Origin of the sequence: Pedobacter cryoconitis (assembly GCF_001590605.1) — a bacterium.
In the GTDB taxonomy this organism is placed as follows: Bacteria; Bacteroidota; Bacteroidia; order Sphingobacteriales; family Sphingobacteriaceae; genus Pedobacter; species Pedobacter cryoconitis_A.
Genome location: NZ_CP014504.1, coordinates 3,921,239 through 4,036,581 on the forward strand (window position 1 = coordinate 3,921,239; position 115,343 = coordinate 4,036,581).

Annotated in this window: 93 protein-coding genes, 2 tRNA genes and 3 rRNA genes (2 of these 98 running past the window's edge); 50 read left to right on the top strand and 48 right to left on the bottom strand. The window is 39.1% G+C overall.

The window, feature by feature from the left end; translation table 11 throughout:
- A protein-coding gene (gene lon, locus AY601_RS16220) for an endopeptidase La (protein WP_068402938.1) crosses the window boundary here: on the top strand, positions 1-870 show its end. Its footprint begins 1,605 nt before the window's first position; only the last 870 of its 2,475 coding nucleotides appear in the window; the start codon falls outside the window, past its left edge; its stop codon occupies positions 868-870.
- 72 nt (positions 871-942) lie between these two features.
- The gene (locus AY601_RS16225; RefSeq protein WP_068402940.1) at positions 943-1,896 is read left to right on the top strand and encodes a lipid A deacylase LpxR family protein; all 954 of its coding nucleotides are present in this window, start codon (positions 943-945) and stop codon (positions 1,894-1,896) included.
- Between the two features lie 38 nt (positions 1,897-1,934).
- Here AY601_RS16225 and AY601_RS16230 read toward each other — a convergent pair whose 3' ends face one another.
- The gene (locus tag AY601_RS16230) at positions 1,935-2,357 is read right to left on the bottom strand and encodes a peptide chain release factor-like protein (protein WP_068402942.1); all 423 of its coding nucleotides are present in this window, start codon (positions 2,355-2,357) and stop codon (positions 1,935-1,937) included.
- Between the two features lie 70 nt (positions 2,358-2,427).
- Between AY601_RS16230 and cmk the strand changes: the two genes are divergently transcribed.
- Positions 2,428-3,114, top strand: a complete 687-nt coding sequence (cmk, locus tag AY601_RS16235; RefSeq protein WP_068402945.1) for a (d)CMP kinase — start codon at positions 2,428-2,430, stop codon at positions 3,112-3,114.
- Positions 3,115-3,273: 159 nt separating this feature from the next.
- Positions 3,274-5,208 carry a 30S ribosomal protein S1 gene (gene rpsA / locus AY601_RS16240; RefSeq protein WP_068402947.1) on the top strand — a complete coding sequence of 645 codons (1,935 nt, stop codon included), beginning with the start codon at positions 3,274-3,276 and terminating at the stop codon, positions 5,206-5,208.
- A gap of 107 nt (positions 5,209-5,315) precedes the next feature.
- Here rpsA and AY601_RS16245 read toward each other — a convergent pair whose 3' ends face one another.
- Positions 5,316-5,711, bottom strand: coding sequence for a thiol-disulfide oxidoreductase DCC family protein (locus AY601_RS16245; RefSeq protein WP_068402949.1), 396 nt, complete (start codon positions 5,709-5,711; stop codon positions 5,316-5,318).
- Between the two features lie 324 nt (positions 5,712-6,035).
- On the opposite strand from AY601_RS16245, the gene pyrR reads away from it, so the two are divergent.
- The 11 genes from pyrR (at position 6,036) to AY601_RS16300 (ending at position 22,810) form a co-directional block, all read left to right on the top strand.
- Positions 6,036-6,584: a bifunctional pyr operon transcriptional regulator/uracil phosphoribosyltransferase PyrR gene (gene pyrR, locus AY601_RS16250; protein WP_068402950.1), complete on the top strand. Its 549-nt coding sequence runs from the start codon at positions 6,036-6,038 to the stop codon at positions 6,582-6,584.
- Between the two features lie 3 nt (positions 6,585-6,587).
- Positions 6,588-7,520 carry an aspartate carbamoyltransferase catalytic subunit gene (locus AY601_RS16255; protein WP_068402951.1) on the top strand — a complete coding sequence of 311 codons (933 nt, stop codon included), beginning with the start codon at positions 6,588-6,590 and terminating at the stop codon, positions 7,518-7,520.
- A gap of 212 nt (positions 7,521-7,732) precedes the next feature.
- On the top strand, positions 7,733-10,753 hold the full coding sequence (locus AY601_RS16260) for a tetratricopeptide repeat protein (protein ID WP_068402954.1): 3,021 nt from the start codon (positions 7,733-7,735) through the stop codon (positions 10,751-10,753).
- An 11-nt stretch (positions 10,754-10,764) separates the two neighbouring features.
- Positions 10,765-12,528, top strand: coding sequence for a TonB-dependent receptor (locus AY601_RS16265; protein WP_068402956.1), 1,764 nt, complete (start codon positions 10,765-10,767; stop codon positions 12,526-12,528).
- A 74-nt stretch (positions 12,529-12,602) separates the two neighbouring features.
- The gene (locus AY601_RS16270; RefSeq protein ID WP_157287970.1) at positions 12,603-14,222 is read left to right on the top strand and encodes a hypothetical protein; all 1,620 of its coding nucleotides are present in this window, start codon (positions 12,603-12,605) and stop codon (positions 14,220-14,222) included.
- A 2-nt stretch (positions 14,223-14,224) separates the two neighbouring features.
- Positions 14,225-14,935, top strand: coding sequence for a MotA/TolQ/ExbB proton channel family protein (locus AY601_RS16275; RefSeq protein WP_068402962.1), 711 nt, complete (start codon positions 14,225-14,227; stop codon positions 14,933-14,935).
- Positions 14,935-15,336 carry an ExbD/TolR family protein gene (locus tag AY601_RS16280; protein ID WP_068402964.1) on the top strand — a complete coding sequence of 134 codons (402 nt, stop codon included), beginning with the start codon at positions 14,935-14,937 and terminating at the stop codon, positions 15,334-15,336. Before AY601_RS16275 ends, AY601_RS16280 begins: the two co-directional genes overlap by 1 nt.
- Positions 15,336-16,157: an energy transducer TonB gene (locus AY601_RS16285; protein WP_068402966.1), complete on the top strand. Its 822-nt coding sequence runs from the start codon at positions 15,336-15,338 to the stop codon at positions 16,155-16,157. The genes AY601_RS16280 and AY601_RS16285 overlap by 1 nt, the downstream gene beginning before the upstream one ends.
- 43 nt (positions 16,158-16,200) lie before the next feature.
- Entirely contained in the window at positions 16,201-17,487 is a 1,287-nt protein-coding gene (locus AY601_RS16290) for a bifunctional folylpolyglutamate synthase/dihydrofolate synthase (protein WP_068402968.1), read from the top strand.
- A gap of 80 nt (positions 17,488-17,567) precedes the next feature.
- Positions 17,568-19,226, top strand: a complete 1,659-nt coding sequence (pafA, locus tag AY601_RS16295) for an alkaline phosphatase PafA (RefSeq protein WP_068402970.1) — start codon at positions 17,568-17,570, stop codon at positions 19,224-19,226.
- 191 nt (positions 19,227-19,417) lie between these two features.
- Positions 19,418-22,810 carry a methylmalonyl-CoA mutase family protein gene (locus AY601_RS16300; RefSeq protein ID WP_068402972.1) on the top strand — a complete coding sequence of 1,131 codons (3,393 nt, stop codon included), beginning with the start codon at positions 19,418-19,420 and terminating at the stop codon, positions 22,808-22,810.
- Positions 22,811-22,915: 105 nt separating this feature from the next.
- Here AY601_RS16300 and AY601_RS16305 read toward each other — a convergent pair whose 3' ends face one another.
- The 6 genes from AY601_RS16305 to AY601_RS16330 all read right to left on the bottom strand — a co-directional run bounded on the left by AY601_RS16305 (position 22,916) and on the right by AY601_RS16330 (position 29,465).
- The gene (locus AY601_RS16305; RefSeq protein WP_068402973.1) at positions 22,916-23,896 is read right to left on the bottom strand and encodes an acyl-ACP desaturase; all 981 of its coding nucleotides are present in this window, start codon (positions 23,894-23,896) and stop codon (positions 22,916-22,918) included.
- Positions 23,897-24,173: 277 nt separating this feature from the next.
- Positions 24,174-24,285, bottom strand: a 5S ribosomal RNA gene (gene rrf / locus AY601_RS16310).
- Positions 24,286-24,441: 156 nt separating this feature from the next.
- A 23S ribosomal RNA gene (locus AY601_RS16315) occupies positions 24,442-27,323 on the bottom strand.
- Positions 27,324-27,560: 237 nt separating this feature from the next.
- Positions 27,561-27,634: transfer RNA gene (locus tag AY601_RS16320), tRNA-Ala, on the bottom strand.
- Between the two features lie 15 nt (positions 27,635-27,649).
- Positions 27,650-27,723 (bottom strand) — tRNA-Ile (locus AY601_RS16325).
- A gap of 220 nt (positions 27,724-27,943) precedes the next feature.
- Positions 27,944-29,465 (bottom strand): 16S ribosomal RNA (locus AY601_RS16330).
- Together the 16S, 23S and 5S rRNA genes with 2 tRNA genes alongside form the textbook arrangement of a ribosomal RNA operon.
- Before the next feature lie 1,347 nt (positions 29,466-30,812).
- Here AY601_RS16330 and AY601_RS16340 point away from each other — a divergent pair.
- Entirely contained in the window at positions 30,813-31,331 is a 519-nt protein-coding gene (locus AY601_RS16340) for a helix-turn-helix domain-containing protein (RefSeq protein WP_068402976.1), read from the top strand.
- Positions 31,268-32,170, top strand: coding sequence for an IS3 family transposase (locus AY601_RS16345; protein ID WP_157287972.1), 903 nt, complete (start codon positions 31,268-31,270; stop codon positions 32,168-32,170). Before AY601_RS16340 ends, AY601_RS16345 begins: the two co-directional genes overlap by 64 nt.
- 27 nt (positions 32,171-32,197) lie before the next feature.
- Here the strand turns inward: AY601_RS16345 and AY601_RS16350 are convergent, their stop codons facing one another.
- Positions 32,198-32,668: a DUF4337 domain-containing protein gene (locus tag AY601_RS16350; RefSeq protein WP_068402980.1), complete on the bottom strand. Its 471-nt coding sequence runs from the start codon at positions 32,666-32,668 to the stop codon at positions 32,198-32,200.
- A gap of 497 nt (positions 32,669-33,165) precedes the next feature.
- Here AY601_RS16350 and AY601_RS16355 point away from each other — a divergent pair, with 497 nt between their 5' ends.
- The 10 genes from AY601_RS16355 to AY601_RS16400 all read left to right on the top strand — a co-directional run bounded on the left by AY601_RS16355 (position 33,166) and on the right by AY601_RS16400 (position 44,098).
- Positions 33,166-34,089 carry an outer membrane protein assembly factor BamD gene (locus AY601_RS16355; protein ID WP_068402982.1) on the top strand — a complete coding sequence of 308 codons (924 nt, stop codon included), beginning with the start codon at positions 33,166-33,168 and terminating at the stop codon, positions 34,087-34,089.
- Positions 34,089-34,415, top strand: a complete 327-nt coding sequence (locus AY601_RS16360; protein WP_068402985.1) for a DNA-directed RNA polymerase subunit omega — start codon at positions 34,089-34,091, stop codon at positions 34,413-34,415. Before AY601_RS16355 ends, AY601_RS16360 begins: the two co-directional genes overlap by 1 nt.
- A gap of 46 nt (positions 34,416-34,461) precedes the next feature.
- The gene (coaBC, locus tag AY601_RS16365; protein ID WP_068402987.1) at positions 34,462-35,661 is read left to right on the top strand and encodes a bifunctional phosphopantothenoylcysteine decarboxylase/phosphopantothenate--cysteine ligase CoaBC; all 1,200 of its coding nucleotides are present in this window, start codon (positions 34,462-34,464) and stop codon (positions 35,659-35,661) included.
- Positions 35,658-36,560 carry a DUF4835 family protein gene (locus AY601_RS16370; protein ID WP_068402989.1) on the top strand — a complete coding sequence of 301 codons (903 nt, stop codon included), beginning with the start codon at positions 35,658-35,660 and terminating at the stop codon, positions 36,558-36,560. The genes coaBC and AY601_RS16370 overlap by 4 nt, the downstream gene beginning before the upstream one ends.
- A 109-nt stretch (positions 36,561-36,669) precedes the next feature.
- On the top strand, positions 36,670-37,053 hold the full coding sequence (locus AY601_RS16375; RefSeq protein WP_068402991.1) for a BlaI/MecI/CopY family transcriptional regulator: 384 nt from the start codon (positions 36,670-36,672) through the stop codon (positions 37,051-37,053).
- A gap of 4 nt (positions 37,054-37,057) precedes the next feature.
- Entirely contained in the window at positions 37,058-38,929 is a 1,872-nt protein-coding gene (locus AY601_RS16380) for a M56 family metallopeptidase (RefSeq protein ID WP_068402993.1), read from the top strand.
- A gap of 137 nt (positions 38,930-39,066) precedes the next feature.
- Positions 39,067-40,728 (top strand): DNA repair protein RecN, encoded by a 1,662-nt coding sequence (recN, locus tag AY601_RS16385; RefSeq protein ID WP_068402995.1) that lies wholly within the window; start codon positions 39,067-39,069, stop codon positions 40,726-40,728.
- Positions 40,729-40,802: 74 nt separating this feature from the next.
- The gene (locus AY601_RS16390; protein ID WP_068402997.1) at positions 40,803-41,624 is read left to right on the top strand and encodes an enoyl-ACP reductase FabI; all 822 of its coding nucleotides are present in this window, start codon (positions 40,803-40,805) and stop codon (positions 41,622-41,624) included.
- A 129-nt stretch (positions 41,625-41,753) separates the two neighbouring features.
- The gene (locus AY601_RS16395; RefSeq protein ID WP_068402999.1) at positions 41,754-42,983 is read left to right on the top strand and encodes a carboxypeptidase-like regulatory domain-containing protein; all 1,230 of its coding nucleotides are present in this window, start codon (positions 41,754-41,756) and stop codon (positions 42,981-42,983) included.
- A gap of 41 nt (positions 42,984-43,024) precedes the next feature.
- On the top strand, positions 43,025-44,098 hold the full coding sequence (locus tag AY601_RS16400; protein WP_068403001.1) for a PA0069 family radical SAM protein: 1,074 nt from the start codon (positions 43,025-43,027) through the stop codon (positions 44,096-44,098).
- Between the two features lie 355 nt (positions 44,099-44,453).
- Here AY601_RS16400 and AY601_RS16405 read toward each other — a convergent pair whose 3' ends face one another.
- Both AY601_RS16405 and AY601_RS16410 read right to left on the bottom strand, forming a co-directional pair.
- Positions 44,454-46,994: an ATP-dependent Clp protease ATP-binding subunit gene (locus tag AY601_RS16405; protein ID WP_068403003.1), complete on the bottom strand. Its 2,541-nt coding sequence runs from the start codon at positions 46,992-46,994 to the stop codon at positions 44,454-44,456.
- A gap of 340 nt (positions 46,995-47,334) precedes the next feature.
- A complete protein-coding gene (locus AY601_RS16410; RefSeq protein WP_068403005.1) occupies positions 47,335-47,556 on the bottom strand; it encodes a hypothetical protein in 222 nt (73 codons plus the stop codon).
- Between the two features lie 108 nt (positions 47,557-47,664).
- On the opposite strand from AY601_RS16410, the gene AY601_RS16415 reads away from it, so the two are divergent.
- The 4 genes from AY601_RS16415 to AY601_RS16430 all read left to right on the top strand — a co-directional run bounded on the left by AY601_RS16415 (position 47,665) and on the right by AY601_RS16430 (position 50,268).
- The gene (locus tag AY601_RS16415) at positions 47,665-48,270 is read left to right on the top strand and encodes a Crp/Fnr family transcriptional regulator (RefSeq protein ID WP_068403008.1); all 606 of its coding nucleotides are present in this window, start codon (positions 47,665-47,667) and stop codon (positions 48,268-48,270) included.
- A 57-nt stretch (positions 48,271-48,327) separates the two neighbouring features.
- Positions 48,328-48,687: a DUF4406 domain-containing protein gene (locus AY601_RS16420; protein ID WP_068403010.1), complete on the top strand. Its 360-nt coding sequence runs from the start codon at positions 48,328-48,330 to the stop codon at positions 48,685-48,687.
- Between the two features lie 242 nt (positions 48,688-48,929).
- Positions 48,930-49,538 carry an SMI1/KNR4 family protein gene (locus tag AY601_RS16425; protein WP_068403013.1) on the top strand — a complete coding sequence of 203 codons (609 nt, stop codon included), beginning with the start codon at positions 48,930-48,932 and terminating at the stop codon, positions 49,536-49,538.
- Positions 49,539-49,638: 100 nt separating this feature from the next.
- Positions 49,639-50,268 (top strand): SMI1/KNR4 family protein, encoded by a 630-nt coding sequence (locus AY601_RS16430; protein ID WP_068403015.1) that lies wholly within the window; start codon positions 49,639-49,641, stop codon positions 50,266-50,268.
- 124 nt (positions 50,269-50,392) lie between these two features.
- On the opposite strand, the gene AY601_RS16435 is transcribed toward AY601_RS16430, so the two are convergent.
- Entirely contained in the window at positions 50,393-51,064 is a 672-nt protein-coding gene (locus AY601_RS16435) for a hypothetical protein (RefSeq protein ID WP_068403017.1), read from the bottom strand.
- A gap of 196 nt (positions 51,065-51,260) precedes the next feature.
- Between AY601_RS16435 and ettA the strand changes: the two genes are divergently transcribed.
- Positions 51,261-52,940 (top strand): energy-dependent translational throttle protein EttA, encoded by a 1,680-nt coding sequence (gene ettA, locus AY601_RS16440; protein ID WP_068403019.1) that lies wholly within the window; start codon positions 51,261-51,263, stop codon positions 52,938-52,940.
- A gap of 6 nt (positions 52,941-52,946) precedes the next feature.
- On the opposite strand, the gene AY601_RS16445 is transcribed toward ettA, so the two are convergent.
- From AY601_RS16445 to AY601_RS16460, 4 genes are all read right to left on the bottom strand, one after another.
- Positions 52,947-55,604, bottom strand: a complete 2,658-nt coding sequence (locus tag AY601_RS16445; protein WP_198163541.1) for a TonB-dependent receptor — start codon at positions 55,602-55,604, stop codon at positions 52,947-52,949.
- Between the two features lie 125 nt (positions 55,605-55,729).
- Positions 55,730-55,978, bottom strand: a complete 249-nt coding sequence (locus AY601_RS16450) for a DUF1456 family protein (protein WP_068403022.1) — start codon at positions 55,976-55,978, stop codon at positions 55,730-55,732.
- A gap of 2 nt (positions 55,979-55,980) precedes the next feature.
- A complete protein-coding gene (locus AY601_RS16455) occupies positions 55,981-57,288 on the bottom strand; it encodes a DEAD/DEAH box helicase (protein ID WP_068403024.1) in 1,308 nt (435 codons plus the stop codon).
- Positions 57,289-57,359: 71 nt separating this feature from the next.
- Positions 57,360-57,578 (bottom strand): hypothetical protein, encoded by a 219-nt coding sequence (locus tag AY601_RS16460; protein WP_068403026.1) that lies wholly within the window; start codon positions 57,576-57,578, stop codon positions 57,360-57,362.
- 233 nt (positions 57,579-57,811) lie between these two features.
- Between AY601_RS16460 and AY601_RS16465 the strand changes: the two genes are divergently transcribed.
- Complete coding sequence (locus tag AY601_RS16465) at positions 57,812-59,593, top strand: glycoside hydrolase family 15 protein (RefSeq protein WP_068403028.1); 1,782 nt, start codon at positions 57,812-57,814, stop codon at positions 59,591-59,593.
- Positions 59,594-59,630: 37 nt separating this feature from the next.
- On the opposite strand, the gene AY601_RS16470 is transcribed toward AY601_RS16465, so the two are convergent.
- Positions 59,631-61,808 (bottom strand): bifunctional alpha,alpha-trehalose-phosphate synthase (UDP-forming)/trehalose-phosphatase, encoded by a 2,178-nt coding sequence (locus AY601_RS16470; protein WP_068403030.1) that lies wholly within the window; start codon positions 61,806-61,808, stop codon positions 59,631-59,633.
- Between the two features lie 206 nt (positions 61,809-62,014).
- Between AY601_RS16470 and AY601_RS16475 the strand changes: the two genes are divergently transcribed.
- The gene (locus AY601_RS16475; RefSeq protein WP_068403032.1) at positions 62,015-62,488 is read left to right on the top strand and encodes a ribonuclease H-like YkuK family protein; all 474 of its coding nucleotides are present in this window, start codon (positions 62,015-62,017) and stop codon (positions 62,486-62,488) included.
- Positions 62,489-62,498: 10 nt separating this feature from the next.
- On the opposite strand, the gene AY601_RS16480 is transcribed toward AY601_RS16475, so the two are convergent.
- Genes AY601_RS16480 through AY601_RS16490 form a run of 3 tightly spaced genes read right to left on the bottom strand, consistent with a single transcriptional unit; the run spans position 62,499 to position 65,590 of the window.
- Entirely contained in the window at positions 62,499-63,131 is a 633-nt protein-coding gene (locus AY601_RS16480) for a hypothetical protein (protein ID WP_157287974.1), read from the bottom strand.
- On the bottom strand, positions 63,121-64,161 hold the full coding sequence (locus AY601_RS16485; RefSeq protein WP_068403034.1) for a porin: 1,041 nt from the start codon (positions 64,159-64,161) through the stop codon (positions 63,121-63,123). The genes AY601_RS16480 and AY601_RS16485 overlap by 11 nt, the downstream gene beginning before the upstream one ends.
- Positions 64,162-64,207: 46 nt before the next feature.
- Positions 64,208-65,590 (bottom strand): ammonium transporter, encoded by a 1,383-nt coding sequence (locus AY601_RS16490; RefSeq protein WP_068403036.1) that lies wholly within the window; start codon positions 65,588-65,590, stop codon positions 64,208-64,210.
- A 332-nt stretch (positions 65,591-65,922) separates the two neighbouring features.
- On the opposite strand from AY601_RS16490, the gene AY601_RS16495 reads away from it, so the two are divergent.
- Complete coding sequence (locus AY601_RS16495; RefSeq protein ID WP_068403038.1) at positions 65,923-66,420, top strand: SRPBCC family protein; 498 nt, start codon at positions 65,923-65,925, stop codon at positions 66,418-66,420.
- Here the strand turns inward: AY601_RS16495 and AY601_RS16500 are convergent.
- The 4 genes from AY601_RS16500 to AY601_RS16520 all read right to left on the bottom strand — a co-directional run bounded on the left by AY601_RS16500 (position 66,384) and on the right by AY601_RS16520 (position 71,696).
- Positions 66,384-67,355, bottom strand: coding sequence for a TIGR01212 family radical SAM protein (locus AY601_RS16500; RefSeq protein WP_068403040.1), 972 nt, complete (start codon positions 67,353-67,355; stop codon positions 66,384-66,386). The genes AY601_RS16495 and AY601_RS16500 overlap by 37 nt on opposite strands.
- 112 nt (positions 67,356-67,467) lie before the next feature.
- On the bottom strand, positions 67,468-68,256 hold the full coding sequence (locus AY601_RS16505; protein ID WP_068403042.1) for a hypothetical protein: 789 nt from the start codon (positions 68,254-68,256) through the stop codon (positions 67,468-67,470).
- A gap of 589 nt (positions 68,257-68,845) precedes the next feature.
- Positions 68,846-69,241: a hypothetical protein gene (locus AY601_RS16510; protein ID WP_157287976.1), complete on the bottom strand. Its 396-nt coding sequence runs from the start codon at positions 69,239-69,241 to the stop codon at positions 68,846-68,848.
- 1,042 nt (positions 69,242-70,283) lie between these two features.
- A complete protein-coding gene (locus AY601_RS16520) occupies positions 70,284-71,696 on the bottom strand; it encodes an APC family permease (protein ID WP_068403047.1) in 1,413 nt (470 codons plus the stop codon).
- A gap of 197 nt (positions 71,697-71,893) precedes the next feature.
- Here AY601_RS16520 and AY601_RS16525 point away from each other — a divergent pair, with 197 nt between their 5' ends.
- The 4 genes from AY601_RS16525 to AY601_RS16540 all read left to right on the top strand — a co-directional run bounded on the left by AY601_RS16525 (position 71,894) and on the right by AY601_RS16540 (position 78,051).
- Complete coding sequence (locus AY601_RS16525) at positions 71,894-74,146, top strand: sodium-translocating pyrophosphatase (protein ID WP_068403049.1); 2,253 nt, start codon at positions 71,894-71,896, stop codon at positions 74,144-74,146.
- 122 nt (positions 74,147-74,268) lie between these two features.
- Positions 74,269-75,741, top strand: a complete 1,473-nt coding sequence (locus AY601_RS16530; protein ID WP_068403051.1) for an amino acid permease — start codon at positions 74,269-74,271, stop codon at positions 75,739-75,741.
- A 172-nt stretch (positions 75,742-75,913) separates the two neighbouring features.
- Positions 75,914-77,398 carry an amino acid permease gene (locus AY601_RS16535; protein ID WP_068403053.1) on the top strand — a complete coding sequence of 495 codons (1,485 nt, stop codon included), beginning with the start codon at positions 75,914-75,916 and terminating at the stop codon, positions 77,396-77,398.
- Positions 77,399-77,484: 86 nt separating this feature from the next.
- A complete protein-coding gene (locus AY601_RS16540; protein WP_068403055.1) occupies positions 77,485-78,051 on the top strand; it encodes a MarC family protein in 567 nt (188 codons plus the stop codon).
- A gap of 68 nt (positions 78,052-78,119) precedes the next feature.
- Here the strand turns inward: AY601_RS16540 and AY601_RS16545 are convergent, their stop codons facing one another.
- Genes AY601_RS16545 through AY601_RS16565 form a run of 5 tightly spaced genes read right to left on the bottom strand, consistent with a single transcriptional unit; the run spans position 78,120 to position 84,115 of the window.
- Positions 78,120-79,286, bottom strand: coding sequence for an RNA methyltransferase (locus AY601_RS16545; RefSeq protein WP_068403057.1), 1,167 nt, complete (start codon positions 79,284-79,286; stop codon positions 78,120-78,122).
- A 34-nt stretch (positions 79,287-79,320) separates the two neighbouring features.
- On the bottom strand, positions 79,321-80,556 hold the full coding sequence (locus tag AY601_RS16550) for an ABC transporter substrate-binding protein (protein WP_068403059.1): 1,236 nt from the start codon (positions 80,554-80,556) through the stop codon (positions 79,321-79,323).
- Positions 80,513-82,042, bottom strand: coding sequence for a glutamine-hydrolyzing GMP synthase (gene guaA, locus AY601_RS16555; protein ID WP_068403061.1), 1,530 nt, complete (start codon positions 82,040-82,042; stop codon positions 80,513-80,515). The genes AY601_RS16550 and guaA overlap by 44 nt, the downstream gene beginning before the upstream one ends.
- A gap of 8 nt (positions 82,043-82,050) precedes the next feature.
- Positions 82,051-82,503, bottom strand: a complete 453-nt coding sequence (locus tag AY601_RS16560) for a deoxycytidylate deaminase (RefSeq protein ID WP_068407634.1) — start codon at positions 82,501-82,503, stop codon at positions 82,051-82,053.
- A 4-nt stretch (positions 82,504-82,507) separates the two neighbouring features.
- On the bottom strand, positions 82,508-84,115 hold the full coding sequence (locus tag AY601_RS16565; protein ID WP_068403063.1) for an MFS transporter: 1,608 nt from the start codon (positions 84,113-84,115) through the stop codon (positions 82,508-82,510).
- A 215-nt stretch (positions 84,116-84,330) separates the two neighbouring features.
- Between AY601_RS16565 and AY601_RS16570 the strand changes: the two genes are divergently transcribed.
- Complete coding sequence (locus AY601_RS16570; protein WP_068403065.1) at positions 84,331-84,957, top strand: LysE family translocator; 627 nt, start codon at positions 84,331-84,333, stop codon at positions 84,955-84,957.
- A gap of 96 nt (positions 84,958-85,053) precedes the next feature.
- Here AY601_RS16570 and AY601_RS16575 read toward each other — a convergent pair whose 3' ends face one another.
- Positions 85,054-86,955 carry a class II glutamine amidotransferase gene (locus AY601_RS16575; RefSeq protein WP_068403067.1) on the bottom strand — a complete coding sequence of 634 codons (1,902 nt, stop codon included), beginning with the start codon at positions 86,953-86,955 and terminating at the stop codon, positions 85,054-85,056.
- A 666-nt stretch (positions 86,956-87,621) separates the two neighbouring features.
- Between AY601_RS16575 and AY601_RS16580 the strand changes: the two genes are divergently transcribed.
- Positions 87,622-88,539 (top strand): hypothetical protein, encoded by a 918-nt coding sequence (locus tag AY601_RS16580; RefSeq protein WP_068403069.1) that lies wholly within the window; start codon positions 87,622-87,624, stop codon positions 88,537-88,539.
- Between the two features lie 165 nt (positions 88,540-88,704).
- Here the strand turns inward: AY601_RS16580 and AY601_RS16585 are convergent, their stop codons facing one another.
- On the bottom strand, positions 88,705-89,373 hold the full coding sequence (locus AY601_RS16585) for a glycosyltransferase domain-containing protein (protein ID WP_068403071.1): 669 nt from the start codon (positions 89,371-89,373) through the stop codon (positions 88,705-88,707).
- Between the two features lie 298 nt (positions 89,374-89,671).
- Between AY601_RS16585 and AY601_RS16590 the strand changes: the two genes are divergently transcribed.
- Both AY601_RS16590 and AY601_RS16595 read left to right on the top strand, forming a co-directional pair.
- Positions 89,672-90,496, top strand: coding sequence for a hypothetical protein (locus tag AY601_RS16590; RefSeq protein ID WP_068403073.1), 825 nt, complete (start codon positions 89,672-89,674; stop codon positions 90,494-90,496).
- 41 nt (positions 90,497-90,537) lie between these two features.
- The gene (locus AY601_RS16595; RefSeq protein WP_068403075.1) at positions 90,538-90,813 is read left to right on the top strand and encodes a hypothetical protein; all 276 of its coding nucleotides are present in this window, start codon (positions 90,538-90,540) and stop codon (positions 90,811-90,813) included.
- Between the two features lie 152 nt (positions 90,814-90,965).
- On the opposite strand, the gene murI is transcribed toward AY601_RS16595, so the two are convergent.
- The 13 genes from murI to ubiE form a co-directional block, all read right to left on the bottom strand.
- Positions 90,966-91,790: a glutamate racemase gene (murI, locus tag AY601_RS16600; RefSeq protein WP_068403077.1), complete on the bottom strand. Its 825-nt coding sequence runs from the start codon at positions 91,788-91,790 to the stop codon at positions 90,966-90,968.
- A gap of 59 nt (positions 91,791-91,849) precedes the next feature.
- Positions 91,850-92,422: an OmpH family outer membrane protein gene (locus AY601_RS16605; RefSeq protein ID WP_068403079.1), complete on the bottom strand. Its 573-nt coding sequence runs from the start codon at positions 92,420-92,422 to the stop codon at positions 91,850-91,852.
- Between the two features lie 47 nt (positions 92,423-92,469).
- Positions 92,470-92,997: an OmpH family outer membrane protein gene (locus AY601_RS16610; protein WP_068407637.1), complete on the bottom strand. Its 528-nt coding sequence runs from the start codon at positions 92,995-92,997 to the stop codon at positions 92,470-92,472.
- 7 nt (positions 92,998-93,004) lie between these two features.
- A complete protein-coding gene (bamA, locus tag AY601_RS16615; RefSeq protein ID WP_068403081.1) occupies positions 93,005-95,563 on the bottom strand; it encodes an outer membrane protein assembly factor BamA in 2,559 nt (852 codons plus the stop codon).
- Between the two features lie 63 nt (positions 95,564-95,626).
- Positions 95,627-96,367, bottom strand: a complete 741-nt coding sequence (locus AY601_RS16620; RefSeq protein ID WP_068403083.1) for an isoprenyl transferase — start codon at positions 96,365-96,367, stop codon at positions 95,627-95,629.
- Between the two features lie 146 nt (positions 96,368-96,513).
- The gene (locus AY601_RS16625; RefSeq protein ID WP_084359321.1) at positions 96,514-97,335 is read right to left on the bottom strand and encodes a DUF6089 family protein; all 822 of its coding nucleotides are present in this window, start codon (positions 97,333-97,335) and stop codon (positions 96,514-96,516) included.
- Position 97,336: 1 nt separating this feature from the next.
- Complete coding sequence (locus AY601_RS16630; RefSeq protein ID WP_068403085.1) at positions 97,337-98,218, bottom strand: NAD kinase; 882 nt, start codon at positions 98,216-98,218, stop codon at positions 97,337-97,339.
- A 38-nt stretch (positions 98,219-98,256) separates the two neighbouring features.
- Positions 98,257-98,919: a CBS domain-containing protein gene (locus AY601_RS16635; RefSeq protein ID WP_068403087.1), complete on the bottom strand. Its 663-nt coding sequence runs from the start codon at positions 98,917-98,919 to the stop codon at positions 98,257-98,259.
- Positions 98,920-98,921: 2 nt separating this feature from the next.
- A complete protein-coding gene (locus AY601_RS16640) occupies positions 98,922-99,686 on the bottom strand; it encodes an alpha/beta fold hydrolase (RefSeq protein WP_068403089.1) in 765 nt (254 codons plus the stop codon).
- Between the two features lie 170 nt (positions 99,687-99,856).
- Complete coding sequence (locus AY601_RS16645) at positions 99,857-100,303, bottom strand: GatB/YqeY domain-containing protein (RefSeq protein WP_068403091.1); 447 nt, start codon at positions 100,301-100,303, stop codon at positions 99,857-99,859.
- A 19-nt stretch (positions 100,304-100,322) separates the two neighbouring features.
- Positions 100,323-101,078 carry an SDR family oxidoreductase gene (locus tag AY601_RS16650; RefSeq protein ID WP_068403093.1) on the bottom strand — a complete coding sequence of 252 codons (756 nt, stop codon included), beginning with the start codon at positions 101,076-101,078 and terminating at the stop codon, positions 100,323-100,325.
- A 117-nt stretch (positions 101,079-101,195) separates the two neighbouring features.
- The gene (locus tag AY601_RS16655) at positions 101,196-101,972 is read right to left on the bottom strand and encodes an outer membrane beta-barrel protein (protein WP_068403095.1); all 777 of its coding nucleotides are present in this window, start codon (positions 101,970-101,972) and stop codon (positions 101,196-101,198) included.
- Positions 101,973-101,981: 9 nt separating this feature from the next.
- On the bottom strand, positions 101,982-102,716 hold the full coding sequence (gene ubiE, locus AY601_RS16660; protein WP_068403097.1) for a bifunctional demethylmenaquinone methyltransferase/2-methoxy-6-polyprenyl-1,4-benzoquinol methylase UbiE: 735 nt from the start codon (positions 102,714-102,716) through the stop codon (positions 101,982-101,984).
- Between the two features lie 52 nt (positions 102,717-102,768).
- Between ubiE and yihA the strand changes: the two genes are divergently transcribed.
- The 4 genes from yihA (at position 102,769) to AY601_RS16680 (ending at position 108,042) form a co-directional block, all read left to right on the top strand.
- Positions 102,769-103,395 carry a ribosome biogenesis GTP-binding protein YihA/YsxC gene (gene yihA, locus AY601_RS16665; protein ID WP_068403099.1) on the top strand — a complete coding sequence of 209 codons (627 nt, stop codon included), beginning with the start codon at positions 102,769-102,771 and terminating at the stop codon, positions 103,393-103,395.
- Positions 103,396-103,407: 12 nt separating this feature from the next.
- Positions 103,408-104,274 (top strand): UbiA-like polyprenyltransferase, encoded by an 867-nt coding sequence (locus AY601_RS16670; protein ID WP_068403101.1) that lies wholly within the window; start codon positions 103,408-103,410, stop codon positions 104,272-104,274.
- A gap of 4 nt (positions 104,275-104,278) precedes the next feature.
- Positions 104,279-105,994 (top strand): M3 family oligoendopeptidase, encoded by a 1,716-nt coding sequence (locus AY601_RS16675; RefSeq protein WP_068403103.1) that lies wholly within the window; start codon positions 104,279-104,281, stop codon positions 105,992-105,994.
- An 89-nt stretch (positions 105,995-106,083) separates the two neighbouring features.
- The gene (locus AY601_RS16680) at positions 106,084-108,042 is read left to right on the top strand and encodes an amino acid permease (protein WP_068403105.1); all 1,959 of its coding nucleotides are present in this window, start codon (positions 106,084-106,086) and stop codon (positions 108,040-108,042) included.
- Between the two features lie 84 nt (positions 108,043-108,126).
- Here AY601_RS16680 and AY601_RS16685 read toward each other — a convergent pair whose 3' ends face one another.
- Together AY601_RS16685 and AY601_RS16690 are read right to left on the bottom strand one after the other, a co-directional pair.
- A complete protein-coding gene (locus tag AY601_RS16685; RefSeq protein ID WP_068403107.1) occupies positions 108,127-109,488 on the bottom strand; it encodes an RNA-binding domain-containing protein in 1,362 nt (453 codons plus the stop codon).
- Between the two features lie 245 nt (positions 109,489-109,733).
- Positions 109,734-110,852 carry a Fic family protein gene (locus AY601_RS16690; protein WP_068403109.1) on the bottom strand — a complete coding sequence of 373 codons (1,119 nt, stop codon included), beginning with the start codon at positions 110,850-110,852 and terminating at the stop codon, positions 109,734-109,736.
- 567 nt (positions 110,853-111,419) lie between these two features.
- Here AY601_RS16690 and AY601_RS16695 point away from each other — a divergent pair.
- A complete protein-coding gene (locus tag AY601_RS16695; protein WP_068403111.1) occupies positions 111,420-112,049 on the top strand; it encodes a hypothetical protein in 630 nt (209 codons plus the stop codon).
- A gap of 70 nt (positions 112,050-112,119) precedes the next feature.
- On the opposite strand, the gene AY601_RS16700 is transcribed toward AY601_RS16695, so the two are convergent.
- Positions 112,120-113,334, bottom strand: coding sequence for a S41 family peptidase (locus tag AY601_RS16700; RefSeq protein WP_068403113.1), 1,215 nt, complete (start codon positions 113,332-113,334; stop codon positions 112,120-112,122).
- A 31-nt stretch (positions 113,335-113,365) separates the two neighbouring features.
- Positions 113,366-114,091: a porin family protein gene (locus AY601_RS16705; RefSeq protein ID WP_198163542.1), complete on the bottom strand. Its 726-nt coding sequence runs from the start codon at positions 114,089-114,091 to the stop codon at positions 113,366-113,368.
- Between the two features lie 497 nt (positions 114,092-114,588).
- Here AY601_RS16705 and AY601_RS16710 point away from each other — a divergent pair, with 497 nt between their 5' ends.
- On the top strand, positions 114,589-115,107 hold the full coding sequence (locus AY601_RS16710) for a T9SS type A sorting domain-containing protein (protein ID WP_232324618.1): 519 nt from the start codon (positions 114,589-114,591) through the stop codon (positions 115,105-115,107).
- A 128-nt stretch (positions 115,108-115,235) separates the two neighbouring features.
- Positions 115,236-115,343, top strand: partial view of a fumarylacetoacetate hydrolase family protein gene (locus tag AY601_RS16715; RefSeq protein WP_068403117.1) — the 5' end (the start) only. Its footprint extends 504 nt past the window's final position; 108 of the gene's 612 nt are visible here — the first part of the coding sequence; it begins with the start codon at positions 115,236-115,238; its stop codon lies off the right edge, out of view.

Sequence of the window (115,343 nt, forward strand, 5' to 3'; positions counted from 1 at the left end):
AAAAAGTATCTTTTACCAAAACAAAAAGAACAGCATGGTATTAAAACAAAAGATATTGTTCTAAAACCAAGTTTGATTGAAAAGGTAATCGAAGATTATACACGTGAATCGGGCGTTCGTGGTTTAGAGAAAAAGATTGGTTCACTGGTTCGTGGCGTGGCCACTAAAATTGCCATGGAAGAAACTTATGAAGTTACTTTAAGCCTGGAAGACGTGGAACGTATTTTAGGCGCTCCTATCTATGACAAAGATTTATACGAGGGTAATGAGGTTGCTGGTGTAGTTACCGGACTGGCCTGGACACAAGTAGGTGGTGACATTCTGTTTATAGAAGCAAGTCTCAGCCCTGGAAAAGGGAAATTAACTTTAACAGGTAACCTGGGTGATGTCATGAAAGAATCGGCTGTTATCGCGCTGGCCTACCTTAGAGCACATGCTTCATTATTTGGCATAGACAATCAGCTGTTTGATCTTTGGGATATCCATGTACATGTTCCTGCCGGAGCAACCCCTAAAGATGGCCCTTCAGCAGGTATTACAATGCTGACTGCATTGACTTCAGCATTTACACAACGTAAAGTGAAATCTAATTTAGCCATGACCGGTGAAATTACCCTTCGTGGTAAAGTCTTGCCAGTTGGCGGAATTAAAGAAAAGATCCTTGCAGCAAAAAGAGCAAATATCAAAGACATTATCTTATGTAAATCTAACCGTAAAGATATTCTGGAAATTAAAGAAAGCTATATCAAGGACCTTAATTTTCACTATGTGTCTGAAATGAAAGAAGTAATTGAACTGGCGCTGATGAAAGATCAGATAAAAGATCCCCAGGATCTGACCATCAAAGTCAAACCATTAGCTGCAAACTAATTGCGCAGATAAATTTTAACTCTTATATTTAAAGCTCCGGAATAACCGGGGCTTTATTTTTTTATAATTCACATGAAGTATACCGGATATTCAATCCTATTCATTCTCCTGTTCTGCTCTTCCTTTGCTTATTCACAATCCTTTAAAAATGAGGTTGGTTTCAAAAGTGACAACGATTCTTATCTGGGTCAGGGCTCCGACCGTTATTACACGAACGGACTGTTCCTGTACTTTCGTCATGCTGCAGACCAGTCGAAACTAAAGGCCGGACTGGAAAAGAAAACTTACGAAATCAGCGTTGGACAAATGATGTTTAACCCTTATTCAGGATATGCGCCGGATCCTGCGGCACAAGATCGTCCTTTTGCAGGATACCTATATATAGGTGGTACAATGAACTGGTTTTATAGTGATGAAAGTATCATCACTGCAAGCGCACAGATCGGAACTACCGGAAAGAATTCTCTGGGTGAAGCTGGTCAGAAATTATTGCATAAAACATTCGGCTTCTATGACGTAGGCGGATGGGATTACCAGATTAAAAATGAACTGGCCATTAACCTTTCTGCACAGTACACCAAATTACTGACACGTACAGCAGGTAACGCCGTTGAGTTATCCTTTGAAGGTTATGCAAATCTGGGAACAACTTTTAGTGGTGCAGGTGCAGGGTTGCTTTTCAGAACAGGTAACCTGAATCAGTTATTTAACTCCGCTTATACCCATGCAGCTATCGGCAATAATGCTAAAACTAAATCACTGGTCAAAAGAGAAATGTTTTTCTACGCTAAACCGCAGTTAAATGTGGTGGCTTATGATGCAACTATTGAAGGAAGTATATTTAACAACAACAGTCCGGTAACATTTAGCCAGAAACCTATTGTATTTGCGCAGCAATTGGGAATCGATTACAGTGTAGATCGTTTTACTGCAGATTTTGGAGTGATATTTAAAACGAAAGAAGTTAAAAGCATTGCGAGAGCACATCAGTGGGGATCAGCTACCGTAGCTTACAGATTTAAGTAGGTCATGCCTTATTCAATCGGCTAACTAACGTAAATTAATTAATTGAGCCAGGCATCCATACCTGGCTTTTTTCTGTTCTCTTTTTTTACTGCAATTGATTTTTTGTCACTTTTCCTTCTCAGGATCACGCTTTTCGGCGTGTGCGTCGGTTTCCTTTTCTTGTCTACATGAAGGCCGGTTTTCAGTAAAGCCATCAATTTAATAATACTTTGTTCCTTATTTACAAGCTGACTTCTGTCTTCCTGAGAAACTACATGAAGATTACCTTCCGTGTCCATCCGGTTTGCAAGGCGCTCTGCAAGCAATAGTTTCTCTGCAGTGGTGAAAAATTCTGCCGACTCCACATGAAGGATCACTTCTACTTTACTGGAAACCTTGTTGACGTTCTGCCCACCTTTGCCTCCACTCCTGGAAGTTTTAAAGGTCAGCGATTTAACGAGTTCTTTTCTATCTTTATACATAAGCGCAAAAATAATTCTTTTTCTGTAATAGTATTTTAAAAAACCCTCAAAACAGTATATTTGCAACTATATGAGAAAAAATGTAGTTGTGGCCATTGATGGCTATTCTTCATGCGGTAAAAGTACACTGGCGAAAGCACTGGCTAAAAAACTAGGCTTTATCTATATCGATAGTGGTGCAATGTACAGAGCAGTGACTTTATATTTCATACGCAATCATACCAATGTAAGTGATGAGGCAGCAGTTATCGATGCTCTTCAGCACATAGAACTGAATTTCCACTCCAGAGATTACGAATCACATATCACCTTAAACGGCGAAGAAGTTTCGGAAGAAATCAGACAAATGCCGGTTTCTGAGACTGTCAGTGAAATATCTGCACTCAAACAAGTCCGTAAAGAAATGGTGAAACAGCAACAGCGCATGGGTAAGTCCAAAAACATCGTTATGGATGGCCGTGATATCGGTACCACTGTATTTCCTGATGCCCAGGTTAAACTTTTCATGACAGCTGACCCTAAAGTCAGAGCAGAAAGAAGATTCAAAGAATTACAAAGCAAAGGCGATACAACAACCTCGCTGGAAGATGTTTTTGAGAATCTTGCGCACCGTGATTATGCAGATACCACAAGAAAAGAAAGCCCGCTTGTCCGTGCCGAAGATGCTATTATTCTGGACAATACAGAAATTACTCCGGTAGAACAGCTAGAATTCGCATTAAATAAAGTAACCCCTTTCATTCCACAGCTGGCCTGAAAGTAGAATATGGGGAATTAACACCCGATTGTCATTCAAAATACATATTAAACAAGGCAAACTGTTCAAAATCAACAACATTTATTAAAAAATTCTTTCATTAAAAATATTAATTTCTATCTTTGCAATCCCTAAAGGGAAAAGGAGATTAAATGATTAATGGCAAAAAAACAAGTAGCAGAAAAAGAATTAGAGGCTAAAAAAGCCGAATTACAAGGTGCAGACGCTCGTCTGACTGAAAAAGAAACCATTGAATCTGAAGCAGATTCATTGTCGATCGAACAGATCAAATCATCACTAGCAACACCAGATCAGGATTTTGACTGGGACGCAGACGATAAAGCTTTCGGAAAATACTCTGACGAAGACCGTAAAAAGTTTGAAGACATGTATACCGATACTTTCAATCAAATCAACCAGGGTGAAATTATCAGCGGTATTGTTGTATCTATCAACAATAAAGACGTTGTATTAAACGTAGGATTTAAATCTGACGGTTTAGTATCAACTTCTGAATTCCGTGATACACCTGATTTGAAAATCGGTGACACAGTTGATGTATTTGTTGAAGCTCCGGAAGACGCAAATGGTCAATTGATTTTATCTCGTAAAAGAGCTAAAACTCAGAGATCTTGGGAATCTATCAACGAAGCCCTTGACAATGACAGAATCATCAACGGATTTGTTAAAAGCCGTACTAAAGGTGGTCTTATCGTTGACATCATGGGTGTTGAAGCTTTCTTACCTGGTTCTCAGATCGACATCAAACCGATCCGTGATTACGATGTTTATGTAGGTAAAACAATGGAATTCAAAGTTGTGAAAATCAACCACGAATTTAAAAACGTTGTCGTATCACACAAAATCTTAATCGAAGACGATTTAGAAAGTCAAAAAGTTGAGATCGTATCTAAACTTGAAAAAGGTCAGGTATTAGAAGGTACTGTTAAGAACATTACTGACTTCGGTGTATTCATCGATTTAGGTGGTGTTGACGGTTTACTTCACATTACTGATATTTCTTGGGGCCGCATAGAGCATCCAAAAGAAGTATTGAGCTTAGATGAGAAAATCAACGTTGTTGTTCTTGACTTTGATGACGAGAAAAAACGTATCGCATTAGGCTTAAAACAATTAACTCCACACCCATGGGAAAGTTTAGATACTAACCTTGTTGTTGGATCTAAAGTTAAAGGTAAAATCGTTACTGTAGCTGATTACGGTGCATTCTTAGAAATCATTCCTGGCGTTGAAGGTTTAATTCACGTTTCAGAAATGTCCTGGTCTCAAAACTTACGCAGCCCACAGGAATTCTTGAAAGTTAGCGATGAAATCGAAGCTGAAGTGTTAACTTTAGACAGAGACGAACGCAAAATGAGCTTAGGTATTAAGCAATTAACGCAAGATCCATGGCAAAATGTTGCTGAAAGATATCCTATCGGAAGCAAACATACTGCTGTAGTTAAAAACATGACTAACTTCGGTGTATTCGTGGAAATTGAAGAAGGTATTGATGGATTAATCCATATCTCTGATCTTTCATGGTCTAAAAAAGTTAACCACCCTAACGAATTCACTAAAGTTGGTGATACATTAGACGTAGTTGTTTTAGAATTAGACGTTGATAGCCGTAAATTAAGCTTAGGTCATAAACAATTAGAAGAAAACCCTTGGGATACTTTTGAAACTATCTTCACGTTAGATTCAGTTCACCAGGGAACTGTTGTTAAAGTAACTGATAAAGGTGCTGTTATTGCTTTACCATATGGTGTAGAAGGATTCGTTCCAACTAAACACATGGCTAAAGAAGATGGTACTACTATCAAAGCTGAAGAAACTAATGATTTCAAAATCATTGAGTTTAACAAAGATGCTAAACGTATCGTTGTTTCTCACGCCCGTATCTGGGAAGAGGCTAAAGCTGAAGTTGCTGCTGAAGAAAGAGCTACTAAGAAAAAAGATGCTAAAGCTTCAAGCAATGCAGTTAAAAAAGTTAAAGATTCAGTTGAGAAATCAACTCTTGGTGATCTAGGTGTTCTTGCACAATTGAAAGAGCAAATGGAAGGCGAAGAAAGCAAAAACAAAGCTAAATAATCTTCAAGCTTATATATAAGAAATAGGGTGTCTTACAAAAGGCACCCTTTTCTATTTTTAATAGTTTTAGAAATTAGTCTTTAGGATAAGGGGCTCTCCGAGATAGATTACAAGAACTTAGCCTTCAACTCAGCGGTGGGCACCATACAGCTCTCCTCCCGGCCCCAGATTGTGTACCGGCGTTTTGCGATCTGATTGTAAACGAAATCACGGATAAACGCAGGGACGATTATAAAAACATATAACAATGGCCATCCTCCACTCAAATGCCTGGCAATACGTAAAGCAGCAGTAGAGCGTTGATAAACCCTCCCATTCTCTAACAGGATAATACTGCTGAGTTCACTGAGTGACAAACCAAATGGCCCAAGGTGCTGCTGCGTAATATCGCTCTGTAAGGCAGCAAACCTGAACCTATCTTTATGATCTCTCTTAATGACGAATTTAACTGAGCCTGCGCATAAATTACAAACACCGTCAAAGAATATTATAGCCTGCTGCATAGTGCAATTTAGTGAATTAGCAAAGGGTTTAAGCGCTTAATTGCTTCTAATTAATAGTAACGGAAATCCGCATTAATAATTGCGAAATTGTTATTCAGTTGAATTATATTCCTGATCCATTGATCAAATACTCCAAATTATCCGGCAAAAGAAGGTTCTGGAATAATCTCACAAAAATAACAGGCATCCACTAATAAATTTCAGTATAGAAATCAGGCAATTAGCATTATTTTACAATTAAAACGTCGAAGCTCATTGAAATTAATTAAAATTGCGGGTATATAATTCAATCCGATTTTTTATATTTGCCTAATCAATTTGTCAATGCAAAAGAGAACCCTGCTAGACGGTAAAAAATTCCAAATCACAATTAAGAGACTTTGTCATCAATTAATTGAGAATCACAACGATTTTTCTAATACCGTACTCATTGGTATACAGCCCCGGGGCAGTTACTTCGCAGACAGAATCAAACAAGAACTTTCAGAAACCCTTAAAAACAAGAATATCAGAAAAGGTAATCTTGACATTACTTTCTTCAGAGATGACTTCAGAAGAAAAGACGGGCTTGTTTCCGCAAACAGCAACACCATAGATTTTATCATTGAAGACTGCAATGTCATTCTGATCGATGATGTACTCTGGACAGGCCGTACTATCCGGGCTGCACTGGATGCATTGCTTGCTTTTGGCAGGCCGGCCAAAGTGGAACTATTGGTACTCATTGACAGGAGATTTTCAAGACATGTACCTATTGAACCTGATTACATCGGGCAGCAGGTAGACAGTCTGGATTCCCAAATGGTAAAAGTGAGCTGGAAAGAGACAGAAGGAGAAGACAAAGTAATATTATTATCAGACCGAAATAAATAAGAAATGGCAGCAGAAAAACTATCAACACGACATCTTTTAGGCATTAAAGATATTACCCTGAATGATATTGAATTGATTTTTGAGACTGCAGATAATTTCAAGGGCGTCATTAACAGGACGATAAAAAAAGTCCCTTCACTGCGTGATATTACAATTGCTAATATCTTCTTCGAAAACTCAACACGTACCAAACTATCCTTTGAACTGGCAGAAAAAAGACTTTCGGCCGATGTGATCAATTTCGCAGCCTCCTCCTCTTCTGTAAGTAAAGGAGAAACACTAATTGATACCGTAAATAATATCCTGGCCATGAAAGTGGATATGGTAGTCATGAGACATCCATACGCAGGTGCAGGTGTATTTCTGAGCAAACACATCAATGCACAGATCGTAAATGCCGGAGACGGCGCGCATGAGCACCCTACACAAGCATTACTGGACGCTTACTCAATCCGTGAGAAACTAGGTGAAGTAGCAGGAAAGAAAGTCGTGATTGTCGGAGATATCCTGCATTCAAGAGTAGCGATCTCCAATATACTCTGCTTGCAAAAACTAGGTGCAGAAGTGATGGTTTGCGGACCGACTACACTGATCCCAAAACATATAGCCAGCCTGGGCGTAAAAGTTGAACATGACCTGATCAAAGCGCTAAACTGGTGCGATGTTGCAAACATGCTGCGCATTCAGCTGGAAAGACAAGATATCAAATATTTCCCTTCCTTAAGAGAATATGCGATGATGTACGGCCTGAATAAACAGATCCTGGATAACCTGGACAAAGAAATCATTGTCATGCACCCAGGTCCCATTAACAGAGGTGTGGAGATAACAAGTGATGTCGCTGACAGTAAACAATCTATCATTTTAGACCAGGTAGAAAATGGAGTAGCCATCAGAATGGCTGTACTTTATCTGCTTGCTTCTCAGAGAGATTAGTCTTCAAACCTTTTCTTTTATAACATTCCGGCTGAATTAACGTTAAACAGTGTTATCAACACTTGTTAACTTCTTATGTTAACAAGACACTTTACAATAATTATATTAGCAGCAACCATATTTGAAATCATTGCAACCATCATGAGTTTATCACGTTTTAAACCGTGTTAACCCATGTTAGTTTCATAACCGCTTAAAGAAATTAAACACCAATGAAGAAAAAATACTTTTTTATTCCGCTTTTATTAGCTGGTAACCTTACCGCAGGTTATGCGCAGGTAAGTGCGTTAGTAAACCTCAATAAAAACTATCAGACGGGCCTTGAATTACTTCAAAACGAAAAGTATGTCGCTGCAGCTCAACAATTCAGATTGGTTGAACAGCTAAGACAAAAACCCGGAACAGCTCAGGAAAGTAATGCGGAACTTTCTTTACTCAAAGAAAACGCCAAGTTTTATGCCGCTGTCTGTGCATTGGAATTAGGTAACCGCGATGCAGAAAGCCTATTTCAAACCTTCATTAAAGACTATCCGTTAAATCCAAATACTAAATTAGCTTACTTCCATGTAGGTAAATCTTATTTCGCGCAAAAAAACTACCAGAAAGCATTGGACTGGTTTGAAAAAACTGACCCTTCTACCCTTTCTCAGAAACAAAGAACAGAATACCAGTTCAAACAGGCTTATTCTTATTTCGAACTGAAAAACATAGAAAAAGCAGAACCTTTATTTGAAGCAGTAAAACAAGTTGACGGCCCTTTCCAGGAAAGTGCAACTTATTACTTTGCTTATATCAATTACCTGAATAAAGAGTATAAAACAGCCCTGAGTAATTTTGAAAAACTGAAAGGTTCTAAAACTTATGAAGCAAGTTATCCTTATTATATCACCTCCATGTACTACCTGGATGAGCGCTATGATGATGTGATCAGTTATGCAGTTCCGGTATTAAAAAATACCAAACAACAATTTGAAGCAGAAATGCTGAGTTTAATTGCTGCTTCTTATTTTGCTAAATCAGACTACAAAAATGCAGCACTGTATTTCAGTGACTTTTATACCAAAAGCGGTAATACTAAAACTAAAAACAATCTCTTCATTTACCAATACGGTTACTCCCTGTTCGAATTGGGGATGTACAGAGAATCTGTAGGTATATTAGAGCAGTTAACTACCGATGATGTGTATTTGCAAAGCGGTATGCACACCTTAGGCCGTGCTTTCATTAAACTAGGTGACAAATCAAAAGCAAGAAGTGCTTTCTTCAGAGCATCCCGTCTTGAATTTGACAAAGTGACGCAGGAAGATGCCTGGATTAACTATGCAAGATTAAGTTATGAACTTGATTTCAATCAGCAGGCGTTAGAATCTACACAGAGCTTCTTAAAGCAATTCCCTTCTTCGCGTAAAATTAACGACGCCAAAACATTATTGGGCGAGATTCTTTTAACCAGCAAAAACTACCAGGCTGCAATTGATATTTTAGAGCCTATTCAGAATAAATCACCAGAAGCACTGGAAGCTTACCAGAAAGTATTATACTTCAGAGGTTTGGAATTCTACAACGAACGTGCTTTCCCGAACGGGCTTTCGATGTTCCAGCGTTCCAATGCAATTCCCAATGATGCTGAGATTCATGCATTGAGTACTTACTGGATGGCAGAAGCCATGTACGAGTTACGCAAGTACGGAGAAGCAGTCAGAACATTTGAGAAATTCCTGGCCATGCCTGATGCAGATAAAACCAAAGTATACAACTTTGCGAATTATGCATTGGCTTATGCAGCCTTTGAAGATGAGAAATATGCAAAAGCAGCAACTTACTTTGAACGCTTCCTGAATGGAAATGATAAAGACAAAAACACAGTAGTTGATGCAACCATGCGTTTAGCGGATTCTTACTTCGTAAGCAAAAGCTATGCAAATGCCTTAACCTACTATAACAGAATCATCACCAACAAATCAACAGGTGAAGATTATGCATTGTTCCAGAGAGGGATGATCCAGGGATTACAGGGACAGGACGATACCAAGATTACTACAATGGGCAGCCTGTTACAACAATTCCCATCTTCAAATTATGCAGATGATGCAGGTTTTGAAATTGCCTATACCTATTTCAATAAAGGTGACCTGGACAAATCAAAAACTGACCTGACTGCACTGATCACTAAATACCCGAACAGCAGTTATGTACCAAGAGCACTGGTTACAATCGGACTGGTACAATATAACCAGGATAAAGATGAAGAAGCACTGGCATCGTTCAAGAAAGTAATCAACGACTATGCAAGTACTGAAGAAGCTAAACAAGCTTTGGAATCTATCAAAAATATCTATGTGGACCGCGGTGATGCCAATGGCTTTATCGCTTATGCGAACACCACACCTATCGGTAATTATACGGTAGCAGAACAGGATAATATTGTTTTCTCGGCAGCCAAAAACACTTACCTGAAAGGTGATGCACAAGGAACAGTAGAAAGCGTAAATGCTTACTTTGACAAGTATCCAAAAGCGATACATGCTAAAGAAGCGAAGTTTATCAGAGCAGAATCACTAGTTAAACTGAACCGTCCTGATGATGCAATTGCTGATTACGAATTCATCCTGAATGACTGGACAAGTGATTACACAGAACGTTCACTGGTTAGCATTTCTAAATTATTCTTAGCACAGAAAAAATACAATGAAGCTATCGTATATCTGAAAAGACTGGAAACATCTGCAGATTACAAGTCACATTATTCATTTGCAATTAATAATCTGCTTCAGGCTTATACGGCGTTGAACATGCCAGATGATATGTTGAAGTATGTATTGCTGACTAAAGAATCTGACAAAGCTTCTGAAGAAGAAGTGAACAGTGCAGATCTTTATGCTGGTAAAGCTTACTTGTTAAAAGCAGATACTACAATGGCTGTGAAATCATTCAGTAATGTAGTTGCTAAAACAAAAACACTGGCTGCTGCTGAAGCAAAATACACATTGGCAGAAATCCAATATAATAAACATGACTATAAAGCATCTCAGAAAACTTGTTTTGATTTAGTCAATAACATGCCTTCTTACGATTACTGGGTGGCAAAAGCGTTTATCCTGCTGGCAGATAATTATGTCGCATTAAAAGACAAACTGCAAGCGAAAAGTACGCTCTTAAGTATTATTGATAACTATGACGGTAAAGATGAAATTGTCGCTACTGCCAAAGAGAAATTAGAAAAAATTAAATAAGACAAAGCACCATGAGATTCAACAAATTATTATATACTACTGTTTTTTTACTGACCGCAGGTACACTGACCATCAAGGCACAGGATAAAAAAACGACTGAAAAGAAAGCTACCGAGAAGAAGGCAGCAGAAAAGAAAGTTGCGGATAAAAAAGTAGCAGATAAAAACGATGACGACAAACAAGTAACTGAAGAGATCGAAGTCGTAAGACCTTATAAGCCAATTTTGGCCGAAGCAGTTAAATTAAGAAGAAGCCCGGACTTGAACGATGTTAAAACTTATAAAGCACGTTTCAATTACAGCTTAACTGATAGAAAACTGGAGCTTAATTCAGACATTGATAAATTATATGCACAAGAAGTTGCGGCAGAAAAACAAACAGAAATTATCAATAACTATGTAAAAGGTGCTTTTGGTTCTGCCAGCACAGTTTTAGGTGAAGCTTATATTAATATGGGCCGTTCTGAAAATTACCAGGCAGGTGGTTTTTTCAGACACTTCAGTCAGTCCGGAAAATTAAACGGACAGAAATTCAACCAACAGCAATTAAGCGTTTTCGGTCGCAGCATCGGTGAAAAAGCGATATTCAGCGGTCGTATTAATTACGAGAGAAAAGGTCTTTATTTCTATGGTTATGATGAAACCAATCCACTAAGAAATCCTAATCCCGGAAAGCAGTCTTTCAACTTTATTGAAGCAGAAGCTGAGGTTGTCAACAAACACAGTGAAGATGAAGATGCCTTAAGTTATGCAGCTAAAATTAACGGCTATATCTGGGGTGACCAGTTATCTGCCAGCGAAAATTCGGTTGTGATTAACGGTTATTTGAATAAAAGGATCAGCAGTTTCAACTTTGGTTTAGCTGCTTCAGGAGAGTTTGGGAATACGAAAGATGTATCAACAAGTGTAACCAATAATTTATTACGTTTAAACCCATACATCCGTTTACAGGCTAGTGGAATCAAAATCACAGCAGGAATTAACTTTGTTCAGGAGTTTGGTACGGTGTCTAAATCAAGGATCTTCCCTGCTGTAACTGCAGACTTCACAATTATTCCTGATTACCTGCAGATTTTTGGAGAGATTAAAGGAGACGTGAACAGAAATTCTATGAAAGAATTCTCGGATGAAAACCCATTCCTGAATAGCAATATTGCCATTAGAAACTCTATTGAAAAACTAAGTTTCAGTGCAGGTATTAAAGGTACTGGCGGCCCTGGTTTTGGTTACAAAGCAAGAGTATACCGCAAGGAAATTACTGACATGCCACTTTTCGTAAACAACTTTACAGACTTCAACAAATTTGATGTGATCTACGATTTCGGAACGATGAAATTATTAGGTTTAGAAGGTGAAGTTTCTGTTCAGGTGAGTGATCAGTTAAAATGGACTGGTAAAATCAACGTAGAAGATTACAAACCAGCTTCAGAACAATATAGCTGGTTCAAACCTCAATTGCGTATAAGTTCAGACCTGTTATACAATGTAACAGACAAATTAGGTTTTACTGCTGCTGTAGTTATCCAGGACGCATCAAATGCAAAAATCTACACTGCTGCTCCAGCTGCTCCTTACATCATCCCTAACCCTGCAATCGAACAAGTAGTGAATGTGAAAGGTTTTGTAGACTTAGGACTTGGCGCTAACTATAAAATCAACAACAAATTCTCAGCATTCGTTAAAGCGAATAACCTGTTAAATAAAGAGTACAGCAGATACTTATATTACCAGGCAATTGGTGTAAATGTATTTGGCGGAATCAGCTATTCGTTCTAAGAGATTGCCTGGATTTATCCAGGCAATTACAATTATAATTGGTTGATACGGAATTTAAATTTATTTTTACCAGAATGGATATCTTATCTTACCTCTCAGAACTTATTCAAACCCGTAAAGCCGTAGGAGTTTCCGGATTGGGAACTGTCTACAAAAAGAAATTACCGGGAAGGTACGATGCCGGAATGCATTCATTTGTACCACCCAGTTATACGATTGACTTTACGCCTGAAGTTAAAGAAGAGATTATATTAGCCGAATTTATCAGTAAAAAAAGGAATGTATCAATTGATACTGCCAACTACTTTATTGATGAATTCAGCACTGGTATCCTGCAGCAGCTAAATAATCAGCAGCATGCCGATTTTGGTGAACTTGGAAAGTTATATAAAGCTGATGATGAATTCCGCTTTGAACCAGCTGAAAAACTGAATTACGGTTTTGATTTTTATGGTTTACCGGTTGTAAAAGCCGATCAGGAACCTTCAGCCGAAGAGATCATGCCTGAGACACCATCAGTCGAAGAAAACCAATCCAATACAGAAGAAGAAGTAGTTCCTGCAGTTGTTCCTGTTGAAGAAGAGGAAGATCAGGCATCTGTTGAAGAGATTTCGGCTGCTTCAGAAGAGGAAGCATTACCCTTTGAAACCCCGGCTGTTCCGGATCAGATAGAAACTCCTGAACAAGAAGTAACTCTTGCTGAAGAGAAAGATGAGGCACCTGCCGAAGAGATCCCGGTAATCGTTCCTGTTGAAACAGTTGTTCCCCATATGGAAGAACCAGCGATCCCGGAAGAAAAAGAAAAAACAGAAGGAGTTCCCACAACCCATACAGAAGAGCCTGTTACTCCTGCGGCAACTACGGCAGCTCCTGCGGTTACCCCTGTCCAGGAACCAACTATAGAAACCGTTGTCCCTCACCAGGAAAATTTTATTCCCGATAGTCCCGGCCAACCGCGCAAAGATGAAAAACAACTTCGCGCAGAAATCGAAGCCCTTAATTTCTATCGTTCTAAATCTCCGGTAGCAAAAGCTACGATTACTGAGCAGGAAGAAGTGATCTGGAATATTAAAGACAATACTAAAGCGAACGAGCCAGCTCCGTTTTACAATAAGAACGAAGAAATTTACAATCCTGAAGAAGAGGAAGAGCAGCCAAAAGGTACTCCGTTATATTTAAAAATCATACTGGGTTTCCTGATTTTAGTGATCATGATGATTGTTGCCTATATGGTCAAACCAGAATGGTTTAGCGGAATATTAGCCAATAGTCCTTTTGCAACTCCGAAAACTGAAGAACCAATAAAGAGGCCCATACAGGAAAGATACAAATCTGAAGCTATTACAGCTCCTGCTGATACCCCTAAAACAACAGTTGCAGCACCTTCAACCGCTGCCCCTGCTGCCGCAAAAAAAGACTCAGTTTTGAAAAAAGCAGTAGCCCCAACACATGACGCCGCTGTTGTTTATGAGATCATAGGCGCTTCCATGCACGATCAGAAAGAAGCAGACAGGTTCATTGAGCTGATGAAAAGGAGCGGCATCACTGCGAAAGTTGTCACCAATATGTCGGGAAAAAGACTAAAGATGAGTATTGCAACGTTAAAAGATGAGGAATCAGCCAAGCTTGAATTGGAGAGACTATCAAAAAAACTTAAGATACCCGGAATATACATTTATAAAAACAAACAATAAATATGATCACTTTGCTACAGGTTGCTACAGATACAGTACACCATTTAACAGATACCGCCAACGCCGCAAACCAGGCTGTAGCTGCTGCACCTCAGGAACTTCACTTCTTTGATTTATTAATGAAGGGTGGCTGGGTTATGCTTCCACTTGCATTTCTTGCTTTTTCTGGTTTGGTAATCTTCGTTGAACGTTACCTGACAATCAGAAAATCTTCTAAAACAGAGTCTAATCTAATGCTTCAGATTAAACAATATATCCACGAAGGCAGATTGGAAAATGCGACTGCTTTATGCAGAAATACGAACTCCCCTTTGGGACGTATGCTGGAAAAAGGGCTTAGACGTATTGGCCGTCCGATCAAGGATATTGAAGCTGCAATTGAGAACGTAGGTAAACTGGAAGTCTCTAAACTAGAGAAAAACATCAGCATCTTAGGGATCATTGCAGGTATCGCGCCCATGTTAGGTTTCGTAGGAACAATTATCGGGGTAATTACAATTTTCCATGATGTATCCGTAAAAGGTGCGATTGAAATCGGAACTATATCTGGTGGTTTATATACTAAAATGATTACTTCAGCAACAGGGCTGATTGTAGGTATTATCGCTTATGTATTATACCACATCCTGAATGCAATGGTTGAAAGGATCATCCTGAGAATGGAAACCGATGCATTAGAATTTATTGATCTATTAGAGGAACCAGGTAAATAATGAATCTACGCAAAAGAAATAAAGGAACTGTTGAGGTACACACTTCTGCGCTGAATGACATCATGTTTTTCCTGATGCTGTTCTTCCTGCTTGCTTCGGCAGCAGTGAACCCGCAGGTCGTTAAATTACTTCTTCCACGTTCTGAATCCGGACAACAATCTGCTGCCCAGAAAACAGTGACGGTCTCTATCAATGATAATCTGACTTATTTTGTAGAGAAACAACCAGTCACACTGGATCAGATGAAAGCAAGTATTGAAACTTATCAAAAGGCATCTCCGGATCTGACAATCGTATTATATGTTGCCAGAGGAGTTTCCATCGAGAATACTATGGCAGTTTTTGATGTAGCCAATCAGTTGAAACTGAAAGTTGTATTAGCTGTAGAACCAAAAAAATAATGACTTACCATAAAGAAGAAAATAATTATCCTAAGGCCGTAGCAATATCCACCGCGATCATGGCTGGTTTATTGATATTAAGCTTTTTTATTGCTATCGGGACTTTCAAACCTGTTGAAGAAGCAGGTATGGGCGGAATGGTAGTTAATTATGGTACTTCTGTAGAGGGAATGGGTACGGATTATACCAGTATAGAGGAACCTTCTGCCGACCCGGATGCAAACAAGCAGCTTCCTGACAAAGTAGTTCCTGAAAAGGTAGTTACGCCTGTTAAATCAGTAGAAAGTTCCGACAAGGAAATCACGACACAAGACAACGAAGAAGCCGTAAGTATCAGTACTAAGAAAAACACGAAACCTTCTACCCCTACTGTCGCTACCAAAGTGGTTGACAAACCAGCTAAACCTGCTGTAAATCAAAATGCACTTTATAAAGGTAAAGCCAACAAAGGAAATGGACAGGGAGATGGGACCGGAACTACACCTGGTAATCAGGGATCAGTTAACGGAGATCCATTAGCTAACAATTATGGTGAAGGCGGTTCTGGTTTTGGTGGTACGCCAATTGCATTAAGACGCTTTACTAACCTGGTAACCCCTCAGGATAACGGACAAAAAACAGGTAAAATAGCAGTCAGGATCAGTATCAATAAACAAGGGATAGTTGTAGATGCCACTCCTGGTGTCAGAGGGACAACCTTGCAGGATCTGGATCTCTGGGCTAAATGTAAAGCAGCCGTAATGGGTGCACGTCTCAACCAATCTGAATCTGCACCTGACCTGCAGGTAGGCGTTGTAGTTTTTAATTTTAAAGTGAAATAATTCGGTTTCTTTGATACTTTTGTACCCTTAGCAAATCATTTCAATGACTTATTTAGAAACCCTGGATTACCTGTACAGCAGACTTCCAATGTTTACCCGTATCGGTGCAGCAGCAATGAAAAAGGACTTACACAACACGATCGTGATGTGTGAAAATCTGGGAAACCCTCAGGATAAATTTAAGACTATACACGTAGGCGGTACAAATGGGAAAGGCTCTACTTCACATATGCTTGCGGCTATTTTACAGAAAGCCGGTTACAAAACCGGCTTATATACCTCTCCCCATTTAAAAGACTTCAGAGAAAGGATCAGAGTAAATGGCGAAATGATCACTGAACGTTTCGTCACTGATTTTACCGCACAGCAAAAAGAGCTTATGGAATCCATTAGCCCTTCTTTTTTTGAAGTAACCGTGGCGATGGCATTTGCTTACTTCGAAGCAGAAAAGGTTGACGTAGCCATTGTTGAAGTTGGCCTTGGCGGCAGAAAAGATTCGACAAATATCATTCATCCGGCGTTGTCCGTAATTACAAATATCAGCTTTGACCATACCAATTTATTAGGCAATACCCTGTTTGAAATTGCTGGACAGAAAGCTGGGATTATCAAACCCGGAGTGCCCGCTGTGATCGGAGAAAGACAAGAAGAAATTGCGCAGGTATTCATAACTGAAGCCAAAGAAACAGCAAGTGAGCTGATCTTTGCAAATACGGAGCTGCGTGTTCAGGATACCGTACGCGAAGGCAGACTACTGAAAACATCAGTTTATCAACAAGATACCTGTCTGTTTAAAGATTTGACACTTGATCTGAGCGGATTTTATCAGCTAAAAAACTTGCTGACAGTCATACAATCTGTACTGACATTGAATCAACATGGCTTTAACATTACTGATGAAGCCTTGTATAGTGGTTTGGCCCATACCGTTCAAATTACTGGTTTACAAGGAAGATGGCAAACCCTCCAGGAGAATCCTTTAATTATCTGTGATACCGGACATAATATTGCAGGTATCCAGGAAGTACTGGAAAACATCAATGCCACCGAATATCACAATTTACATATCGTTATTGGCATGTTAGGCGATAAAGATGTGACCAGTGTATTGGAAATGCTCCCGTTAAATGCAAAATACTACTTTTGCCAGCCCGATCTGGAAAGAGCAATGCCAGCACATCAACTGGCAGAACAAGCGGCAAAATTTATGTTACAAGGCCCTGTTTTCGAAACGGTAACCTTAGCTTTGAACGCAGCTAAAGCGACTGCTGAAACCGATGATCTGATTTTTGTTGGTGGGAGTACATTCGTCGTAGCTGAAGTGCTTTAAAGCTTATTCAAGCTTCATAACCTGATTTACAGCAGGTTTAGCTGGTTTATTAACCTATATAATAATGTAATCAATACCTGATGAAGAAAACTTACCTGTTATTTACCGCACTTTGTTGTTTGTGCACAGTGACTCTGGCACAGAAAAAAACAAAAAGTACAGGAACTTATCCTGCAACCATTGACCGTCCGAAACTCGTTATCGGATTAGTTGTCGATCAAATGCGCTGGGACTATCTTTACCGTTATTATGACAGATATTCAAACGGAGGTTTCAAACGCCTGATCAATGATGGATTTTCAGCTGAGAATACATTCATCCCTTATACCCCTACTTATACTGCCGTTGGGCACTCCAGTATTTACACGGGTTCTGTACCTGCAATTACCGGAATTGTTGGTAATGATTGGTATGACCCCCAATTAAGAAGAAACGTTTACTGTACAGAAGATACAAGTGTAGTATCTGTAGGCTCAACTACCAGGGCAGGTATGATGTCTCCTAAAAATTTACTGAGCAGTACGATCACAGATGAACTGCGCCTGGCTACAAACTTCAAAGGTAAAGTAGTTGGTATTTCGTTAAAAGACCGTGGCTCAATCCTGCCAGCTGGTCATACACCAAATGGCGCTTACTGGTACGATGGCCAAACCGGCGACTGGATTACCAGTACTTATTACATGTCTCAGCTTCCAGCATGGGTGCAGGACTATAATAAGCTGAAAATGGCCAATAAATATTATGAGCAAAACTGGAATACGCTTTATCCTATTGAAAGCTATACACAAAGCACAGCCGATAATAAAGACTATGAAGGTAAAACCAGAGGAGAAGCAACACCAACCTTCCCACATCCTTTAAAACTTTATGCAGGGAAAAACTATGACATGATCAGAAGTACTCCTTACGGAAATACAATCACACTTGATCTTGCCAAAGTAGCCATTAAAGCAGAAGATCTTGGCCAGGACAACATTACAGATTTTTTAGCGGTAAGCTGCTCTTCGACTGATTATATTGGTCACCAATACGGACCAAATTCAATCGAAGCAGAAGACACTTACCTGCGTCTGGACAAAGACCTGGAAGACTTTTTCAATTACCTGGACAAAACAGTAGGTAAAGGAAATTACCTTTTATTCCTTTCCGCAGATCATGGTGCAGCACACGTTCCTGGATTTATGAAAGAAAATAAACTTCCTGGTGGCGTGGTAGATGATAAAGCCATTGTGACCGGTTTGAATACTTATCTGGAAAGCAAATTTAAGATCAAAAAGCCAGTATTGTTAGCCATGAACAATCAGCTCATCTTTAACCACGACAATCCTGATTTCAAGCAAATTGATTTCACAGCAATGAAGTCTGCATCTATTGAATACTTAAGAACGCTTGAAGGATTTGCCGATGCTGTAGATTTAGCCCGTATTTCAGAAAGCACATTGACCGCTGTACAAAAACAAATGATTACCAATGGATACAATGCTCGTCGCAGCGGAGATGTCTATTTCATTTTACAGCCAAACTGGTTTGACGGTGGAAAAACAGGGACTACACATGGTGCATGGAATCCATACGATGCGCATATTCCTCTTGTTTTTATGGGATGGAATGTCAAGCCCGGTAAAACGAATCAAACGCATCACATGACAGATATTGCAGCTACAATAGCAGCAATGCTTCATATTCAAATGCCAAGTGGCTGTGTAGGGGAACCTATTACAGAGCTGACGCATCAATAAAATAAAAAGACAAACGCTCACTCCGCACTCCTAATTTGAAAAAATTGTGTGTCCAGATAGGGTTTGTCTTTTTTTGTGCCTTTATATTTTAAAAGCAATAGAAAACAGCAGTTATATATTATTTTGACTTTCAATAATCAAACTTGCTATATAGTTTTTATTAACTTTACTGACCAAATATAATTTCTTTAATGGAACCAATTAAGAGCTACGTACCCAAAAATAAAATTCGTTTTGTAACAGCAGCAGCCCTTTTCGACGGACACGATGCTACCATAAATATCATGCGCCGTATTCTGCAATCTTCAGGCGCGGAAGTTATCCATCTCGGTCACAACAGATCTGTAGAAGAAGTTGTCAATTGTGCAATTCAGGAAGATGTACAAGGTATTGCAATGACCTCCTATCAAGGCGGGCACCTGGAATATTTCAAATATATGTATGATTTGCTTCAGGAAAAAGGAGCTGCAAAAATTAAAATATTTGCAGGTGGAGGTGGTGTAATCCTACCTGTTGAAATTGCAGAACTCCAAGCCTACGGGATCACCCGGATTTACTCTCCTGATGATGGCCGGACAATGGGCTTACAGGGGATGATCAATAACATGCTGGAGCAAACAGATTTTATCACCACCAAGTCAATTACCAACGAATTGGAGATGATCCCCCGCAAAGAGGTAAGAAGTATTGCTTCTGCAATCACAGTTGCCGAAAACGATCCTGCAGGTGCGCAAGCATTCGTCAACGAATTGAAAGTACTGACCAGCAAAAGCCAGGCTCCTGTATTAGGGATTACCGGCACCGGTGGTTCTGGAAAGTCTTCGCTGGTAGATGAACTGGTGAGGCGTTTCCTGATGGAAGTGAAAGACAAAACACTGGCAATTATCTCTGTTGACCCTTCTAAGAGAAAAACAGGCGGAGCATTACTGGGTGACCGGATCAGGATGAATGCCATTAACAATCCAAGAATTTATATGCGTTCACTGGCGACAAGACAAGCAAATTTAGCCTTGTCTGTCAATGTGCAGGAAAGCATTGATATCTGTAAAGCTGCAGGCTACGACATGATTATTGTGGAGACCTCAGGTATTGGTCAGTCTGATACAGAAATTACAGAGCATTGCGATGTTTCTCTATATGTAATGACACCGGAATTTGGTGCAGCAACACAATTAGAGAAAATAGACATGCTTGATTTTGCCGATTTAGTGGCGATTAACAAGTTTGATAAACGTGGAGCTTTAGATGCTTTGCGCGATGTCCGCAAACAATACAAAAGGAACCATAACCTGTTTGAAGCGAAAGACGACACCATTCCGGTATTCGGTACGATGGCTTCTCAGTTCAATGATCCTGGAATGAATAACCTGTTTACTGCCCTGATGGCGAAGATCAAAGAACGCACAGGAACAGACTTCAAGGCGAGAATGCTGATGACAGCAGGTCAATCAGAGAAAATATATATCATTCCACCAGACCGTTCAAGATACCTGGCAGAAATTGCAGAATCAAGCCAGGCTTATAATGAATGGGTTGACCTTCAAAGTGGTATCGCCAGAAAGCTTTATCAGCTAAGTGGCGTACTGGAGCTTTGTGAAGACGAAAAGTCTGCAAAGACAGGGAAAGATACAGAACCATTAAAGGCGTCCCTGAAGGATATCTATAATCACTTAGAGGAACAATTAGATGGACAATGTCGCAGATTATTGAGAGAATGGCCAGAAACTGTTCAAAAATATAAAGAAGAATATTTTGTCTATAAAGTAAGGGATAAGGAGATTAAACAACCTTTATTCTATGAATCTTTATCACAGCTCAAGATCCCTAAGGTTTCCCTGCCAAGATATAAAGACTGGGGAGATATCCTGCGCTGGTTATTAACGGAAAATGTCCCGGGTGAATTCCCTTACGCAGCCGGAGTATTTCCGCTGAAACGTGATGGAGAAGATCCAACCAGGATGTTTGCAGGAGAAGGCGGACCAGAAAGAACCAACAAGCGTTTCCATTATGTATCCCTTGGACAACCTGCACACCGTTTATCTACTGCATTTGATTCGGTAACCCTATATGGCGAAGATCCGCATATCAGACCAGATATTTATGGCAAAATAGGGAATTCAGGAGTGAGTATTGCGACACTGGATGATGCGAAAAAATTATACTCAGGTTTCGATCTGTGTGCTTCTTCTACTTCAGTATCTATGACCATTAATGGCCCTGCTCCTATGCTGTTAGGCTTCTTTATGAATGTGGCTATTGATCAGCAATGTGAGAAATACATTATTGAACATGAACTGTTAGACGAGGTTAATGAGAAGATTACTCAAATCTATAAGGAAAAGAAAATTGACAGGCCTGTTTACAGCGGCGCATTGCCAGAAGGTAATAATGGACTTGGTTTATTGCTGTTGGGTGTAACCGGCGATCAGGTTTTACCAGCTGATGTTTATGCTAAAATCCGCGCTTATGCGATTAGTACTGTCCGTGGTACAGTACAGGCAGATATCCTTAAAGAAGATCAGGCACAGAATACCTGTATTTTCTCTACAGAGTTTGCCTTGAGAATGATGGGTGACATTCAGAAGTATTTTATTGATGAGAAAGTACGCAATTTCTACTCTGTTTCTATTTCAGGGTATCACATTGCCGAAGCTGGTGCGAATCCAATCTCACAATTGGCTTTTACTTTAAGTAACGGATTTACTTTTGTAGAATACTATCTGAGCAGAGGCATGCATATTGATGATTTCGCGCCCAACTTATCTTTCTTCTTCTCTAATGGAATAGACCCTGAATATGCGGTAATAGGCCGCGTAGCCAGACGCATCTGGGCAAAGGCGATCAAGAACAAGTATAAAGGAAATGACCGTTCACAGAAGCTTAAATATCATATTCAGACTTCGGGCAGATCATTGCACGCACAGGAAATTGATTTTAACGATATAAGAACTACCCTTCAAGCATTATATGCAATTTATGATAACTGTAATTCGCTGCATACCAATGCTTATGATGAAGCTATCACTACACCTACAGAAGATTCAGTAAGAAGAGCAATGGCTATTCAGCTGATCATTAACAGAGAACTGGGATTAGCTAAAAATGAGAACCCCTTACAAGGTGCCTTTATTATTGAAGATTTAACAGACCTGGTAGAAGAAGCTGTACTGACTGAATTTAAAAGGATCAATGACCGAGGCGGCGTTTTAGGCGCAATGGAAACGATGTACCAACGGAGTAAAATCCAGGAAGAAAGCCTGTATTATGAAACCTTGAAGCATAATGGAGAATATCCGATTGTGGGTGTAAATACATTCTTAAATAAAAACGGATCACCAACAGTTGTTCCCGGCGAAATTATCCGTGCAACAGAAGAGGAAAAACAATTTCAGATTGCTGCTTTGGATGAATTCCAGAAAAGAAATGCTGACCATACAGTAGCGGCCTTGAAGGAGTTGCAAAGAATAGCTATTGCAGGCGGAAATACTTTTGAAGCTTTAATGGAAGCTTGTAAAATCTGTTCCCTTGGGCAGATTTCAAATGCTTTGTATGAGGTGGGTGGACAATACAGAAGGAATATGTAAACTTACTTTGTAATTCTCATAAACAGTAATAGCCCGGATGGTAGATCCGGGCTATTACTTATAAGTTATTCTTTTAGGGTTAGTATCGGAATTATTTTTATTGTATTAAGCGTGTATCCAGCTGAATTTGTATTCCATAGTTGGAGTTTTCATTCTTTCAGCAACACGTAATAAGCGGCTTGGCAGAGCCATGATATAATCACGTGCTTTTTCACCTGCTTCATTCAGATCCTGCATACTTTCAATTTTCCACTCTACAATAAGCTGCTGCATGATTTCCACATAGTCAACTGCAGTATAAACACCTAAGCGTTGTGCTGCATCTGTAAAGTGACCGAAAGTCTGCCCCATTTTCATTCCCATTTCTCTCAGGAAGTGAGCAGGCATAACAATCTTCATACGCATCATATCTTCAAAAGCAATCATAGCTTCACTCGGATCAACTTCAAAGATTTTAGACATGAAATCCTTGTAGGCTTTAGCATGTCTGGCTTCATCAGAGGCAATTACACCACAGATTTTTGAAAGTAAAGTATCTCCGTCCTTTTTAGCTAAAGAAGCTACCCTACGGTGAGATACGTTAGTTGCAAGCTCCTGGAAACTTGTATAAATGAAATTACGGTAAGGGTCGTGACCAGTACCAATGTCAAAACCATCAGCAATAAGATATTGCGTAGAGATTTCCATTTGGCGCATATCAACACGACCAGATAAATAAAGATATCTATTTAATAAATCACCGTGTCTGTTCTCTTCAGCAGTCCAGTGACGCACCCATTTCATCCAGCCACCCTGTTCATTTCTTGAAATACCATCAACCATGGATAACCATGATTCGTATGTTGGCAATGCTTCTTCTGTAATAGTATCGCCAATTAATACGGCAACAAGATCGTATGAAAGGTCATTTGCAGTTTCGCGAAGGGATTTTATATCTTGAATAAAAGTATCACTGGTAGAAACAGGCAAAAAATCAGTTGGCTGCCAATTTGTATCAATCGGTTTCAGGTAAGTATCCATCATATCAAGCATATATTGCTCAATGTGAAGCATTACTTCCCGTCTTTTTTCAGCAAAAAAACTCATTATATGTGTGTTTTAGTTTAACACCAAAGATAACCAAAATTATTTCATAATGCCTTTCTGACACCATTTAATAGCAGATTATGCTTAAAAAATGTTATTGTATGAAAGCAAATTATTAAAGAATTTATCAGATCTGTTTATACAACAGATGAAAGTGTCTGATTGTTGCATATTTTAATGAAATAAGTAGCTGCTGAAGGAGTTGGCTGTAGGGCTTGTTTACAAAAAAATTCTGTAAACAAGAAAAGCCTGCAGTTTCCTACAGGCTTTCTTTAAGATTTGGCACCGACCTACTCTCCCACGTGTTACCGCAGTACCATCGGCTCTGGTGGGCTTAACTTCTCTGTTCGGAATGGGAAGAGGTGGACACCACCGATATAGGCACCTAAATGTCTTTATCCAGCTTTTGTTTGATCGCTTTCTACAGCGATTGCTCGATTGATATTGTAATGGTCTGCTCCTGCTCTGCTGTTTGCAGGCGGGTATCAAACGATGACATATTATTGAAAGAAGTTAGTTATGAAGAACAAACAACAGTTTATTGCTCTTGAAAGCTTCGGATGATTAGTATTACTCGACTATGCTGTCACCAGCTTTACATCTGTAACCTATCAACGTAGTAGTCTGCTACGGTCCTATATGGAATTCTCATCTCGTGGCTAGTTTCGCACTTAGATGCTTTCAGCGCTTATCTATTCCCAACGTAGCTACTCTGCAATGCCCCTGGCGGAACAACAGATTCACTAGAGGTTAGTCCAACCCGGTCCTCTCGTACTAAGGTCAGCCCCACTCAAAATTCCTACGCCCACAACAGATAGGGACCGAACTGTCTCGCGACGTTCTGAACCCAGCTCGCGTGCCACTTTAATCGGCGAACAGCCGAACCCTTGGGACCTTCTCCAGCCCCAGGATGTGACGAGCCGACATCGAGGTGCCAAACCTCCCCGTCGATATGAGCTCTTGGGGGAGATCAGCCTGTTATCCCCAGCGTACCTTTTATCCTTTGAGCGATGGCCCTTCCATGCAGAACCACCGGATCACTATATCCGTCTTTCGACCCTGCTCGGCTTGTCTGCCTCACAGTCAAGCAAGCTTATGCTATTGCACTCCTCATACGGTTACCAAGCGTATTGAGCTTACCTTTGAAAGCCTCCGTTACCTTTTTGGAGGCGACCACCCCAGTCAAACTACCCATCAAACAATGTCCCCCCCGAAAGGGGTTAGACACCGAATACAAAAAGGGTGGTATTTCAACGTTGACTCCAGAACGCCTAGCGACGCCCCTTCATAGTCTCCCACCTATCCTACACATCCTGTATCCAATGTCAATGTTAAATTGTAGTGAAGGTGCATGGGGTCTTTCCGTCCCGTTGCGGGTACCCGGCGTCTTCACCGGGACCACAATTTCACCGAGCTCATGGCTGAGACAGCGCCCAGATCGTTACACCATTCGTGCAGGTCGGAACTTACCCGACAAGGAATTTCGCTACCTTAGGACCGTTATAGTTACGGCCGCCGTTTACTGGGGCTTCGATTCAATGCTTCTCCTTTAACAGATGACATCCCCTCTTAACCTTCCAGCACCGGGCAGGTGTCAGGCCTTATACTTCATCTTTCGATTTTGCAAAGCCATGTGTTTTTGTTAAACAGTCGCCTGGGCCTTTTCACTGCGGCTGACATTGCTGTCAGCGCCCCTTCTCCCGAAGTTACAGGGCCATTTTGCCGAGTTCCTTAGCCATGATTCACTCGAGCACCTTAGAATTCTCTTCCCGGATACCTGTGTCGGTTTGCGGTACGGGTTTTTATAACCTGAAGCTTAGCGGTTTTTCTTGGAAGTCTGATTACCTGCGCTATCCACTTACCCGAAGGCTTGCGGTACTATCGACCTTCAGCTAGAGTGGCGGATTTGCCTACCTCTCCAATACCTACAGTCTTTAACGATCTATTCCGTCAGATCGCGGCAGTGTCACTACTCCGTCCCCACATCGCAGTTATAAAAAGTACTGGAATATTAACCAGTTGTCCATCGAATTTCCCCTTCGGGTTCTCCTTAGGCCCCGACTAACCCTGATCCGATTAGCGTTGATCAGGAAACCTTATCCTTTCGGTGGGCAGGTTTCTCGCCTGCCTTATCGTTACTTATGCCTACATTTGCTTTTCCAGAAGCTCCACCACAACTTACGTCATAACTTCGCTGCCGCTGGAATGCTCCCCTACCGTAATATTTAATATTACCCATAGCTTCGGTGTACTACTTTATGCCCGTTTATTATCCATGCACGATCGCTCGACTAGTGAGCTGTTACGCACTCTTTAAATGAATGGCTGCTTCCAAGCCAACATCCTAGCTGTCTAGGCAATCGCACCTCGTTAGTTCAACTTAGTAGTAACTTGGGGACCTTAGCTGATGGTCTGGGTTCTTTCCCTCTCGGCCCGTGACCTTAGCACCCCGGGCCTCACTGCAGTGTATATTTATTAGCATTCGGAGTTTGTCTGGATTTGGTAGGATTTGACTCCCCCGCACCCAATCAGTAGCTCTACCTCTAATAAACTTTACCACCACGCTGTTCCTAAAAACATTTCGGGGAGTACGAGCTATTTCCCAGTTTGATTAGCCTTTCACCCCTACCCACAGATCATCCGGAAACTTTTCAACGTTTATCGGTTCGGTCCTCCAGTACGTGTTACCGCACCTTCAACCTGTCCATGGGTAGATCACAAGGTTTCGCGTCTACCTCCCCTGACTATACGCCCTATTCAGACTCGCTTTCGCTTCGGCTGCGTGTCTTAAACACTTAACCTTGCCAGAGAAGAGTAACTCGTAGGCTCATTATGCAAAAGGCACGCCGTCACGCCACCTGGACGCTCCGACCGCTTGTAAGTACACAGTTTCAGGTTCTATTTCACTCCCCTGTTCGGGGTTCTTTTCACCTTTCCCTCACGGTACTGGTTCACTATCGGTCTCTCAGGAGTATTTAGCCTTACCGGATGGTGCCGGCAGATTCCCACAAGGCGTCTCCGACCTCGCGGTACTCAGGATACTACTAGACTAATGTTACTTACGTGTACGCGGCTCTCACGCTATTTTGCCAGGCTTCCCATCCTGTTCCACTTCATTTCATTAATGCCATATCGTAGTCCTACAACCCCAGCTATGCCGTAACATAACTGGTTTGGGCTCTTTCCCGTTCGCTCGCCACTACTTAGGAAATCATTATTATTTTCTCTTCCTCTGCTTACTTAGATGTTTCAGTTCGGCAGGTTTGCGCATCGTAATGCGACTAGTCTTCAACTAGCCAGGTTTCCCCATTCGGAAATCTCCGGATTAATTCATATTTGCTAATCCCCGGAGCTTATCGCAGCTTATCACGTCCTTCATCGCCTCTGAGAGCCAAGGCATCCCCTGTGTACTCTTTCTTACTTTCTTCTCTCCATAGCCTTTTGCGCCTATGGAAATGCTTTTTTATTCTGTTATTAACCTTACAGTTCCATTTTGTGTACAAGTACACTAGTAGTTCCTTCAAGCTAACAACGTCTCTATTGTTGTTTGCTCTTCTTTATTAACTTCTTCCAATATGTCAAAGAACTTTATTGTCCCAGGTATTACAGTATTACTACCTCTACCCTATTTCCTGTAGCTTTTATCTTAACTACGGGCCAATCGTGGAGAATAACGGAGTCGAACCGTTGACCTCCTGCGTGCAAGGCAGGCGCTCTAGCCAGCTGAGCTAATCCCCCTTAGAATATATAATGTAGTCCCGAGCAGATTTGAACTGCTGACCCCTACATTATCAGTGTAGTGCTCTAACCAACTGAGCTACGGGACTATTTTCCTGGGTCAGGGTTGTTGTTGAGGTGTCTCAGCACAATTCCTTTTCCTCGGTCAATTCCTTCTTTCAGCAGGTGAACAACACTCATGTTGATGTTTCATCCTATGGGTTTTTCTTTTTGAGATTTTATTGTCATTTACTTATATACTTAGTTACTCTATGTGTTAGAGTTTCATTGGTATATCATTTACGCAGCGAGTAATCTGTCTTACTCCAGAAAGGAGGTATTCCAGCCGCACCTTCCGGTACGGCTACCTTGTTACGACTTAGCCCCAGTTATCGGTTTTACCCTAGGACGCTCCTTGCGGTTACATACTTTAGGTACCCCCAACTTCCATGGCTTGACGGGCGGTGTGTACAAGGCCCGGGAACGTATTCACCGTATCATTGCTGATATACGATTACTAGCGAATCCAACTTCAAGAGGTCGAGTTGCAGACCTCTATCCGAACTGTGAATGGCTTTTGGAGATTTGCTTGCTGTTACCAGCTTGCTGCCCTCTGTACCATCCATTGTAGCACGTGTGTAGCCCCGGACGTAAGGGCCATGATGACTTGACGTCGTCCCCTCCTTCCTCTCTGTTTGCACAGGCAGTCTGTTTAGAGTCCCCACCTTAACGTGCTGGCAACTAAACATAGGGGTTGCGCTCGTTGCGGGACTTAACCCAACACCTCACGGCACGAGCTGACGACAGCCATGCAGCACCTAGTTTCGTGTCCTTGCGGACTCATCTATCTCTAAATGATTCACTAACTTTCAAGCCCGGGTAAGGTTCCTCGCGTATCATCGAATTAAACCACATGCTCCTCCGCTTGTGCGGGCCCCCGTCAATTCCTTTGAGTTTCAATCTTGCGACCGTACTCCCCAGGTGGAATACTTAACGCTTTCGCTTAGCCGCTAACTGTGTATCGCTAACAGCGAGTATTCATCGTTTAGGGCGTGGACTACCAGGGTATCTAATCCTGTTTGATCCCCACGCTTTCGTGCCTCAGCGTCAATTTAACCATAGTAAGCTGCCTTCGCAATCGGTGTTCTGTGACATATCTATGCATTTCACCGCTACTTGTCACATTCCGCCTACCTCTAGTTCATTCAAGCTCTTCAGTATCAAGGGCACTGCGATGGTTGAGCCACCGTCTTTCACCCCTGACTTAAAAAGCCGCCTACGCACCCTTTAAACCCAATAAATCCGGATAACGCTTGGATCCTCCGTATTACCGCGGCTGCTGGCACGGAGTTAGCCGATCCTTATTCCTTCGGTACATTCAGCTACTTACACGTAAGCAGGTTTATTCCCGAATAAAAGCAGTTTACGACCCAGAGGGCTGTCTTCCTGCACGCGGCATGGCTGGTTCAGAGTTGCCTCCATTGACCAATATTCCTTACTGCTGCCTCCCGTAGGAGTCTGGTCCGTGTCTCAGTACCAGTGTGGGGGGTCATCCTCTCAGATCCCCTAGACATCGTGGTCTTGGTGGGCCGTTACCCCGCCAACTAACTAATGTCACGCATGCCCATCTTAATCCTATAAATATTTGATCATTGCACAATGCTGTGCTGTGATTTTATGCGGTGTTAATCCGAATTTCTTCGGGCTATCCCCCTGATTAAGGTAGGTTGCATACGCGTTACGCACCCGTGCGCCACTTTCCTCTCTAGCAAGCTAAAGAGTATCGTTCGACTTGCATGTATTAGGCCTGCCGCTAGCGTTCATCCTGAGCCAGGATCAAACTCTCCATTGTAAAATGTTATGTTTGAACGCTGACCATTCTTAACTTGTATTAATAATAGTCTTATTCTTATTTGTCTGTCAGAACAGACTTAAAAAACTCGCGCGGTTCATGTACTTTGAACTTGTACTAGCTTACCTCGCTACGTTTGTAAATGACATCTCTTTAATGAACTTCTCGGCAGCACCTCACGGTTGCCTTTATATGTTGCAATGATTTACTTTCCAATTCCTAAAGTCTTAATGTTCTTCAGGTCTTTTCCAGTATTTCATCGTTTCAGTCTTGTTAGTATTGCCTTGTCAACATCCGTTGTAAAGCTTCCCGTTTTTGTTGGGACTGCAAAGGTAGAAATCTTTTTCGTTTTGTCAAGCTTTTTCTTTTTTATTTTCAGAAAGTTTTAATTCCTTTCTGAAGCTTAACAACAACCTCTACTTTACATCCTTTCAATCTCCTTCACTGTACCCTTTTCACTGTTTCCCTTCCTCCGAAGCGGGATGCAAAAGTAGGAAAATTATCCCATCCGCCAAACAATATCACACGAATAATTGTATACATCCCCTAACTGCATGATTTCCAACACGAAATACTTCAAACTAAATCCAACCGCAGCACCAACCAACCAGGATTGCAGTTTCAAATCCCTTAAAAACCTTTACAGGCCATAGCTATTGCCACTTCAAACGGTTAAAAAAATAGCACAAGCCCGACCAGGCCTGGCTTTAAAACACCACTATAATACTATATAACAGAGGTAAAAACCCAAAACATGGCCTCGGGCACAAAAACAGGTGTTGAAAAGGGGTCAAATAGTGCCTTGGAATGACCTTGGGATGAGGTTGGAATGACGTTGGAATGACCTTGCAATGACCACAGTCATTCTAACCTCATCCCAAAGTCGTTTCAAGGTCCTTCTAATACACTACAGTAGCACTTCTCTTCTATAACTGTACTGGATTCGCTTGACCTGAACGGTTATTTTACTGCTTTTATTTGAATCCAGCTCAAAAACAGTCTGATTCCGAAGAATTTAGGCAAGAACAAATATATAAACGGCCAATTTGTGTCGTGAAGACGATAGATAAGGGGGTACTTTTCCTTCTCCCCTATATTATATACATCTGGCCTATCAGAAAAATTTCACATCAAAAGTATCAAGTCTATATATTTAAACTAAAAAAGGCAGAGAAATCTCCACCTTTGGCCATATAGTACGTGTATTAAGTCACGTATAAATTAAATAATAAATACGCCAGCCTGATTACATCATACCATATAAGAATGACAAAATCCCTGCTAATGAAAAAAGGAGTCCCAATTACACTGCCCCCAAAAAGTTAGACACTATTTGGGGGCATTTTTATGGCTAAATACAGAAAACACGAATCGGCTTTTAAACTGAAGCTTGTTAACGCTCATCAGCGTGGGGCTTCGATTCATACATTATCGACTAAATGGACAGTATCCACGTCCCAAATCAGAAAATGGATTGATCATTATAAAACAGCAGGCCTCTCAGGGTTATTGAGAAAATCCAATCAAGAATACAGTAAGGAATTTAAGTTAAAGGTTATTCAATCGTATCTGGAGAAAGGATTATCTTTGCGGGACTGCTGTCTACATTATCAGATTCCTTCTATTGGAATAGTAAGCTCCTGGGTAAAAATACATAAGCACTTGGGTGATGACGGCTTAACTGCTCAACAGAAAGGCCGTAAAATTATGAAAGGAAATAAGCCTCAGAAAAAAACCGAAAAGGCATTAACCAGGCTGGAAGAGCTTGAAAAGGAGAATCTATATTTAAAAGCGGAGAATGAATTGCTAAAAAAGCTCGAAGCCTTAACTCAGAAAAAAGAAGCCCCGCAAAAGAAGCAGCGTTAGCCATTGAAGAGTTAAGGCATAAATATCCACTAGCACTATTACTGGATATATTTAAAATGGCCAGGAGCAGTTTCTATTACCACTTAAAAACCAAATCAATATTGAGAAAGCATGATACTGCCCAAGATCAAATTAAAAAGATCTATCATCGTCACAAAGGAAGGTATGGTTATAGAAGGATCACTTTAGAAATGAAAAATAAGGGGTGCATTATCAATCATAAAACAGTCTCAAAATTGATGGGTAGGCTAGAGCTGAAATCACTGATTAGAAGAAAGAAATATAGATCTTATAAGGGTGAGGTAGGTAAAATCGCACCCAATTTATTGAATCGCAATTTCTCATCATCACAGCCTTGTCAAAAGTGGGCAACTGATATTACAGAGTTCAAGGTAGGTGATAAAAAACTATACTTATCTCCGATTATAGAGTTATTTAATGGGGAAATTATTAGCTATAACTTATCTGAATCTCCAAATTTTGAGCAGGTATCACTGATGATGAAAGATGCATTTAAAAAAATTGATAGCAACACAAATCTGATTTTACACTCAGATCAGGGATGGCAATACCAGATGAAAAAATATCAGCAAATGTTGAAGAAGAAAGGCATTAGACAGAGTATGTCCAGAAAAGGTAACTGCCTGGATAATGCTGTTATTGAAAACTTTTTTGGCATCATAAAATCTGAACTTTTCTATCTCAAAAAGTATAACAAGATAAATGATCTTAAACAAGATATTGAAGAATACATTGAATATTATAATAACGATCGAATAAAACTCAATCTAAAAGGAATGAGCCCGATAAAATATCGAGCTCATTATATTAATAACTAATTTTTAACTTTGTCCAACTTTTTGGGGTCAGTTCAAATACCACAAACTCTTTCTTTTGGTCAGAATTGAAATCGCAGAAACAGCAATGGCTATTTGAAATAAGGTAACCGCTTTAGCTAATGACACATGTTTATCCAAATGAGCCTCAGATAATTTTTCATGTGCTATAGCGACCTTCTTTATCTCCTGCTGTTCTTTTTTATATTGCTCTATTTTGGCAGCATCGCCCGATCCATTGACCTGTAGAGATCTGATTTCCGCTTTAATCCCCTTTGCCTGGTAATAAGCCCATTGATCAGAAGCCTTTATTTGTTCAATTAATGCTTCATTCGAATGATGCCCAGCCATTAATCCTGCAATAGCAGCAAAAACAGCAACCAAAGCAGTAGATATAGCTAAATACATTATCCACTTATTTTCAGCCCCCTTCAACGCCTCCTCTGATTTCTCCTGTATAGTTTCATGAAGATGTTCTGTAGGTATTTCAATTTCTTCCATAAGTTGCCTTTAAATATGTTAACCAGATAAATGATTTAAAATCTCAGTGTTATTCCCATCTCCAAATTGAAAAGACTTGTTATATCAGACAATCCCGAACTTCTATTATCTGGCAACCTATTTTGAGCAATAGAATAATTTGGGGTAAAAGTCAAAATGAAATGTTTGATCTAATGTTAAGACTTGATTTAAAAGATTACCGAACGAAAATAGGATTTAATAATATTACATTTCATTACCAATGATCTGTTGTTTCAACAAATTTAAATACCTATATTTAAAGTACAGCATAGATACGGGGGAATAATCAAAATTATTTAACCACATAGAAGCAACCTTTCCGTCCCTTTTTTGGCCAGTAATTAATCAGATAACCGCTTCCAGAGAATTTATTTGTTAAAATATGTTAACAGCTTGACTTATAAAAAGGCTTTATATAGCTTAGCGGTCGATTATTTTTAATTGACGTTATCGTATTATTAACTTATCTTTGCACAATGTTTAAAATTAAACACGTTTTTATACTAAGTTTTACTGTTATTGCCCTGAGTATTGCAGGTTGCAAAAGCCGTTTTGAAAAAATCAGGCTCAGCAATGATGTGGCCAAAAAATACCAGGAGGCAATAAAACTATATAACAAGAAGGATTATTCAAAAGCCCTTATCTTATTTGAAGATCTTTCTCAGAAATATAGAGGAAGAACTGAAGCTGAAGACTTGAATTATTACTACGCGTATACTTTATATAGACTAAAAGATTTCACTACCGCACGTTATCAGTTTAAATACTTCGCAGATACCTATCCAACAAGTAAAAACGCTGAAGAATGCAGGTACATGGGCGCTTATTGCTATTACCTGGATTCTCCTGAGTATACTTTAGAGCAGGAAAACACTTACAAAGCAATTGATGCATTACAGTTATTTATTAACTTATACCCTAAAAGTGAGCGCGTTGCACAGGCAAGTCAATACATTACTGACCTTCGTGCTAAACTTGAATTGAAAGCTTACACGAATGCAAGATTATACTATGATTTGGGTGGATATGATATCTCTTACTTCAAATCATCTGTAATTGCATTGAAAAATGCAGAAACTGATTTCCCTGATATCAAGTATGTAGAAGATATGGATTTACTGATCGTTAAATCACAGTATTCATATGCTAGAAATAGCTATGCATTCCGTCAGGAAGACAGGTATAACGAAGCAATTGGTTATGCAAACGAATTTATTGAAGGTCATCCTGAAAGCAAATATCTTGCTGAGGTGAAAACACTGAAGACAAATAGTGAAGCTGGAATAGCAAATGCGAAACAATTAATGGCGCAGGATGCTAAACTAACTGCGAAATATAGAGCATTAATGGAAAAAGATGCAAAAAAAGATACTACTACGATTAAAACCCCCAACCCATAATGAATACGAATAAACCCGCAATACCAAACACTACGGTAACAAGAAATGTAAACGATTTAGATCAAAAGACCCACAACATTTATGAGTCTTTAGTGATTATTTCTAAAAGGGCTAATCAGATTTCAAATAACATGAAAGAGGAGTTACATGGCAAATTAGCTGAGTTCGCTTCTTCTAATGATAACCTGGAAGAGATCTTCGAAAACAGAGAACAAATTGAAATCAGCAAGCACTATGAGCGCATGCCGAAGCCAAGCCTTATTGCAATTGATGAGTTTCTGAATGATAAAATTTACCACAGAAATCCAGCTAAAGATTCACAATAAAATCTGCATAGGTATTATATAGCATAACCATTTGCATTAATAAACCATGCTCAAAAATAAAAACATTATCCTTGGCGTTTGCGGCAGTATTGCAGCATATAAGTCCGCAGTATTAGTCAGGCTCCTGATTAAGGCTGGTGCAAACGTCAAGGTAATCCTTACAGCCGATGCGGCAAACTTCATCACACCGCTCACGCTTGCCACCCTATCTAAAAACCCTGTTTACACCAAATATTTCGAAGAAGAGACCGGAGTATGGAGTAACCATGTCGAATTGGGACTTTGGGCAGATTATATGATCATCGCTCCGGCCAGTGCCAATACGATTGGTAAAATGGCCAGCGGACTTTGCGATAACCTGCTGAGTGCCGTATATCTTTCCGCTAAATGTCCTGTCTTCTATGCTCCTGCAATGGATCTTGATATGTGGAGACACCGAAGTACTAAAGACAATATTCAGAAACTGCAAAGCTTTGGCAATACGATGATCTCCCCAACAAGCGGAGAACTTGCCAGTGGTTTATATGGAGAAGGACGAATGGCAGAGCCGGAAGAAATTGTCGCTTATCTTATAGCTACCATCAAAAAAGCTCTTCCCCTGACAGGTGTAAAAGTAATGGTCACTGCAGGCCCTACTTACGAACCCATAGATCCAGTACGCTTTATAGGCAACCACTCTTCAGGAAAGATGGGTTTTGCCCTTGCTGATGAAATGGCCCGTTTAGGAGCAGATGTGATTTTAATCAGCGGACCTACTGCAGAGAAAAGTACACAACAGGTATACAGAATAGATGTAACTACAGCCAGCGAAATGCTCGAAGCTTGCAAAAGTAATTTCGGGGATAGCGCCATCACAATTATGAGTGCGGCGGTGGCAGACTACACACCCGTTCATGTTGCTGCACAGAAAATAAAAAAAGCAACAGAGGAATTCAGCATTGCGCTAAAAAAGACAACTGATATTCTTTTCACACTAGGTCAGACCAAAACCAAAGCGCAAATTCTGGTTGGGTTTGCACTGGAGACTAACAATGAAGAAGAACATGCAAAGGCTAAGCTGATCAAAAAGAACCTCGATCTGATTATCCTGAATTCTTTAAATGATGCTGGTGCAGGCTTTCAAAAAGATACGAACAAAATTACTATCTTTAATCAGTGCTTAGAGAAAACGGTATACGAAGTAAAATCAAAAACTGAAGTAGCCAAAGATATCTGTACTGAAATATTAAAGTTGCGCCCTGCATGAAAAAATTCACTTCTCTCGTTTTCGCTTCACTCTTCATTTGCTTAACTGGTTTCACTCAGGAACTGAATACCAGGGTAACTGTAACAGCACCAACAGTGCCTAACATGAATAAGAAGAATATTGAGCTGATCCAGAATACGATACGTGAATTTCTGAACAACAATAAATGGACTAATGAAACCTATCAGCCTCAGGAAAGGATTGAAAGTAATCTCGTGATTACAATCAGTTCGTGGGATGGAGCTTCAGGTTATAAAGCTGACGCACAAATACAAACCAGCCGCCCTGTTTTTGGTACTTCGTACAACAGTACGCTACTTAATCTTAGTGATAAAGATTTCGATTTCAACTATAATGAAGGAGAACCGGTGAACTTCTCTGATCAGAACTTCCTGAGCAACCTGGGCTCATTGTTATCTTATTATGCCTATACTATCATCGGATTAGACAAAGACAGCTTCAGTAAACTGGGTGGTTCTCCATATTACCTGAAGGCCCAGAATATCCTGAATGTGGCTCAGGTGTCAGGTAATTCCGGCTGGAAAGCTTATGATGGGTTGCGTAACCGATACTGGTTAAATCAGAATCTACTGGATAAAAGCTTTGAAGATTTAAGAATTTTCATCTATAACTATCACGCGAACACACTCGATCGTATACAGGAAAACCCAACCAAAGGCTGTCAGATGTTATTAGGTTTCTTAACTGACTTAAAGCAGATGGACAAGCAAAAACTAGGCTCAATTTTCCCTAATGTTTACCTGGCTACTAAAGCTGAAGAAATGGTAAATATCCTGGCTACAGGAAATACACAGGACAAAATTCAGGCTTATAACTTGCTCAGTGAGATAGATCCTGCCAATATCAATAAATACGAAATTCTAAAAAAAGGCCTTTAATCCCCTTTAAAAGCCTGCTACCCTCTTTTTATCTTATTTTAATAAAATATATTTTGCATGTACGAATATATTCTTACATTAGTACTACGAAACAATTCGTAAATACAATATGTCTTCACAAAATACGATAAAACCAACTGAAAGCGAACTGGAGATACTTCAAATCTTATGGGAGAAGGGAAATTGTACGGTGAGAGAAGTGCACGAAATCCTGACACAACATAAAGAAGCCGGTTACACCACGACCTTAAAAATTATGCAGCTTATGCAGGAGAAGGGATTGGTAAAAAGAGATACCAGTTCAAAGACACATATTTATAGTGCACTGGCCAGCCAGCAGAAAACACAGGAGCACCTGGTTTCTAAATTAATTGACAATGCATTTAGCGGCTCTGCAGCACGATTAGTGATGCAAGCCCTGGGAAATCATACTTCAAGTAAGGATGAGATAGAAGCGATAAAGAAATATTTAAATGACTTAGATTATAAATAATATTATGGAAGCTTTATTAAACAATCTTATACAGGCAACAGGATGGAGTATCCTGCATTCCTTGTGGCAGGCTGCACTCGTATATGCGCTGCTGTTACCAAGCCAGCTGCCTATCTTCCGGCTAAAAGCCAAGCTTAAATACAATTTAGCTTTTGCTGCAAATACGCTTATATTTATTTGTTTTATAGCAACTTTCTTAGCTGTATTTAAATGGCCGGCAGTGCAGCAGAGTACTTCAACTGTACAAGTCATTACAGACACGAACTCCTTATCAAATTCCTTTTTATCTGCAATCCTGATCCCTAATGCAGAAAGAATATTTCCTTTCCTTGTATTGTTGTATAGTATTGGCTTGCTGATCCAGTCTGTTATCGTTTTCAAAGGATATAACAAAATACAAAGCCTTAAAAGCGCAGTAAGAATCAATATTCCTGAAGAATGGAATCTTCTTTTTGAAGCCTTAACTAAAAAATTAAATATCAGTAAACACGTTTCCTTTCATTTGTCCAACCATGTTAATGTTCCACTTGTTATCGGTTTTTTTAAACCTGTGGTCCTTTTTCCGGTAGCCTTAGTGGCACAAATGGAGATGAAACATATAGAAGCTATACTCATTCATGAACTCTCTCATATCAGAAGAAACGATTACCTGTTTAATCTGTTCCGGACATTGATTGAAACCATTTTATTCTTCAATCCTTTTGTCTGGCTGACTGGCAAATTTATAGATATCGAAAGAGAACATGCTTGTGATGATCTGGTGGTTGAGCTGACCAACACTCCATTGACCTATGCACATGCACTGCTGCAGTTAGAATTACTGGCTGATCAAAGTTCGCCTGTATTCGCCCTGGCAGCAACAGGAAAAAATCAACATCTCTATCAGCGAATTAAAAGAATCACAGCTATGAAAACGAACTATATGAATTCAAAACAAAAGCTTTTCGCAGTGGCATTGACACTGACCACTATCATTTCATTGGCGTGGATCAATCCTGCAAAGAGTGATCAGCAGTTAAAACGTTCAAAACTATCAAAAGATACTACGTTTTTATCTCCTTCGGTACAACTTCCTATAGACACCGGGAAAAAGAAAATCAAAAAAGTATATCTCTTTAAAAAATCTGAAACACCTGATTCTATGGTGATACAGGGCCAGGATAGTTTAGCCCTGCGCCATGTATATATTAATCACAATATGCCAGAGCCTCCTGCAGTTATTATGCCGCCCGCACCTCCTGCCCCACCTGTTCCAATTGGTATTGAAATAGATTCTGTATTAGGTCATGAGTTACCAGTTACAATGCTCAATTTCACTTCGGATGTTAAAGACCTCGTTGCAGCCAGCTTTTCAGCCAATGAAAGCAAAATAGCAAGCATAGAAGCCCGTATAGCGCAAAAAGGAAAGGAATTAGAGCGAAGATATAATTCTCCCGCAGAAAAAGCGAAATGGGAAAAGTACGGTGCTGAAATGAAAGCTAAATATGATAGTCCTGCGGAAAAAGCGAAATGGGAAAAATATGGTGCTGAAATGAAAGCGAAATACGATAATCCTAAAGAGCGCGCTAAATGGGAGAAAATAGCCAAAGAAACGCAGGCTAAATATAACACTCCTGAATTCAAAGCAAAAATGAAAAAACTTCAGCAACAAGCAAGTTTACAAGCATTGAATGCACAACAAATGATCAATTCTCCTGAATTCAAAGCGAGAATCAAGTTAATGTCTGCTGATAACCATTCAAGAGTTATTTTCCTGAATGAATCAGAAGCGCAGCAAAAACTTAAAAAAACAGCAGCATATCAGGAATTGAAAAAGAAATTTGATGAAGATGTGGAGAAGCTGAAAGCTAAAGAACAGAAAAAAGACGACAATTAAATCCCGTACCAAATTATAAAATATTTAAAACCTTAATACACAAATAACCGCAGCGGCCGAAGAAACATCTTCGGCCGTTTTTTGTTAAAAAAGAATAAACGTCAAATGACTTAGTTTTCATAATTTAGCAATCAAATATGCTACAGAAACTTTCTATACGTAACTACGCACTGATCGATAGTGTCGATTTGGAACTTGATAAAGGTTTAAATATCATTACAGGGGAAACTGGTGCTGGAAAATCTATTATGCTGGGTGCACTGTCTTTGATTTTAGGACAGCGTGCAGAGACAAAATATTTTTTCAATCAGGCGAAAAAATGTGTCATAGAGGGGCAGTTCAAACTTTCGGGTTCAGGGCTGCAGCCTTATTTTGAAGAATTCGACCTGGATTATCAACAGGAAAGCATTCTGAGAAGAGAAATTTCTATTGATGGTAAGTCCAGGGCTTTTATCAATGATACGCCTGTGACGCTATCGGTGATGAAGCAGATCGGAGAAAAACTGATTGATATCCATTCTCAGCATGCGACATCAGAAGTAAATGATCCAGGCTTTCAGTTAGCTGTTGTAGACACTTTATCTAACCATCTGCCGCTGCTTACTGAATACAGGTTAAAATTCAGAGCCTATAAGAAGAACCTTCAGCTGCTGATTAATATGCAAACTTCGGCTGACGAAGCCAGAAGTAAACAAGATTACGAACAATTTCTATTTAATGAACTGGAAAGTGCAAACTTACAGGCAGGGGAACAAGCAGCGCTGGAAATTGAAATGGAAGCCTTGAATCATGCGGAAAGTATCAAAAGAGGTTTATTGAATGGCCATGTTTTACTGGATGGTGAAGAGACTGCAGTACTCCCTATTTTAAAAGAGGTTATTAACCAGATCCAGGCCATAGAAAAGTTCAATCCTGCTTATAGTGCAATGAATGAACGTTTGCGCTCGGCGATGATTGAGATCAAAGACATTGCAGAGGAAACGATAGTAATGGAAGAAAACATTGTGTACAGCCCGGCGAGGATTGACGAAATTAATGTCAGGCTGGATACTATTTATACTTTACAGCAAAAGCACCGGGTTACTTCGGTTGAAGAATTGCTGGCGATACAAAACGAACTTTCGGATAATTTAAATACGCTTTTAAACAGTGATGAAGAGATAGAGCGCTTAATCATTGCGATTAACAAGCTGAAGGTGGAGTTGGAAAAGATAGCAGACACCTTATCAAAAAACCGCAGCAAGGCTATTAGTGTAGCTCAGAAACAAGTCGGTGAGATATTAGTCCGCGTGGGCATGCCTAATGCAAAGATTAAAATTGAGCAGACTGTAGTGGAGAATTTAAATAAGGATGGAAAAGATATGATTTCCTTATTATTTTCTGCGAATGCTGGCCAGGCCCCTGCTCCTGTAGGCAAAGTAGCTTCGGGTGGTGAGCTTTCCCGTTTAATGCTTGCTATTAAATCAATAATATCAAAACATACTTTACTTCCGACCCTGATCTTTGATGAGATTGATACAGGTATTTCTGGCGAAACAGCGCTTCGGGTTGGTGATGTAATAGGTGAACTGGAGCAGAATATGCAGGTTATCTGTATTACCCATCTTCCGCAGATTGCTGCCAAGGGCGAGGCACATTACTTCGTTTATAAGAAAGAAGAGTCGGAAAGAACGACCACTGGTATCCGCAGATTAAATCCTGAGGAACGCATTTTTGCTATTGCTGAAATGCTGAGTGGTAAAAACCCAGGAGAGTCGGCTTTAAAAAATGCACAGGATTTGTTAAGCTTCAAAAACTAAAAGGCAATAATATTTCTTTCAGAAGCGTTATTACACACAAACTGTGCTGATCATTAAATAATAAAAACAAAAAAATGTACAATTTATTAAAAGGTAAAAGAGGTATCATTACTGGTGCCTTAGATGAGAATTCTATTGCTTGGAAAGTTGCGGAGAAAGCACATGAAGAAGGCGCAACATTCGTGTTAACTAACGCGCCAATCGCTATGCGTATGGGTGAGATTAACAAACTTGCCGAAAAAACAGGCTCACAAATAGTACCTGCAGATGCAACCAGTGTCGAAGACCTGACTAATTTATATAACAAGTCTCAGGAAATCCTGGGTGGCAAAATAGACTTTGTACTGCATTCTATTGGAATGAGTGTTAACATCCGTAAAAAGATCCCTTATACTGAATTAAACTATGATTATTTTCAGAAAGGTATAGATGTATCAGCTTTATCATTTCATAAGATGCTTGCTGTTGCAAAGAAACTGGATGCGATTAGTGAAGGCGGTAGTGTTGTTGCTTTAACTTATATGGCTGCACAGCGAACTTATCCATTTTATACGGATATGGCTGACATTAAAGCGATGCTGGAATCAATTGCCAGAAGCTTCGGTTATCATTATGGTTTAGAAAAGAAAGTCCGTATCAATACAGTATCTCAGTCTCCTACAAAAACAACTGCGGGTACCGGGGTAAAAGGTTTTGGAGATTTCTTTGATTACGCTGATAAGATTGCACCTCTGGGAAATGCAGATGCAGCCTCTTGTGCGGACTACTGTATCACTTTGTTCTCTGATCTGACACGTATGGTCACCATGCAAAATCTTTTCCATGACGGGGGTTATTCTTCTACTGGTGTAAGTGACGAAGTAATGCACAGGTTAGGTGTAGATACGGAAGCTTAAAATGCAATTAAAGCTGGAAATATAAGCTTCCGGAAGCTATTCCTTTAATTAACGTTTTTTAACAAATTCAAAGCCCTTAAAGGGCTTTTTTTATTATCAAATAACCACTAGATCAGTTAAATTAGCTCCATGATTAAATATCTCTTTGGGACAGTCTTGCTTTTATTATTCTGCCTGAATACGCATGCACAAAAGTTGTATACAATAAGTGGACAAGTAAAGGATAAAAAGGGAGAAACATTGCCCGGAGCCGGTATTTATCTGAGTGGGTATACGACTGCCACGGTCACCAATAATGATGGTCAGTTTACCTTGTCCAAGATAAAACCCGGATCATATGAAGTGGTGGTCCAAATGATGGGTTACCTGCCTTATAGTAAAAGTGTGATCATTTCTGATCAGGCAGTGAACATCACAATTATCCTGGCAGAGAACACCGTACAATTGAATGAAGTAGTGATCCGGGCTGATCCTGACAGGGAAAAGAATCTTAAATTATTTGAAGATTTCTTTATCGGCCGCACGCCTAATTCTGCCAAATGTAAGATCCTGAACCCGCAGGTTCTGTATATTAAGTACGATGGGGATGCGCGCGTATTAAGTGTAACTACCAATGAATTTCTGGTCGTCGAGAATAAAGCATTAGGCTACCGGTTAAAATACATGCTTAATCTTTTTGAATATAATTTTAACACGAGGATTGTCTACTTCTCAGGCCTTCCGGTATTTGAAGATTTGAAAGGCTCTGGTCGGAAAAGAAAAACCTGGCTTAATAATAGAGAAATTGCTTATGCAGGTTCACCACAACATTTCTTTCAATCTCTTTACCAGAATAAAGTAGAAGAAAACGGTTTTATCATCTATAAAAGGATTAAAACAAAGAATCCTAACCGGCCATCAGACGCTTATATTGCTTCAACAAAAGCACGGCTGATGAAAAGAATGCACGGAGCAAGCACTATAGGTTCAGTATTCACCGATTCTCTGCTGATGATGCAGCGCCTCTATGATCTCCCTAAAGAATTTACGAGCCTTGATATGTCGGGTGTAGCAACTGATACTTTAGTCAAGCGCATTTACCCCAATATGAAAACCATCAATTATAAAGATGAACTCTATGTGATGTACACTAAGGAAGAAGAAAGCAATGCTTATTCCAACACTGGCCATTATGTAATGAGGCCCTTAACAGTTCCCAATTATCAGATCTCGGTAGTTAGTATGCTAAAAGGCCCCGTTAGTTTTTATCCAAATGGTGCAATACACGATTCAAAAGCCATACTCTTTGAAGGCTTCTGGGCCTATGAGAAAATTGGTGATATGGTGCCCATGGATTATGTCCCGATAAATAAAAGATAATTTCCTTTTCGCAATTACTAAAAATATTAGTAATTTTAAGGATGATTTCAGCGGACAAGACAGAAGAGCAATATTTGAAGGGGAGAGGTGCGCAATTTAACCCTCATAATCATTTCTTAGCCCATTCCTATGTCAAAGAACACAGCGAGGGAATAGACGATTGGGAAAATGAAAACCATAAGACCAGCTTCATCATAGGCAAGTCGAAGACTATCGTCAATAAAGTGACCAGTCCCGATGTGGGCATGGCTTATTCCCTCAACCCCTATCAAGGCTGTGAACACGGCTGCACCTACTGCTATGCCAGAAACGCACATGAGTATTGGGGTTTCAGTGCCGGCCTGGACTTCGAAAGGAAGATTATTGTCAAAAAGGATGCTCCACAATTATTTAAGAAATTCCTGGAGCGCAAAGGCTGGAATGCAGAAACTATTTCTCTATCTGGAAATACTGACTGTTATCAACCCGCAGAACGTGAGTATAAACTGACCCGTCAACTCCTTGAAATTGCCCTTGCTTATAAACAGCCTATAGGGATGATCACTAAAAATGCCTTGATACTCCGCGATCTTGATATCCTTCAGGAAATGGCTAAACTCAACCTCTGCCTGGTTTACGTTTCCATCAATAGCATGGATGAAAAACTAAGACTGAAGATGGAATCCAGAACTACAACTGTCAGACAAAGATTAAAAGTAGTAGAAGAACTTAGCAAAGCCGGAATTCCGACCGGAGTCATGGTTGCCCCACTTGTTCCCGGCCTGAGTGATCATGAAATCCCAAGTGTCTTGAAAACCATTGCATCCTGCGGTGCAGAAAGTGCCGGCTATACGATAGTCAGGCTAAATGGAGCAGTTGGCCCAATCTTCGAAGACTGGTTACGTCAGAATTTTCCCGACCGTTTTGACAAAGTATGGCATATGATCCAATCCTGCCACGGCGGAACAGTTAACGACAGCAGATTTGGAGAAAGAATGAAAGGTGAAGGTAATATTGCAAAAATGATTCACGACACCTTCAAATTACATTGCAGAATCAATCATTTGAATCTTAAAAAAATACACCTTGATTCTAGTTTATTCAGTATTCCAAAGCCACAGTTAAGCTTATTCTAGGAAAGACGCATTCTTAAAGCTTCTCCAAAAAGCAAGAGCAATAGTCTTTCAAGGAACCTGACCAAAAAGTGATAGCAAAGGTATTCCTAAAGCTTCTCCAAAAAGCAAGAGTAAAGGTCTTTCCTGTTTTTACTTTTCCCAACCCAAAAAGTAATCCCGACAAGCAACCTTAATATAAACCGCTCCGCTAAACCCCGGCCATGTTACATAAACCTTTAAAAAAACAGGGTATGGTATTTCAAGACCTTGGCCGCCCCTTCAGGCGGGTGCCGGCTTGAAATACCATACCCTGTTTTTTTAAAACTAAAAAGGCCACCTTTACAGGCAGCCTTTTATATTTCAGTATTGGAGGAACTTACTCAACACTTCCTTCCTCTTTTTTCTTCTTTTTACCCGGGCTTTTATTTTCAACTACAATAAGATCAGTTTCCTTATTGTAATCAATCTCAAGCGTATCTCCATCATTGATCTCCCCTTTCAGGATTTCTTCAGCAATCGGATCTTCCAGATATTTCTGTATCGCACGTTTAAGCGGACGGGCACCAAAGTTAATATCGAAACCTTTATCAGCAATAAACTCTTTTGCTACTTCAGTCAACTTAACCTCATAGCCTAAACTATGAACCCTGCCAAACAATGACTTCAACTCGATATCAATGATTTTGAAGATTTCATCTTTACCTAAAGTATTGAATACAACCACATCATCCACACGATTCAGGAACTCAGGAGCAAATGCACGTTTCAAAGCGTTCTCAATTACCCCTCTTGAATGTGCATCAACCTGATTAGTTTTTGCATTCGTAGAGAAACCAATACCCTGACCGAAATCTTTAAGCTGACGTGCACCAATGTTAGAAGTCATGATGATAATCGTGTTTCTAAAATCGACTTTACGACCTAAACTATCAGTCAGCTGACCTTCATCCAATACCTGTAACAGGATATTGAACACATCCGGATGAGCTTTTTCAATCTCATCCAATAAGATAACAGCATAAGGTTTACGGCGTACTTTCTCCGTTAACTGACCACCTTCTTCATAACCAACATATCCCGGAGGCGCTCCCACTAAACGTGAAACAGCAAATTTCTCCATATACTCACTCATGTCAATCTGAATCAGTGAATCATCACTATCGAACATGAACCTTGCCAATTCCTTAGCTAATTCAGTTTTACCAACACCTGTAGGGCCTAAGAAAATAAACGAACCAATAGGTTTCTTAGGATCTTTCAACCCAGCTCTTGTACGTTGAATAGCTTTACTTAATTTCTTGATCGCATCGTCCTGACCAATAATTTTAGTTGCTATAGTATCATACATATTCAGCAATTTCACGCTGTCAGTCTGACCCACACGTTGTAAAGGAATACCAGTCATCATGGAAACAACCTCTGCAACATTATCCTCAGTTACGGTGTAACGTTTAGTTTTAGTTTCAGCTTCCCATTCAGTTTTAGCACGATCAAGCTCTTCTAAAAGATTCTTCTCAGTATCTCTTAATTTTGCAGCTTCCTCATACTTCTGACTCTTTACAACTTTATTTTTCTCAACCTTGATATTTTCAATCTTAGTTTCAATATCAATGATGTTTTCAGGAACATGAATATTAGTTAAATGTACCCTTGAACCAGCCTCATCCAATGCATCAATAGCCTTGTCCGGAAGGAACCTGTCAGTAATATATCTTGTAGTCAAAGCAACGCAGGCATTTATTGCCTCGTTTGTGTAAGTAACACCGTGATGTTCCTCATACTTCTCTTTGATACGGTTTAAGATCTCAATAGTTTCATCAGGAGAAGCTGGCTCGATCATTACCTTTTGGAAACGACGGTCTAAAGCCCCATCTTTTTCAATATACTGACGGTACTCATCTAAAGTAGTAGCACCAATACATTGAATTTCACCTCTCGCTAAAGCAGGTTTGAACATATTGGAAGCATCCAGGGAACCAGAAGCTCCACCAGCACCAACAATAGTATGGATCTCATCAATGAATAAAATTACATCAGTTGATTTTTCCAGTTCATTCATAACTGCTTTCATGCGTTCCTCAAACTGTCCGCGGTATTTAGTTCCAGCAACCAAAGAAGCAAGATCTAACGTAACCACACGTTTATTGAACAACACTCTTGAAACCTTACGTTGAACAATGCGCAAAGCAAGCCCTTCAGCAATCGCCGACTTACCTACACCTGGCTCACCAATCAAAATAGGATTATTCTTTTTACGACGGGAAAGGATTTGAGAAACACGCTCAATCTCTTTTTCACGCCCTACAATAGGGTCCAGACGGCCTTCTTCTGCAGCTTTTGTTAAGTCTCTTCCAAAATTGTCCAGAACAGGGGTTTTGGATTTAATGTCAGATACTTTTTTGGGACTGCTAAAGCTTTCCTCTTCACGGTAATCATCATCACCACCAGTAGAAGCACTACCTTGGGTTTCATCTCTGAAACCATTTTTATTAACTTCTACTTCTTGTTTGAAGATTTCGTAATTGATGCTGTACTGCAATAATATCTGAGAAGCGATATTATCATCATCACGAAGGATGGACAACAGCAAATGCTCTGTTCCTATTAAATCACTTTTGAAGATTTTGGCTTCCAGATAAGTGATTTTTAATACTTTTTCGGCCTGTTTGGTTAAGGGGATATTTCCCAGATTAACCGTCACACTGGATGTACCTCTTACTGCTTCCTCAATTGAGCGGCGCAATTTAGACGTATCAACCCCCAGCGATTTCAATATTTTGATAGCCATTCCATCGCCTTCGCGAATCAGACCCAACAAAAGATGCTCAGCGCCTATATAATCATGACCTAATCTCAGGGCTTCTTCCCTGCTAAACGAAATCACGTCTTTTACTTGTGGTGAAAATTTAGCTTCCATATATACCTTTTCTTAAACGCAACGCCCCTAAACTATAAAAATGTTTTATAAATAAGCGTCACCTATATGATTTATTTTATCAACAATTACGCCATAGAGCGGAAGAAAGATTTCGTTACTGATCTAATTCCATTAAACTTACTAAGTTTTGACACTAATAACAATATTATTTTATTAACCAGAGGAAAATAAATACTTCTAAAGTAGCTTAAATAATCACAAAAGGAACCATTTTCAAACCTTTTGGGAGAATTGTCCCAAAAATGTAATGATTATTATGCCATAAACGACCTGTCATTTTGCTAGTTACCCCAAACTAAAAGCAACAAAATGGCAGTCTTTAATTAGAATTCTCAATCCATTCCCCTATTTTGGTAGCTATAGGCTTCAGTATGTTATATTCTGTTTTCCAGATTACTTTTTCATTATCGATTTCATGGCTGATGGAACCAATAAATCTGGCTTCTGAGAACACTCTGTAGATGGTATTTTCTTCTCCGGAGAGAATTAAGAATTTTCTTTTTTGACCACGATATTCATCTTCATAGTTATATTGCTCCATAATTAAGCTTAGTATATATTAAACGCAGTAAAGCTCTAAAAAATTTCACTGATATTTCCCTATTCTTGGGGACAAAAACATTTCCCGGCCGATCCTTTAAATCGTATCATGATATATAACCTTATTTTAGAAAATATAACCAAGCACATTTCGCTCGATCAGGAGGAAATTCATTATTTCACCTCTTGCCTGAAGCAAAAGAAAGTTTCAAAAAAGGAGTTCATCCTGAAAGGAGAACAAACCTGTAAGTATATCAATTTTGTTCATTCAGGTATATTAAGAGCATATTACCTGGATAAAGAAGGTAAACAATCCACTATTATGTTTGCTGTTACAGACTGGTGGATAACAGATATGTTTTGTTTCATCAATGATCAGCCAGCTATGCTGACTATTGAAGCTGTAGAAGAAAGTATTATTTTTCAGTTATCAAAAGATGATCTGGATAGTTTATATATCAAAACACCCAAATTTGAGCGGTTCTTCAGGATAATTTTCCAGAATGCCTATATCAGAGAACAACTCAGAACAATACAAAACTTATCACTTACGGCAGAAGAGCGGTACAATAGCTTTATCAATAAATATCCCCAAGTGGTTAAACAAGTTACTCAAAAACAGATCGCCTCTTACCTGGGTATTACGCCGGAGTTTTTAAGTACGATCCGCAGTAATAAGCATAAAATTAATGTTTCGTTTGATAAAATTTCTTAATCTACCTTATTTTTTTCAGCCGTTTTGTTCTCTTGTTTTGTATGAAAAATTAAAGATATGTTGATACTTATAGCAGGCCCTTACCGCAGCGGGACAAATGACGATCCCGAATTAATCACACAAAATTTAAGCAGATTAGAAGCTGTAGCACTTCCTTTGTTCCGTTTGGGGCATATTCCTATGATTGGCGAGTGGGTAGCATTACCCCTGCTTCATCTTGCAGGTTCAAAAAAACCAGGTGATGAAGCTTATGAAGAGATTTTATATCCTGTAGCACATCGGCTACTTTCAAAATGTGACGCAGTGTTACGACTTGAAGGTGCTTCTAAAGGAGCTGATGAAGATGTAAGGATTGCGAAAGAAAGAGGATTAAAGGTTTATTATAGTTTGGATGATGTACCTCATGCTGATGAATAATATGCTTTGATGAGCTTTTTCCTGTTGAATTAAATGATCAATGACCCTATTATAGAATAGGGAATTACCTCCCTATTCTTTTTTCAAGGCAAAAGCAAACATTCCGTCATTCAACACATTTTCAAACAATAACAACAATAGCAGGTATTATATAATATTTTTCAATTATTATTGTTTTATATAGCAAAAGTTAAAACCCTTTATATTGAATAATCAATCGACATTAATAATTTCCAAATACCATGCTCGAAATCAATAATAAAAAAGATATTATCATACCCTTCAACAAAATAGGAGACAATGACTGGAAAATCAAAACCAGCCAGATCATTGAAGCTTTTGCAGATACCTGGGATGAAGAACTAAAATCTCCGATCTCCTCAGCTGAAATTACAACACTTGAAACGAAGCTTGGTACAACCCTTCCTGATGGATTAAATCTTTTTTATCAAACATTCGGTCTTGCCAATATTGGCGAAGAACTCCAGGACTTAGATAAAATGGAATGGATGAAGGATATCTGGGCTAACAATCCTCAAAACGGGCCTGACTTTACAAGCAAAGACAATGAGGTATTGCCTTACCTGGTAACATTCAGTAACTATATTGGAAATGGAAATATGTTCTGTTTTCATAGTGAAACCAAAGAAATCTATCTTTTTGACCATGATAGTGGCTCCTATATCACAAAGATGTTCAATACAGCAGATGATTATATAAAAGGTTGTTTAATTTTTGTACAGGCAGAACTTTATGGCGAAGACATTGACCAGGAAGATGCTGATGAATGGACTGAAGAAGTTGCGGAGGAGCTGTTTGGTAACGATATTATTAAAAAATGGAAATATTAAAGCGAATGGGCCTAAAGATAAGACCAGCCAAACCTTTAATATAAGAACTCAATCTTCCTATTTCCAACAAACATATTTGCCTTAACTATTTTGCTTTACCATGCTTCAAATCAATAAAAAAGAAGATATTATAATACCCTTCGACAAAATCGGAGACGATGACTGGAAAATTAAAACCAGCCAGATCATTGAAGCATTAGCCACTAACTGGAATGACGAACTCAAAGACCCAATTTCTACAGCTGAAATTTCAGCGCTTGAAACAAGATTGGGAACAATGCTGCCAGAAGGTTTAAACCTTTTCTATCAGACATTCGGTTTGGCCAACATTGGTGAAGAGCTTCAGGATTTTGATACGATTGGCTGGTTAAAGGACACTGGCGCTGCTGACCCTGAATACGGATTAGATTTTACACCTGAAGAAAATGAATTACTTCCTTATTTAGTCACGTTTAGTGATTGTCTTGGAAACGGAAATATGTTTTGCTTCCACAGTCAAACAAAAGAGATCTATTTTTTCGATCATGACGAAGCTCCAAATATTATCAAAATGTTCAACACTGTCGATGCATATATCAAAGGATGTTTAATATTTGCACAGGCTGATCTTTTTGGAGAAAATATTGCTCAGGAAGATGTCGATAAATGGAATGAAGAAATCATTGAAGAACTGATTGGCAAGGATAAGCTTAGAAAATGGCGATATTTTAGTGGCTGGGAAAAAGAATAGTAGTCATTCTGAAATAATGGTAAATTACTTTATACAAAAACTGCAGGTTACGCTAATATCCAAACAAGCATCAAAGCCAATGAAGAAACAAAATACAGGATTGGAGCTATAAGCTTAAATAGCCCTATTTTTTCAGACTGAAAGGATAAACGTTTTTATCTATTTCAAGCAGTAAACTATCAGAATTTTTATAATCTACTATATAAACTTTGGACTCCCATTTCTGCATAAGTGAGGCCAGGCCAGTGGCTGCATCTCCTAAACGTTTGGAGACCAATTCAATCTTGCGTTTTTTATTGTCAAGGCCATCATCCATGACCTTGTCTACATAAATTGCCTGATTGTTATTGACCTCACCCAAAACTATTGATGATGTCGCTTTAGGATGCCCAACAAGCAACACAAAGTTTTTCTTAAAATCAATTGCAGCTATTTGTGCTGAAAAATCCTGCTGGTTTGTTCTGAAACGCTTTTCCGTATAATCGCCTATTACATTCTCTAATTCTTCTGCACTCACAATTGGTAGAAATGCAATATCTTCATAAAAAGGAACCTTTTCCTTTTCATCCGATTGTAATACTAGAGCACTATCTCTTCCCTCCTTTTGAGCCTCTTCAATAAGCGCACCATTTAACTTGTTTGCCAGGTCAGATACCCTTTCACTACCCGGACGTAAGGTTGTTTCAAAGGCAAAGCCTTCTTTCAACTCCACCGGAGAGCTACAGGAAACAAAGAGGCTAACGATTAACAAAAATGAAAAACCAGGCTTTAACAGGAAAAATAATATATGCTTCATGATTTAAAGATATTAATTCGGTCTAAATGTTTTTCAGATTTAGCTATAAATTCATCTTATATCAGACAAACAGTTTTTTAATGGGTTTACCTTGTTTATCTTTGTGACCGCTGACCAAAATCAGGACAGGGAAAAAGACCAGAGAGTTAACAATCAGTAAAAGCCTTTTAAAGGCATAAAATATTAAAACCCAATTATGTCAGACGAAAAAATAATCTTTTCAATGGCGGGAGTAAATAAGATTTACCCCCCTCAAAAACAAGTATTAAAAAACATATACCTTTCATTTTTCTACGGAGCCAAAATTGGTGTTATTGGTCTTAACGGATCGGGTAAGTCATCTGTATTGAAAATTATTGCGGGAATTGACAAAGCATTTCAGGGTGAGGTTGTATTCTCGCCAGGTTATACTGTTGGTTATCTTGCACAAGAGCCAGAACTTGACGAGAACAAAACTGTTCGTGAAGTTGTAGAAGAAGGCGTTGCAGAAATTACGGCTATCCTGAAAGAATACGAATCTATCAATCAACAGTTCGGCTTACCAGAAGTTTATGAAGATGCAGATGCAATGGATAAACTGATGACCAAGCAAGGGGAACTGCAAGATAAAATTGATGCAGTAAATGCCTGGGAGCTTGACAATAAGCTGGAACGTGCAATGGATGCTTTACGTTGCCCTGATCCTGACACTAAAATTGGTGTTTTATCAGGAGGTGAGCGCCGTCGTGTGGCGATGTGCCGTTTACTATTACAAGAGCCTGATGTTCTATTACTGGATGAGCCAACCAATCACCTTGATGCAGAAAGTATCGACTGGCTGGAGCAATTCCTGAAAGATTACAAAGGAACAGTTATCGCGGTAACCCACGATAGATATTTCCTTGACAATGTTGCAGGATGGATTCTTGAACTTGACCGTGGAGAAGGTATTCCATGGAAAGGTAATTATTCTTCATGGTTAGATCAGAAAGCAAAACGCTTATCACAAGAAGAAAAAACAGAAAGTAAACGTCAGAAAACACTGGAACGTGAGTTGGAATGGGTTCGTATGGCACCAAAAGCCAGACATGCAAAATCTAAAGCACGTTTATCCAACTATGATAAACTAGCCTCAGAAGACTCTAAAGAAAGAGAAGACAAACTGGAGCTATTTATTCCTGCAGGCCCCAGATTAGGTAATGTAGTTATTGAAGCCAATAATGTCACTAAATCATACGGAGACAAGATACTTTTCGAAAACCTGAGTTTTTCTTTGCCACCTGCAGGAATTGTAGGGATCGTTGGCCCTAACGGTGCAGGTAAAACTACCCTTTTCCGTTTAATCACGGAGCAGGAAACACCAGATGAAGGAACATTCAGAGTAGGTGAAACGGTAGCCTTAGGTTACGTGGATCAAATGCACAATGACCTGGATGGCAATAAGACTGTCTACGAAAACATCACTGACGGACTTGACAACATTATGTTAGGAAACAAGTCAGTTAGCGGACGTGCTTATGTCTCTAAATTCAACTTCAACGGTGGTGATCAGCAGAAAAAAGTAGGTATATTATCAGGTGGAGAACGCAACAGGGTACACTTGGCAATCACTTTGAAAAAAGGGGCCAATGTATTATTACTCGATGAGCCAACCAATGATATTGACGTAAATACGTTGCGTGCACTGGAAGAAGCATTAGAAAACTTTGGCGGTTGTGCAGTAGTCATCAGTCACGATAGATGGTTCTTAGACCGTATTTGTACACATATTCTTGCCTTTGAAGGTAATTCACAAGTTTACTTCTTTGAAGGGAACTACAGTGATTACGAAGAAAACCGTAAGAAACGCTTAGGCGATGTAACTCCGCACAGAATCAGGTACAAGAAATTAAGCTAACAACTGTTACTTAGTCTTTTTATGACCAAAGTTCTGTAAACGGTAATTAAAACTAACGAGGAAATATCTGGTAATTTGATTATACTGACTATCAGTAATCGAATTATCAGATATACTTCTAACCAGGTTATTTCCCTGGTTCAATAGATCATAAGCTTGTAAAGAGAGGGTTCCCTGCCTGTTCTTAAACAAGATCTTCTCCAAACTAAGATTAATTAGCATTGGGTTCGCTACAGCCAGTGAATAACCTGAGTTTATCTTTTTGGACACATCGGCATTTAGAGAAAAATTCTTATTCAGAAAAGCCCGGCCGCTCCAGTTAAATTGCCAGGTTTCGATATTTCTTAACTTCAGCAATTCAATGGAATAGCGGTTACTGCTGTAAGTATAAGTCGCAGAAGTGGTTAAAGTTAACCGTCGCTGGTTCATCCTGAATTTCAAAGATTGTGAAAAATTAATATTTCTATTAGTATTCAAGTCATTATTAGCATATGAAATCATATTAATATAATCAAATGTACCTCTCAACTCTGCATTAAACTTGTTTTTGGCAAAAGGTAAAGCATAAGAATACATACTTCCTATCAGGTATGCTCCATTTGCGTTCTCATAATGTGTTTCCTGTTTTAAGCTATTTAACGTATCTTTTAGCAAGATCACATTACTAACCACCTGATCTTCAACAACAGCCCCATTTAATGCAAGTTGCAAGGTTGATCCTGTTTGTTCATCGGTATGCTGATAAGTAAGATTCCCGGAATGTGTAAAACTGGATTTCAGGTTAGGATTTCCAATAATAACATTCTGAAGGTTACTAATATTGGGTACCGGCTGCAACTGATAAAAATCGGGAGCTGTACTGCTTCCGCTATAAACAAAAGCAAAATTATCCCAATTAGATAAGTTATAGCTTAAATTGACTATGGGTGATAAATTAAGTTCAAAATGACTGATTTTAGTCTCGTTCCCTTTATATTGTCCCGTGAGCTGACTTGGCTGCAAAGTTAAGCCCAGACTATAATTGAGTCGTTCAGCCTGGTAACGGTAGTTTACCGCAAAACGCTGAAACAGAAAAGCCGAAGAATAAATAGAGCTCAGAGAATCCACAACGCTACTATTACCAATGCTGTTATCCACCTTGGTATACAAGCTATTTCTTGTTTTACTCATGGAGAAGAAATAGGAGAAATCTATATTTCTTTTCACCAGAGAGTCATTGTCAGAACTTAAAGGCTCACTGTATCTAAAATCGGCTGTAACCAGATTCGTCCTGTTTTCCGCATCAATAAAACGGTTAACAATGGAATCTTTAACCAACTGATTCTGCCTGTTGTAATAGCTTAACTTATTCCGCAGATCATCCTGGACCTGATTGACCCCACTACTGATAACCACTCCAGCAGACATACTTCTGCCCGGTTTCTCCATACTTCTGGCCCAAACAAAATTACCGTTCAGCGCAGGTGTTTTAGTATTCGACCCGCTCTCACTCTGCAAATCCTGTCTGATCAGCCCTGTTTGCTTAGAAAGAATATCCCCATCTCTATTCTTTAAAGCCATCGAACCACCCAAAGAGGCTTGAAAATAACTCTTGTTCGCTATAGATTGTACATTAAAATTAATGTTATGTGTATTGTCAGCTGATTTACTTGCCGATTGTGATTTATTAAAAATTGTTCCGTCGGTCGTTACCGTTTCAGTCGAATTCAACTGTTCCGAGATATTTTTGTTATACCCATAATTATAAGCTGCACTGGCAGTAACTCCATTTGATAACTTATCTCTATAATTGATGCCCGCAGTGGCAGCGGTATTTACTCCTGCTTCGTTATTCGTATTATTAGAGCTGCTGCTAAATCCGATCTGTTTACTGCCTTCCCATAAATTTCCGTTCCCCTGAAGACCATAACGCTTATTTGTTCCCCCACTTACCAGTGCATTCCCGAAAGTCCCTCTATTCTGTCCCGACTTGGTTACCAGGTTCAGCATTTTCTGAGATTCTCCGGTTTTCATCCCCGTAAAATTCGCCTCATCTCCATAGTCATTGATAATTTCTACTTTATCCACTACACTGGCCGGAAGCTGACTAATAAAGTCCTTGACATTACTGGTAAAGAAGTCTTCACCGTTCACTCTTAATTTCTGCAATGGTTTCCCCATCGTAGTCGCATTTCCATGTGCATCGACTTCTATGCCGGGTAATTGCCGCAGCAAATCTTCTACCCTGTCATTTTCAGAAATCTGGTAAAAAGCAGCATTATACTCAATAGTATCGCGTTTGATCTTAATTGGCTTGTCTCTGCCATTAATTATAACTTCATTAAGCAGGTTAGATTCCAGATCAAGAATAACCATGTCGAGATCCATATTGAGTTGTCCTTCTTTAAATTGAAATGATCTGGTATAAGGCTTAAAGCCTATACTCATGACCAGCAGAGCAATCCGGTCGGCTTTGAACCCGGAGAAAACAAATCTTCCGTGCGTATTGGTAATTGAAGTTAAGGTGTCTTTATCTGCAATGAGGAAAACATCAGCTCCGGATACGACATCGTTTAAAGAGTCGATTACAGTTCCGGTAAGCCTGTGTTCTGTTTGTGCTTTAGTAGCAAAGCTGCAGAAGAATATAAGGGCATTGAATAAAATTATACATTTTAAATGACTCAAATTTTCAGGAAATTTTAAAAATCTAATCATTCGTCATGCAATCCAATTGGCCATGTTCAAAAATGCAATTCTTGTGAGAAGGCAACATTAAGCCTTCTTATCACAAGTATAGCTGTTTGTTTGAGTTAATCAATAGTTGGCGGAGTTAATTTCTCAACTCTCGGGCCTCTTTTAAAAATCACTAATCCATTGAGGAAATTACGCAAAATCTGATCACCACATGGCTTAAAGTTAGGATGGTCTTCACTTCTGAAAAATGAGCCCAATTCACTTTTTGTTACTTTAAAGTTTACCAGTTCAAGGATTTTAATAATATCTTCATTATTCAACTCCAGCGCTACGCGGAGTTTCTTCAAAATGTCATTGTTGCTCATAATTACATCGCTACTTCTATCTTCACTTTCTTGTTTTTTATTTTCTCATTAGCCAGAGCTGCCAGAATCTTAGGAACCATACTGCGTTTTACAGCTACATATGAACTCTGGTCTTTAACTTCGATCAAGCCAACATCGTCCTTTTCCAGTCCACCTTTTTTAAGCAGCAGACCTACAATGTCAATTTTGTTGACTTTATCTTTTTTACCCGCAGCAATGTATAAAGTCTGCCACTGACTATCTTTTGGTAATTGATAATTACCTTTTAATTTTTCAATCTCTATATCACTTTTCAGGAAAGGGTATTTGTCTTCCTCAGTCATCATCAGATAGGAAGTCCCTTTGGCATTCATCCGTGCTGTACGGCCATTTCTATGCAAAAAAGCATCTTCTGTATAAGGTAATTGATAGTGAATAATATATTCTACTTCCGGAATATCCAGTCCGCGTGAAGCCAGATCGGTTGTAATTAATATTTTAATACTACCATTCCTGAATTTAAGTAAAGCACGCTCTCTTTCATCCTGCTCCATCCCGCCATGAAAAATATCATGTGCAAGATCTTTATCAATCAGCAAATCACTGATCCGGTCTACAGTTTCTCTGTGGTTACAAAAGATCAATGTAGTTTTATTTCCTATTTTACAGATCAGTTCAAATAAAGTATCCAGTTTATCTTCTGCGGTAGTCATTACCTTTTTCAGTTTCAAATCCGGTGCAACTTTTACATCCTTCAGAAAATTGATTTCTACAGAAGACTTAAGTCCTGTAAAATCAGGAATAGCCTCCATTTGTGTTGCAGAAGTAAGCATACGTTGTTTTAAGGAACGCATGTTGCCAATAATATAGGCCATATCTTCCTGGAACCCAAATTCAAGGGCTTTATCAAATTCATCCAGTACCAGTGTAGTTATAGATGATTCGTCAAAGTTTTCTTTTCTAAGGTGATAAGCAATCCTTCCGGGTGTACCAATCAGTACCGCAGGAGGTTGCTCAAAGTTGTTTCTTTCTGTTTTCACAGGGTGACCACCATAACAGCAGTTCACTTTAAAACCAGTACCCATTTGTTTAAATACCTGCTCAATTTGTAAAGCAAGTTCCCTTGAAGGAACCAATATCAACGCTTGTACCCCTTTTGTAGCTGCATCTAAATTTTTTAAAACTGGCAATAAGAAGCCAAGAGTTTTACCAGAACCTGTTGGTGCAAGTAAAACTACATCCTTTCCTTTAGCTGTAGCGGCAATTGCTGCCAACTGCATTTCATTCAAAGAAGCGATTTTTAAATTACCCAATACCTTTTCTACCATCATGCCGCAAAGATAAGGGAATTAAGCTAAGATTAGCGCAAAAGGGAACTGACTAAGAAACTGTTTAAGTTTTTCTAATATTTAAGGAACTTTTTCCTGATTTTGCTCATCCGCAGTTGCGCATTCTTTTCGAGCTTCATCAACATTGTCCCCCTCTTGGTCATCCAGGAGGTCATTTTATGATTTGCCTTTTGAATTGGAGAATAGATTTTTTCCTCCAGGATATCAAGATATTTAGCATTAGACCTGCTTTGTTGAAGTAAGAAGAATTCATTCATCAGTTCTGTTTTCATCTTTAATAGCTTTAAATGAGGACTAGGTTAATTAATTGATTTAACGCCCGGCAATAGTACTATAGTATTGTCATCGTTATCATAAATGTAATAAAAAAAATAAATAGGATACCTATCATTTACACATAAAAAACAAGGTAAAATGTCCCTTAATATTCTTTACGCCAACAAATGGCCCGATAGTTTGTTTCTATTGAATAATAGAATAATAAACACACCAGAAATCACATTTAATGGACAGACATACCTATCAGACAGGAATAATTGGAAATTGCGCCTTCCTGGCGCATATCAACAAAAACACTAATATTGATTGGTTATGCTGGCCAAGATTTGACAGTTCCTTTGTTTTCGGCGGCCTGCTCGACAAAGAACAAGGGGGAGAATTCTCCATTTTACCTGAAGGAGAATATACCTCAGACCAACACTACGTAGAAAATACGAACATTCTCAGCACAACAATTACCAGTGAAGAAGGTACCTACCGGATTACAGATTTTGCACCCAGATTTTATCAGCATGAGCGTTTTTATAAACCGTTAATGTTAATCCGTAAAATTGAACCACTGGAAGGAAACCCAAGAATTAAAGTAGTCTGCGACCCGGTTTTCAATTATGGTGAAGGCAAACAGCAAGGTTCCAGAGGCAGCAATCATATCCAGTTTACTGGTGCTGAGAACGATATGCAGTTAAGCACTAACATTTCACTTTCCTATATAGAAGACGAAAAGTATTTTGCACTCAATGATACGAAATACCTCATTCTTACTTATGGGCACGATTTAGATGCACCGATTGAAAGTACAGCGGAAAGATTTTTGACTGAAACCAGGAAATACTGGCGTACCTGGATTAAACATTCTACTATAGCCGGCTTCCATCAATCCCTGGTTATCCGCTCTGCGTTGGTGCTTAAAATCCACCAATACGAAGACACAGGAGCGATTATCGCAGCCAGCACCACTAGTTTACCGGAATCTCCGGGAAGTACCCGTAATTGGGACTACAGGTACTGCTGGATGAGAGATACCTATTACGTGATTACCGCACTGAACCATATCGGCCATTTTGAAGAAATGGAACGCTATTTCAACTATATCACAGATATTTCCTTCAGAGATGACAAGCGTTATCAACCACTTTTTGGTATTGCAGGCGAGCGAGTGCTTACAGAGCGTATCCTGACTAACCTGAAGGGCTATATGGGCAATCAACCAGTGCGTGTAGGGAATCAGGCTTACGAACATATTCAGAATGATATCTACGGACAGGTATTAATTTCTATGCTGCCTTTGTATACAGACAACCGGTTTGTTTTTACGGAGCGTAAGGATTCTGCGATCTGGCTTGATTACTTGTTGACAAAGATTGAAAGCACTATAGACGAAAAGGATGCCGGGATCTGGGAATTCAGGAACCTGGCCAATATGCATTGTTACACGAACTTATTTCAGTGGGCAGGTGCGAATGCAGCTTTAAAAATGGCCAAAACTATTGGCAATAAAGAATTTGAAGAGCGGGCAGGATTATTAATTGATAGAGCTTCGGCACACATAGAAGCTTGTTATGATCCGGAAAGAAAAGTCTACAACCATGCTGTGGGCAGTGCACATCTGGATGCGAGTACTTTACAATTAATCCTGATGAATTATCTCGATCCTGATTCACAGCGTGCAAAAGACCATTTGATTGCTTTGGAACAGGAACTTAAAGGTGCCAATGGTTTGTTTTACCGTTACCGTCATACAGACGATTTTGGTAAGCCTAAAACTACTTTCCTGATCTGTGCCTTTTGGTATGTGGAGGCACTTGCCATAGTGGGCAGATTGGATGATGCAGTCAGAGAATTTGAATCATTGGTCGGCTATGGTAATCACCTTGATCTTTTTGCAGAAGATGTAGATGAAAAAGATGGCAGTCAATGGGGTAATTTCCCGCAAGCTTATAGTCATGTAGGTTTGATGAATGCTGCACATCGGATTGCTATTAAATTAGACAAGCCCGCTTTCTTATAGAAAACGGGCTTGCTCAAATATATTTTGTGGGAGTCTTTTAGCTTTTTGACAGTGTTTTCAGAAACTCGCGGACTTCCACAAAATCTCTTAAATAATATCTGGCAGCAGAAATGTTACTTCCTACCTTAATTGTATAATCCTCTGGCTTCAGTGCCTTAAAGATATCCTCATCTGTATGGTCATCACCCAAGGCAATCACAAAATCAGGATGGCTGCCATATAACCAGGCCAAAGCAGCTTTCCCCTTGTTAACTTCAATATTTTTAAACTCAATCACTTTATTGCCAGGCATCATTTGCAGGCCCTTATCGGCAACTGTTGCCCCCAGGTGATTGATGATCTCATTCGCTCTGAGCTCTCCCAGGCCCTCTTCAACTTTACGGTAATGCCAAACCAGTGAATAACTCTTTTCTTCAATGAAAGAACCGGGGGTACGGTCTGTATAAGTATCCAGTACTGCGCTTATTTCCTGTTTCCAGCGGTTAGTCAGCAAAGGTAAAGATTTCCATTCTTGCTGATAATGTTTCTGCCACGCGCCATGTTCAGCAATCAACCCGATTTTTAAATGCCCAAACCATGATTCCAATGTTTCATGCCTGCGTCCACTCACAATGACGACCTGATTTGCAGGGTCAGCAGCTAATTGTTCCAGTATATCATATAATTCTTTATCGGGCGAAGCTTTATCAATATCTCCGTTAAAACCAACCAGCGTACCATCATAATCCAGGAAAATATAACGGTCTGCAGCTTTTGCATAGGCCACTCCTATCTGTTCTCTTATCGCTTTTACCGCATGTTTAGTTAACAATGATTCTTGCATTTGTTTAACTTCATCTAACTTATCCATAAAATTCTTTACCCAAAGGTGTATATCAAATTTCTTTACAATGCCTCTCATCACTGACATTCTTCTTTTTTGCTCTTCAACAGGCATATTGATTGCCTCAACGATAGCACGCATCACATCCCCTATATTATTCGGGTTTACAATCAGCGCATCATTCAGTTCTTTTGAGGCACCAGCCATTTCACTCAAAATAAGCACACCGGTATTGCCTGCTCTGCTGGCCACATATTCTTTACTGACCAGGTTCATGCCGTCACGCATTGGCGTAACCAAACATATATCCGCAGTATAATAAAGCGCAGATAAAAATTCCACAGGGAAAGAACGGTAAAAATAATGTACCGGCAACCAGTTTAAAGTTCTGAAATGTGCATTGATATTACCTACGAGCTGATCAATCTGATCTTTTAATTCCCGGTATTGCGCAACAGTATCTCTGGATGGGACAACGATCATATACAATGATAACTGTTCTATATATTCAGGATGAGTTTCCAGCAGCAGTTCATAAGCCTGTAAACGTTGCAATATGCCTTTGCTATAATCAAGCCTGTCAATGGTTAAAATGATCTTACACTCCTGCATCGTCTCTTTAAGAGAAACAACATGTTCGGCCACAACCGGATCATGCGTCAGGCTTTCAAATTTATTTGCATCAATTCCCATAGGGAAGGCTTCTACTACGACCTGCCTGTCTTTATAGGTGATTACATTATTGGATACTTTTGCCGTGGATAAACGTGAAGCTGCACTCAGAAAATGTCTGACGTCATCAAAAGTGTGGAAACCAAGCAAGTCGGCTCCAAACATTCCGCCAATCAGCTCTTCCCGCCATGGAATAAGACGGAACATCTCATATGAAGGAAAAGGAATATGCTGGAAGAAACCAATGGTCACATGAGGTTGTGCGTCTCTTATCAATTGAGGAAGTAATAAAAGCTGGTAATCGTGTACCCAGACAGTATCGCCTTCGTTCAGTTGTGCAGTGACTACTGCTTTAAACTTATCATTTACACTTTGATAAAAATCCCAGTATGTTTGTTCAAAATGGGCATAGGTAACCATATAGTGAAATACCGGCCACAAAACTTCGTTGGAAAATCCTTCATAATAAAGATTGATTTCATCGGGAGTTAAAAATACAGGGATCAGATTGAGTTCAGCAAGCTTTTCAGTTACTTCTTGCTGCCGGTCTTCCGGGACCTCAATTCCAGGCCATCCTACCCAGATATTATCTCCTTTTTTATAAACCGATCCTAAACCGGTAGCTAAACCTCCTTCACTTGGACTCAGGAGATATTCCCCATTTTCTTCTACTATTTTTACGGGTAATCTATTCGAAACTATAATTGTTTTATTCACCATGTTATAGCCTGAATAACAGGTTTTCTTACATATTGTTTTATTTTTTATGTATTAAAGAAATTACATAAGTTAACTTTTCAACAGCTAATCTGTTGACAACTATCTGATTGTTAGCAAATAAACAACAAATAATTAATGTATCTTTAACATAATCACCTTAATTTTAGGAAACCTGAATACGGGTTGTTCTTTAACACCAATAACGTATGACCTGGAAAAAATTCAACGGCGAAGTGATCCACTTGCCAATTTTAGAAGAAGTAGAAAAAGCTATCATCAGAGAAACCGAAAAAGGCTATCATCTTAAAGTATGCGTGGGTACAGATTCGCAGGTTAAAGGTGCTTACACTGATTTTGCTACTGTGATTGTTCTGTTGAGAGAACAACATGGAGGTTTCATGTACATCCATCAGGAAAAAACCACGCAGCAAATGAGTATTAAAGAAAGAATGCTTATTGAAGTACAAAAATCCATAGAAACTGCTTATGCAGTCTGTGATCTTCTGGACTTGTATGACGTGGATCTTGAAGTACATGCAGATATTAATACCAATCCTATGTTCAAGTCTAACAAAGCATTAAACGAGGCCATGGGATATATCCTAAGCATGGGGTTTATTTTCAAAGCGAAACCAGAGGCTTTTGCCAGCTCAACCTGTGCAGATAAGATGGTTCATTAGCCAAACAGGCCTACCAGCTTTTAGTAGAAATCAGAGCCCCGGTTTTATGAAGCGGTTTGGCTTGTTGCGTTGCAGACAGGTACTCTTTGAACTCGGCAGCAAGGGCGGCCGATTGTCTGCCCGCGTCACTCACATAAGCAGACCACTCTCCCGCATTTAATTTGCCCGGGCTTTTTTCCAGTGGGACACCTTTAGTTGTCGAAGGAACAAAATTACCATAACGATCCCTTTGATAAGGAACAAACAAAAAGTCAGTCAGCCAGAACCTATACCGCTCCCCCTTAATTTCAAATCTGAAATTATATAATATTTCTCCGCTGGGATGCGACAATACAAACGCCGTTTTGTTGATCACGAATTTACCACGCTGTTCTAAAGCTGTACTATCAATCTTGGATGGATCCATCTTTTTCAGCTTAAAGAATGCTTTTGCCCTGAAGGCCAGAGAATCAGCAGATACCGGAAGCTGAGTCACCACTTCATAATGGATATACTTCCCGATTTCATCTTTTTGTAACTCTTTGATTTCCTTAATATCCTGAGCTACTGCGCCTGAAACGATCAGCAGCAAGAATAAAAATAGAAAGGCACCAGGCCATAAGGCCTGATACATTTCATGGTTATAGTTGAATTTAAAATGCATATACCGCTGCTAATGAAAATTGTGAAGCATTTTTTGTAGGATCAAGATTATTCTTGATAAACCTCGCTGTAGAACCATTATCAAACCTGACCTCAGGGATAAATGTTAACCCTCCGGCTTTTAAATTCGCAGTTAAAGTGATGGATTTAACATTTGACCCTTCAAGGTCAGGAACATCTTTCGTTTTGAAATACTCTCCTCTCAGTCCTAAAGAAAAATTAGCAGTAAAAGCATTTTGCAAATAAAGCGCAGCTCCACTATATCCTCCATTGTTATTCGTTACAGAATAATCAGCAGCATTTAAACCAATTTTCACTTTTTCTGTGACCTGATAAGATGTAGTCAGGTCATAAATAGACCCTGTTCCTGTAGCGCCCGATGCCCTTCCAGTTAGTAAATTCAGGTAAGCTGTCCATCCATCAACAGGGACAACAGTCAGCTGGGCTCCGAAATGCGTCACTCCATTCACGTCTTTATAAGCATTCCAGTCATTAAACAACCCGACCATTAAAGCAATTTTTGGAGTGAAGGTATAATTCGCTCTGATCCCCGCATTCTGAAAAGGGCCGTTTGTAAAAAGATATGAAGTAGAATAATTAAAATTACCAGTAGGAACGATAACTTCATATCCAATAAATGTGCTCATATAACCAGCAGTAAGCGCAAGTTTATTAGTCACTGCATAGGACATGTACAAATTCTGTATATGAAAAGAATTGTCAGCATTCCCGGTTTCTCCTTCCCCATTGGGAATTGATCCATATTGTCCGCGCGGGCCAAATGATAGTTCCCCTACAAATGATGCTTTTCCTGTGGTTTTCTTTAAAGCCAGGTCAAGCATTCCGATAGAGACTGAATTCTGATCATTCGCAAAGCTCGTCCCAATATTCGGTTTTTTAGAGAAATCATACTTGTAATAAACATCTGCCGATCCCGAGATCTGCAACGGCGATGAGGTGGGCGTTTCCTGAGCGTATGTGGCAGCGCTCATGGTAAGTGCAGAAAGCGTGAAAAAAGATTTAATCTTCATAATGGTTAGTTAGGTTGGTTGAGGTTGCAAAGGTTGGTTATAAAGGTCAGGCCAATGGAGAGTTCTCCATTTCAAGCCCGGTTGAAGAGACAATCAAAGTACCCTGAGAATATTTCTCATTATGCTGACTTGCATCCAATCCTTCTTCTTCTTCTTCGGAGGTCACACGGATCGGCTGAATTACATTAATTAATTTAAAGATCAGGAAGGATACCACAAAGCTGAAGGTTGCTACAATCAATACACCTTTCAACTGCGTTAAAAAGAAAGCTGCATTTCCATAAAACAAGCCATCAGCACCTGCAGCATTTACCGTTTTAGTTGCAAATACCCCCGTTAACAACATCCCCACAATACCACCTACACCATGACAAGGAAATACATCCAATGTATCATCAAGGCTGGTTTTAGATTTCCACATTACTGCCAGGTTAGAAATAATAGCTGCAGCAACACCTATAAAGATACTATGCGGAATAGCCACGAATCCTGCGCCAGGAGTAATCGCTACCAGACCTACTACTGCTCCAATACAAAAACCAAGTACTGATGGTTTTTTCCCCATTAATACATCGAAAAACATCCATGAAAGACCTGCTGCTCCTGCTGCTATGTTTGTAGTTGCAAAAGCAGATACAGCCAGACTATTTGCCCCTAACGCAGAACCCGCATTAAATCCAAACCAGCCGAACCATAGTAGCCCTGTGCCAATTAATACGTAAGGAATATTTGCAGGTGGAATTTCCTGATGATCCTGGTGAACTTTTCTTCTCTTTAATACAAGTGCACCCGCAAGTGCGGCCATTCCTGCAGAAATATGAACAACTGTACCACCAGCAAAATCCAGTACCCCCATTTTAAACAGGATACCATCAGGATGCCATGTCCAGTGTGCCAGCGGTGAATAAACAAAGATGGCGAACAAGACTATAAATAAGATATAGGAGGTGAAGCGTATACGTTCAGCAACAGCTCCTACTACCAACCCGGGAGTAATAATAGCAAACATCAGCTGAAACAAAGCAAATAAGGTAAGTGGAATCGTTGGTGCAAGGCTCCATGCCGGACCAGAGTTAACCCCCTGGAAAAACAGAAAAGTCAATGGATTTCCTATCAGGCCATGGATACTTTCTCCAAATGCAAGACTAAAACCTACTGTTACCCATAGCACACTAATGATACCGGCAGAGACTATACTTTTAATCATAGTGGAAAGCACATTCTTTCTGTGGACCATTCCTCCATAAAAAAAAGCCAGACCTGGAGTCATTAGAAAAACTAATGCTGTTGCCACTAAAATCCATGCAATATCAGCGGCATTATATTTACCAGCATCAAAATCGGCATGTAACGGAACAAAAAGCGCTGCAATTGCGACAATCGCAAGAACAATGAACGGAATTACCTGTTTAAATAGAACTTTATTCATATATATTATATTTTTATTGGTTTATTAGTTGATTTATTACATAATTAACATAAAAATACTAATAAACTTCAATAATTAATAACATTAACTACAATAAACCACAAAAAATAACTAACATTCAGCCGAAAAACCAATAAAATAATTAAAAACCAATCAATAAAAATCAATTATTAGAATTTTAAACTAAAAAAATCACTCATAATTCAAAAAAATTCAAAAAACACACTAAAAATATATGAAAATTGTTTTTATTTCATTTGTTGATAAAAAACAGAAACAAGACACCAGTTTAAACTGTTAATTCTAGTATTGCTACCTTTGCAATATAAATTATGAAAGCATTTCACCTTAAATTCTCTCAATTCCTGCCAATTAGTCTGCCTGAAGCATGGGATTTCTTCTCTTCCCCGATGAATCTGGCTAAAATAACTCCTAAAGAGATGGCTTTTACAGTTACTTCTCCTATTCAAGCAGATGAAAAGATGTATCCTGGGATGATTATTACCTATAAGGTATCTCCAGTTGCTGGAATCAAATTAAACTGGATGACAGAAATCACCCAGGTATCAGATCAGAAATATTTTATTGACGAACAGCGATTTGGTCCTTACAAATTCTGGCACCATCAGCATCATTTCAAAGCTGTACCTGGAGGCGTAGAAATGACAGACTTGCTCACTTATGGATTACCCATGGGAATTTTCGGAAATATAGCCAATAGTATATTCGTAGCCCGCAAATTACAGCAGATCTTTAATTTCAGAAGGCAAAAGACAATTGAATTGTTCGGTGATTATACCGCAGCAGCGACCTCAGGTACTGGCACATAGGCAGAACCTTGTACTATCCCTCTTTTTTCGATTTCCCTGTCAATATAAGTTTGAATTGATGATTTATTTAAACCCCAGTTTGGAGCAATCAATAAATCCCAGTCAGAAATACCAAACAACCGCTGAATAACGACGTCTGGTCTTAATAAAGGAATCAATTTACACAGCAAATCTGTATATTCTTCGAGCGTAAATAATTTGAAAGGCTCTTTCTTATACTTGGCGCCCATAATAGACCCTTCGACAATATGAAGGTGGTGAAACTTTACAAACTTAATTTTCGGGAACTTATTAATCTCATGAATATATTCCAGCATCATATCTTCAGTTTCCCAGGGAAAGCCAAAAATCGTATGCACACAAAGATCAAGCTTACTATTATCCAGTAATTTAACAGCCGCTACAAACTCCGCATGGCTGCATCCCCTGTTAATCTGGTTTAATGTATCATCATAAATGGACTCCATACCCATTTCCAGATCCACATCAAAACGATCAGCATAACTTTCAAGCAAAGCTACTTTTTCCGCATCAATACAATCCGGACGTGTTCCTACAGAAAATCCGACAACATCTTCACTATTAATAGACAAAGCCTCATCATACATCATTTTCAGATAATGCACTGGTGCATAAGTATTCGTATTCGGCTGAAAATAAACAATGAACTTATCTGCCTTATAAAACCCTTTACCACGCTCCATTCCCTGTTCCAGCTGTTCCCTGATAGTAGGTAACTTTCTGGAAAGCTCCGGCGTAAAAGAATCTACATTACAATAGGTACAACCTCCATATCCTTTACTACCATCACGGTTAGGGCAAGTGAACCCACCATCAACAATCACTTTGAACACACGCTGTCCTTTATACTTTTCCTTAAGGTGAGTACCGTAATTATTATAACCTTTTATGCCTGAATCTAATGGAGTTCCCAAATTGCTTTTGTATTATTATTTTTTGCAAAAATACACCTTTTAATTTAAAGTTCAAGCCATAGTAAAGCAACATCTGGTGCTACCCCTTTCACACTCCAAACACAAAGCGCAATTATTTAATAAGCGCAGGCAGATTTTCACCGCTGTTATTCTTAGTAAACTCAGAATAACTCTTCTTAATATAGATGATCATCTCATAATCCGACATCTCCATAGCCTCTGTACGCGATGGTCTGTATTTATCGATGAAGCGCTGAAGAGGCTCCCCCTTTAAAGAAGTAACACGGCTTATCTTTGACTTAGAAAAAACCTTATCCACATAATTATTGTCCTCCCCCACCAACAATCTCTTTTGCAACCTCGACATTGGGGCCTTATTCTTCCCAAACAAATTAATAACCTGCAATACATCAACACCAGCAATTGCAGCAGTGCTCATCGTGTTTCTATTATTCTCCGTAAACCTCGGCGACCTTACATATGCAGACTTTGAAATAAAAATATCCTTTACCCCCGGGCTCTTATAAGCAAACACCGATAAAAACTCCTGTCTGTACCTCAGCGAATCAAACTCATACTTATTCTTCGCCTCAATCTGCACCTCCTGTAAAATAAAAGGAACAGCCTCCAGCAAAACAACCACAGCCCCTTTATTAGCCTTCAACGTAAAGTAAGAAGTCACATAATTGGCCCGGCTCACCTTTACCACCTCACCCGCATTAATATCAGACAACCCAAACTCACCCTTCGGATTCGTAAAAACAATCCCATAGCTCGTCGTCACCGTTGCATTCTCAACCGGTGCCCGGGTATCCTTATCGATAACAGTACCCAGTATCCGCTGTGCAAAAAGCTGACAGGAAAAAGAAAAAACTAACGCTAGAGTAAATATAAATTTCATGCCCGCTGATTTAAGAAACCGTGAATAATTTGATCTTATAAATTTAAACAACTTCTAAATATTATCCCACACAAAACAGCACTTAACACCAAAAAACTTAGTACAAGATGACATTAAAACCTCATTTATACTAATCACAAGCATTAATCCAATAAACTACCTCATCAAGCAATCCAACTTATTTATTCAAGCTAGCAATCCAAGAATAATTTTAATAAGTAATCCAATTTGGCTATTCCAAAATAATCCTAATAGATAGTGAATTGGACATTAGAAAAACAACTATAATCAGCTAATAATAAGTATTTTGAAATAAAATTTATGAAGGAATTTGGTTTTGCCGATTACAAATAAGATGCCAGAGGACTTTAACCCATCTATTGAATATGAAATCCTATTGCATGTTGAACAATGGATTGAGTCAACTGGAGCCTTACTTGTCAAAATTGGAAACCCAATAAAATAGACATCAATTTAAAACAACATATCACAACGGGGCTTTGATACCTAGCGGTTCGGGGCTTTTTTGTGTTAGAATATACCTTAAATAAAATGGGATCTAAGGTTAACTTAGATCCCATTTAACGAATTAATTATTTGGGCTTTTTATTATTTGATAATCAACAGTTGGAGGCCTTCTTACAACTAAGTCCACTTTGTTCGTTTTGTATTTATTGCCAGGTAATACCTCAGTAATATAAATTAAGTATACTTTACTAAGATGATTACCTTCCTTACTTATTATATCCGAAAAATCTTTCCAAGTCATAAAATTATAATCAGGTATAACGTCTTTAATATTTAGAGAGCTATCTTTTTTATAATACGTAAATGACACGATAGAATCATATGGCGATATGCATTTGCAGTAAAATGCATAATATGGGATTTCTCCTTCTTTTCCAATTTCAACTATTCTATTTTTCTCGTCAACATTTACCGTATCAGCTAAAAAGTGTATCTCTTTTTTAGTTTGTTGAGCCATAACTACCATACTTATCATCATGATAAATATAGTAATCGACATTTTTTTAAAAAAATTTATCATAATACCTTATTTACAACCTTTAGGTAATTTATCCGAATCAGGTGAATTTACCTGTTTTAAATTAAAAGCATTTAAATTTTCTACAGAAAATCCATATTTTAAAAGTAGCCTATTATATGCAAGATGCTCTTATGCCTCTTGAAGTTGCGCTGAAAGCTTTCAATTTATAGGGGAATGACTCGGCCGAAACAAGGCCGGGCTGTTTGTAAATAAATTCAAAATAGCTAAATAATAAAGCTATACCGGCCGGGTACTGCCTGAGTACTGGTCGGGTACTCGTTAGGGTAAGAGCAGTGCTAAAGTAACGCGAGAGCATGGCAAGTCTAAGTCAAAACAACTAGTTGAAATGACTTAGACTTGCCATAGTTAAAGCCCGTTCTCAACCTGGTGTCATCCCGACGACCATTCAGGCACAACCAAACCATAACTAGTTGAAGATTAATGAAATTATAATTTTCCATTGGACTAACCCATGGACAACTGCGGACAATTACAGACAGCTGCGGACAATTGCGCACATTTTTTACGCATCAGGATAATCTTTAACGCGAATAGCTTATATTGGTAGAAAGGCATTTATTTATTATGGGAAGTTTAACGGGTAAATTTTCAAAGGGAATCCTGGACGATTTCATTTTTAAAGCAGCAGTTTGGCGTACAGCAATATTTTTTCCAACAAGCAATCCAACTTATTCTTCCAACCAGTAATCCTAATAAGCTATCCAACCTATCTATCCAACCAGCAATTCTAATAAGCAATCCAACCAGCAATCCAAATAAGCAATCCAACCAGCAATCCTAATAAAAATCTGTGAGCCCGTAACCATTTTATCTCTTTTCGCCTCCAAGCGTCTCCTATAACATGGTGAAAAATAAAAAAACCAGTTATACTATGTTCGGACATTGCATTCGGGCCCACTTCCGGGCCACAAAATGCTTGACGAACATAGTATAACTGGTTTTTATTATTTCCCTTTACTTATCCCTTCGGCTTAGAAAAGAAATAAACCGGTATACCTGCGAGCATGATCAACACCCCCCACCCACACGTACTAAACTTCGTAATCAACAGCGCCACACAAATTGCCGCAGCCACCACCATATACAAAGCCGGCAACACCGGATAACCGAACGCCCTATACGGACGTACCAAATCAGGCCGCTTCCTTCTTAAAATAAAAATCCCATAAATAGTCAGAATATAAAAAATCATGACAATGATCACCACATAATCCAGCAAATCACCATACTTACCCGTCAAACAAAGAAAAGAAGCCCAAATACACTGGAACCACAAGGCCCATCCCGGTACACTAGACTTGTTCAACAAAGCCGCCTTCTTAAAAAACAACCCATCCTTCGCCATCGTATAATAAACCCTTGCCCCAGCCATGATCAACCCATTATTACAAGCAAAAGTTGAAATCATGATCATTACAGCAATAGTAACCGTACCCACATCACCAAAAATATATTGTGCCGCCGCAACAGCCACACGATCAGACTTCGCAAAAGCAATCTCATTTAAAGGCATCACAGAGATATACATCAAATTCGCTGAAATATAAATCACACTCACAATGAAAGTCCCAAAAAACAAACTCAGCCCCACATTACGCTCAGGCTTTTTAATCTCACCAGCAATAAACGTTACCCCAACCCACGCATCACTCGAAAAAAGAGAACCCACCATCGCCGCAGCAATTCCAGAGAGCAAAGCAGTACCACCAATAGACACCCACGAACCATTTTGTGCATCAAAAGCTCTCGTATTCCATGCATCAGCCCAATTCGCATTCCACACCTGCGTATTTGCCGCAATTAAAAAACCACCAGCAATTAAACCAAGTAAAGAAAAAATCTTAATAATGGTCAGGAAAGTCTGGAGTATCTTACTATCCCTCACCCCCCTGCTATTGATATAAGTCAGCAACACAATGGTCACAATCGAAACCAGCTGAGCCGCATTCAGATGAAAAGACCCTAAACTATATAAAATATTAGTATCACTCAAAGGCTCATACAAATAAGCAGCGAACTTAGAAAAAGCCACCCCCACCGCAGCAATTGTTCCTGTCTGGATGACTGCAAAAAAGCTCCACCCATACAAAAACGCGATCAGCTTATTATACGCCTCTTTCAAATAAACATACTGACCACCCGCTTTTGGGAACATCGCACTCAGCTCCCCATAACTTACCGCAGCAACTACAGTTACCAATCCTGTTAACACCCAGATCAGGATGAGCCAGCCTGCGGAGCCCACTTGCCTGGCAATATCAGCACTTACAATAAATATCCCCGATCCGATCATGGAACCTACAACAAGCATAGTTCCGTCTAAAAGACCAAGCTCTCTCTTAAAAGAGCTATCCTCAATTTCTTTATTCATTAGTTGGTTTGGTTGGTTGATTTAATCCCTAAGGATGCGCTAATATATTTAAATTCTTAAAATAAAAACATCAGGTCACAACTATAGCTGTAATTCTTTCAACCACAGCCAATTAATTTGGGAATGTCAGAAACTCTCTTTAATTTGTATAACGACCAAACATCCCATCTACCCAGGAAACCAAATCTAAACAACATATGAATTTTTTACAACAGAACTTAATTTACTTCATCCCACTATTTGGCCTCGTTGGGATACTAGTTATGGCCTTCCAAAGTGCCTGGGTGACCCGGCAGGAAGCAGGAGACAAAAACATGTCTGAACTCGCAGGTTATATAGCAGATGGCGCTATGGCTTTTTTGAAAGCAGAATGGAAAGTACTCAGTTATTTTGTGATCATAGCAGGAATCTTACTTGCCTGGTCTGGCACACTAACCGGAAGTGCCGCAAACCCCATCCACTCCAGTCCCATTATCGCTGTCGCCTTTCTTATTGGTGCAGTATTTTCAGCCTTAGCAGGCTATTTAGGAATGCGTATTGCTACAAAGGCCAATGTCAGAACCACACAAGCAGCCAGAACAAGCTTAGCGCAGGCACTAAAAGTTTCCTTCAGAGGAGGAACAGTGATGGGATTTGGTGTTGCAGGCCTGGCCATTCTCGGTCTGGGTACCCTGTTCATTATCCTTTACCACACCTTCGTACACCCTGGCTCTCCGGAATCTTCAGCAGAATTGAAAAAGACTATTGAAGTACTTGCAGGTTTCTCACTAGGTGCAGAAAGTATTGCCCTTTTTGCCAGAGTTGGCGGAGGGATTTATACCAAAGCAGCAGATGTTGGCGCTGACCTTGTAGGAAAAGTAGAAGCAGGGATCCCAGAAGACGATGTACGTAACCCTGCTACTATTGCAGATAACGTAGGTGATAATGTTGGCGACGTAGCCGGTATGGGCGCAGATTTATTCGGCTCTTACGTTGCAACAATTCTGGCGACCATGGTATTAGGGCAAGAAATTGTTTCGGAGGATTTGTTCGGAGGTATGGCCCCCGTACTCTTACCTATGCTGATTGCAGGACTAGGATTAATTTTCTCAATCGTAGCCTCCCTGTTTGTTAAAATCAATAAAGAAACCGATAGCGTACAAAGCGCATTGAATATAGGAAACTGGTTATCTATCATCCTAACCGCAATCGCCTCTTACTTCGCCGTTCGCTGGCTGCTACCTCCGGTTATGTCTATCCGCGGATTTGAATTTACTCAGCTATCCGTTTACTATGCCATACTCATCGGTTTGGCAGTAGGTACACTTATGAGCCTGATCACAGAATACTATACCGCGATGGGCAACCGTCCGGTAAACTCAATTATTCAGCAATCCTCTACAGGACATGCAACCAACATTATTGGCGGACTTTCAGTAGGTATGGAATCCACAGTATTACCCATTCTGGTACTGGCGGCAGGAATATATGCCTCTTATTACTTTGCAGGCTTTTATGGTGTGGCTATTGCCGCAGCCGGAATGATGGCTACCACAGCTATGCAACTGGCTATCGATGCTTTTGGACCAATTGCCGATAACGCAGGTGGAATAGCAGAAATGAGCGGATTACCGAAAGAAGTCAGGGAACGTACAGACATGCTTGATGCCGTAGGAAATACCACCGCAGCTACAGGAAAAGGCTTTGCAATTGCCTCAGCAGCACTAACCTCTCTTGCCTTGTTTGCTGCATTCGCAGGAATTTCAGGTATTACCTCTATTGATATCTATAAAGCAAATGTACTGGCAGGCCTGTTCGTAGGTGGTATGATCCCTTTCATCTTCTCTTCTCTTTGTATTGCGGCAGTAGGCCGGGCAGCAATGGCCATGGTACAAGAAGTAAGGAGACAGTTTAAAGAAATCCCGGGGATTATGGAATATAAAGCCAAACCGGAATATGAAAAATGCGTTGCCATTTCTACAGAAGCCTCTATTCGTGAAATGATGCTTCCCGGGGCGATCGCCTTAATCGTACCTATTATTGTAGGTTTCACCTTTGGCCCCGAAGTACTCGGAGGTCTGCTTGCAGGGGTAACAGTTTCTGGCGTTTTGATGGGAATCTTCCAATCCAATGCCGGTGGTGCATGGGATAATGCGAAGAAATCATTTGAAAAAGGAGTTATGATTGAAGGCAAAATGGAATATAAAGGATCAGACCCGCATAAAGCATCCGTAACTGGAGATACTGTAGGAGATCCATTCAAAGACACTTCAGGCCCATCAATGAACATCCTGATCAAACTGATGTCTATCGTTTCGCTGATCATTGCACCACATATCGCTGTAGGAATCAGTAACCCTGGTACCACAGAGATCAGAAAAGAAATACAGATCAGTAAATCGACTGACTCCAAAGGAAAAATCAAGATTGATACCGTTAAAAATGTAACCGATACCCTGATCCATCCTTAACCAATCCATATATTGTTCTGAATAAAAGGGATTTCCAAAACAAATCCCTTTTATTTTTAAATATATTTTAATTAGGTTTGGCCTTGAACTAACCGATAAAAAAACAAACAACCAAACTCACTATGTTATTTAAAAAATCTATCCCACAACTATTGGCTGAAGCGAATGAGAGTGGCGAGGGCACTTTAAAGCGTACCCTAACCAGTTTCAACCTGGTAGCTCTAGGCGTTGGTGCTATTATTGGTGCAGGATTATTCTCTCTTACAGGTATCGCATCGGCAGATAATGCCGGGCCTGCAGTAATATTATCCTTCATTATAGCCGCAATTGGTTGTGGATTTGCAGGTCTTTGTTATGCAGAATTTGCCTCTATGATTCCTGTTGCCGGCAGTGCTTATACTTACTCTTATGCTACAATGGGAGAATTTATGGCCTGGATCATTGGCTGGGATTTAGTTCTTGAATACGCCTTAGGCTCAGCTACAGTTGCCTCTAGCTGGTCTCAATACTTCTCACAGTTCCTGCTGGAATTCGGCATCCATTTCCCCACGAACCTATTACACGGCCCATGGGAAGGTGGAATCGTCAATCTGCCAGCAATTATAATTGTTTGTTTATTATCCTTACTGCTGATGAGAGGTACCAAAGACTCTTCATCTGTCAATAACGTATTGGTTATTGTGAAAGTAGTAGTGGTATTGATCTTTATTATTTTAGGATGGAGCTTTATCAACCCAACCAATCACCACCCGTTCATCCCGGTTAACCCAGGTGAAGAAGCTGTTAAAGCAGGGACTAAAGGTTTCTTTGAATTCTTTGCCAGTGATGACTTCGGACACTTCGGTATCAGTGGTATCCTGCGTGGTGCAGGTGTTGTTTTCTTTGCCTTTATCGGTTTTGATGCCGTAAGTACAGCAGCACAGGAAGCTAAAAACCCACAAAAAGGGATGCCGATCGGTATTATCGGTTCATTGGTTGTATGTACCTTATTATATGTATTGTTCTCCTACGTGATGACAGGACTGGAAAACTATACCAAATTTGCTGGTGATGCCAAACCAGTTGCTACAGCCTTCGCGCAAACAGGATATACTTTCTTAAACCGCTTTTTAATGATAGCCATTCTTGCTGGTTATACCTCAGTAATCCTGGTACTGCTCTTAGGACAAAGCCGTGTATTCTACAGTATGAGTAAAGACGGATTATTGCCTAAAGTATTCTCAGAATTACATCCCAAAAATCAGACTCCATGGAAAACCAATCTGGCATTCATGGTCTTCGTTAGTATTTTTGCAGGTTTTGTACCCGTATCAGACTTAGGTCACATGGTGAGTATTGGTACCTTATTTGCCTTCTCACTGGTTTGTATCGGTGTATTGATTTTAAGAAAAACAGATCCTGGACTGGACAGACCTTTCCGTACTCCATGGGTTCCGTTCGTACCTGTTATGGGTATTATTGTTTGTGTACTGATGATGGCTTCCCTGCCTATTGTAAGCTGGGAACGTTTAGCAATCTGGATGGCCTTAGGTGTTATCATTTACATGGCCTATAGTAAAAAACACAGCAAGATCAGAAATGAGTACAAAGGATAAGCATTTATCCAGGTGACAGCCACAAGGTTAATCCTTGATTGCTCCATATATTATATTGAATAAAAGGGATTTTCAACGAGAATCCCTTTTATTTTTAAATATATTTTAATTAGGTTTGAAATTGAATTAACCCTATCCTAAAAACAAAAAACTTAAAACTATCCATTAACTTATGTTATTTAAAAAATCTATCCCACAATTATTAGCTGAGGCAAATGAGAGTGGCGAGGGTACGCTAAAACGTTCTTTAACCAGTTTCAACTTAGTTGCCTTAGGCGTTGGTGCTATCATTGGTGCAGGATTATTCTCTCTTACAGGTATCGCAGCAGCAGACAATGCTGGTCCGGCAGTAATATTATCCTTTATCATTGCAGCAGTTGGTTGTGGTTTCGCAGGTCTTTGTTATGCAGAATTTGCCTCTATGATTCCTGTTGCCGGTAGTGCTTATACTTACTCTTATGCCACAATGGGAGAATTTATGGCCTGGATCATTGGCTGGGATTTAGTCCTTGAATATGCATTAAGTGCGGCTACCGTTGCTTCCAGCTGGTCCCAATACTTCTCACAGTTCCTGTTAGAATTCGGTATACATTTTCCTCAAAACCTGTTACACGGCCCATGGGAAGGTGGAATAATTAATGTGCCAGCAATTGTTATTGTTTGCTTATTATCCCTGTTATTAATGAGAGGCACTAAAGACTCTTCCTCTGTCAATAACGTATTGGTTATTGTGAAAGTAGCAGTAGTATTGATCTTTATTATTTTAGGATGGAGCTTTATCAATCCTGCCAACCACCACCCATTTATCCCGGTTAACCCAGGAGAAGACGCTGTGAAAGCAGGCACAAGAGGATTCATGGAATTCTTTTCGAGTGATGACTTCGGGCACTTTGGTATTAGCGGTGTATTACGTGGAGCAGGTGTTGTGTTTTTTGCCTTTATCGGTTTTGATGCCGTAAGTACAGCAGCACAGGAAGCTAAAAACCCACAAAAAGGAATGCCAATTGGTATTATCGGTTCCCTGATTGTTTGTACCTTATTATATGTATTGTTCTCTTACGTGATGACAGGACTGGAAAACTACACCAAATTTGCTGGTGATGCCAAACCAGTTGCCACTGCCTTTGCACAAACAGGCTATACCTTCTTAAACCGCTTTTTAATGATTGCCATTCTTGCTGGTTATACCTCAGTAATCCTGGTGATGTTATTAGGACAAAGCCGTGTGTTCTACAGCATGAGTAAAGATGGATTATTACCTAAAATATTCTCAGACCTTCACCCTAAAAACCAGACTCCATGGAAAACCAACCTTGTGTTTATGGTTTTCGTAAGTATCTTCACTGGCTTTGTGCCCGTATCAGACTTAGGCCACATGGTAAGTATCGGTACCTTATTTGCCTTCTCACTGGTTTGTATTGGTGTATTGATCCTGAGAAAAACAAATCCTGAACTTGAAAGACCATTCCGTACCCCATGGGTTCCTTTGGTTCCTATCTTAGGTATCGTAGTTTGTGTACTGATGATGGCTTCCCTGCCTATCGTAAGCTGGGAACGTTTAGCAATCTGGATGGCCCTGGGTGTAGTTATCTATTACGCTTACAGCAAGAAACATAGCAAAATCAGAAAAGAATATAATGACAGCTTATTGAAATAAGCAAGTTATAAAAATGAATAAAATAAAAAAGCCGCTTATAAGTGGCTTTTTTATTTTATTCATTTTACATTTACACAAAAAACACCATGAAATTCAATCTAAGTCAAATACTCTCAACCTCAATGGTTTTGTTTGCGATCATTGATATCTTAGGTGCTATTCCTGTAGTAATCCAGCTCCGCAGTAAAGCTGGTCATATCGAGTCAGAAAAAGCGACAATTGTGGCGACTTCGCTCATGATTATTTTTCTTTTCGCAGGAGAAACCCTCTTGAAGATTATCGGGCTGGATGTACAATCTTTTGCCATTGCCGGTTCCCTGGTTATCTTTTGTATCGCCATGGAAATGGTCTTAGGACTTACCCTATTTCATGAAGACGCTCCCGAAACGGTTTCTATCGTTCCTTTAGCCTTTCCGCTGATTGCAGGTGCAGGAACCATGACAACCTTGCTCTCCCTTAAAACCGAATACGATACCCAAAATATCATTGTCGGTATCCTGATCAATATGACATTCGTTTACTTTGTACTAAAGAACACCGAACGTCTGGAAAAGCTATTTGGAAAATCAGGGTTAAATGTATTGAGAAAGGCATTTGGTGTCATCTTACTCGCTATTGCAATTAAGCTATTCAGAAGTAACACAGGCTTATAAAATCCCTATACGAAAAAAGGGTTTGAATGAAAATTTCAGACAAACCCTTCTTCTATCAATTGAATTCCTTAATCCTTTTTAATCAGCCTTGCGATGAACATCGTATCGGCCTTATCATTGTAACCTGTAATGCTCTGCATACTTTCCAATGTCAACGGTAAATTAGCAAGCAGATACTCAATCACCTCTTCATTCTCTTTCTTAAATACCGAACAGGTGATATAAAGCAACGGTTTACCTGTTTTCAGATATTTCACAACCCGTTCCGCAATACTCTTCTGAAGTTTGGAGAAGTAATCTATTTTATGTGCATCAAAATGAACCAGCATTTCTGGTGTACGCCCCCAGGTTCCTGATCCCGTACAAGGCGCATCCAGTATAATCCCGTCAAACACATAGTCATGCAAATCCTGCGCATTGTTCTGTAACAGATCCAGCACCTTTTTATGATACTTCTTAATGCCGGCAGCTTCAAAACGCTCATCCAGGTTATGCAGGCTATTTTCCCTCACATCACTCACCAGCAATTCTATTTTAGGCTGCATATCATGTAGCAGGAGAGACTTTCCGCCAGAAGCAGCACAACAATCCCACCAGTAATCATAAGGCTGCGGAGCAAAGAATTCGCCGGTTTTCTGAGAAGACAAATCCTGAACCTGGTAATACTGATCCTCAGGCAACAACTTCTCCAATTTCGTTCCATTCGGCAAAGCCAATGTTTGCGCACTGATCTCCTTCACCGCAACTTCTGCAGCTACCAGTAAATCGAATACCTTTTTATGGTGCACTGCCTTAATCCTCAGAAACAGATCCGGCTGAATGAAAAACGATTGTAAAAAATCTGTAGTATCTATTCCTTCAGACAATTCAGCTGTAAAAGAAAAAACATCCGTTAACTTAAATTCCGGAAAAGTATCTTCAACCAGTTTTAACTTCGCTTGTACAGGCAACAACAATTGTTCTTTAAACTGAGGCAGATAATGATTGATCATCAGACTCTCTGTCTGATTACACAGGAAATCTGCAATCGCAAGACGCAATAACTGTTTTTCTTTTTTAAGCGCCTGTCCTAAGCGGAAATAGCTATACAGATAGCGGGTTACCCAGCGTCTGTCTGACGAGCCCATTTGCTTGTGCTGTTTAAAATAAGTAAACAGGAACCTGTGCAAAGGTAAAACTCCATCATATTGCTTGAAGACATCCTCAAAGGAACGTATCTGATATTCTAATTTCATTAGGTAATTTATTGTTTCAGCGGTAGATTAAACCTTATTCAATTGGATTTAACGCAAAGTTTTTGTATTCCAGCAAGAACAAACCCGTATTGATATAACCCAGTTTATCGTCTTTGATAAAGCGGAAAGAGTTTTCTAATCCATCATAGTGCTCCTGGGTAAGATGCTTCAGATAACTGGCACCATGCTCAGCGAACAGCTTCCCGAAAAAGAACCCGATATCAAATCCTTTAAAAGAATACTCAGCCGGCTCAAACTTGTTAAGCTGACGGTATTTTCTGACAAAATTAATGACATCCCGGTTTTTATAATCCACAAAATAAGACGTCGTAATTCTGGTATGCAGTAATTGCAGTTTTTCAGTATTATAATTTTGCTTGCTCCAGTTTGGATGGCCAAATAACTCAACATTGCTGCCCGCAGTCTTCATTTTCGCCAGCTTATCTATACTGCCTACTACAAAAGCCCTGTCTGCCGAAGAAATCAGCACCGCATATTGCTTACCAGGAACCATTTTCGTTTCCATGGTAAATACAGAAGCATACTCCTGAAAAACATAACGTGAACCTCTGCCCTTTTGGAAATAATCACGCAATGGATCGCCCAGTACTTCATCTCCGGATTTCTTTGGATTGATCAGCACTACGATTGTTTTTCCCGGATCATACTCTCTTCTGATATAATCTCCGACTTTACCTGCATGCAGCTCAATATTATTCACAATAGAGATCAGGTTTGGATTATTGAACTCATTGGGATGTGTAGCAGCTAAAGGCGAAACTACAGGGATATTATTCGCGATAGAATAATTGGTCATAAACTTAACCCCATCAGGAAATACAGGGCCGATTATTAAGTTCGTCCCTGCCATCTGGCCAGACTTCAGTAAAGAAGTAATGTGCGCATTATTATCACGCGTATCCAGCACCTTAACTTTAAAGTTCATCCCGGCTGCCGCAGCAGAGTCGATCCCCATTTTAAAGCCCTGATAAAAATCAATAGCCATCGCAGACTTTTCCAGTTCAGCTTTATTACCAGATTTAATTCTGGCGATGTTCAGGTTAAGCGGGATCAGTAAAGAGATATTGGCCTCAGTGAATTTCTTCTCTGAGGCTACCTCCTTTTTGCCTTCTTTATTTCCGATTTCTTTTTTAGGTGACTTATTTGTTCTGGTCTTTGGCGAACAGGCCGCCAGACAGCAACAAATAAATAGCAGACACCAGAATCTATTCCCACTCAATCGTTGCAGGTGGTTTTGAACTAATATCATATACGACCCTATTAATACCTTTTACTTTATTGATGATTTCATTAGAAATTTTCGCAAGAACCGGGTAAGGTAAATGACACCAATCGGCAGTCATCCCATCCACAGATTCCACAGCACGAAGACAGATTACGTTTTCGTAAGTCCGCTCATCGCCCATTACACCTACCGATTGAACCGGAAGGAATATTGCTCCTGCCTGCCAAACCTGGTCGTATAAACCTGCCTCTTTAAGATTATTAATATAGATAGCGTCAGCTTCCTGAAGGATAGCTACTTTTTCTTCGGTCACATCACCCAGAATACGAATCGCTAAACCTGGGCCCGGGAAAGGGTGACGGCCTAAAATAAACGCTTCCAAACCTAATGACTTACCCACTCTTCTTACTTCATCTTTAAATAAAGTATTCAAAGGTTCCACGACTTTAAGTTTCATGAAATCAGGTAAACCACCAACGTTATGGTGAGATTTAATAGTTGCTGAAGGACCTTTTACAGAAATTGACTCAATTACATCAGGATAAATTGTTCCTTGTGCAAGCCATTTTACATCCTGCACCTCATGCGCTGCATCATCAAATACTTCGATGAATACACGGCCTATAGCTTTACGTTTCAGCTCAGGATCTTTAATACCAGCAAGCTGACTTAAAAAACGGTCCTTTGCATCAATACCTTTAATATTTAAACCTAAATGTTTGTATTGTTCCAGAACCGCAGCATATTCATCTTTACGTAATAAGCCGTTGTCTACAAAAATACAGTGCAGGTTAGTTCCGATAGCTTTATGCAGAAGAATTGCTGCAACACTTGAATCCACACCACCAGAAAGGCCTAAAACTACTTTATCGTCACCTAATTTCTCTTGCAAAGCAGCAATCGTAGTTTCAACAAAAGCATCTGCAGTCCAGTTCTGGCTGCAACCACAAATATCTACCAGGAAGTTTTCCAATAATTGTTTTCCATCCGTGCTGTGTGTTACTTCAGGGTGGAACTGAATCGCATAAGTATCCGAGTTTTTCACATGGAAACCGGCAACATTTACACTATCAGTACTTGCTATGATCTCAAAATTTTCAGGAACGACAGTAATGGTATCACCATGTGACATCCAAACCTGAGAATTCAAGTCTATGTTTTTTAATAATTTACTAGCTGATTGAACAAAGTTCAGATTCGCTCTTCCATATTCACGTGTGGAAGAAGGCTGAACCTGACCGCCTGAATGCTGTGCAAGATATTGTGCACCATAACAAACCGCCAGCACCGGAAATTTCTGATGAAAACGTGTTAAATCTATTTGAGGTGCATCTTCCTGACGCACAGAATACGGGCTACCTGAAAAGATAATACCTTTAACATCTGATAAGGTTTCCGGAATATTATTAAATGGATGTATTTCGCAATAAACATTTAGCTCACGCACCCTGCGGGCTATCAATTGTGTGAATTGAGATCCAAAATCGATAATGATGATTTTTTCTAGCATGGCCAAAGTTAGTATTTATTCACTTCAACACCGAATCTTTTTAAGAAATCCACACCCTCATCACTAGACAGCCCTTTATAAGCTGCATAAGAATCTTTAAAATAAACAACTTTTATCCCTGACGAAAGGATTAATCGTGCACAAGCGATACAAGGAGAAAGCGTCGTATATAAGGTTGCCCCTTCAATCCTTGACCCGTTTCTGGAAGCATATAAAATTGCATTTTCTTCTGCATGTAAGGCGAGTAAACAACTCCCTCTGGAATCTTTTTCGCAGCCTGTATCAGGCCATTCCTCATCACAATTATGCGTACCCGATGGCGGGCCATTATACCCGATAGAAATGATGCGGGTATCTTTTGTCAATACAGCACCTACCTGTGCCCTTACACAATGAGATCTGGCGGCAAGATCTACCGCCAGATTCATATAAATATCATTAAAACCAGGTTTAACTGTCATAAAATTAGTGGCCTCCTTCTGCTTCGATATGTTCCACATCAATTCCTTGTCTCTTCAATACCGAACTCACTTTCCATGCAAAGAATATCAGGTAAACAAACCCAAACAACGGGATAATATAAGAATCGTGGATACCATGCGTATCCGCTAATTGTCCCTGCACCGGTGGTAAAATAGCACCACCTAAAATCATCATAATCAGGAATGATGAACCCTGGCTTGTATATTTACCTAATCCTGTAATTGATAAAGCAAAGATTGATGGCCACATAATTGAACAGCACAAACCACCACTGATAAACGCAAGTGTTGCCACCTCGCCAGTAGTCATTAAACCAACCAGCATACAAATTACGCCTAAAGTGGCAAAAATAGCCAGTGTTTTAGCTGGTTTCTCCTGACCAAGGAAAAATCCGACAATCAATACCGCTACACACAAGCCATAGATATATAAGTTACCTACATCTGTACCTGTAAAGTGATTCACTAAAAGAATCACGCCAAAGGCAACAAAAGGTACGATAACAGTTAAGATGTTCTTGGTAACCTTTGATAAATCAAAAGCACTTACAGCACCTGTCCAGCGGCCAATCATCATACTTCCCCAATATAAAGCGATATAAGGTTTGATCGCAGACTCAGGGAAACCACCAAACTCTTTCAGGTGAAGTAAAGCACCTAAATTACTTTGAATTGTCACCTCAACCCCTACATAAGTAAAGATTGCGATCATTCCCATAATCAGCTGAGGATATTGCATTGCACCCCATTGATTTCCATTCTCTTTCTTTTTAAGCAGTACAAAGATTAATGCTCCGATAATAATAGCCAGTGAAGAGTAAACGAAGTTTGCTTCAGGCAGGTTTGTTAAACTAGCTAATGGTTTAGCGGCAAGTACCATCAGAAATCCAAGGATAATTACTAAAAGCGGTCCATTTGATTTTGGACTGGCTTCCATCGTTTCTTTACTGGTTACTTCTGGTAATTTAGTCATGGCATAAAAACCAGCAACCAATAAAAATAACCCTGAAAGGGCATAATATAAAGTAGTAATTGAAGAAATCTCTACTGTTTTAGCTACAGCGTCACTTGCAGAACCAAACAGTACCAAACTTACAATAACAGGCCCCATTAAACCGCCAAAGTTATTTACTCCACCAGCAAGGTTCAACCGGTGTGTACCGCTTTCTGGTGCACCCAGGGCCACCACAAATGGTTGTGCTGCAGTTTGCTGCAGAGAGAAACCTATTGCAATAACAAAAAAGGCAATTAAAATGAAGAAGAATGATCCTGAATGTACAGCAGGAACCATTAACAGGGCGCCACCTGCAGAAACAATCAAACCAAGGATAATCCCTTTCTTGTAACCTATTTTGTTAAGGATATCAACTTTACTTGCTTGAGAAGCAAAGTATAAAATCAGTGAACCAATAAAATATCCGCCATAGAACGTAAAGTCAATCAGTTGAGATTCAAATTGTGTGAGGTTAAAATGCGACTTACAGAAAGGTATAAAAATACCATTCGATGCGGCCACGAAGCCCCAGAAAAAGAACACGGTGATGATCGAATACAACGCCGTTCCATAGTTTTGTTGTTTTTGGTTTTCCATTGATTATGCAAGTTTTTTTGGTTGTTTGAAACTATCTTGTGCTTAGGATTGTTCCAAATAATTATAGTCAGGATATTATCAATACTTAGTGTCGACAATACAAGCCATAAACATAAATAAAATATTGTGTATAGTGTATACAATAAATGAAGCAAAAAAAATAGGTGGTATTATACTTTAAAATCAGATATTAGCGCCAAATATATGTGAGTTGAATGATTGAAGCAATATTACAGGGGATTGGTGCGGGTATTTTGTTTTCGTTTTTAACGGGCCCGGTCTTCTTTTCCATGATCAAAACCAGCATCGAAAAAGGCTTTAAAGCTGGTTTTTCTTTGGCCATCGGAGTGATTCTAAGTGACATTATATTTATTAGTCTAACGATCTTCAGTTCGCAGTTTGTGGATTATAATGCCGCTTATAATCAATACATAGGCATCATCGGAGGTCTTTTCCTTTTGGGAGTAGGTCTGTATTACCTGATCAATAAGGTGACGGTCAATTACGAAACTTCTGAAATTGTGAAGGTGCGCAAACGCGGCTACATCATCAAAGGATTCCTGATGTGCCTTTTATCCCCTACTACTTTAATGTTCTGGATCATGGTCGGCGGTATTGTATCTGGCCAGCTGCATTATGAAATGGCTGAGAAGGTCGTTTTCTTCATCGTGGCTATGTGTACCCAGCTCTTCGTAGACTTCATTAAAACTTATTATGCTGCAAAACTGAGATACCGGATTAAAGAGAAAAACATCAAGATCCTGAACCGGATTGCGGGTGCAGTCATCATTATTTTCGCGATCAGGCTGTTTATTGAGGTAGCAATCAAATACTATAGTTGATATCAGGATTCTATTCTAATGTAGATTTTATTAAACAGATCGCATAAAAAAACCGGTACTGTCTTTAGTACCGGTTTTTTTATAATTTAACCTTGCTTAGTAAGCTCTCTGGTTACTTCCTTCTTTCCAGTTCACAAAAGCTTTGTTAACGACTTTGTTTCCACCTGGGGTTGGATAGTTACCTGAGAAATACCAGTCACCTGTATGATTAGGACAAGCAATATGTAAGTTATCCAGTGTCTGGTAAATTACTTCTACTTGTGCAACTGTATCAGCAGGGGTAATGATTTTTGTAATCTGTGCAGAGATTTCTTCCTGTTTGAAAGGTCTGTAAATATCTTTCACATGGTTTACAATTTCTTCTTTTGGTAACAATAAAGAAGCTTTACATTTCTGATATACTTCTTCAATAATATGTTCTAATCCGCGTTCTTTTAACAACTGTATCGCTGCTTCAAAGGCTACGAACTGACCTAATTTCGACATATCAATTCCGTAACAGTCAGGGTAACGGATTTGAGGTGCTGAAGAAACAATAATGATTTTCTTAGGGTGTAACCTGTCGATAATCTTGATAATACTTTGTTTCAGTGTTGTTCCTCTAACAATAGAGTCATCTACTGCAACCAGTGTATCTACATCATTTTTGATCACACCGTAAGTGGTATCGTAAACGTGTGCTACCATTTCTTTACGGTCAGCGTCAGCGGTAATAAAAGTTCGCAGTTTAACGTCTTTAATAGCCAGCTTTTCTACGCGTGGGGCCATAGAAAGTAATTCATCAAGTTCCGCGTCTGTCAGGTTTTCTTTACGTTCAATAAGTGTTTCCTTCTGGATCTTCTTAATGTGTTTGTGTACACCTTCTACTAAACCGTAGAATGAGATTTCAGCAGTATTTGGAATAAAAGAGAAAACTGTATTTTTCAAATCTGAGTTTACTGCAGTCAGGATCTGGTCAATCAATAGTCTTCCCAGTTGTTTTCTTTCTTTATAGATATCAGCATCACTGCCGCGGGAGAAATAAATACGTTCGAATGAACATGCTCTTTTTTCCTGTGGTTCTCTGAAGATTTCCTGGGTTACGGTACCGTCTTTTTTAACGATCAGTGCGTGTCCTGGTTTAATTTCCTGAACGCTGTTGATGCCTACGTTAAATGCAGTTTGAATTGCCGGACGCTCTGAGGCCGCTACAACAATTTCATCGTCCTGGTAAAAGTATGCCGGACGGATTCCTGATGGATCGCGCAGAATAAATGCGTCTCCGTTCCCTACAATTCCTGATATAGCGTATCCACCATCCCAGTTTTTAGCTGAACGGGTAAGGATATTCGCAATGTTCAGGTTTTGTGAGATTTTAGCAGTAATCTCTACGTTTGATAGTCCTTCTTTTTTATAAGTATCAAAAAGCTCCTGATTCTCATCGTCTAGGAAGTGACCGATTTTTTCCAATACAGTAACGGTATCAGCTTGTTCTTTCGGGTGTTGTCCCAGTTCGTATAATTGCTCCAGTAGTTCATCAACGTTAGTCATGTTGAAGTTACCTGCAATAACGAGGTTACGTGTCATCCAGTTGTTCTGACGAAGGAAAGGGTGACAGTTCTCTATACTGTTCTGACCGTGTGTTCCGTAGCGAAGGTGTCCTAACAATACCTCTCCTATGAAACTCACATTTTGTTTCAGCCATTCTGCATCCTGCATGAGTTCTGGTGTCTCATTTTGAATGTCTGCAAATTTACCCTGTACATATCCGAAGATATCTGCAACGGCATTCTGTGCCATCGACCTGTAACGGCTGATGTACCGGTGACCTGGTTTTACATCTAATTTGATTGTTGCAATTCCTGCGCCGTCCTGCCCTCTGTTGTGTTGTTTCTCCATCAAAAGGTATAGTTTGTTGAGTCCGTAAAGGGCTGTACCATACTTTTCCTGGTAGAATGAGAGAGGTTTTAAAAGACGGATAAAAGCAATTCCGCACTCGTGTTTTATCTGGTCACTCATTTGTTTGTGGTTTGAGCCGCAAATTTACCTTTAATAAAAGTCAGAACCTAGCTAAAAATACATTCTTTCATCAGCGAAATGTATGTTTTTAGGGGTGATGTAAGGGATCTGAAAAAAATAAAGACACGCTATGTTCGAGCTGGAAATTCCTTAGGCCCGAAGAGGGCAAAGAAAATTTAGGCTCTTCACATTAGCATGACTTTATTTTTTTCAGATTTCACACAGGTAAACCTCTAAAAATATACATGACGGGCTATAAGAAAGGATTGTAGTTTTAGAGACGGCCTTTCCTTTATTGTGCGGACATTTCATAGTTGACGTGCTGGTTTGGTTAACAAATATGATGCTGGTTCAAAGCCAGCCGTTAACTACAATTGGCTTGAATCAACTTCTTTATCAGTCGCTATGATTCTGGCCTACAGCCACCCGTTAACTACTAAATTAGGTATACCGTCTATTCCTATACCAGATATACCCTATTAGAAGAATTATCAGTTATAACCCGAACTATATAAAAGGTAATCCTCATTATGCTATAAGATGAGCTAAATAGCCTTCTAATCTGAGTTATGATGAGATATTACCATCTACATTATTTAGTGTCGTTATTTTATTTGTAAATTGCATGTTATGGACGAAAATTATTTATCCTGAATAATTATTATTATGAGATTTAATATCATCAGCTCCGCACAGAAATCAATATGGTTACTATGCTTTTTCCCCCTTCTTCTTTCGTGTAAGAAAACTCCTGCTCCTAATCCTACTCCGGAGCCCTCCGGCACCTCAGTTTTAACGACTACTGTCCCGAGTAATGTACTTTCCACAAGTATAACAATTGGTGGAAAGTACAATAGTCCTGATGGGGAAATAATTGAATCAGGGGTTTGTTACTCCAAACAGGAAAGTCCAACAACAGCAGATTCTAAAGTAATAAATCCGCTCCCGGGTGCCAGGATTTTTGATCTTAAAATAAATAATCTTTCCCCTGGTACTACCTATCATATCAGAGCATATGCAATCACTAATTACGGCACCTCGTATGGAAATGATGTTGCAGTGGCAACCTTACCCGTTGGAATTGCTATAGGAGCTATTTATCAGGGTGGAATGATCTTTTATATTGATAACACGGGCAAACATGGATTAATTGTTGCGCCTGCTGATCAATCCCGTGGAGAGGCAACCTGGGGATGTGCGGATATTTACATCCGGGAAGCTGAGAATGGATCTGGTCAGGTTAATACTAAAGCCATTTTAGACAAATGTAAAACACCGGGTATTGCTGCTGCGCTATGCGATAATCTAGTTATTGGTACCTACGATGATTGGTATTTACCTTCAATAAACGAACTGGATTTAGTGCATGGCCTGTTCGCTACAGGTAAAGCAGCTTCAATTGGCCTGGATGAAAATGCTATTTATTGGAGCTCTTCCCAGATGTCAGTAACGCTTAAAATTGGTGGTGGAAATCAAGGACAATATGCTTATGTATACAAAATGAATAAATCATCATTAATTGAATCCTCTACTTTAAAATCTGCGACCAATGCTGCATTTGTAAGAGCAATCCGATCATTTTAAAAATTATTTGATAGTATCTAAATATATTCCGTCAATTTCATAAAGAGTTTAGTTCATACAGTAATTATTGATACTTCTGTTGATATAATTACTGATAAACTCTTTATGAACGTTATTTCATTGTTTTCATTTGCCATTCCTGAAAATATTCATCGAATTTAAAACTTAGAAGAACATTCCAAAATCGTGTACTAAAAAGTTATTTTTCATCAGAATATGGGGATAAACTTTATATTTTATTTGATGTTTGTGGATCAGGTATGGCATGCTCAATTGGTCTTGAATGGAATATAATGTGTTATGGAGAAGCCAGTCAGTCATTAAATTATAGTCCCTATTTTGAATTAATCGGTTAGAATACATAAAACATCCACCAGCAAAAAGGGAATTATCAATAAAGGTTTCATCAGATAAATAAAGTTGCACTTGTTCATTTATTAATTCACCATCATAACGGTCATTTATATATTTAACTCCCTGACTCATCTTCAGGTTTATATAATCAAGTTCGTCTTTAATGGAGTTTCGTTTCGTATGGGCAAATAAAAACAGATCGTAGTCTTCGTCCACAAATTCCATCATATTGTCAACAAAGCCATCCAGTATGGTAAAAGTGGAATCTACCCATATGTAATAATCAAATCCAGGAGCTTGTAGCCAACACATCATCTTTGGAATTTTCCCCTTTAATCTGGGGTGCAGGCTGTTCACTCTGGAATGAATATTGGTATCATTGTAGCATGCTTGGTAGAAGGAGTAATCTTGATTTGAAAGGGTAGTTTCAATACTTAATTCTTTAATATTTTCACCAAAGGCCGCAGTAATTAATAGCATCTTTTTGATCTCTTAAATATTATTATTTAAGATAATTAATGTTTAACAATAGTTTATGTTTTGGAAAATTTGGGGGCAATTGTCCGTAAAACAGGGTCTTTTAGGATAAAAAATGGGATAAGTGTAAATATAAATTTATTCGACCCCGGCTTCTTTAGTCTTTTTTTGAGCTTGAATAATTTTAATGCATACTAAAGTCTTTTTTCTGGTACCAATTTTGTCAAATGGTAGTTTATTGAAATTTTCAAAACAGCAATTAAACTGTAATTAACTAGAAATAAATAGCTTATCATTTAATATGAATCAGACACAAGATCCAGGTGCTTTAAATAGCAAACATAGTCCAGGAAAGGGCTTTACTTACTTCGCAATTTTTATACTTATTTTATTCTCGGCAATCTCAGGTTTCATTTATTTTGGAGCAATTGTGGCAGTGCAAGAAGGAAAGGTGAGCTTTTCAGGGGATATCAGCGTACTTTATTGGGCAATTGCATTTATTATGGCGCTTGGCGTGGGTATATTATTACTGGCACTAAAACAAAGTAAAGGCAAGACTTTTTATTTATATGAGAAAGGGATCGTAATTGAAGGAAACGGACAAAGTAAGACCCAGCTTTTTGAGGATTTAGAAGATCTCTACTTATTCAGCTCAGGACGTACTTTTTTAACGAATAACATTGCTTTCCGGAATAGAAAAGATGGAAATTGGGAAACTATAACTGCCCGCTACCCTAAAGTGTTTAAGGCTATTGATTTTATAACTACTCAGCATGAGGCTTTGTATGTCCCCAAGGCTTTAAAGGAATTGGAAGCGAATAAGAGCGTTACTTTTCATTATATCGACTATGATACAGCATTAGGTAAAAAGCTGTTTGCTACAGGCACTCAATCTTTTTTAAATGTACAGTCAAAAGAGATTATTGTCACCAGGGATCACCTTGCCATCGATTCTACAAAAATCAGGATATCAGAGTTGAATCACTTTGCTGCAAATAATTGGATTAGTAAAATCAGCTTGCGTGATAAAGAAAACAACACAGTTTTCAGTACAGCTACAAACGGAATTTTTAGCGGTAAGAGCTTCGTATCCTTAATGGACAGGCTGATCAATCACACAAAATAATAAATTACAAAATAAAATCACTTTTAAGACTATTCAATATTATGATTATCTACAAAGGCTGGGGCCCGCTAGCCCTTCTAATTCCAGTTGCTACTATTCTGATTGGTATATTCTTCTTTGGGAAGAATGGAAATGCAGGACTTGAACTTTTCCTTTACTGTCTTTTATGCTCAGCTCCTTTGGTTTTTATAACCGGGTTAAGATTAAATAGAAAATCTGTCCACGATCTTTATTTTATTCCACTACAATACTGGGGTATCATATGGGGAGTTATTGCAGCAGCGATCCTAATTTACAAATACATACAAGGCTATTAAATATTAATTCCATCAATTGATTTCATGAAGAGTTTAGTTGCATGGGGTAATTATTGATACTCCCATCGATACAACTATTGATAAACTCTGCATGAAATCAATAACAATTATGAGTCTAAAGACTACCTTTTTATCTCCCGGAAATCTCTCCCCTACAAGCTAACCTGACTCGAAACCACCTCTCGTGAAAAGAATATCGAAGCACTCTGATCAAATACTTTGCTATCTCCCGTCGTGTAAAAACTCATCTCTCCCTCCTTCGTCAATACCCCTGCTAGCTCAGGATGCCTTTTTAAGTAGTCAACCAAGCTCTCAGCTACAATATCACCCTGAGCAACCAGCTTAACACCTTCCGGTAAATAACCAGCTATCTTAGGCACTAATAACGGATAATGCGTACAAGCCAGTAAAATTGCATCAATATCCCCCGACTTTGCCAACAACTCATCAAGATACTTCTTCACAAAATAATCAGCACCCGCGCTCCCATGCTCATTATTCTCAATCAGCGGAACCCACATCGGACAACTCTGCTGAACCACATTTAACGCAGGAAACTGATGATGGATCTCTATCGGATAAGAATCAGAATTAACCGTTCCCCTGGTTCCCATTACCCCAATTGTATTTGACTCCGTATAAGTACCAATTACTTCTGCTGTAGGACGGATAACACCCAGCACACGGTATCCCGGATACTTTACCGGTAACACCTTCTGCTGAATTGTACGCAATGCCTTTGCCGAAGCCGTATTACAAGCTAAGATTACCAGCGGGCAACCCTGCGCAAACAACCACTCCACACATTCTAAGGTATACTGATAAATCGTCTCAAAAGAATGGTCCCCATAAGGAGCCCTGGCATTATCACCGAAATAGATATAATTATAATCAGGCAATGATTTCGCGATGGACTCAAATACAGTCAGACCACCATAACCCGAATCAAAAACACCAATAGATTTCTTATTTATCATGACAAAAAAAACGGCACCGGGGAAATACCCGGTGCCGCAATTTAAATATTTTTTAAATACTATTTTTTAGGAGCAGCAACTGCAGATGCAGAGATACCTAATTTAGCTTTAACTAAAGCAGTAACATCGTCACCACCTTCCCACGCTAATAAGTTGTTTGCACCATTCTGTGCAGAACTATCAAATACATAAGCTAAACCTTTTTCTCTGGCTACAGCTTTAACTGCAGTTTGGAATTTAGCATTTAAAGGCGCTAATAACTCACCTTGTTTAGTCGCAATATCTTGTTGAGCTTTTTGGCTTGCTTCACCGATACGTTTTTCCATATCTTGTAATTCAACACCCATAGCTTGTAATTCTTTACCAACTGTTTCTTTGTTAGCTTCGCTCAAAGTTTTGTTTTTAGCAACTGCAGCTTCATACTTCACAGTGTACTCACTTCTCATTTTTTCAATCTCAGCTTGTTTTTGTTTTTGAAGAGTCTCTAAAGTTGCTGATGCAGTTTTTGCTTCAGGCATAACAGCAAAAATAGCTTCAGAATCCAGATGTGCAATTTTTTGTTGAGCACTAGCAACATTAGCAGTAAACATAAGGCCAGCTGCCACAAAAAATACGTTAATTAACTTTCTCATTTCTATTGTTCTTAATAATTGTTTTTAAAATTTATTTGGGTGTGTCTCTATTTTACGGTATTTGGTTTATAACCCAATCTGATAATAACGTCATTACTCAGGTCATAATTGCTGCTTGCATAAATCATCATTGTCGCTTCACTGCTCTTATCAAAGATAAAATCAAGGAACTTTGTTTTAGCTAAATCAGCAATCACACCAGTTACTTTATCCTGAATAGGTTTAAGCAACTTTGCCCTGGTTTGGAAAAGCTCTCCCTCAGGCCCAAATTTCTGGCGCTGAAACTCCTTAGCTGCTTTTTCCTTTTCGATAATATCATTCTCTCTGCGCTTACGCATATCATCAGTCAATAACACCTGATCTGCCTGATAAGCCTTGTACATTTTGTCAATCGCCGTAAAGTTAGCATCAACTTCTTTTTGCCACTGCTGAGATAATACATTCAGCTGGTTCTGCGAAGACTTATATTCAGGTAAATTCTTAAGGATATACTCTGTATCAACATAAGCGAACTTTTGTGCAAAAGCACCAAAACCTGCGAAAACTAAAACCCCGATTAAAATAATTTTTCTCATTTCTCTATTAATTAAAACCACCCAATTGCTGAGCAATACTAAATGTAAAGTTCTGTTTACCACCATTAGCCTGACCAGGAATATTATCAAACGGAAATCCGTAATCAATACCTAACATACCAAATATCGGTAAAAATATTCTAGCACCAATACCTGCAGATCTTCTCACGTTAAACGGATTGAACTCTGAAAAACGATTCCAGGTATTACCACCCTCAGCAAAGCCCACAAGATACGCAGTTGCTTGCTGACTTGCAATAACAGGATATCTTAATTCCATAACATATTTAGTATAAATCGGACTTCCTGAATTTGTTGCAGTTTGAATCTGTCCGCTGGTTGTTGCAGTTGCAGGAGTTACTGCACTATTCGCATAACCACGCATGGTAATAATCTCAGATCCCTGAAGGAAATCAAATCCCTGCATACCATCACCACCCAGTTTAAATCTCTCGAACGGAGACTGACCAACTGCATTGTTATAAGAACCTAAGAAACCGAACTGAGCCTGACCTTTAAGTACCAGTTTACCCATTACTCTCTGGAACCACTGCCCCTCAAATTTCCATTTATGGTATTCAGTAAATTTATAACGTTGCTTATCAGATGCAGTTGCATAGTTGGTATGATTTAACAACGAATAAGGAGGGGTTGCCTGGATTGTAAATTTGAAATAAGAACCTTCAGTAGGGAAGATTGGTGAATTTCTTGAATCTCTGCTAATCTCCTGTGTTAAGTTGAAGTTATAAGACGTTCCTGTATTAAACAAATATCCAGGATAGTTATTCAATACATATTGTTGCATATTGATGGCATGTGAAATCTGGAAATAGTTATCTGGCCATTTTAATCTTCTTCCTAAACTTACAGTAATACCGTTTAAGCGGATACGTTGTGCAGACTGCCCAACATCAACACCATTCGAAGAAAGTGACGTAAATGCACTTAAACCGAAACTCACTGGTTTCTTTCCACCTAACCATGGCTCAGAGAAAGAGAAACTGTAAGACTGATAGTATTTACCATTCGTCTGACCACGAAGACTCAACTTCTGACCATCACCTTTTGGAAGAGGCTTGTAAGCTTTTGGATTTAATATATTTCTTAAAGAGAAGTTATTAAAAGTTAAACCAATTGTTCCAATGATACGGCCACCACCGAAACCACCAGATAATTCTACTTGATCAGAAGGTTTCTCTTCTACAGCATATTCAATATCAACCGTACCATCCGAAGGATTTGGTTTTGGAGTTGGTACAGTTTTAGACTCATCAAAGTTACCCAGCTGACCAAGGTCACGTACCGTACGAACCAATAAATCTTTAGAGAACTTATCACCTGGTCTTGTACGTACCTCACGCAACACTACCCTGTCATTTGTAATCGTATTTCCTTTTACAGTAATTCTGTTATTAGTATACTGAGGACCTTCATAAATCCTTACTTCTAAGTCTACAGTATCATTGTATATTTTTGTCTGAACAGGCTCCACATTAAAAGTCAGGTAACCATCGTTCAGGTAAATACTAGATACATCATCACTTTCTGCACCATTACCATGAAGCTTGGTATTTAACTTTTCTTCACTGAAAACCTCACCTTTCTCAATACCTAATACTTTGTTCAGATCTTTCGTTGCATATTTTGCATTTCCTGACCAGGTAATATTTCCAACATAATATTTCGGGCCTTCGTATAGATCGATCTTAACACCAACAGATTTTTTATTATACAGGTAAGTCGTATCCTTGATGATCACCGCATCACGGTAACCTTTTTCCTGCATTTTAGCAATCAGCTTTTCCTTATCTTCCTTATATTTCTCCTTACTGAATTTACCAGAACCGAATACTTTATAGAAAGCCTGTTGTTTAGTCTTCTTCAAATACTTGCGTAAAGTAGAAGCCTTGAATTCTTTGTTACCCGTAAAATTGATCTCGTGAACTTTTACCTTGTTTCCTTTGTCTACAAAAACCTGTAACACCACCCCATTCTCCATGTTTGGATCAGGCTTGGTTTTATAGTCTACCTTTGTAAAGAAATAACCTTTTTCTGCCAGGTATTTATTGATGATCCCCGTTGTACTGTTGTAAGTATTCTCGTTGATAATTGTCTTGCCTGATTTAGAATTCAATTTCTCGGTAATATCTGTTTTTTGAGATTTACTCAGTCCGTTCAGCTCAAACGAACTTAAACGTGGTCTTTCGACTACTTTAATATCAAAATAAACAGTATCCAGGACCATTTTCGTGATATCAAGTTCAATATCATCAAACAATCCCTGTGCCCAAAGTGTTTTAATTGCATTGGAAGTTGCCTCCCCCGGAAGTAATATTTTTTCACCTTTAATTAATTTGGAAAGTGTAATAATAACTTCCTTATCAATAAACTTGGCGCCACTTAATGTCGTTCCCCCTATTGTATATTCTTTAGGCTGAAAATAATCCATGTCCGTACCGCTGACTTTCAAGCTGGGGGTATTAGGATTGGACTTTGGACGGGTAATTTGTGCCATTGCCGGTGAGCCGATCAATAGCAATAATATGAGTTGGTATATTCTTTTCATTTACATTCTAAAAAACGTTGCTAAGTTAATTTAAACACATGTTAAAAAGTGTTAAAAGTAAAATTAGTTCAACTGTTCACTAATTTTACCGAAGCGACGTTCGCGCTTTTGGTAGTCCACAATAGCTTCAAAAAGGTCTTCTCTTCTGAAGTCCGGCCACAAAGTCTCCGTAAAATACAGCTCGCTGTAAGCCATCTGCCAAAGCAGAAAATTACTTACCCGATGCTCTCCACTGGTACGGATCATCAACTCCGGATCTGGCATATTTACAGTAGTTAATTGAGAAGAAAACTGTGCCTCATCAATCTCATCCACTTTAATTTTACCATCCTGCACTAGCAAAGCAAGCTTTTTTGCAGCCTCCAGAATCTCCCATTTAGCACTATAACTCAAAGCAAGAGTCAAAGTACAAGTGGTATTTCCCGCAGTTTTCTCCATCGCGCTTTTTAAATCATCAATACATTGCTGAGGTAAAGAGGCAATGTCACCAATGGCATTCAGCCTGATGTTATTTTTATTCAATGTATCTGTTTCATTGTTGATTGTAGCAATCAGCAATTCCATCAAAGCATTGACTTCATCAATAGGTCTGTTCCAGTTTTCCGTAGAAAAAGCATAGATTGTCAGGTATTTTACGCCAATATCCGCACACCCTTCTACAATATCTTTTACAGATATTACCCCGCTTTCATGACCGAAAGATCTGAATTTACCTTGATTTTTAGCCCATCTTCCATTCCCATCCATAATAATAGCGATGTGTTCCGGTAAGCGACTAGTATCGATTTGTTCTTTAAATCCCATTTATTTGTGCAAATATGGCTAAAATGTCTAACATACTGAAGAATGGCAGGTTAGAAAGCTTCAAAGTTATAAGATATTTTGTTTATTTCTACCATAAACTTAGCAGGATAAGTTGATTTTAAGATATGGGAGGTGAATAAAAGAGTCTAAAAACTATAACACTTATCAGAAGTAAACGTATAAGAAAGCCCTATATGTACATAAAAGTAAGTGTCATTCTTAACAAAATTACCACGCTGCCCACCTGGGGTGAAATTTGGACGGTTAGGATCATTTGGATAACGAGGCACAGAAGGATCTGAAAGATTAACGCCCCCAGGATTTTTACTACTTGAACCACTTATCACAGGTGATGCCGGATATCTCTCCCCCACATCATCCAGATAATCTGTTTTTGCAGTCCGGTAACCTAACTGCGTAAACAGCCCAAGCCGCTCCCCTATCCTATACTTCATCCCTATTCCATAAGGAATACTTATAGCATAGTTTTTATACTTTTTGCCTTCAGTCTGATAGTATCTTAACTCGAAGGTTTCTCCATTATAAGTCGCCTTGGGATTAAACAATACCCCGCCGGCTCCTGCGAATATATAAGGCGTAAAATTCTTTATTCCACCACCAGAAAAGTAATCCAGAAAGTTAAAATCGACCTGTAAACTCAGTTCATTCAGCGAAGTAGAAAAGTTAAGATTCCGGGTTTTAAGACTTAAGTCGTCAGAATTTGCATCATCTCCTTTGATTTTTCCATAATTATAATGGATACCAACCGCCCAGTAAGGATTAAAATTACGCTTTACATAAGCACCAAAAGCAATACCGCTGGGCTTAAAAAGATGATTAGGATTAATATCCCCGATATACCCTGCAGCACCGGCATTCACACCTAATTCCATTGTCTGCGCCACCACAGTACCAGAGAAAACACAGCTCAGTCCTATAGAAAATATGATCTTTTTTAAGCTCTTCATGTTAATAATTACGGGTATCAATTCCCCAAAGCAATTTGTTCCTTAAGGTAGTCAGATAACTTTCATTATTCAAACGAATAAGGTTCACATGAAAAGCAGCCTTATTCACTGTTATTTTCACAGACCTGTCTACCGTAGCAGTCCTTGAATCGCAGGATACCAGGAATTTAGTACTCCGCGCCTCTACTTCAAACCGCAAGCTGACATCATCAGGAATAATGACTGGTCTTACATTCAGGTTATGTGGAGCGATCGGTGTAATGACAAAATTCTGTGCACTTGGAAATATGATCGGACCGCCGCAGCTCAATGAATAAGCCGTAGAACCCGTAGGCGTGGCAATAATTAACCCATCTGCCCAGTATGAATTGATAAACTCATCATTCATATACGCATGGATAATCATCATTGCTGTATTATCACGTCTGTGGATAGTGATATCATTCAGTGCGAAATTCTCATCACCAAAAAGATTATGCTTAGACTCTACGTTAAGTAAAGTCCGTTTATCAAGCGAATATTGCTTATTGACTAAAGCCTCAATCGCATTTCTGATTTCATTTTTATTGATACTCGCCAAAAAACCAAGCCTTCCAAAGTTAATTCCTATAACCGGAATCCCAGAATCTCTGATTAAAGCAAGCGTATCCAGCAACGTCCCATCCCCACCCAAACTTATCAGGATTTCTGCATGATCGCGTAGTTCCAGGTGATTGGAAAAGGTTTCAACATGGGCAGGGAGCTTTACTTTATCTTCAATAAACTCATTGTACTCCTTGTGGACAATCGTTTCAATCCCATAATATTCAAGGGCATTAAAAACTTCTTGCACGAAAGGCAAAACGCTGTTATTGAACTCTCTGCCGTAAATTGCAATCTTCATTTAGCTAATATTGTACGTTGAATGGTTACTGGAATGAATTAGACATTTAAATAACTCATTAACAAATTATATCTGTCTTCCGTTCCGTTGTCCTGAGTGGTGCTGTTAAAAACCGCTTTCACCTGGTAATCATATCTCTCAAAAGCAGATATGATTCCAGATAATTCAGTTTTATTAATTTTCAGCGTCACCTCTAACCGTGTAGAATCTGGAAAGTTCTGCACATAAGAGGATAAGATTTGTGCATTATCAGCTTCAACAATCTGAGCCATATGCGACAAAGAGTTATTGCGGTTATTAATTTCCAGAACGATAATCCCTCCTGGTTCTTTAACGGCAAAAATATCTGAGGTATACTTTAATAAGTCATGTATAGAAATTACACCCAGATAATTCTTTTTATAATCCAGTACCGGCACTAAAGAAAGCTTCAGCTGATCGAATATCCTGATTACATCGTAAACATGTACATCCTGATAAACAAAAGGGTTAAGAATAGTTAAAGAAAGACCTCCAATAGGCTCTTCCACATTTCTTATTTCCAATAGATGATCTTCGGCCACAATGCCAAGAAACTGGCCATTGTTCAATACTGGTAAATGATTCAACTTGAACTCAGCCATTCTATCCAAAGCAGTATGTACCGTTTCAGAAGTCTGTAACGGCAGTATTGAATTTGATATGAGTTCAGATGCAAACATTGTTATTTCAGTAAAATTCTATCTAAGAAAGTACTCAGATATTGGTTAAAAATTTCAGGATGCTCCATCATAGGAACATGTCCGCATTTATCAACCCAGTTTAATTCCGAATTAGGCAGCAGCTGATGAAATTCTTCAGCTACATCCGGCGGAGTTACCTGGTCATTTTTTCCCCAGATCAAAGAAACAGGGATGGTAATTTTATTCAGTTCCTTAGACATATTATGGCGGATAGCAGATTTTGCCAAAGCCAGAATACGGATAACTCTTGAACGGTCATTAACTGTTTTAAAAATCTCATCTACCATTTCTTTTGTAGCGATAGAAGGATCATAGAACGTGAATTCAACCTTTTCACGGATATAATCATAGCTCTCTCTTCTTGGGAAAGTACCACCAAAAGCATTTTCATATAAACCAGAACTACCAGTTAATACCAATGCTTTTACACTTTCCTGATGTGCCGCTGTAACGACCAGCCCAAGATGCCCGCCTAATGAATTTCCGATCAGGACAACCTGTCCCAGTTTTTTAAACTTTATAAATTTATGAATGTACTTTGCTAAACTCTTAACACCTAAAGTAAGGATTGGCAATTCATATATAGGCAAAATTGGTACTAGTATACGGTAATTCTCCTTGAAATGATCAATAACCGGTTCCCAATTGCTCAACTCGCCCATCAAACCATGAAGTAATACCAGGGTTTCGCCTTTTCCGGCCTCTATATACTTAAACCCATCCTCTTCTATTACTTCGTATTTCATGTATATATATATTTCTGTAAATGTTTCCCGGAATGGTTACTGACACAATGGTGTCCGGTTCATCATTGTTGCTAAAGATACGCTACTAAGTTAGTCGCCTGATTTTATTTTAAACAAAAAAAACTATTATTTTTAAAAAATAATTCTTTACAGATACCATCTAACACAATTTATGCCAATTGACTTTTAACAATTTCAGCTATCAATTTGCCATCTGCCTTACCAGCCAGTTCTTTATTTGCCAGCCCCATAATACGGCCCATATCTTTTACCGTAACTGTACCAGCATCTGCTATCAACCTGGCAATCAGAACTTCTACTTCTTCTTTGCTCAATTGCTGTGGCATAAACTGACTGATTACAGTAATTTCTTCGTCTTCAATCACAGCCAGATCTTCTCTACCCTGTTGTTTATAAATATCAGAAGATTCTTTTCTTTGTTTAATTAAACGCTGAAGGATTTTCATTTCAGCATCTTCAGTAATTTCTTCAGCCGATCCTTTTTCCGTTCTTGCGACTAATAATGCAGCTTTAATTGCGCGTAAACCTCTTAATGCAGCCTGATCTTTAGCTAACATTGCTTTTTTTATTTCCTGATCTATAATTGCAGATACCATATTTTTTTAAGCTTTTATTCTAATTTCTATTGACTACTGTTGCTGATGCCTGTGCAGTTGGCATAATCAGCATATCATTTATATTTACATGTGCAGGGCGGCTCACAGCAAACCAGATTGCATCAGCAATATCCTGTGCCAATAAAGGAGATAACCCTTCATATACCTTTTTCGCCTTGTCTTCATCTCCTTTGAAACGGACTACAGAAAATTCTGTTTCTACCATACCAGGATTAATTGCAGTTACTTTGATACCATGCGGAAGCAGATCCAGACGCATTCCTTTATTTAGGGCATCCACTGCATGTTTTGTTGCACAATAAACATTTCCGTTTGGATAAACTTCTTTGCCTGCAATAGAACCAATATTGATGATGTGCCCTTTCTTTGCAGCGATCATCCAGTTGGAAACTATTTTAGTCACATAAAGTAAACCCTTTACGTTGGTATCTATCATTGTATCCCAATCATTGGTATCCCCGTTTTGAATCGGATCCAATCCCTGGCTTAAACCTGCATTGTTAATTAACACATCAATCTTTTTCCAGTCTTCAGGCAAGCTTTCAAAAACTTCCTTCAACACTGAATTGTCTCTTACATCTGCAATAAGTGTTTTGACCTCTATTGCATATTTATCTGCTAAGTGTTTAGCAACCTCGTTCAATTTTTCTTCTCTTCTGGCCACCAAAACCAATTGATACCCTTGTTGTGCAAATAAGTGTGCACATGATTTCCCTATACCTGAAGTCGCGCCTGTAATTAATGCAGTTTTCATAAATCAATTTTTATTATCGGTAATGAAGCTATTTTTTTTACCGGGAATATTTACGCACCAAAAACGAGTTTAGCTATACCCTTTCAAACAAAGCTATTAAAATTCACTTAGGCTACATCATTCAAAGAATAAACTGAATGTCACATGACGCAACATCAATTTATCGATCGGATTATTATAAGGATTAACCTCTGTTCTGTCTACAATATCATTCAATGAGTAAGACAACTTGATTTCCGGAGACATTTTAAAATACTCGAAATACAGATCCAATCCAAAAGCCGCTTCTAAAGACCAGTAGCTCTTCTTATTTTTCAGGAACTTGAACTCTTCATCTAATGGTGAATCGTCCGACTTTTTCTTGGAAGCGATATCCATCGAATATTTTGCCCCATATAACATATAAGCCCTGAAGTTATTTCTTCTGTCAGACTTGATTTTGATACCCAATGGAAATTCAACCATCGTAGCAACCACTTTCTTTTCAATAGCACTGGTCAAGGCTGGATTATTCGCCTGATTGCCGCCAATATTCGTATAAGGCCCATATTCATACTCCATCAGCCTGTCCGTAAAAACCAATGTTGGCGTTAACCTCACATCGATATGATTATTAACCCTGCCATTGACTACGAAACCAATTCCAAATCCTGGAGAAGATTTACCGTACATCGTATTCAATGAATCTGTGATCTTACCCCTTGACGGATCAACAATTGACTGATAAGGAGTTCTCCAATTCTCCTTTTTCCTGAGCTTATAAGAAGATCCTGTATACTGAAAAGTAAACCCAAAGTGTACATTCTCATCATCAACACCGCCACCCCAGTTTTGAGCTCTGGCAGCAGCGACTGAAAAAAGAAGAACAAGAAGCAGGCTTATTTTTAATTTCATCTGAATGGATTAACCTTTGATTCCGGTATATATTGTACTGATCCCAAAGGTCAGTGGTCTGTGTTTAGTCGTTTTGTAACCCACTTTATCCATCACTGCAATAAAAGACTTTCCATCAGGAAATGCCACTGCCGATTCATTAAGATACGTATAAGCTCTGGCATCCTTTGAGAATATTTTCCCGAAAAACGGCAATATAGATTTAAAATAAAAATTATACAATTGTTTCACCGGGAACGCCACTGGTTTTGAAAACTCCAGGATTACGACTTTTCCACCTGGTTTTAATACCCGCAGCATGTCTGACAATCCCTTTTCAAGATCCTGATAATTACGGACCCCAAAAGCAACTGTAATGGCATCAAAATGATTGTCCTCAAACTTAAGACCTTCCGAATCTCCGATTTCTACACTAAAAATATCCTGTAAATTGCGATCTGTGATTTTTTTACGGGCTACTTCAAGCATTCCGGCAGAAATATCTACGCCTGTTATTTTTTTAGGATGAAGTATTTTGATCGCCTCAAAAGCAAGGTCACCCGTTCCTGTAGCTACATCCAAAATATGTTGCGGCTTCAGTGCTGACAATTCACGAATGGCCTTTTTACGCCATAGAATGTCTATTCCTGCAGAAAGGAAATGATTCAGGAAGTCATAAGTACCAGCAATATTATCAAACATTGTGGTCACTTGCTCCTTTTTCGTGATCGTAGCTGATTGGTATGGAGTTATTTTTTCGTTCATGGTGTGTCGCAAAGATAAGTATTGTTGAAAACTAATTTTCTACCTTTGTCAAATGATTATAAAATCAGCAACATTTATTTGCAGTAATACCAAGATTTCGGCACTGCCAGTAGCCAACATGCCCGAATATGCTTTTATTGGCCGCTCAAACGTAGGAAAGTCGTCCCTGATCAATATGCTTGTTAACCAGCATGGATTGGCAAAAACGTCTCAAAAACCAGGAAAAACACAGTTAATTAACCACTTTTTGGTCAACGAGAAGTGGTATATCGTCGATTTACCAGGTTATGGATATGCGAAAGTTTCTAAAAACAGCCGTGAAAGCTGGGAAAAGTTCATCCGTAATTACATCACCAAAAGAGAAAGTTTACAATGCGTATTCGTTTTAATTGACAGTCGTATCCCGCCACAAAAGATTGATATTGAGTTTTGCTGCTGGATGGGAGAAATCCAAATCCCGTTTGTACTGGCCTTTACCAAGACCGATAAGCAGTCTACGTCTAAAACACATCAGAATATAGCACTCTTCAAAAAAGAACTTTCAGGATGGTTTGAAGAAATCCCACCAATATTTACGACCTCAGCAGAGAAGTTAATTGGAAGAGATGAGATCCTGAACTTTGTTGACCAGACCAATCTTGACTTTGCAATGCCTATCCTGACGCCAGAAGAAGATTAACAGCACCTTTAAATGAAGAAGTATTTTTCACTCGTGCTTTTTGCACATTCAGTCTTCGCATTACCCTTTGCGATGATTGGTTTCTTTTTAGGAGTTACCACTACGGATCACCCTTTCAACTGGGTGATTTTGTTGTTAGTACTCCTTTGTATGGTATTCGCCAGAAATTCTGCCATGGCCTTTAACAGGTATCTGGACAGAGACATTGATGCGAAAAATCCGCGGACTAATATGCGTGATATTCCCGCAGGAAAGGTCTCTGCGAATGAAGCACTGATCTTTGTCATTGCGAACTGTGTGCTTTTCATTGTGACCACAGCATTCATTAATCCATTATGCCTGTACCTCTCTCCTGTTGCACTTTTTGTAGTCTTGTTTTATAGCTATACCAAAAGATTTACCGCGTTATGCCATATGGTACTCGGACTGGGCTTATCCCTTGCTCCAATTGGTGCCTATATTGCTGTAACCGGTCACTTCGCGCTGGTGCCTGTCCTTTATTCGCTGGCCGTATTATTCTGGGTGAGTGGCTTTGACATTATTTATGCTTTGCAGGATGAAGAATTTGATAAAGGAGAGAAATTACACTCCATCCCTTCCGCTCTGGGCAGAAAAAAAGCACTCAGATTATCAGAATTCTTACATGCCCTGTCTGCAATCTGTGTGATCCTGCCGATTGTATTTTCTACTTTCAGCTGGGCGTATTACATTGGCGTAACCTTCTTTTGTTCGATGTTAATCTATCAGCATCTGCTGGTTAAACCCAATGACATCAGCAAAGTGAACAAAGCATTTGCGACGACCAATGGATTCGCCTCTGTGATTTTTGCAGCCTGCTTTTTGCTCGATGCTTTTTTAAGAACAATTTTCAAATTCTAAACCGATGAGCAATCTTATCATTACGAAAAAAAACAGGACTTATATTCCGCAGACACTGGAGATTAAATGGGAAAACCTTTCTCCTGTGCTGGATGAATTGTTAGACAGAAAAATTACCAATGTCGGCGAGCTTGAAAAATGGCTGCAAGACAAAAGTGAATTTGAAGCTGCACTGGAAGAAGACTTTGCCTGGAGATATATCAAAATGAGCTGTGATACTGCCAATGAAGAATTGGTGAGCAGCTTTCAGTATTTCGCTACAGAGATTGAGCCGAAGATCTCTCCTGTTGCAAATTTATTAAACCAAAAACTCGTTGACAGTCCATTTATTGAAGAACTGGACCAAACTAAATACTTTGTTTATTTACGCGCAATTAAAAAAGCACTGGAAATTTACAGAGAAGAAAACGTAGAACTGTTTACGAAACTACAAATCACCCAGCAAAAATACCAGGCCACTACCGGGGCAATGAGTGTGGTGATCAATGACAAGGAATACACTTTAGAACAGGCAGCTGTTTTAACGAAAGATATAGACAGAGCGGTGCGTCAGCAGGCATGGGAAACTATCCAGCAACGTCGCCTGGTAGATAAAGATGCTTTAAACATTGTGTTTGATGAGTTGGTAGCGATGCGTCATGAGGTATCGCTGAACGCAGGGTTTGAAAACTACAGAGACTATATGTTCCAGGCTTTAGGCAGATTTGATTATAGCGCGAAGGATTGTTACGCATTTCATGAAGCGATAGAAAAAGAAATCGTACCTATCTTAAAAGAGCAAGCAGAGAAAAGAGCTGAGTTATTAGGCCTGGAAGAATTGAAGCCTTGGGATATGGAAGTCAGCACTTCTGGTAAAGCGGCCTTGAAACCTTTCAAAAACGGTGAAGAGCTGATTGAGAAAACTATCGCTGCTTTTAATGCAATTGATCCTAAATTAGGTCATATGCTTTCGATTATGAAAGCGAATAACCTATTTGATGTAGAAAGCAGAAAAGGTAAGGCTCCGGGAGGATATAACTATCCACTGGCCGAAACTGGTGCACCTTTTATTTTCATGAACTCTGCGGGCTCATTAAGAGACCTCACTACTATGGTTCACGAAGGCGGTCACGCCATCCATACTTTTTTGACGGCAAACCTGGAATTGAATGACTTTAAACATTGTCCTTCGGAAGTTGCAGAATTAGCTTCCATGAGTATGGAATTAATTTCAATGGATCAATGGGACATTTATTTTGATAACCCTGCCGATCTGGTCCGTGCTAAAAAAGAGCAGTTACAAGATGTTCTGAAAACTTTGCCTTGGGTAGCAGTAATTGATCAGTTCCAGCACTGGATTTATACGAACCCTACACATAATGCTGCCGACAGAGAGGTAGCTTTCAAACAGATCTATGAAAGATTTGGTGCAGGCTTTTCTAACTGGGATGGTCTGGAGCAGGAGTTTGGTAACATCTGGCAAAAACAACTGCATCTTTTTGAAGTTCCTTTTTATTATATAGAGTATGCGATTGCGCAGTTAGGTGCAATTGCGATCTGGAAAAATTACAAAGAAAATCCTGAAAAAGCGTTACAGCAGTATTTGGATGCTTTAGCTTTGGGTTATACCAAACCAATGAATGAGATTTACGAAACTGCGGGTATCAAATTCGATTTTAGCAGCGAATATATTAAAGAACTAGCTTCCTTTGTAAAAGAGGAATTAGATAAATTAGATTAATTTTTTATACTTTGAGCCAATTGACGCGTGTCTGTATAGCAGATACGCGTTAAGCTGACCTAAAACCACATCTAACCGAATTGCCCATTATGTTTGAAAATCTTTTCAGAAAAAAGTCTATTACTAAAATATTAGAAGATGCCGAAAAGGGCTATGGTGATCATGGCGCATCTCTAAATAAGACACTGGGTGTAAGAGATCTTACTGCTTTTGGAATTGCCGCCATTATTGGTGCGGGAATTTTCAGTACAATTGGAAAGGCTAGTGCCGACGGCGGCCCTGCTGTAATTTTCTTGTTTATTTTCACGGCTATAGCCTGTAGTTTTGCGGCCTTTGCTTATGCAGAGTTTGCTTCTATGGTTCCTGTTTCCGGAAGCGCCTATACGTATTCTTACGTAGCTTTTGGAGAATTGGTGGCCTGGATTATTGGGTGGTCACTCATTATGGAATATGCGATTGGAAATATTACGGTCGCCATTTCCTGGTCTGATTACTTTACAGGTTTACTCTCTTCTATCCGGATACCGGCATTAGGTATAAACGGGATTAACCTTCCGGACTGGATGACGATGGATTACCTGACAGCATTCAATGGCCATAATCATGCCGAAGCCATGCTGAATGCAGGTAAAAGCTTTGCAAACCTGGATGATGCGACCCGTATTGCGAACAACGCCTGGGCAACTGCACCTACCATAGGTGGTTTTCATATTGTGGCCGATTTGCCTGCTTTAGGAATTATCATTCTGATTACCTGGCTGGTATACAGAGGGATGAAAGAATCTAAGAATGCGAGTAATGCGATGGTTATTGTGAAACTTGCCGTAATCTTACTGGTACTTTCTGTAGGTGTTTTTTATGTCGATACAGAGAACTGGAATCCATTTGCGCCAAACGGTGTTTCTGGTATCCTTAAAGGTGTTTCTGCCGTGTTCTTTGCCTATATCGGTTTTGATGCAATCTCTACCACTGCCGAAGAGTGTAAAAACCCGCAACGGGATTTACCAAGAGGGATGATGTGGGCAATTATTATCTGTACTGTTCTTTATGTAGCGATTGCGCTGGTATTGACTGGTATTGTAAAATATGACCTGCTGGCAGTGGGTGATCCGCTGGCCTTTGTATTTGATCATATCAACCTGAAATTGATGAGTGGGATTATTGCGGTGAGTGCGGTATTTGCGATGGCAAGTGTATTGCTTGTTTTCCAGATGGGACAACCAAGAATCTGGATGAGTATGAGCCGTGATGGTTTATTGCCTAAAAGGTTTTCCAAGATCCACCCTGTTTATAAAACCCCTTCCTTTGCAACTATTGTAGTTGGTTTTGTAGTAGCAGTTCCTTCTTTGTTCATGAACCTGACCATTGTAACCGATTTATGTTCTATCGGTACGCTATTCGCTTTTGTACTGGTTTGTGCAGGGGTATTGGTCTTGCAAAACAAGACTGACATTCCGAGGGGCAAATTCAAGACTCCTTATGTCAATTCAAAGTATATCATCCCTGTTATTTTTATTGGTGCAATCATTTCTGGTTTCATCTTTTTTAAAGCGGAAATGACTTCTTTTATTACGAATGAGACTAAGGTTCATGAGCCGATCAGCTTTATTACTTCGCTAGACAAAACGGAGCTGAATAGTGTGAAGGAAGAGATTATTGCAGCGCAGAAGGTGTCTAATGTGATTGATAAGAATATTGATGCTGAAGCTTATTTAAATGGCCTGAGTACGGAACAGTACAAGAGTTTTATGGAGAAGAGCACAGTGAGTGCGGATAAGAAATTTGAGAGCGGCTGGGCTTTGTTTAAACACAAAATACCGATGTGGATTTTCTTCTTTATTTGTGTGGCGATCACTTATTTCTGTATTACACATAACCTGTCCCTGATCCCGGTATTGGGCTTACTGAGCTGTTTATATATGATGTGTGAATTGGGTATTTCTAACTGGATCGGATTCGGAATCTGGCTAGTGATCGGGTTGGTTGTTTATTTCTTATATGGTTTTCATCATAGTAAGTTGAATGTGAAGAATCAGGTGGTAGTATAGTTTGGCAACGAGTTTATTGATATTACTTAACCCCGTCTTTTGATAGTTTCAGAAGACGGGGTTTGTTTTTTAGGGGGATTGAGTTTATTCAATAATTTCCCAATATCCTCTGGTTCCGCCAATTCGTTTAATATATCCTTTCTCTTTTAATAAATCTATATGTGCCTGAGCTGCTGAAACATTGATATTTAATAGTTTCCCTAATTCTCTTTTAGATAGTGTATTACTTTCTCTTAATAGGCTTAAGACCTCAACTTGTCTGTAGGTTAGTCTATTTATTGGACCACCTATTGGACCACCCATTGGACCACCCATTGGACCACCCATTGGACCACCTTTCTTAACCTCGTCATTAATTAAGCTATCCTCTATTTCTTTATGTATCGGAAACGACATTCTTAAAAAGTGTTCCGTGAACTTAAAACATTCCTTACTATAAGACTCTAGTATACGAGGTATTCCTGATCCTAATTGTTCTACTAAATCGAGGTCTTTATAGATTCGCATGATTTCTTTATTCCTTGGGATAGAAAACCCTTGAAAGAACTCTTCAAGGCTCAGCCCATCCGGCAGACTACATGTTGAAGTAATTTCAATTCTATCATCGAAAATCTCAAATTTAGGTGGTACTTCATTCGTATAATCATTATGCACAATCGCATTAATTACTGCTTCACGCAAAGCAATTGGATCCCAAAATCTGATTTCTATTCTCTCTTTTGCAGTGATCCTGGTAAGCGTTTTATTTTCTACATTAAGCTTATCCAAAACCTGTTTGGTAGCTTTAATCAATGATTCGTACCCGTACTCATTATTTTCTATGAGATTTACCCTGTTAAGTCCGCTATACTTAGCCAGCTTTATTGAATTGCTATTTTTGTCTGACATCAAATAGGCAACATAGTTATAGTGTTCATCTGCATTGAGGAGTTCCAGATTAGCGGCAAACTTATCATTAAGCTTCTTACTAACTGCCTCATAATAGATTTTCAACTGTTCAAAACTAAGATTTTGATGGTTAGACTTAATTTTACCAATAGAGTTACGTGTCCGTTTAGAAAACAATGTATCTATCATTTTTTGTGGCATGGGTTCTGAAGCAGCGCCAATTCTAATAAAACTACCTTTTTCAGTCATTCCATATTTTCTGAGGAAATAGGGTTTTTCACTCCCACTGGCGACGATAATTTTAATAATATTTAAATTGTCCTTTTTCTCGCTTACCACATCAAATAATCCCAGGCAAGATGATGCAATATTATTTTTTAGCCGATCTTTTATTTTAAGCTGATCTCCGTCAGAATCAATAACGCCTACAGTACGACCAGTCTTTGTAATTCCAATATAAATTACACCACCTTCTTTATAGTTTAAAAAAGCGGTCACTTCTTTCTCTAATGAGTCGGTCAGTTCTTGTTTATATTCTATCCGGTTAGATTCAATCATTGAGGTTCTTAATTTTAGAATTTTTTTATATAAGTCTTTTCACAGGCTATATCCACTGAAAATCAACAGGCCTCACATTAAAATTAACAACATTTTAATGTGAGGCCCAAATCTGAAATCAAAATATGAGCTGTATATTCCAACTGCTCTAAAATTAGTGCAGTTGGAATATTTCAGCGTAGTTACTCCTATTATCTGGTAGTTAGTTAGCACTTATTATAAATACCAGCCAAATAGAACTTTATTTATTCAGAAAGAATTCGATAAAGTTCCAGATTGAGGTAATAGCTATTCCCTTGCACAATTCTTTTTTCAAGGACTCCCATTTCTATTAAGATCTCCAGGTATTTTCTTGCCGTATTCTCTGCATACACTCCAGCAGAAGTAAAGTGTTTGATTTTGGTAAAAGGCTGGCTAAATAGTGCTTCCACTAATTTTTCAGGCCTTAAAATATCTCCTCGTTCTATTACAGCTGCAAGTATTGCTTCCTTCGCAGCTATTATATCTGTTATTTTATTATAAGTTAGATTCGACGTCATCTCTACAGCCTTCAACATATATAATAACCAGGATTTCCAGCTCCCACGCTGCGTGATACCAGCTAATCCTGCGTAATAATCTTCTTTGTTGTCAATGATATAACGGCTCAGATAGAGTATTGGATAATCCAATAAGCCTTTTTTAGTCAGATAATGAATGTTAAATATCCTGCCTGTTCGTCCATTTCCATCTCTGAATGGATGAATCGCCTCAAACTGAAAATGTCCGATTGCCATTTTCAAAAGTGGATCTACCGGATGTTTTTTGTCATCATTTAAGAAATCTATTAAATTAGCGAGTTTAGTTTCAACGATATTACTCCCTCTGGGTGGTGTATAAAATGGTTTCCCAGCGTTGGGCCCCGTTCCCCCTTCTTTAATGTAAATCTGTGCGATAGGTGTTCTTATACCGTCACTAAATTGACTAATAATCTGATACATCTTTACAAAATATCCTTCATCAAAACTTTCTCTTTTTAAATGCTCATAACCAATCCATAAAGCTTTTCTATAATTCAGAACTTCCTTCGCAGCCCCCTGCACAGAACTTTGTTCATTTTCACTATAGGCTCTATATAATTCATCATCAGTAGTAAAAATATTTTCGATCGCACTTGATGCTTTAGCCTCCTGTAAACTAATAGAATTAATAAGCATACCCTGATTCGGTATTGCAATACTTCTTCCTTGTAATCTCCCTAAAGCAGCTTTTGAATTACCTAATTGTTTATATATGTCTATATCTTCATAGAGTATACTAGTTATGGGTAAATCTGGTAAATCATTCCAAGGCTTATTTCTATCAGGATTTATTTTATAGGACATATTCAAATTTAATGAAATTAAGTGAGCTAACATTAAAATCACCCACATTTTAATGTTAGCTGCGCTTTTGACATCAGATATAAGTTCAAAACTATAGCTAACATTAAAATCACCTACATTTTAATGTTAGCTATAGTTTTGGCATCAAAGTCAATATTTTTTCGTCAATTGAATGATGCAGATTATACCACATGGCATTATTCATCGCAGTCATATTTTTAGGTGGCTTCTGAAAACTGAAATGTACCTCAGACCGGAACATGCGCATAAAGCTGCCTGCTATTTTAAACTTTGCTTGTTGCGTAAGTTGTAAATCCGTAGCCTTCTTAGAGATGGCTTTGGTGTACTTTTGCCAACATATTTATCCTTCCATTTAGTAACCTGTGTTAAAAACAAGCAGACCAATAACTGAGTATTCCAGAAATACATCTGGCAAGGTGTAAATAGGAAGGAAAAACAAAGTGTTTACATTGGTGTGGAATTTTTCAGACTGATAAATGATATCTGCAATGTTTCTGTAATTAGATTATATTGTCTAATAATATTTCAATACGGATATTTATTACAATGGAAAAATCTCTAAAAACAGCTTCTCTGATACTATTAAGCATTTTTATTAGCTGTTCTACTTTAACAGTCAATGCACAATCCAACCCTGCTTTTGATTCTTATTTAGCTAATACTAATCTTAAATTTCAGATGCCTGCAGGTTATAATCAAATAAGTACAAAAGAAAGTTTTTCTCCCACCTTACGCAAAATAATGAGTTTGATGTTTAGCGTTGTTGAAAACAAACAAAAAGATATTGCTATTGGGATCATATTAATTCCGGTAAGAACAGCATTTGATAAAAATTTAAAAGGGATGTTTCCAAATATTGATGCAAATCAAAGCTATTTGAATATTGTAAAATACCAAGCTGACACTTCTACTTTTAAAGTTCAGCCACTTGGGGACCATGAATTAAAGAAGGTAAATGCTGATGCAGGATTCAGATATCAATTAGATATGAATAGATTATTTCTACAAAAGTATAGCTTATGCAAGGTAATTATTATTCATAAAAAAGACATTGGTGATGCTGAAATCTGTTATTTCTATAACCCGGAGCATGAAGAACTAGTTAAGAAAGAAATGTCGGAAACTGCCAATATCTTGACGTTCCAGGATATTAGTCAGTTTAAACCAACGATGTAGACTAATAACTTAAATAAAGCGAGGCTTGTTATTTGTGATAACAAGCCTCGCTTTATTTAAACAGAATCTTTTACTGTGGAATCAAGCTGATCGCTTTCTCCAATTGCGGGTCAGTACCTGCGTCTAAAGCAGCTTTGTTATACTTTACCTCGATATCTGGCGGGAAACCAATTCCCTCATATAACTTTCCATCTACATAACGTAACGCAGTTGAAGAAGTATAAACCAAACTCAGGAACCCGGTACTGAACTGTCCGCTATTATAATAATCATTGTTATTTAACAACGGGCCATTACCACCCCAGGTACGTTCCCCCACAAATTTGACATTTCCACCCGGCATCGCCTTTAAAGCCATGGTAGTCATCTCTGCCATACTCACTGAATTTAAATCAGCCAGGACAATAATCGGAGCTGTAAACAATTTCGCATCTTTCCCGGGATGAACCGTTGCAGGTATCCATGGCGTATAATCCAATCTTCCGTTTCCAATTTTTGAACGGGTAGCACCGATAGAAAATTCCTTATCCGTTAAACCACCTACCAATAAATCTAAATCAGAAAGATAACCACCACCATTACTTCTCACATCAATAATTATCCCTTTCAAGCCTTCCGGTTTTTTCACCTCATCAAAGTAATACTGCAATGCTTTTTGTGCATTGTTAGGCGTTGGCAAATCCTTGATCACATTTAAACTGAATTCGTTAAAATGAAGATATAGGATATTGCCCTTAATTTTACCCGCAACAGCAAAAAACTGATCTGTAGCGGATAAGTTAATAAACCCTCTCACATATCCCCTATCCAGGTATTTTGGAGGAATAGTGCTATAAAAAAAGTTAGGATTAATATTTCCGTGATAATCAAGGCTTTTTTGATGTCTGGCATCAGATGGGCTAATATAAGCTGCTGAATCCTGAACATAAGGACTGTTGATTCTCAATGCATAATGGGAATCAATTAATGTCGATGTCATCTCTTTAAAATAAGTATAAGATTTTCTGACATCTGTCGAATCATTGATATTCATTTTAGCAAAAATCGGTTGATACTTACGGTAAATTTCATCCCAATTTGTAGGATCAGTATCCCAAAAGATATAATTATTGTTCATTCCATTCCAGTAAGCCTCAAAAGCTTCACTGAAGCTGCCCTCGATATAACGTTTAGGATCGTTGATTTGAGGGGATTCTTTACGGCAAGAAGCCAATGCGCTCACAAGGCAGATACCCAGTATCAGCTGGAGCATATTTTTATATAAAAATAAATAAGTTGATTTCATAAGATTGTAATAATGATGAATAAATTAGCTGTTATTTACCTAGACGGTACATACAACCCACTTGAATAACATAAGTATCATTGTAACGTGGAATCTGATTGAGCATGTAGTTTTTCTGCTGATCTGTCAATCCGCGATAATACCTTCCTTCTGCAAAAAGCTCATATCTTGGCTTAAGCTGATAGCTTACACCGGTTCCTGCCAGCACACCCAATTCGATTCTGCGGTCGCGGCGGCTGTCAAAAATAAACTTCTCATTATAGCTGTAACCTGGTTCCCCATCCAGGATACTTGGCGTTTGCGCACCATCAGGAAGCTCATATACTTTAGCAAAAGTGTCGATCTGAGTTCCTTTGATACGGGATGAAGACCAGTAACCGGCATAACCACCCAGGTTCAAAAAACCTTTTAGTTTCTGACTGCCAAATGTAAAATGTGCCATCAATGGAAGTTGAATGTAGCTGTTCTTGTTCGTGTGGTTAATTCCTTCGAAATAACTGCTCCGTACAATTTTGTAGCTCTTCTGAATATACTGAGGGTCTGCTTGTATCGCAAACCAGTTGTTCAGGTCATATTTAACAGGTATTCCGATGTTAAATCCGTCAAGTGGCTCATACTTGGTAAAAGCCCGGAAGCCGATGTTGGTAATGATGTGGTTTTTGTTGTAACCACCTTCCAGTCCGATAGAGAACTGGGCATGTGAAGTGAGCGTCCCGGCAATTACGCCCAGACCTAAGAGTAAACATTTTTTTTTCATAAGATTAGGTTTAGCAGATTTTAATCCCTCATCCCCCAGACCCAATGGGCTTATAAGCTTCATTTGGTTGGTAACCGGAAGACGAATGTGCAATGATGTATAACAATAATCCAGTAGGCAATTTCATGTCATTTATGCTTACTAATTGTATAAAAAGGATACTATTCAACTCTTTATTCCAGTTGATCAGTCTGAATAAAAAGAAATATCTTTTTTAGCAACGTAATTTTGATGCAAATAATAATCAGGAATAGAAATTAACAATGGTATTAATGGTATTTCATAGCCATTTAAGGAATAAAACCTGAGCCCAATATATAAAATTTAACAATAACTTTAAAAATAAATCTACCCGATTAAATAACAGCTATTTTATCCAAAAAAAGCACTATCATTACGATTAAATAACGAACAACTGTTAAAATGTGTTAAATATTGTCCTGAGTACAAAAAGATTAATTATTGTGTAGAATTATTCACTACTTTTGTTGCAATAGATGAATATAAAAACTAAAACGGTCTCACTGATTTACATAATTTGCATTTTTTGCATCAGTGTCTGCTGTGGATCAACAGTTTTTGCCCAGCGTTCAGATAGTACCGGTACAAATATCAAATACAAAAGAATTGTCAGGACCCCTCAAATCAGAGGTGATGTTCCTTCTTACAAACCAAGTTACCTTCCTGGTTCTTCTTTAAGCCCTTATAACAGTCTTCTTTCGCATAGCAGATCGGGCAGCGGCAGAACAGATAAAATTCTTTCAGTACTTAAAGTTTATCCTAACCCGGTTGATGACCAGATTAATCTGACCATCCGTTTGGAACGTGAGTCTAATCTTTCTATTAAAATCATGGATTTGTTAGGCAATGAGGTTGTTACCTTATCCAATGAGCGCCTGTCTGCAGGAGAGCAAACTAAAACATTTACCATTCCTAACCGGTTGAACAGCGGGATTTATTTCCTTCGTTTTGTTGCTGGTTCGGAGACTGTCGTGAAACGTATTTCTATTCTATAAACTGGAATAACCGTTTAAACTCAGCTAATTTTCTGCATCAATCTTTTTTTTACCGGATATAATTTACTTTTACGCATCATGCTGGTTGCATGTGAAGATAAAAGACGTTTTTTATATACCTGAACAGAATGAAGATAATTGCTATTGGCCGTAACTACGCTGCACACGCTAAAGAATTAAATAACCCTCTCCCATCAAGTCCTGTGATCTTTATGAAGCCGGAAACAGCTGTACTT

Coding starts and splice junctions, on each gene's coding strand:
- AY601_RS16225 (WP_068402940.1), top strand. CDS start 943: ATGAAGTATACCGGATATTCAATCCTATTCATTCTCCTGTTCTGCTCT.
- AY601_RS16230 (WP_068402942.1), bottom strand. CDS start 2,357: ATGTATAAAGATAGAAAAGAACTCGTTAAATCGCTGACCTTTAAAACT.
- cmk (WP_068402945.1), top strand. CDS start 2,428: ATGAGAAAAAATGTAGTTGTGGCCATTGATGGCTATTCTTCATGCGGT.
- rpsA (WP_068402947.1), top strand. CDS start 3,274: ATGGCAAAAAAACAAGTAGCAGAAAAAGAATTAGAGGCTAAAAAAGCC.
- AY601_RS16245 (WP_068402949.1), bottom strand. CDS start 5,711: ATGCAGCAGGCTATAATATTCTTTGACGGTGTTTGTAATTTATGCGCA.
- pyrR (WP_068402950.1), top strand. CDS start 6,036: ATGCAAAAGAGAACCCTGCTAGACGGTAAAAAATTCCAAATCACAATT.
- AY601_RS16255 (WP_068402951.1), top strand. CDS start 6,588: ATGGCAGCAGAAAAACTATCAACACGACATCTTTTAGGCATTAAAGAT.
- AY601_RS16260 (WP_068402954.1), top strand. CDS start 7,733: ATGAAGAAAAAATACTTTTTTATTCCGCTTTTATTAGCTGGTAACCTT.
- AY601_RS16265 (WP_068402956.1), top strand. CDS start 10,765: ATGAGATTCAACAAATTATTATATACTACTGTTTTTTTACTGACCGCA.
- AY601_RS16270 (WP_157287970.1), top strand. CDS start 12,603: ATGGATATCTTATCTTACCTCTCAGAACTTATTCAAACCCGTAAAGCC.
- AY601_RS16275 (WP_068402962.1), top strand. CDS start 14,225: ATGATCACTTTGCTACAGGTTGCTACAGATACAGTACACCATTTAACA.
- AY601_RS16280 (WP_068402964.1), top strand. CDS start 14,935: ATGAATCTACGCAAAAGAAATAAAGGAACTGTTGAGGTACACACTTCT.
- AY601_RS16285 (WP_068402966.1), top strand. CDS start 15,336: ATGACTTACCATAAAGAAGAAAATAATTATCCTAAGGCCGTAGCAATA.
- AY601_RS16290 (WP_068402968.1), top strand. CDS start 16,201: ATGACTTATTTAGAAACCCTGGATTACCTGTACAGCAGACTTCCAATG.
- pafA (WP_068402970.1), top strand. CDS start 17,568: ATGAAGAAAACTTACCTGTTATTTACCGCACTTTGTTGTTTGTGCACA.
- AY601_RS16300 (WP_068402972.1), top strand. CDS start 19,418: ATGGAACCAATTAAGAGCTACGTACCCAAAAATAAAATTCGTTTTGTA.
- AY601_RS16305 (WP_068402973.1), bottom strand. CDS start 23,896: ATGAGTTTTTTTGCTGAAAAAAGACGGGAAGTAATGCTTCACATTGAG.
- AY601_RS16340 (WP_068402976.1), top strand. CDS start 30,813: ATGGCTAAATACAGAAAACACGAATCGGCTTTTAAACTGAAGCTTGTT.
- AY601_RS16350 (WP_068402980.1), bottom strand. CDS start 32,668: ATGGAAGAAATTGAAATACCTACAGAACATCTTCATGAAACTATACAG.
- AY601_RS16355 (WP_068402982.1), top strand. CDS start 33,166: ATGTTTAAAATTAAACACGTTTTTATACTAAGTTTTACTGTTATTGCC.
- AY601_RS16360 (WP_068402985.1), top strand. CDS start 34,089: ATGAATACGAATAAACCCGCAATACCAAACACTACGGTAACAAGAAAT.
- coaBC (WP_068402987.1), top strand. CDS start 34,462: ATGCTCAAAAATAAAAACATTATCCTTGGCGTTTGCGGCAGTATTGCA.
- AY601_RS16370 (WP_068402989.1), top strand. CDS start 35,658: ATGAAAAAATTCACTTCTCTCGTTTTCGCTTCACTCTTCATTTGCTTA.
- AY601_RS16375 (WP_068402991.1), top strand. CDS start 36,670: ATGTCTTCACAAAATACGATAAAACCAACTGAAAGCGAACTGGAGATA.
- AY601_RS16380 (WP_068402993.1), top strand. CDS start 37,058: ATGGAAGCTTTATTAAACAATCTTATACAGGCAACAGGATGGAGTATC.
- recN (WP_068402995.1), top strand. CDS start 39,067: ATGCTACAGAAACTTTCTATACGTAACTACGCACTGATCGATAGTGTC.
- AY601_RS16390 (WP_068402997.1), top strand. CDS start 40,803: ATGTACAATTTATTAAAAGGTAAAAGAGGTATCATTACTGGTGCCTTA.
- AY601_RS16395 (WP_068402999.1), top strand. CDS start 41,754: ATGATTAAATATCTCTTTGGGACAGTCTTGCTTTTATTATTCTGCCTG.
- AY601_RS16400 (WP_068403001.1), top strand. CDS start 43,025: ATGATTTCAGCGGACAAGACAGAAGAGCAATATTTGAAGGGGAGAGGT.
- AY601_RS16405 (WP_068403003.1), bottom strand. CDS start 46,994: ATGGAAGCTAAATTTTCACCACAAGTAAAAGACGTGATTTCGTTTAGC.
- AY601_RS16410 (WP_068403005.1), bottom strand. CDS start 47,556: ATGGAGCAATATAACTATGAAGATGAATATCGTGGTCAAAAAAGAAAA.
- AY601_RS16415 (WP_068403008.1), top strand. CDS start 47,665: ATGATATATAACCTTATTTTAGAAAATATAACCAAGCACATTTCGCTC.
- AY601_RS16420 (WP_068403010.1), top strand. CDS start 48,328: ATGTTGATACTTATAGCAGGCCCTTACCGCAGCGGGACAAATGACGAT.
- AY601_RS16425 (WP_068403013.1), top strand. CDS start 48,930: ATGCTCGAAATCAATAATAAAAAAGATATTATCATACCCTTCAACAAA.
- AY601_RS16430 (WP_068403015.1), top strand. CDS start 49,639: ATGCTTCAAATCAATAAAAAAGAAGATATTATAATACCCTTCGACAAA.
- AY601_RS16435 (WP_068403017.1), bottom strand. CDS start 51,064: ATGAAGCATATATTATTTTTCCTGTTAAAGCCTGGTTTTTCATTTTTG.
- ettA (WP_068403019.1), top strand. CDS start 51,261: ATGTCAGACGAAAAAATAATCTTTTCAATGGCGGGAGTAAATAAGATT.
- AY601_RS16450 (WP_068403022.1), bottom strand. CDS start 55,978: ATGAGCAACAATGACATTTTGAAGAAACTCCGCGTAGCGCTGGAGTTG.
- AY601_RS16455 (WP_068403024.1), bottom strand. CDS start 57,288: ATGATGGTAGAAAAGGTATTGGGTAATTTAAAAATCGCTTCTTTGAAT.
- AY601_RS16460 (WP_068403026.1), bottom strand. CDS start 57,578: ATGAAAACAGAACTGATGAATGAATTCTTCTTACTTCAACAAAGCAGG.
- AY601_RS16465 (WP_068403028.1), top strand. CDS start 57,812: ATGGACAGACATACCTATCAGACAGGAATAATTGGAAATTGCGCCTTC.
- AY601_RS16470 (WP_068403030.1), bottom strand. CDS start 61,808: ATGGTGAATAAAACAATTATAGTTTCGAATAGATTACCCGTAAAAATA.
- AY601_RS16475 (WP_068403032.1), top strand. CDS start 62,015: ATGACCTGGAAAAAATTCAACGGCGAAGTGATCCACTTGCCAATTTTA.
- AY601_RS16480 (WP_157287974.1), bottom strand. CDS start 63,131: ATGCATTTTAAATTCAACTATAACCATGAAATGTATCAGGCCTTATGG.
- AY601_RS16485 (WP_068403034.1), bottom strand. CDS start 64,161: ATGAAGATTAAATCTTTTTTCACGCTTTCTGCACTTACCATGAGCGCT.
- AY601_RS16490 (WP_068403036.1), bottom strand. CDS start 65,590: ATGAATAAAGTTCTATTTAAACAGGTAATTCCGTTCATTGTTCTTGCG.
- AY601_RS16495 (WP_068403038.1), top strand. CDS start 65,923: ATGAAAGCATTTCACCTTAAATTCTCTCAATTCCTGCCAATTAGTCTG.
- AY601_RS16505 (WP_068403042.1), bottom strand. CDS start 68,256: ATGAAATTTATATTTACTCTAGCGTTAGTTTTTTCTTTTTCCTGTCAG.
- AY601_RS16510 (WP_157287976.1), bottom strand. CDS start 69,241: ATGGCTCAACAAACTAAAAAAGAGATACACTTTTTAGCTGATACGGTA.
- AY601_RS16520 (WP_068403047.1), bottom strand. CDS start 71,696: ATGAATAAAGAAATTGAGGATAGCTCTTTTAAGAGAGAGCTTGGTCTT.
- AY601_RS16525 (WP_068403049.1), top strand. CDS start 71,894: ATGAATTTTTTACAACAGAACTTAATTTACTTCATCCCACTATTTGGC.
- AY601_RS16530 (WP_068403051.1), top strand. CDS start 74,269: ATGTTATTTAAAAAATCTATCCCACAACTATTGGCTGAAGCGAATGAG.
- AY601_RS16535 (WP_068403053.1), top strand. CDS start 75,914: ATGTTATTTAAAAAATCTATCCCACAATTATTAGCTGAGGCAAATGAG.
- AY601_RS16540 (WP_068403055.1), top strand. CDS start 77,485: ATGAAATTCAATCTAAGTCAAATACTCTCAACCTCAATGGTTTTGTTT.
- AY601_RS16545 (WP_068403057.1), bottom strand. CDS start 79,286: ATGAAATTAGAATATCAGATACGTTCCTTTGAGGATGTCTTCAAGCAA.
- AY601_RS16550 (WP_068403059.1), bottom strand. CDS start 80,556: ATGATATTAGTTCAAAACCACCTGCAACGATTGAGTGGGAATAGATTC.
- guaA (WP_068403061.1), bottom strand. CDS start 82,042: ATGCTAGAAAAAATCATCATTATCGATTTTGGATCTCAATTCACACAA.
- AY601_RS16560 (WP_068407634.1), bottom strand. CDS start 82,503: ATGACAGTTAAACCTGGTTTTAATGATATTTATATGAATCTGGCGGTA.
- AY601_RS16565 (WP_068403063.1), bottom strand. CDS start 84,115: ATGGAAAACCAAAAACAACAAAACTATGGAACGGCGTTGTATTCGATC.
- AY601_RS16570 (WP_068403065.1), top strand. CDS start 84,331: ATGATTGAAGCAATATTACAGGGGATTGGTGCGGGTATTTTGTTTTCG.
- AY601_RS16575 (WP_068403067.1), bottom strand. CDS start 86,955: ATGAGTGACCAGATAAAACACGAGTGCGGAATTGCTTTTATCCGTCTT.
- AY601_RS16580 (WP_068403069.1), top strand. CDS start 87,622: ATGAGATTTAATATCATCAGCTCCGCACAGAAATCAATATGGTTACTA.
- AY601_RS16585 (WP_068403071.1), bottom strand. CDS start 89,373: ATGCTATTAATTACTGCGGCCTTTGGTGAAAATATTAAAGAATTAAGT.
- AY601_RS16590 (WP_068403073.1), top strand. CDS start 89,672: ATGAATCAGACACAAGATCCAGGTGCTTTAAATAGCAAACATAGTCCA.
- AY601_RS16595 (WP_068403075.1), top strand. CDS start 90,538: ATGATTATCTACAAAGGCTGGGGCCCGCTAGCCCTTCTAATTCCAGTT.
- murI (WP_068403077.1), bottom strand. CDS start 91,790: ATGATAAATAAGAAATCTATTGGTGTTTTTGATTCGGGTTATGGTGGT.
- AY601_RS16605 (WP_068403079.1), bottom strand. CDS start 92,422: ATGAGAAAGTTAATTAACGTATTTTTTGTGGCAGCTGGCCTTATGTTT.
- AY601_RS16610 (WP_068407637.1), bottom strand. CDS start 92,997: ATGAGAAAAATTATTTTAATCGGGGTTTTAGTTTTCGCAGGTTTTGGT.
- bamA (WP_068403081.1), bottom strand. CDS start 95,563: ATGAAAAGAATATACCAACTCATATTATTGCTATTGATCGGCTCACCG.
- AY601_RS16620 (WP_068403083.1), bottom strand. CDS start 96,367: ATGGGATTTAAAGAACAAATCGATACTAGTCGCTTACCGGAACACATC.
- AY601_RS16625 (WP_084359321.1), bottom strand. CDS start 97,335: ATGAAGAGCTTAAAAAAGATCATATTTTCTATAGGACTGAGCTGTGTT.
- AY601_RS16630 (WP_068403085.1), bottom strand. CDS start 98,218: ATGAAGATTGCAATTTACGGCAGAGAGTTCAATAACAGCGTTTTGCCT.
- AY601_RS16635 (WP_068403087.1), bottom strand. CDS start 98,919: ATGTTTGCATCTGAACTCATATCAAATTCAATACTGCCGTTACAGACT.
- AY601_RS16640 (WP_068403089.1), bottom strand. CDS start 99,686: ATGAAATACGAAGTAATAGAAGAGGATGGGTTTAAGTATATAGAGGCC.
- AY601_RS16645 (WP_068403091.1), bottom strand. CDS start 100,303: ATGGTATCTGCAATTATAGATCAGGAAATAAAAAAAGCAATGTTAGCT.
- AY601_RS16650 (WP_068403093.1), bottom strand. CDS start 101,078: ATGAAAACTGCATTAATTACAGGCGCGACTTCAGGTATAGGGAAATCA.
- AY601_RS16655 (WP_068403095.1), bottom strand. CDS start 101,972: ATGAAATTAAAAATAAGCCTGCTTCTTGTTCTTCTTTTTTCAGTCGCT.
- ubiE (WP_068403097.1), bottom strand. CDS start 102,716: ATGAACGAAAAAATAACTCCATACCAATCAGCTACGATCACGAAAAAG.
- yihA (WP_068403099.1), top strand. CDS start 102,769: ATGATTATAAAATCAGCAACATTTATTTGCAGTAATACCAAGATTTCG.
- AY601_RS16670 (WP_068403101.1), top strand. CDS start 103,408: ATGAAGAAGTATTTTTCACTCGTGCTTTTTGCACATTCAGTCTTCGCA.
- AY601_RS16675 (WP_068403103.1), top strand. CDS start 104,279: ATGAGCAATCTTATCATTACGAAAAAAAACAGGACTTATATTCCGCAG.
- AY601_RS16680 (WP_068403105.1), top strand. CDS start 106,084: ATGTTTGAAAATCTTTTCAGAAAAAAGTCTATTACTAAAATATTAGAA.
- AY601_RS16685 (WP_068403107.1), bottom strand. CDS start 109,488: ATGATTGAATCTAACCGGATAGAATATAAACAAGAACTGACCGACTCA.
- AY601_RS16690 (WP_068403109.1), bottom strand. CDS start 110,852: ATGTCCTATAAAATAAATCCTGATAGAAATAAGCCTTGGAATGATTTA.
- AY601_RS16695 (WP_068403111.1), top strand. CDS start 111,420: ATGGAAAAATCTCTAAAAACAGCTTCTCTGATACTATTAAGCATTTTT.
- AY601_RS16700 (WP_068403113.1), bottom strand. CDS start 113,334: ATGAAATCAACTTATTTATTTTTATATAAAAATATGCTCCAGCTGATA.
- AY601_RS16705 (WP_198163542.1), bottom strand. CDS start 114,091: ATGAAAAAAAAATGTTTACTCTTAGGTCTGGGCGTAATTGCCGGGACG.
- AY601_RS16710 (WP_232324618.1), top strand. CDS start 114,589: ATGAATATAAAAACTAAAACGGTCTCACTGATTTACATAATTTGCATT.